Below are 112,279 nucleotides of genomic sequence, written 5' to 3'. Positions count from 1 at the left end.
ATAGCGCTCGATGACCGCCGTGGCCGGGCGCAGTGCAGTCTAGGAGTATCCGTGCGGGGCGGGGCAGCACTATCAGGCGGGCGGTGGGCACATCATCGCCTGGGCTGATCCAGCGGGGATCATTCAAATCCATGACCGCGCATTCTTCGGCGCGACAAGACTTGCCCTGGGCCGCGCGGAGGGCTATCAGAGGGGTTTGACTTTCGGAGAGCCTGCCCGTGACCACATCCCTCAATCGTCGTTTCCTCCTGGCCCAGCGCCCTGTCGGCCCCGCCACCCGCGACACCTTTTCCTACGAGGAGAAACCCCTGGGCGAGCCCGGGCCGGGGCAGATCCTGGTGGAAAACCATTACCTGTCGCTGGACCCGGCGATGCGCGGCTGGATGAACGAAGGCAAGTCCTACATCGCCCCGGTCGGTCTCGGCGAGGTCATGCGCGCGCTGGGGGTCGGCAAGGTGCTGGCCTCGCAGCACCCGGACTACGCCGTCGGCGACTTCGTCAACGGTGCGCTGGGCGTGCAGGACTACTTCCTCGGCGAGCCCAAGGGTTTCTACAAGGTCGACCCGCTGCGCGCACCCTTGCCGCTCTACCTGTCCGCCCTGGGCATGACCGGCATGACCGCCTATTTCGCCCTGCTGGACGTGGGCGCGCCGAAGGCGGGCGAAACCGTGGTGATTTCCGGCGCGGCCGGGGCGGTGGGCAGCGTGGCCGGGCAGATCGCCCGGATCAAGGGGTGCCGCGTGGTGGGAATCGCCGGGGGCGCCGAGAAGTGCCGGTTCCTCACCGAGGAGCTGGGGTTCGACGCCGCCATCGACTACAAGCAGGGCGATCTCGCCGCCGCCCTCAAGCGCGAGTGCCCGAAAGGCATCGACGTCTACTTCGATAACGTCGGCGGCGACATCCTCGATGCGGTGCTCACCCGGCTCAACTTCAAGGCGCGCGTGGTGATCTGCGGCGCGATCAGCCAGTACAACAACGAGGAGAGCGTGAAGGGCCCGGCCAACTACCTGGCGCTGCTGGTCAACCGCGCGCGCATGGAGGGTTTCGTGGTGATGGACCATGCCGCCCACTTCGCCGATGCGGCGCGGGAGATGGGCGGCTGGCTGGCCGACGGGCGACTGAAAAGCAAGGAGCACATCGTCGAGGGGCTCGAGCATTTCCCGGAAACCCTGAACAAGCTGTTCACCGGGGAGAACTTCGGCAAGCTGATCCTGAAGGTTCGCTGATCCGAGAGGGGGCCGTCGCCCCATTCGCGGGGCGACGGTAGGTTCGGCGTCAGGCCAGTTCGGCGACGATCGCCGCCAGCGCCTGTGCCGGATCGGCCGCCTGGCTGATCGGCCGGCCGATGACCAGGTAATCCGAACCGGCGTCCAGCGCCTGGCGCGGGGTGAGGATGCGCCGTTGATCGTCGAGGGCGCTGCCGGCCGGGCGTATGCCCGGCGTCACCAGGCTCAGGCGTGGGTGCGCGACTTTCAGGGCCGGGGCTTCCTGGGCCGAACACACCAGGCCGTCCATGCCGGCCCTTTCCGCGAGCGCGGCCAGGCGCAGCACCTGTTCCTGGGGATCGACGTCCAGGCCGATCCCGGCCAGGTCGTCGCGTTCCATGCTGGTCAGCACGGTCACGCCGATCAACAACGGCTTCGGCCCGTTGAGCGCGTCCAGGGTCTCGCGGCAGGCGCTCATCATCCGCAGGCCGCCGGAGCAGTGCACGTTGACCATCCACACGCCCATCTCGGCCGCGGCCTTCACCGCCATCGCCGTGGTGTTGGGGATGTCGTGGAATTTGAGGTCGAGGAACACCTCGAAGCCCTTCGCCCTCAGGGTCTCGATGATGCCGGCCGCGCAACTGGTGAAGAGCTCCTTGCCCACCTTGACCCGGCACAGCCGTGGGTCCAGGCGCTCGGCGAGGGCGAGGGCGGCCTCGCGGGTGGGAAAGTCCAGGGCGACGATGATCGGGGTCTGACAGGCGGGCATGGGCGGCTCTCGGGCAAGTCGAAATCGGCGCGCATTGTAGCGGAAGCCGGCGTGGCTGCGGATGGGCCGCGCGCCGGATGGCGCATCCGGCCCGGAAAAGCCTCGGGGTTCTGGTCTAGGCCAGTGCAGCGACCGCTCCTGGCGCACCCTTATGCGCCGGGGGATACCCTTTCCGCGAGCCGGGGCTAGGCTCCAGGGGCGGCGAGTCGGCGGCCCCGGTTCGTCGTGGTCGGCCTGGCACGGCCACTGCAAGCGTCCCGCGTCACCCATTCATCGGCGGAGGTTCCATGAATACGCAACTCAAACCCACACTCGGCACCTTGCACCTCTGGGGCATCGCCGTCGGCCTGGTGATTTCCGGGGAATACTTCGGCTGGAGCTACGGCTGGGGCGTCGCCGGGACCCTGGGTTTCCTGGTCACCACTTCGTTGGTGGCGGCGATGTACACCTGCTTCATCTTCAGCTTCACCGAGCTGACCACCGCGATTCCCCACGCCGGCGGACCCTTCGCCTACAGCCGGCGCGCCTTCGGCGAGAAAGGCGGGCTGGTGGCCGGTCTCGCCACCCTGATCGAATTCGTCTTCGCGCCGCCGGCCATCGCCCTGGCCATCGGCGCCTACCTGAACGTGCAATTCCCCAGCCTCGATCCCAAGCACGCGGCGGTGGGCGCCTACCTGCTGTTCATGACGCTGAACATCCTCGGGGTGAAACTGGCCGCCACCTTCGAACTCTTCGTCTGTGTCCTGGCCGTGGCCGAACTGCTGGTCTTCATGGGCGTGGTAGCGCCCGGTTTCAGCTTCAGCCACTTCGTGGCCAACGGCTGGGCGGGTTCCGAGGTGCTCAGCGGCGCGGCGGTTTCCGGGATATTCGCCGCGATCCCCTTCGCCATCTGGTTCTTCCTCGCCATCGAAGGCGCGGCCATGGCCGCCGAGGAAGCCAAGGACCCCCGGCGCACCATTCCCAAGGCCTATATCAGCGGCATCCTCACCCTGGTGGTCCTGGCGCTCGGGGTGATGCTGTTCGCCGGCGGGGTGGGCGATTGGCGAGAGCTGGCGAACATCAACGACCCGCTGCCCCAGGCGATGAAGGCGGTGGTCGGCGACAGCTCCGGCTGGCTGCACATGCTGGTGTGGATCGGCCTGTTCGGCCTGGTGGCCAGCTTCCACGGCATCATTCTCGGCTATTCCCGGCAGTTCTTCGCGCTGGCCCGCGCCGGCTACCTGCCGCCCGGGCTGGCCCGGCTCTCGCGCTTCCAGACCCCGCACCGGGCGATCATCGCCGGCGGCCTGATCGGCATCGCGGCGATCTACAGCGATGGCCTGATCAACCTCGGCGGCATGAGTCTCACCGCGGCGATGATCACCATGGCGGTGTTCGGCGCCATCGTCATGTACATCATGAGCATGCTCAGCCTGTTCCGCCTGCGGAAGACCGAACCCGGCCTGGAGCGCAGCTTCCGCGCCCCGGGCTACCCGCTGGTGCCGGCTATCGCCCTGGCGCTGGCCCTGGTTTGCCTGGTCGCCATGGCCTGGTTCAACACGCTGATCGGGGGGGGCTTCCTGGTCTTCATGGCGGTCGGCTTCCTCTACTTCAGCCTGACCGCCCACCATCGCGCCGGCGCGCCACGGGACGCTATGCTCACAGGAGCCTGACCGGCGCGCGCCGGGCCGCTCGCCCCGATGGGGGCAAGCGCCCGGCGTCCCGATCGCATTCGCTACGGAGCCCGCACATGTCTTATCGAACCGTCGTCGGCAGCCAGACCTATCGCTTCGCCGACCTCAAGACGCTCTTGGCCAAGGCCAGCCCGGCGCGCTCCGGCGACTACCTCGCCGGGCTCGCCGCCGCCACCTACGAGGAACGCATGGCGGCGAAGATCGCCCTGGCCGACCTGCCGCTGAAAACCTTCCTCAACGAAGCGCTGGTGCCTTACGAGGCCGACGAAGTCACCCGGTTGATCCTCGACCGCCACGATGCGGCCGCCTTCGCCCCCATCGCCCACCTGACGGTCGGCGATTTCCGCGACTGGCTGTTGCTGGACAGCACCGATAGCGCCACCCTGAGCGCCACCGCACCCGGCATTACCCCGGAAATGGCCGCGGCGGTGAGCAAGCTGATGCGCAACCAGGACCTGATCCTGGCGGCGAAGAAGTGCCGGGTGGTGACGCGCTTTCGCAACACCATCGGCCTGCCGGGCCATCTCTCCGTGCGCCTGCAGCCGAACCATCCCACCGACGACGTGCGCGGCATCGCCGCCAGCCTGCTCGATGGCCTGCTCTACGGGTCGGGCGACGCGGTGGTCGGGATCAACCCGGCGAGCGATTCGCTGCCGACCCTGATGCGCCTGTGGCAGATGATGGATGAGGTGCGCCAGCACTTCGAGATTCCCATGCAGAGTTGCGTGCTGACCCACGTCACCACGCAGATCCAGGCCATCGAGGCGGGCGCGCCGGTCGACCTGGTGTTCCAGTCCATCGCCGGCACCGAGAAGACCAACGCCAGCTTCGGCGTCAGCCTGGCGATCCTCCGCGAGGCCCACGACGCGGCGCAGAGCCTCAAGCGCGGCAGCCTCGGCGACAACCTCATGTACTTCGAGACGGGGCAGGGCGCGGCGCTCTCCGCCGGCGGCCACCATGGCATCGACCAGCAGACCTGCGAGGCGCGCGCCTACGCCGTGGCGCGCGAGTTCAAGCCGCTGTTGACCAATACCGTGGTCGGTTTCATCGGCCCGGAATACCTCTACGACGGCAAGCAGATCATCCGCGCCGGCCTGGAGGATCACTTCTGCGCCAAGCTGCTCGGCGTGCCCATGGGCTGCGACGTCTGCTACACCAACCACGCCGAAGCCGACCAGGACGACATGGATACCCTGATGACCCTGCTCGGCGCGGCGGGGATCACCTTCATCATGGGCATCCCCGGCGCCGACGACATCATGCTCAATTACCAGAGCACCTCGTTCCACGACGCGCTCTACCTGCGCAGCCTGCTCGGGCTCGAACGCGCACCGGAATTCGACGCCTGGCTGACCCGTATGGCCATCACCGAACCCTCCGGACGCCTGCGCGAGATCGGTCGCGGCCATGCGCTGCTGCGGCAGTTACCGCATCTGTCGGGGGCGGCGTGACGCGCCCTTTCCCGTATGACTCCAGGCCATGGGAGGCCCGTCATGACCGATAAGACCCTGGTGCAGGGCAATCCCTGGGACGAGCTGCGCAGCCATACGTCCGCGCGCATCGCCCTCGGCCGGGTAGGCTCCAGCCTGCCCACCGCCGAGGTGCTGAAGTTCGGTCTGGCCCATGCTCAGGCCCGCGACGCGGTGCACCGGCCGTTGGACTTCGGCGAACTGGACGCCCAGTTGCGCGAGGCCGGCTTCCAGACCCTGCGGGTGAAGAGCGACGCCGCGGACCGGCACACGTATCTGTTGCGACCCGATCGCGGCCGACAACTGGACGAGGGCTGCCGCGCGCGCCTGGCCGAAGCGCCGGCGGCCGCGGAGCTGGCGGTGGTGATCGCCGACGGGCTGTCTTCCATCGCCGTGCAGCGGCACGCGCTGCCGGTGCTCCGCGGCTTTCGCGAAGCCTTCGCCGGCGATTGGGCGAATATCCCGGTGGTGCTCGCCGAGCAAGGCCGCGTGGCCCTGGGCGACGGCATCGGCGAAGCCTTGCGCGCACGCCTGGTGGTGCTGCTGATCGGCGAGCGCCCGGGGCTCAGTTCGCCGGACAGCCTGGGCCTATACCTGACCTACCAGCCGCGGGTGGGGCGCATGGACAGCGAGCGCAACTGCATCTCCAACGTCCGTCCCGAGGGCTTGCCCTATGCCCAGGCGACCCACAAACTCGCCTACCTGGCCCGGGAAGCCTTGCGCCTGGGCCTGAGCGGCGTCGCCCTGAAGGACGACAGCGCCATGCAGGCGGTGTCGGCCGGTGAGGCCGCGCAGAGAAAAGCCGTTTCCCAGGGAACCGGCGAAAAGCCCGGGTGATCGAAACCGGTACACCCTGATGCCGAGAAGCGGCGCATAAGGAGATTCGAATGCCCTGGTATGCCTGGCTGATACTGGTCGTCGCCATCGGTTCCATCATCGGCGGCCTGATGATGTTGCGCGACACGGCGAAAAAGGTCCCTCTCACCGACGATCAACTCAAACGGGTCCACGCGCGCAACGCGGAGATGGATGCCAAGGACGCGCGGGATAACTGAGCCGCTTTATCCACGAAGATGAAGGGCGGGTCCGAAAGGCCCGCCCTTCGCGTTTGCGGCGGTCGCCGACGAGGTTCTGCTTCACGCTCCGAGCGAAGGATTTCCTACCGGCTTCACCGGAAATGCCTCGTCAGGTTGGCATTCTTCGCGACCCCACTAATCGACCTCTTTCCTTTCCAAGGCCCGCGCGAGGTGGGCGAGGGCCTCTGCCTCGACGGCGCCCTGATCCTCGCCCTCGCTGAATACGGCACAAGATGCCGACTGGCCGCCCCGAACGCAGCGGTAGACCGCCACCACGCTGCCCGGCCCGCTGCCCGTGTGGCCACGAAGCGTCAAACCGCCCTTCGTCACGCCGATCATCAAGCCGAGGCCATAACCGGGAGCGGCCCAGGGCCGGCCGGGGATCGGCCCACCGAGCACGAGCGCCCGTTGCATCTCCTCCAGCAGGGTGTGCGGCAAGAGCGAGCCGCCCAGCAGGCGATCCAGCAACAGCGCAGCGTCCGAGAGCGTACCCGTCAGCAAACCGTGGTAGACCCAGCCGGGCGCGTAGGCCGCCACGCTTGCTCGGTCTTCGCCCCACAGGTCCTCGGGCGTGGTGGCGAGACGAGCCCGCGACCCGAGTGGCGCCAGCACGCACCGCTCCAGCGCCCGTTGTAGCGGCAGGCCGGTGAGCCTTTCGAGCAGACGCGCCACGAACAGATAGCCGACGTTGGAGTAGCGCCATTGGCTGCCGGGCGGATAGCGCAAGCTGGAGGCGTCGAGCCGCCGCAGCATGTCGTCCGCCGACCAGGGCGCCTCGCCGCGACCGACTGCGGCATGGTAGTCGGCCAGTTCGCCATAGTCCGCCAGCCCGGCCCGATGCCCCAGGAGTTGGCGCAGGGTGAACGGGCCTTCGGGAACCCGGTCGTCGAGGCCGATCAGTTCGTCGCGCACCAATGACAGGGCGGCGGCACAGAGGACCGTTTTGGTGAAGCTCCACCAGGGCACCGCTCCATCGGGCCGTTCCGGCGTGAGGAGCTGGCCGTTCGATACAAGGGAGATTCGCATAAGCCGATTGTCCTGGCGGGGGAAAGGGTGCTCGGGCGCCCGTCGTCCCTGGCCAACCCACACTGAGGCGCGGTGACCCTACGCGTCATGGCGCGGCGGCGATTACGCAGCAGTGCCGGGCGCTTATCAAGGGGCACGCGTCCTTTTATCCGGGCGTTCGAGCGGGGGAGGAACGCGTCAGGGACAACCGAGGGTCAAGCCAGCCCAGGATCGCGGTAGCGCTTGCCCGGCGGGTCGGCGCTAGCCGCACCTGCCGGGCGCCTATTCATCGGTCTGCGGGGTCAGCCTTCCGCAGGCAGGTGTTCATCCACCGTCCAGGGATGACGCCCTTCGGCGATCCATTGCAGGCTCGCCTGCCACAGACCCGTGCAATGCCGGTCGTGGAAGGGATCGAAATGCCCGACCTTTTCCAGGCCCAGGTCGCGAGGCCGCAGTTGCACGCGCTGACGATCGCTGCGGCGGTAATAGTCCAGGCCGCGGCGGATCGCCGCCGGCGTGCCGAACTCATCGTCGCTCATGCTCAAGGCCAGGATCGGCGCGCGGACCGCGGCGAAACGCGCCAGGGTCTCGGCGCGTTCGGCGCGTGGATAGCTCAGCTCCATGCGGGCGCGGCGGAACGCCCATTCGTAGGCCACGCCGGCCGGCAGGTCCTCCAGCCAGCCCAGGCGGCGGCCGGGGAAGAACCCGTAGAGCGCGGTCAGCGCCGGCATCGCCAGGTGCCATTTGCATGCCAGGCGCAGCCGTCGATCAGCCGCATAGTCGCGCCAATAGGCGTATTGGGCACCAACCGTGAGGAAACGATCGACCTGCACCGCGGCCGGCGCGAAGCCCGGCAGGAAGCCGCCGATGCTGTGGCCCACGGTGACCAGCAAGCCCAGGGGATCACGCTGTCGCGCCCAGCGCACCGCCGCGTCGAAATCGTAGTCGCCCCAATCCCGCCAGCGCATGCGTGCGTGGCGCAGGTCGGAGGGGCGCGAAGCGCCGATGCCGCGGTAGTCGTAGGTCAGCACGCAATAGCCCTGGCGGGCGAGGAAGGCGGCGTAGCGGGCGTAGTAGCGGGCCAGCACGCCGGTGGCGTTGTTGACGATCACGGTGCCCGCCTCGGATCCCTCGGGTCGCCAGCATTGGCCGCCCAGGACCTGGCCGTCGCGGCAGATCAGTTCCACCGGTTCGGTCGCCAGGTCCATGCGGCTGTCCCGCTGGCGCTCGGCCGCCGTCATGGCGGGGTCGCCGTGGCCAGCCGCGACGCGGACATCGCAAGAAGCCGTGGGGAGGGCGGGGACCGATCGACAGCGGTGGGCGGAGTCATGGCAACAGGGCCTCGATGATCAGGTGAATGCCGAGCACTATCAGGCCGATGAAGAACAGGCGCCGGAACAGCGCCTCGCTCAGCCGATGGCGCAACCACTGGCCGAGGCCGAGCCCGAGCATGGCGGGCGCCAGCATGACCAGCGAGCGGCCCAGATCGGTGGCCTGGAGCGCTCCATGGTGCAGCAGGCCCGCGCCCAGGGCCAGCGTGGAGACGCTGAACGAGAGTCCGAGGGCCTGGATCAGGTCCTCCTTGTCGAGCCGCAGCGCTTGCAGGTAGGGCACCGCCGGGATCACGAAGACCCCGGTGGCGCCGGTGACCAGCCCGGTCGCCAGCCCTACCAGCGGCGACAGCCAGACTTCCTGCCGGGGCGGCACCCCGAAACGGCGGGCGCTGAGCCCCAGCAGGCCGTAGCACGCCAGCATCGCGCCCAGCGCCCCGGCGATCCAGCCGGCATCGCTGCCCACCAGCCAACGCGCGCCGAGCAGGGTGCCGACGCAGATACCCGCCAGCATCGGCCACAGTCGGCGCAGCAGACCGGCCAGCGCGGGCCCGGCGAACAACTGCCAGAGGTTGGTCAGCATCGACGGGATCAACAGCTGCGCGGCGGCTTCCGCCGGCGTCATCACCAGCGCCAGCAAGCCCATGGCGACCGTCGGCAAGCCCATGCCGAGCACACCTTTCACCAGCCCGGCGAGCAGAAACACCAGCGCGGAAAACATCAGCATCGCCTTTGTCCGTTGGAAGAAAACCTTGTCACGTTGCGGCAGGCGGACAACCCGCACAATATGCTTCGGCAGAGGGTCAGCCTTCGTATGGGACGAAGGCTGCTTTTTCGGAGGACAGGTGGCATGCGATTCGACCTGAGCGACCTGCGGCTCTTTCTCCATATCGTCGAGGCCGACAGCATCACCGCCGGCGCCGACCGCGCGCACCTGGCGCTGGCCTCGGCCAGCGCGCGGATCAAGTCGATGGAGGACGCCCTGGGGACGCCGTTGCTCGAGCGCCATCGCCGCGGCGCGCGCCCAACCCCGGCGGGGCGCGCGCTGGAGCACCACGCGCGGGCGATGCTGCACCGGCTGGAGCTGCTGGTGGGCGACATGGGCCGCTACGCCGATGGCCTGCGCGGTCGGGTGCGGCTGCTGGCCAACACCGCGGCGTTCAGCGAATACCTGCCCGGTCTGCTCGGTGCGTTCCTGCTGCGCCATCCGCACATCGACCTGGATCTGGAGGAGCGTCCCAGCCACACCATCCTCGATGCCTTGGCCCGGCGCCAGGCGGAACTGGGCATTCTCGCGGCCCACGAGGAGCGTCACGGGCTGGCCTCGCGGCCGTTTTGCGAGGACCGCCTGGTGTGCGTGACCCATCGGGCCCATGGGGATTTCCTCGGGCGCCGCCGGGTGCGCTTCGCCGACCTGGCCGACCAGGTCTTCGTCGGCATGCCCAGCGACAATGCCCTGCAGCAGCACCTGGTGAGCAAGGCCGCCCAAGCCGGCCAGCACCTGACGGTTCGCGTGCGCATGGGCAGCTTCGGCGCGCTGTGCCGGCTGGTCGGCCAGGGCGTGGGCATCGCCATCCTGCCGGAGACCGCCGCGCGCCGGCACCGCCGCGCCGCCGCCTTGCGGATTCTCCACCTGGAGGATGACTGGGCCCTGCGGCAATTGCGGCTCTGCGCGGTGGATTTCGACGGGTTATCGCCCCATGCGCGGGCGCTGGCGGATCACTTGGCGCCGCTGGATGACGCCGGGGCGAGGGCGTGACGGACGTCGTCATCCTCCAGGCGGTGGCCAGGATCGACAGCAGGACCACGATGACCAGGGCACCCGCCAGGCTTCCTCCGCGGTCTCGCTCATCCAGCCGCGGGGCGGATAGCGCCCGAGATTGAAGCTCTTCACGAAGCGCCAGCCGGTCCAATGGCTTTGCGGGCAGTTGGACATGATAAGTGCTGCGGAGGCGTCATCCTGCCGGTTGCCGCGGCGGCGCCCGGCAATACCAGCGGCGCAGTCTCACCACTCGGTAGTGGTGCCGAAGCCTTGGGCAGCTTGTAGGCCGGACGGTGAGGATTTATCTGCTGCCAGCCAAGGCGCGAAGCGAGGCGACCCTCGTTGCAAGGATCGCCGCCTTCCCCAGACCAGCCTGAGCGTCAGGCCGGTGGGTGGGTCACTTAGAACTCGCCGCGCAACGTCAGCATGTAATTACGTGGTTCACCATAGAAGTTGCCGTTCACAGTGCTGGCGACCGTCTGGTAGTACACCTTGTCGAACAGGTTGTTGGCGTTCAAGGTGAGGCTCCAGTGGTCGTCCACGCGGTACTTCAGCATCGCGTCATAGACCGCATAGCCGCTCTGGCTGTAATCGAATGGAATACCGGTCTCGACCACGTTACCCGCGCCGTCGATCCTTGAGGCTGTACCGCTGGCGTAGGTTGCGCTCTGCAGATTGACCCCGCCGCCCAGGGTCCAGTCGTCGAGCGGGCCAGGCAGTTGGTAAGTGGTCCACAGCTTGACTTGATGCTTGGGCGTAATGCTGCTGAAAGCGACACTGTCGGTCTTGTTGCGGTTGTTGTTGTAGACATAGCTGGCCATGACGTTCCAATCCTTCATGACCTCACCGGACGCTTCCAGCTCGATGCCCTTGCTGATCACTTCGCCCTGATTCAGGTAGCAGCAACTGCCGCCCCAGAGGACAGACTCGGCCGCGTAATCGGGATCTTGCACCGCGCCATTTTCACGCTTGGTGTAGAACAGTGCGGCACCGGTATTCAAACGGCCGTCGAACAGCTCGCCTTTGAGACCGAACTCGTAAGTCTTGCCTTCCAACGGTTCGAGCGTCTGACTGCTGGTGACCGGCCCTTTCAGATAACTTTGCTGTGGCTTGAAGATTTTCGAATAACTGGTGTACAGCGACCACTGATCGTCCAGGTCGTAAATCGCCCCGGCATAGGGAACGAAACGCGTAGGTTCGCGCATGTCGATCTCGCTCTGCACCACGCCTGCGTTCTTATAGGTCTGCTCGAAGTGGTAACGCGCCAGGCGCCCGCCGAGGATGACCCTGAAGGGGTCCGCCACCTGCAAGGTCAAGCGCGAATACAAACCGTACTGCTCCTGGGTGTTCGGGCTGTAGACGCGGGGCGTCGCATAGGAAATCGGGTTAGGGTCCCAATAGCCCGGGTCGAATACGTTCACGGGCGTGCCGCTGTGGGACAACACACCCGAGCCTTTCCACTGGCTGGTAACCCGTTGGTAGTCGGCCCCCACCACGAACTGGTGCTCATAGCCGAACGCGTCGAAGCTGCCGGACAGATTGCTGTCCACCAGGTTCTGGTTGGTCCAGTAGCGGTTGACGCTGCCGCGCCAGACCGGGCCGGCCAAGGTGACAGGGTTGACCGCGTTGCCGGTCACCGCCGCCAGAGAACTGCCCGCATCGTGGGTATTGGTGTAGGAAACGTTGAGTTTCCAGTCATTGTCGAAATAGTGATCGACCTTGGCAAAGACCTCTTGCGCGGTGTTGTCGGTGTACGACCATTTCTGGCCCAGTCCTGTGTGGCGAGGCAGACCGATGTCGTCGCCGTTGCTATAGCGCGGTAGCCCGAGGTAGTTGTTGGAGTGGTTACGCTCGTACATGCCGCCCAGGGTAAGCGTCGTGGAGGGGGTGATATCGGCTTCGATCACGCCGTACACCGTCGGCTTTTCGGTGGCCATATTGTCGACCGAATACTGGCGATCGACGTAGTCCACGACCAGGCGACCGCGGATGCTCCTGTCGTCGGTCAGGGGGCCGGTGACATCGATTTGCGAGCGATAGTTGTCCCAGGAACCAGCAGCCGCCTCGAACTTCAACTTGAAGTCGGGCAGGGCTCGCTTGCGCACCAGATTGATGACACCGCCCGGGTCGCCTACGCCACCGAACAATGCACCCGCGCCTCTGAGCACTTCCACGTGATCGAATTCGACCGTGTTGTACATGCGTTGCGAGTAAAAACTGGTCGCCGTCGAGGTCAGCGCCATGGGCGCGGCACCGTCGATCTGGATGTTGTCGATGGCAAAGCCGCGAGAGTAATAACTGAACCCGTTGCTGGTGGTCTTCTGCACGGTGATGCCCGGCGCGTAGCGGAGCACGTCCTCAAGTTCGGTAACGCCCTTGTCCTCCATCAACTGACTGGTCATCACGCTGACGGCCTGTGGCGTGTACCGCAAACTGGTCGGAGTCTTGGAACCCACGCTCACCGCCCCCGTGGTGTACGCGCCGCTGTTTTCGGTCACCTCGCCCATGCCCTGGCTGGTGATGGCCGTCGGTTGCAGCGTGATACCTTCCGTGCTGGCGGTTCTGGCCTCGAGGATGACCGTGCCGTTCTCGATATGAAAGCCATAACCGGTGCCGTCAAGCAGCAACTGAAGGGCCGTATCCGACTCCAGGTTGCCGGACACTCTTGAAGACTGGGCGTTGCGAATCAAGTCGGCAGAGTAGAGCACCTGCAAACCGGTCTGCTGACCAAACTCGCGCAAGGCGCTGTCCAGTGGTTGCTTGGGAATGTCGATCTTTACCGGTTTGGCCAATGCCGCATTGCCCCACGACAGTAACGCTGCCGATACCGATAGGCAGACGATGCCTGCCCCCTTGTGCATTGAAGCCTTCTTGCGATGTCCTTGCCGGTCCGCAGATTGCATTGTGCCGCCTAGTTGTTTAAGGGTTTTAAAGAATTGGCGTGGTGGGGGAGGTGGCTTGAGCCCCCTCGTGTGACCTGTGTCACCACCTACGCCAGTTAAAGGCGTAAATGAGACGTATATGCAGGTATAACCGGAATGGACATTACCCGCAGAGAGTGAAGAAACACTTCGAAAGCCGAAGGCGCGAGCCCTTGGCGACCCGGCTTTCGCCAGCCATGACCCTTGCGGATTCAGGGGCAGGTCGGCCGCACCCAGCCACCGAGGGCCGGGATCGACACCGGCAATTCGGGGAGCGCGGTGCGCCATCGCCACCATCGCGCCCGGCCGCCTTGCACCGCAAGTTGCCCAGTCTTGCACCCGCCGCGACAGTCACGCCTCGCTCAGACGCTCGCCGCCACAGGCAATGGCGTCCTGCACCGGTGTTTGCGACACCCAGTGATGAACAGGGCGCATCAGCAATTCAGCGAGTTGCGCGTGGTCTGCCGGGTTGAGCCAGCAGGCGGGGCCTTGCTCATCAGGTTCGATTGGCCGATGGCGCACCCGGGCTACTGACAATAGGGGTGCCGCAGGGCGACATATGGCTCGAGCAAACGCTCGACACCGGCGACGGTGTAGCCATGGGGCAGGAAGCCAAGCAATAGAGCCCGGCGCACAGCGCGCGGATAAGCACTTCGATGAGCCGGGGGCCAGCCGCGGGAGCGCGCCGATCAGGTCGTCCGCCGTTCAGGCCGTAGACCGGCCGATGAGGCGTGGCGCCTTCTGCGGCAGACTCGCGCCGTCCTGGGCACGCGCGCGCAATTGCCCGCAGCCGCCGTCGATGTCCTGCCCGGCGGAGTTGCGTACCTTGGTCAATACCCCGCGACTGTGCAGGTAACGCACCATCTCGACGATGCGCGCGCCCTCCGGCCGCTGGTAGGTGTCGCCCTCGTGGCTGTTGTAGGGGATCAGGTTCATCACCGCGAACTTGCCCTTGAGCAGCCGGAGGATGCCGTCCATTTCCTCCTGGCTGTCGTTGATCCCGGCGAGCAGGGTCCATTGGTACTGGATCGGATAGCCGAAGCGGCGCGCATAGGTCTCGCCCAGCTCGACCAGCTCCTCCGGATCGATCCGCGGTGCCCGCGGCAGCAGGCGCTGGCGCAGGTCCGCGCGAGTGGAATGCAGGGAAAGGGCCAGCGCGGGCTTGATTCGCTCCTGCGGCAGGCGCTCGAACACCCGCGGATCCCCCACCGTGGAGAACACCAGGTTCTTGTGCCCGATACCGCCTTCGCTGCCCAGCAGGTCGATGGCTTCCAAGACGTTGTCCAGGTTGTGCGCCGGCTCGCCCATGCCCATGAACACCACCTTCTTCACCGGCCGGAAGCGGCGGGCCAGGGCCACCTGGGCGACGATCTCGGCGCTGCCCACCTGGCGCAGCAGGCCGCTCTTGCCGGTCATGCAAAACACGCAGCCCACCGCGCAGCCCACCTGGGTCGAGACGCACAGGCCGTCCCGCGGCAACAGCACGCTTTCCACCGTCTGCCCATCGGCCAGCGCCACCAGCAGGCGCGCCGAACCATCCGCCGCGGGGTGCTCGGAACGCAGCCGTGCGAGGCCGTCCAGCGTCGTGCTCAGCGCCGGCAGGCCGCCGCGTACGCTCAGCGGCAGGAAGTCCTGGGCGCGCTGGTTGCGGGTGCCGGTGTCCAGCGGCAGCCCGCGCAGCCAGGCACGGTCGATCCGGCCGATGTGCAGCGGCTTGGCGCCGAGGTCGGCGAGCTGTCGATGAATGTCTTGGATACGCATGGTGCGCGGATGCTACCTCCGATCGTCGGGTTCGGTACGAAAAGTCGCCGCGCGAAGGCCGGGCGGGACCGGGTCGACGGGGCGCGCAGTTTACGAGGTATCGCGGGCATTTCGAACCGGCGTTAACCGAGGCAACGCTTCGTCCGGGCAGATTCGTGCGATGGGGTCACGTCGACGCCGACATCGCGTATGTGCCCGCGTCTAGCCGGGAGTGGACGGAGGCGGGATAGCTGGCCCTTCGAACTGCGGCAAGCCATCGGCTATGCACCACCAGTCGGCCTTGGAGGCCACGTAGGCGTGAGCGACGGGACGGACTTCCAGGGGACCGTCGATCAGCCCCGCGCGGATGCGCAGCACATCCGGCACGGCGTCTTTCTGACTGTAGAGGGGCGAGCCGCAAGTGCCACAGAACACCCGGCGTTTACCAGGGGAGGACTCGAAGCTGCTGAGCAGTTCGGCGCCGCTGAGCAAGCGGAACGCCGCGGCCTTGATCGGAATGTTGCTGGCAAAGGGCGTGCCCTGGGCCCGCCGGCATTGCGAACAGTGGCAAATCTGGATGGGCGCCAATTCCGATTCGATTCGGAACCTTACGCCTCCGCATAGACAACGGCCGGTGTGCATCCTGTAGCTCCTGTCGACTCATTCGATTTTCGCCTCCGCCTGGCAGCGGCCGAGGCCTGCTTGCCCGCCGCTCAGTCGTCGCTGTCGACGCCGATGGCGCCCAGGCAGACGAGGCGATGGCGGGGCTCGTCGCCCAGCAGCCAGGCGCCGTCCTCGGCAAGGTGCTGCGCTTCCATCACCGCGTTATAGCTGAATGCCCAGCGGCGTCGCTCTCGCCCGACCGAGGCTTCGATGCGCACCACGATGTCTTCGCTGGCAAAGGGCTCGCCGGCCTCGGCAGCCATCTGGGCACGGTCCAGCAAGTCATCGTCGAGGGTGAAGTGCGACGCATGCAGGCCGTCGATCTCCAGCATGTCGGCGGTTTCCAGTTGATCGAGTAGGTAGAGCGATTCGGCTGGCATGGTGGACCTATAGGAAAGTGGCAGCGGGGCGGGGAGAGCCCGGACGATACCCGCAGAGTAACCAAGCCCGGCTCGGCGTTGAATGGCTGGGTGAGAAAAGTCGCCCCGTCTGTGGTTTCATCGAGCACTTTCACGTCGAGGTCTCCCCATGGAGCACGCAGGACTGCTGGAAACGCTGGAAGCCCTGGAAAGAGCGCTGCATCAGCCGGACATCCGGCGGGACGTGGCGCGGTTGGAGCGGCTCCTGCATCCAGGCTTCAGGGAATTCGGCCGCTCGGGCGCCGCCTATGGCCGGGATGACGCCCTGTCCTTGCTCCCGGCCGAGCAGGAGCGAACGCCTCTGTGGGCGCAGGATTTCCACGTCGAGCCGCTCGGCGCCGAGGCTGCCTTGCTCACCTACCGATCGGCCGGCATCGATCGGCAGGGCGCGCTGGATCGCCACACCAACCGTTCCTCGCTCTGGCGACTCACCGCTCAGGGTTGGCAACTGTTCTTCCACCAGGGCACGCCCTGCGAGTCTTTCTTGCCTTGTTCGACGTTGATAGTCGGGCGAAAAGGATGAGAGAGGCGAAAGGTAAGTGATGTCGAAAGCGAACCACAGGTTTCACGCGGTGTGGCGCAGCGGCGACCCGCGATGCAGGAACTTGGAGGGCGCAGCGATGCTCAGCCGCCGCCGTGTCTGCTCAGCGCAGGCGAGAGTGGGAGCGGCGGACGATCTTGATCGAGTGTTTCAGCGTCGGTTTGCGGGTGACGCTGATGGCGCGGCGGGTGACGGTGTCGAGGGTGATGTTCCAGAATCCGGTGCTGGGCACGACGATTTTCGCCGGGAAGGTATCGAAGGCGCCGCCGTGGTAGGCGTGGCGGCCGCCGTTCTTGAAGGCGCGGAAATTGGCGTCGGTCATCAGGCGGATGTTGCAGGTCTGCGAGCATTCGATGACGACGATGTCGTCTTCATTGAGGTGTTCGCGCTGGTGGATGTATTTCATAGGAGCTCCGTCGTGGCGGGAGTCGATCTCTCGACTCCTTCGGGCATTTCGCGCCGGGCGGTGCGAGTTGTCCAGGGCGCCAGGGGTCGGGACTTTGGCCGTGATCGACGCAAAGAAAGGGCGCCTATGCTACAGGTTTCGCCCTGGGCACGCTTGGTTAGATGCCTGTTCGGCGCCGCCTGTAATGGCATGGACCTGCGGCCTCGCTGCATTTCGCAGGCATGTCTGGACCAGGCGCTCGTCCTGCGTGTAGCGGTGAGACGTGTCCTGGGGCTCGAGTTCGTCCATCGCGGTTGTCCGACTTGCCACCCCGCTTGTTCGAAAGGAGATCTGTATGAGCGTCAGACGAATCATCGCGAATATCGCGACCCCGGATGTAGCCTCGGCCAAACGCTTCTACCAAGACGTGCTCGGGCTCGAGCTGCTGATGGACCACGGCTGGATCCAGACTTTCGGTAACCCGGTGCAGATGAGTGTCCAGCTCAGCGTGGCGGCGGAGGGCGGCTCGGGGACGCCGGTGCCGGATCTGTCGATCGAGGTGGATGACCTCGATGCGGTCCATGAACGCATGCGCTCGGCGGGTTTCGTGGTCGAGTATGGCCCGGTGGATGAACCCTGGGGGGTGCGCCGGTTCTACGTGCGCGACCCCTTTGGCAAGCTGGTCAACGTGCTGGAGCATCGGTGAAGGCGGCTGCGAAGGTCGACGCGATGCCAGGGGCCTGGATCAAGGCCCCTGGCATCGCGTGCGGCGTTGTGTCGGCGTGGCTCAAGCGGTTAGCGCATTCCCGGGGCATGCGGCTCGCGCGGCTGCTGCATCGTCGGCCAGGCCCTCCGATCGGCGAAGCCGGCGTTCATCCAGTTCCCGCTTGCGGCGCCGGCTAAGCCAATGCCGAAAAGCACCCGTGGTGCCGATTCCGAGGCGCCCCGGTAAGCCTCAGTTGTCGTAGCCGAGGTTCGGTGCCAGCCAACGCTCGCTCACCGCCAGGTCCTGGCCTTTGCGTGCGGTGTAGCTGTCGACCTGGTCCTTGTCGATCTTGCCCACGGCGAAGTACTGCGCTTGGGGATGGGCGAAGTACCAGCCGCTGACGGCCGCGGCGGGGAACATCGCGTAGTGCTCGGTGAGGAACACGCCGCTGCGGCCGGCCTTGTCGAACTGGGCTTCGGGGTCGAGCAGGGCGAATAGGGTTTTTTTCTCGGTATGGTCGGGGCAGGCCGGGTAGCCGGGTGCCGGGCGGATGCCCTTGTAGGCTTCCTTGATCAGTTCGTCGTTGCTCAGGTGCTCGTCCGGTTCGTAGCCCCACCAGGTTTTGCGCACCTGTTGGTGCAGCCATTCGGCGCAGGCTTCGGCGAGGCGGTCGGCGAGGGCCTTGACCATGATCGAGTTGTAGTCGTCGCCCTTGTCCTGATAGGCCTTGGCGACCTCCTCGGCACCGATGCCGGCGGTGGTGATGAAGCCGCCGATGTAGTCCCGCACGCCACTGTCCTTCGGCGCGACGAAGTCGGCCAGGGACAGGTTGGGCTTGCCGTCCGGCTTGATGGTCTGCTGGCGCAGATGGTGCAGGGTGGCGATCCGCGCGCCATTCTCGCCGTAGACCTCCAGATCGTCGTCCTGTACCTGGTTGGCCGGCCAGAAGCCGAATATCGCGCGGGCCCGGATCAGCTTCTCGTCGATCAGTTTCTTCAGCATCGCCTGGGCGTCCTCGAACAGGGCGGTAGCCGCTTCGCCGACCACCTCGTCGGTGAGGATGCGCGGGTACTTGCCCGCCAGGTCCCAGGAAATGAAGAACGGCGTCCAGTCGATGTAGTCGGCGAGGGTCGCCAGGTCGATGTCGTCGAGCAGCTTGACGCCGGTGAAGGAGGGCACCGGGGGCTGGTAGCCGGCCCAGTCGAAGGCCGGTTTGTTGGCCACCGCGGCGGCGTAGCTCAGGCGTTCGGTGCGCGCGCTGCGCGCCGCGGTGCGCTCGCGGACCTCGACGTAGTCGGCGCGGGTGCGTTCGACGAAACCGCTTTTGAGTTCCTTGGACAGCAGTTGCGTGGCCACGCCGACGGCGCGCGACGCGTCGGTGACGTAGACCACCGCGTCGTTCTGGTACTTGGGTTCGATCTTCACCGCCGTGTGGGCCTTCGAGGTGGTGGCGCCGCCGATCATCAACGGCAGGCTGAAGCCCTGGCGCTGCATCTCGCGGGCGACGTGGACCATCTCGTCCAGCGATGGGGTGATCAGCCCGGACAGGCCGATGATGTCGCATTTCTCGGCGAGGGCGGTCTGCAGGATTTTCTCCGCCGGCACCATCACGCCCAGGTCGACGATGTCGTAGCCGTTGCAGCCGAGCACCACGCCGACGATGTTCTTGCCGATGTCGTGCACGTCGCCCTTGACCGTGGCCATCAGAATCTTGCCCTTGGCTTCCGGCTTATCGCCTTTTTCCGCTTCGATGAAGGGGATCAGGTGGGCCACCGCCTGTTTCATCACCCGCGCCGACTTGACCACCTGGGGGAGGAACATCTTTCCCGAGCCGAACAGGTCGCCCACGATGTTCATGCCACTCATCAGCGGCCCCTCGATGACCTCAATGGGCCGCGCGCAGCCCTGGCGGCACTCTTCCGTGTCCTCGACGATGAAGGCGGTGATGCCCTTGACCAGCGCGTGTTCCAGGCGCTTGTCCACCGGCAGCGAACGCCATTCCTCGGTTTCCGCTTCTTTGACGCTGCCGTCCCCCTTGAACTTGTCGGCGATGGCCAGCAGCGCGTCGGTGCCGTTGGGCGTGCGGTTGAGCACCACGTCTTCCACGGCGTCGCGCAGTTCGCGGGGAATCTCGTCGTAGATTTCCAGTTGGCCGGCATTGACGATGCCCATGGTCAGGCCGTTCTGGATCGCGTAGTAGAGGAACACCGAGTGGATCGCTTCGCGCACCGGGTTGTTGCCGCGGAACGAGAAGGACACGTTGGACACCCCGCCCGAGCTCAGCGCGTAGGGCAGGTGGTCGCGGATGTAGGCGCAGGCCTCGATGAAGTCCACCGCGTAGTTGTTGTGTTCCTCGATGCCGGTGGCGACGGCGAAGATGTTCGGGTCGAAGATGATGTCTTCCGGCGGGAAGCCGACTTCGTCGACCAGGATGTCGTAGCTGCGTTGGCAGATCTCGCGCTTGCGCGCGGCGGTGTCGGCCTGGCCGGCTTCGTCGAAGGCCATCACCACCACGGCGGCGCCGTAGCGCTTGCACAGCCGGGCGTGATGCTTGAAGGCCTCGACGCCTTCCTTCATGGAGATCGAGTTGACGATGCCCTTGCCCTGGATGCACTTGAGCCCGGCCTCGATCACCTCCCACTTGGAGGAGTCGATCATGATCGGCACCCGGGAGATGTCCGGCTCGCCGGCGATCAGGTTGAGGAAGGTGACCATCGCCGCCTTCGAGTCCAGCATGCCCTCGTCCATGTTGATGTCGATCACCTGGGCGCCGGCTTCCACCTGCTGCAGGGCGACTTCCAGGGCTTCGCTGTAGTTTTCCTCGCGAATCAGCCGGGCGAACTTGGCCGAGCCGGTGATGTTGGTGCGTTCGCCGACGTTCACGAACAGCGAGTCGCGATCGATGGTGAAGGGTTCCAGGCCGGACAGGCGACAGGCCTTGGGGATCTCCGGGATCGCCCGCGGCGGATACTTGGCCACGGCCTGGGCGATGGCCTCGATGTGCGCCGGAGTGGTGCCGCAGCAGCCGCCGACGATGTTGAGGAAACCGCTGGCGGCGAACTCCTCGACCACGCTGGCCATCTCCGCCGGGCTCTCGTCGTATTCGCCGAACGCGTTCGGCAGACCGGCATTGGGGTGGGCGGAAACCTGGGTCTCGGCCTTGGACGCCAGTTCGGCGAGGTAGGGCCGTAGCTCCTTGGCGCCGAGGGCGCAGTTCAACCCGACCGAGATCGGCCTGGCATGGCGCACCGAGTTCCAGAACGCCTCGGTGGTTTGCCCGGAGAGCGTGCGGCCGGAGGCGTCGGTGATGGTGCCGGAAATCATGATCGGCAGCTCGACGCGGAGTTCCTCGAACACGCCCTGCACGGCAAAGATCGCCGCCTTGGCGTTGAGCGTGTCGAAGATCGTCTCGATCAGGATCAGGTCGGCGCCGCCCTCGATCAGGCCCTTGGTGGCTTCGCTGTAGTTTTCCACCAGTTCGTCGAAGGTGACGTTGCGGTAGCCGGGGTTGTTCACGTCCGGGGACAGGGAGCAGGTGCGGCTGGTGGGGCCGAGCACGCCGGCGACGAAGCGCGGCCGCTTTGGGTTCTCGGCGGTCTTGGCGTCGGCCACCTGGCGGGCGAGCCGCGCGCCTTCGACGTTCAGTTCGTAGACCAGCTCTTCCATGCCGTAGTCGGCCTGGGATACGCGGGTGGCGTTGAAGGTGTTGGTTTCCAGGATGTCCGCGCCGGCGTCCAGGTAGGCCTTCTCGATGGCTTGGATCACGTCCGGACGCGACAGCAGCAGCAGATCGTTGTTGCCCTTGACGTCGCTCGGCCAGTCGGCGAAGCGCGGGCCGCGGTAATCGGCCTCTTCCAGCTTGTAGCTCTGGATCATGGTGCCCATGCCGCCGTCGAGGATCAGGATGCGCTCGCGGAGAGCCTGCTGGAGAGCCTGGAGACGAGCGCTGCGGTCGGACATGGAAGCGTTACCTGGGGCGGGGCGAACGGAGGCGCGATGATAGCAAACGTGGCCTCGGACGGCCGACCCGGCGTTTTGTATGAATTTGGCTCATGTTGAGGCGGCCGTGAGGGGCGCGCCGAGCGCTCGGCAGCAAGGCGGTCAAGAGGTATCCGCTAGCCGAGCACGTCGCGGCAGAAAGCTGAGCGCCACCCCGGCGAGGCGCCCTTAGTCAGGGCGCGGCTTCGGTCACCCGGCGGCGGGCCGGCAGTAGCAGAATCCAGGCCAGCAGGATCAGCGGCGGAATGGCCAGGTTGACCGCGCTCCAGCCGTACCCGCTGATCAGCGCTCCAGAGGCGAAGGACGCGCAGGCGGCTACCGTGCCGTTGCCCAATTCCATGAGGCCCTGGGCATGGCCGCGCTCTTCGCTGCCATGCCCGCTGCCGAGCAAGGTGGTGCCGGCCACCAGCATCAGGTTCCAGCCCAGGCCAAGCAGGAATGAGCTGATCAGGAAATGCCCGGCGCCCACCCCGCTCAGGGCGATGGCCGCGCTGGCCAGCAGGATGGCGCCGCCCAGCAGGGCGGTGCGTCGGCTACCCAGGCGGTCCACCAGCGGCCCGGCGACGAAGGCGGGGAGGAACATCCCGAGCATGTGCCAGCGCATCACGTTGGCGCTGATCTCCAGCGACAGGCCGCAGCCGTGCATCGCCAGCGGCGTGGCATTCATCACCAGGATCATCAGCCCGTGCCCGACCGCGGTGGTGGCGACGGCCGCGCGGATCGGCGCGCGCTTCAAGAGTCCGCCCAGGGTGCGCCAGCCGCCGCTGGAGGGCCGCGGCGCGGCACCTTCGCGCAGGTGCCGCAACAGCAGCACCGCCAGGCCGGCGAGCACGGCGATGGCCAGGTAGGCCCCGACGAAGGGCAGCGGCAGGGCGTTCTTCGCCCACAGCGCGAGGCTCGGGGCGAACAGCGCGGCACAGACGCCGCCGCCCACCACGCAGGCGGTGGCGCGGCCCTTGTAGCGCTCGTCCACGGCTTCCAGGGCGGCGAACCGGTAGTACATCGCCGACGCCTGGTAGGCGCCGATGGGCAAGGCGCCCAGGCAGAAGGTCAGAAAGTCCCCGCAGCCGACGCCGACGGCGCACAGCAGCCCGCCCAGCACGCCTCCGCTGGCACCCAGGCGCAGCCCGGCACGCCGGCCGTGGCGCTGCATGAACAGCGAGAGGGGCTGCACCGCCAGCAGGTTGCCCAGCACCAGCAAGGCCAGGGGCAGCGTCGCCAGGCCGTTCAGCGGGGACAGCTGCAGGCCGACCAGGCCGGTGAGGGTCACACCGATCATCGAGCAGCTCCAGTACAGGGCCTGGGCGACGAACAGCAGGCGAATCGACGCATTGCTCATTAACAGCATGGCGGTTTCCTCGTGGGTGGGAGCGGCGGTGGCGTGGCGGCGCGGTCAGGCGAGGGGGCGATGGACCCGCAGGGTGGAGGCGGGGTGACGCGCCAGCGCCTCCGGCGGGCGGATCGGTCGCCTCACCAGGTCACCGGCGCAATTGGGGCAACGCCGGTGCAGGCGCTCCGCGCATGCGCGACAGAAGGTGCACTCGAAGGAGCAGATCAGCGCATCGGCGCTGTCGGCGGGCAGGTCACGGTCGCAGCTTTCGCAACCGGGGCGCAGGATCAGCATGGCGCATACCTCGTGGCTCAGGCGAAGCGTTCGGCGTAGTCCTGCGGACTCACCGCCAGGTGTTTGTGGAAGGTCCGCCGCAGGTTCTCCGGATGGCGGAAGCCGGTCAGGCGCGCCACCGTGGCGATGGACGCGCCGTGGCCTTGCAACAGCATCCGCGCGGCGTCCAGGCGCAGGCGTTCGACGTAGCGGCCCGGCCCCAGCCCCAGTTCCTGGACGAACAGCCGCGACAGGCTGCGCGGGGACAGGTGGGCACGTTCCGCCAGGGCGTCCAGGGACAGGTCGGCGGAGAGGTTCTGCGCCATCCACTCCAGCAGGCCGAGCAGGCGCGGCGTGCGTTGCGGCTCGGGAATCAGCAGCGCGCTGAACTGGGTTTGCCCGCCCGGGCGGCGCAGGAACATCACCAGGCGACGCGCCACCGCCAGGGCCAAGGGGCGGCCGAGGTCGTCCTCCACCAGGGCCAGCGCCAGGTCGATACCGGCGGTGACCCCGGCGGAGGTGAACACGTGGCCGTCTCCCTCGCGCCCGCTCGGGTCATAGGTGTGCAGGCGGTCGCCGTCGACCAGGACCCGGTCATGCCGGCGCAGCGCCTCGACGTCCGCCCAGTGGGTGGTGGCGCGACGACCGTCGAGCAGGCCGGCGGCCGCCAGGATCAGCGCGCCGGAACACACCGAGCCGAGCCGGCGCACCTTCGGCTCGGCGTTGCGCAGCCAGCTCAACAGCGCCGCATTCGCGCATTGCGCGGCCTCCCCCTGGCCGCCCGGAACCAGCAGGGTATCCAGCGCGGCGGGGTCGACCTCGGGCCAGGCCCGATCCGCCACCAACTGGAAGCCGGCCGAGGTGGGCACCGGACCCGCCCGTTCGCCGAGGACTTCGATCCGGTACGCGGGCGCCTGTCCCAGGCGACGGCATTCGACGTTCGCCGAGGCGAACACCTGCAACGGACCGCTCACGTCCAGGCTCATGACGTGGGGGTAGGTCAGGCAGGCAACGGATTTCAGGGCATCCATGGAAATCTTCTCGGGCAGGCATGGGAAGGAGTGTGGGCGCCCCGGCGCCTGGCCACAACGACAGTCATCCCACAGATATGGTCATTCCGGGAGATCACAGCGGAGGCTGCCGATCCCGATCGGCTGCGGGGCGGTTGGGCGGATGTCCAGTCGGGAACGGCGTCGATAGGCGCCGGGCACGCCGGTTTCCAGCGTCGATGCGGGCCTTCGTCGGGATGTGCCGGACAGACCCTCGCCCGGCCCATGCGCCTTTCACGCGACCTTTCGGGTATTCCCGCGGTCGGACACTGAGACGACAGTTTCTTTACGGTGATCGGACGGAGTCGCGGTTCGTCGCGCTACGCCGGTCATACCCGGTCAATCGGGTGCCGCCAAGGTGCCCTGCGAGAGGACTTCGCAGTATGTTGATTTCGTTACAGGCGCTCAGGGCCTTGGCCGCCTGGCTCGTGGTTTGTCACCATGTCATGCAGATTTTCTTCGACTTCAAGGCGGAAAGCGCCCTCGGGCGTTTCTTCATCGAGAAGGGCGCCATCGGCGTCGATATCTTCTTCATCATCAGCGGTTTCGTCATCTACCTCTCCACCCAGGGCAAGGACATCCAGGCCGGGCGCTTCATGCTGAACCGCTTCATGCGCATCGTCCCCGCCTATTGGCTGTACAGCGTGCTGGTGGCATTGATCATCCTCTACGCCCATCCGGTCATGCCCTCGCAGCGCTTCGACCTGCACCATTTCCTTCTTTCGCTGGTCTTCGTACCGGCGGAAAACCCGGGCGGTTTCGGCCTGTATCCGACCCTGAGCGTGGGCTGGACGCTGAACTACGAAATGTTCTTCTACCTGCTGTTCGCCCTCTCCCTGGTGGCGCCGCAGCGCTATCGGCCACTGGCCATCGCCGGCGCCCTGGCGTTGGTGAGCACGGTGCTGGCGAGCCAGCCCTGGCTGAGCGATTTCTATCGCAACAGCATCGTCTATGAATTCCTCTTCGGCGTGTGCATCGGCGTGTGCTACCGCAGGGGCTGGATCGGGCAGGGGGGCTGGGCGCCGGTCGTCCTGCTGCTGGTCGCGTTGATGGCGATCTACCAGCTCGACAGTTCGATGCGCCTGCTCAACTGGGGCGTACCCAGCGCCCTCGTGGTGATTGCCTGCATCGCCCTGGAGCCCTGGTTCCGCAGCGTTCGCCCGCTGAAAATGCTCGGCGATTGCTCCTATTCGGTTTACCTGGTGCACGTGATCGTACTGTCCGTTGGTTGGTACCTGCAGCAGCGCTTCTCCCTCTCCGCGGAGTGGGTCATCGTCGGCTGCATGCCGGTGATTCTGCTGGCGTCCTGGGCGAGCTACGAAGTGATCGAGAAGCGCACGTTCCGCTACGCGAAACGCTGGCTGGCCGCCGAGCCGCGCGGCGTACCGCGCCCCCAGCTTTCCTGAGTAAAAGACTGGGACTTTGTCGATATAGGGCGATTGACGTAGACTGTCCGCCAGTTTGCGAGCCTGTTGCGAGGAGTTTGCCATGAGTGCCATCACTATCACCGACGCCGCCCAGAGCTATCTGGCCGACCTGCTGGCCAAGCAGAACACCTCCGGCATCGGCATCCGCGTGTTCATCACCCAGCCGGGCACCCAGTACGCCGAAACCTGCATCGCCTACTGCAAGCCGGGCGAGGAAAAACCCGAGGACACGCCCCTGGCGCTGGCCCAGTTCACCGCCTGGATCGATGGGCTCAGCGAGCCTTTCCTGGAAGACGCGGTGGTCGACTACGCCACCGATCGCATGGGCGGCCAACTGACCATCAAGGCGCCGAACGCCAAGGTGCCGATGGTCAACGAAGACAGCCCGATTAGCGAGCGCATCAACTACTACCTGCAGACCGAAATCAATCCCGGCCTGGCCAGCCACGGCGGCCAGGTGAGCCTGGTGGACATCGACGAGGACGTGGCGATCCTGCGCTTCGGCGGCGGTTGCCAGGGCTGCGGCCAGGCCGACGTGACCCTCAAGGAAGGCATCGAGCGCACCTTGCTGGAGCGCATCCCGCAATTGAAGGGGGTGCGTGACGTCACCGATCACACCAACAAGGAAAACGCCTACTACTGAACGGCGGACTTGCAGTCGACGCCATGAAAAAGGCCACCTTCGGGTGGCCTTTTCACGTTCCGGCGACGCTCAGTCGCCGCGGTATTCGCAGCCGCTGGTGCAGGTCTCGTGGATCCGCACCTTGCACAGTTCCGGCAGGAGGGGCTTGAGCTCGCGCCAGATCCACTGGGCCAGCACCTCGCTGGTGGGGTTCTCCAGGCCGGGAATCTCGTTGAGGTAGTTGTGGTCGAGCCGTTCGTAGAGCGGCTTGAAGATCGCCTTGATCTCGGAAAAGTCGCGTACCCAGCCGGTATGGGCGTCGACCGGTCCTTCGATGTGCAGGCCGACCCGGAACGAATGCCCGTGCAGGCGCCCGCACTTGTGTCCGGCGGGAACATGGGGAAGCCGGTGGGCGGCCTCGAAAATGAATTCTTTGAACAGTTCCACGGCAGCGATGCTCGTCAGATGAGGCCCGGCGGGGCGGGGTGGCGACCATTTGTGGCGGCCAGGGTGCAGGCGCGCAGTGTACCAGCTCCCGCCCGACGTTCGACGGCGCGGCTACCTGAGGCCCAGGCGCCGCGCCAGCCGGTGCAGGTTGGCGCGGTCCAGGCCGAGTTCGCGGGCGGCGGCGGCGCCGTTGCCGGCATGGCGTTGCAGGCAGGCTTCGATCAATTGGCGCTGGTAGGCATCCACCGCGCTTTTCAGATCGCCCCGCGGGACTGGCGCGGAGGGCGAGGCGACCGGCTCGCGGACCGGGCTGGCCAGGGGCAGGTCCAGGTGCTCCGGTTGCAGGCTGAGGATGCGCGGGCGCTCCCGGCTGCTTGCCAGGGCCTTGAGCGCGGCGCGGCCGATCAGGTGCTCCAGCTCCCGCACGTTGCCCGGCCAGCCGTAAGCCAGCAGCGCGGCCTGTGCCTCCGGGCCCAGGCGCAGGCTGCGCAGGCCCAGACGGTGCCGGTTCTCTTCGAGGAAGTAGCCGGCCAGCAGGAGCACGTCGCGACCGCGTTCGCGCAACGGCGGCACGCGCAACGGGTAGACGCTGAGGCGGTGGTAGAGGTCGGCGCGAAAACGCCCCTGGCGCACTTCTTCCGCCAGGTCGCGGTTGGTCGCGGCCAGTACGCGGACATCGACGTGGTGTTCGCGGTCCGCACCGACCCGCTGCAACTGGCCGCTTTGCAGGACCCGCAGCAGCTTGGCCTGGGCCGCCAGCGGCAGCTCGCCGACTTCGTCTAGGAACAGCGTGCCGCCGTCGGCCAGCTCGAACTTGCCCCGGCGCTCGGCGTGGGCGCCGGAGAAGGCGCCGCGCACATGGCCGAACAGTTCGCTTTCCACCAGGGTATCCGGCAGCGCCGCGCAGTTGAGGCTGATCAGCGCTGCCGAGGCTCGCGATGACGCGGCGTGCAGGGCCTGGGCCACCAATTCCTTGCCGACCCCGGTCTCGCCCTGGATCAGCACGCCCAGCTCGCTCGCGCCCACCAGCGCGACTTCCTCCAGCAGGCGCCTGTGCGCCGCGCTCTGGCCGATCATTTCCCGTTCGCGCTGGCCGGCCGCCGCCTGGCGATAGGTCTCCGCACGCTGCCGCTCATCCTCGATCCGCCGCGCCAGCCCGTTGAAGCGTTCGCCGGCCTTGACCGTGGCCGCGGCCAGGCTGGCGAAGGTTTCCAGGTTATCCAGGTCCACCTGGCCGAAGCGCGAGGGCTCCAGGGCATCCAGTGTCAGCAGGCCCCAGGGGCGTTCGTCGAGGTACAGCGGGCAACCCAGGCAGTCGTGCACTTCCAGATGGCCGCCATGGCCCTCGACCAGCCCGTCGTAGGGGTCGGGCAACGGGCAGTCGGCGGCGAAGCGGGTGGCGCCGGGCCGTTCCAGCAGCGCGGCGAGGCGCGGGTGTTCGTCCACCCGGAAGCGCCGGCCGAGGGTGTCGGCACTCAGGCCATCCACCGCCAGCGGCGTCAGGTGCTGCCCCTCGAGCTTCAACAGAGCCACCGCGTCGCAGGGCATCAGCTCGCGCAACGCCAGCAACAGACGTCGGTGACGCTCGGGTTCGGAGAGATCCCGGGCCAGATCGTCCACAAGTGGCAGCAGCGCTTGAAGCAGGGGATTCGTGGTCATTTTGACTCAATGTTGTCGATATGACTTTTAAGAAAAGTAGTCATAAAAACACTATTAAACATAAGTTATTGAAAATAAAAGAATAAATAGATGGCACGAAAACTGGACTCCGAATGATGAGGCAAACCCTATCACAAGACATTGCCCGGAGACCTTGCATGCTCGATCCCTCGCAACGCGCGTTGATAAAAGCCACGGTGCCGCTGCTCGAAAGCGCCGGTGAAGCCCTGACCACCCACTTTTATCGCATCATGTTCGCCGAGTACCCGCAGGTGCGCCCGCTGTTCAACCAGGCCCATCAGGCCAGCGGCGAGCAGCCCCGCGCCCTCGCCGAAGGAGTGCTGGCCTATGCGCGGCACATCGACCGCCTGGATGCCCTGGGCCCGTTGGTGGCGCGCATCGTCAACAAGCATGTGGCCTTGCAGATCCAACCCGCGCACTACCCCATCGTCGGCACCTGCCTGTTGCAGGCGATTCGCGAGGTGTTGGGAGCCGATGTCACCACCGATGCGGTGATCGACGCCTGGGCCGTCGCCTACCGGCAATTGGCCGACCTGCTGATCGCCAGCGAAGACGAACTCTATGCCGCCAGCGCGGCGGCGCTCGGCGGCTGGCGAGGTGCCCGGCGATTCCTGCTGGCGCGCAAGGTCGTCGAAAGCGAGGAAATCACTTCGTTCTATTGGCGTCCCGAGGATGGCGGACCGGTCGCCGCGTTCATCCCCGGCCAGTACGTCGGCTTGCGGCTGCAGGTAGAGGGTGAGGAAATGCGCCGAACCTACTCCTTGTCGGCGCTCGGCGACGGCACCACCTACCGCATCAGCGTCAAGCGCGAGCCCGGCGGCAAGGTCTCGAACGCCCTCCACGAGCGCTTCGTCGAGGGCGATGGCATCGATCTGTTCCCGCCCGCGGGCGAGTTCGTGCTGCGCCCCGGCAGCCATCCTTTGGCCCTGATCAGCGCCGGCGTCGGCATCACTCCGGCGCTGGCCATGTTAGAAGCCGCCCTGCCCAGCGGGCGCGCGGTGCATTTCATCCACTGTGCCCGGCATGGCGGCGTGCACGCGTTCCGCGGCTGGCTGGATGGGGTGGCCGCGGCCCACCCGCAACTGCGCCGCTTCTACTGCTACAGCGAGCCGCGGGACGGCGACCAGGCCGATGCGCAGGGCCTGCTGACCCGCGAACGCCTCGCCGCCTGGCTCCCGGACCTGCGGCGAGTGGAGGCGTATTTCCTCGGGCCACGTCCGTTCATGGCCCAGGTCAAACGCCACTTGCGTGACCTGGGGGTGGCGGACGACCGCTGCCACTACGAATTTTTCGGGCCCGCCACCGCCCTGGAGTGAAGCGAATGACCCTCGTCGAACGCCTGCAATGCCCGCGTCATGCCCTGCATGTCGCCAATCGGCTGCTCCTGACCGGTTGCGCACTGACCCTCGCCGGGCTGACGCTGGCCTACGGGCTGGATTCCATCCTTGCCCTGCCGATCCTGGTGGCGGCCCACGCCCTCACCGTCATCGGACCGGGTCTGCTGAAGATCGGCTATGTCATGCGCCTGCTGGCCCAGGGTCGCCTGCAAGGCTTCGAAGGGGAGGTGTGCTGTGTGGTCGCCTGACGCTGGACGGGCGCTGCAGCCCGCACCGCTCTGGCGCCTGGGCTTCCGGCCGTTCTTTCTCGCCGGGGCGGCGTTCGCCGCGTTGGCGGTACTCGGCTGGCTGCTGGCCTTGCGCGGCTGGCTCGGCGACTGGCAGCCGGTGGGCGGTTGGCTGACCTGGCATCGCCATGAAATGCCGTTCGGCTTCGGCATGGCGATCATCGCCGGCTTCCTGCTTACCGCGGTACAGAACTGGACCGGCCAGCCCGGTTTGCGCGGGAGGCCGCTGATGGCGCTCGCCGCGCTCTGGCTGGCGGCGCGCCTGGCCTGGGCGCTGGGCGCGCCATTGGCGCTGGTGCTGCCCCTGGAGTGCGCCTTCTTGCCGGCGCTGGCCTGGGCACTGGGACGCAGCCTGTGGAAGGCGCGGCAGCGCAACAATTATCCGGTGCTGGCCCTGGTCATGCTCCTGGCCGCCTGCGACGGGTTGTTCCTCGCCGGCCTGGTATGCGAGGACCCGGGCTGGCAGCGGCGGTCCGCCTTCGCCGCGCTCTGGCTGGTGGCGGCATTGATGAGCCTGATCGGCGGTCGGGTGGTGCCGTTCTTCACCCAGCGCGGCCTGGGGGAACAGGCACCGAGCCCTTCCTGGCCCTGGCTGGAGCGGTCGATACTGGCACTGTCCCTGGGCGCCGCGCTGACCCAGGTCTTCGCCTTCGGCCTGCGTCCCCAGGCCGGCCTGGCGCTGCTCTATGGCGCCCTCGGCGTGGCGCAAGCGCTACGCCTGCTGCGTTGGTACCGGCCGGGCATCTGGCGCGTGCCGCTGTTGTGGTCGCTGCACCTGGCGTTCTTCTGGCTGGTGCTGGCGGCGTTCGGCGCGGCGCTGTGGCATGCCGGCCTGATCGTCGACGGCAGCCTGCCGCTGCACGCGCTGAGCGTCGGCGGCATGGGCGGGCTGATCCTGGCGATGCTGGCGCGGGTCAGCCTCGGCCACACCGGCCGGCCGCTGCGACCCCATCCGGCGATGGCCTGGGCGTTCGCCGCGCTGAACCTCGCCGCGTTGGCGCGGGTGTTCCTGTTGCCGTTCTGGCCGCAACCGGCCTTGTGGCTGGCGGGTACCCTGTGGATGCTGGGCTTCGCCTTGTTCGTGCGGCATTACGGGCGCTTGTTGTGTACGCCGAGGGCGGATGGCCAGCCAGGCTGAGCGCCCGGCGGATCAGAGCGGCAGCAGGCGTTCGCCGAGCCGGCCGCGCTCGGCCAGTTCGAGGAAGGCGTCGCCCAGCCGCTGGCTCTCGGCCATGGCCTGGCGCCAATAGGCCTCGCGACCCTGGTCGTCGCCCAGGTAGCGCTTGAAATCCTTGCGATCGGGCAGCTTGCCGTGGGGTAGGCGCGCCAGGTATTCCCGCGACGGCGCCAGGAGCAGCACGTCCTGCAGCCTGTCGGCATCGCCGCGGCGCCAGGGCAGGCCCTTGTCGAACCAGCCGGGGATCACCTTGTCGGTGAAGTGCGGGTAGAGCACCACGCCGTCGCCCTGGTAGGGCAGGTCGAGGTGATAGTCCAGCAGGCCGCCGTCGCGGTAAGTGCCGGGGCCGACGCCCGGAATGTCGCGGATGGCCTCCATGATCATCGGGATCGAGCCCGAGGCCAGCAGGGCCTGGCGCAGGTTGCCGGTGTCCAGCGCATGGAAGTGCGAGCGGAAGTCCTCCAGGGCGGCGAGCGGCGGCGGCAGGCGCGTGTCGTGGAGGATGATCCGCTCGAAATGCCGGCCGAGCCGGTCGCGGCCCAGCAGGTTGTTGCCGATCACCGAGGACAGCCCCAGGCCGAGCGCGCCGCGATGATCGCCGGCGAGCAGGCCGCCGCTCCTGACCACCATGACGTTCAGGCGGTAGTGGGGATTGGCCAGCAAGGCGGCATCCTGGCCTTCGAGCAGGTCGTCCAGCAGGCGCACGCAACTGCGCGACACCTCGGCCATGCTCACGCCCTTGCGGAAGCGTTGCCCGGTGTACAGCTCGCCGAGCCGGCGAATGCCCGCGGCGGGGTCGGGCAGGCAGGCGGCGGCGAACCGCCAGGAGCCGATCGAGGCGCCGATCAGTGTGCGCTCGCGGGGCGCGCGTGGCAGCCAGTCGGCGAACAGCGCCAGGTCCAGGCCCTGGATGCCCAGCCCCTTGGGGCCGCCGGCAGCGCCGGGCAGGATGCCCACGTCCGCGGGTTGCAGGCCGTGCTCGCGGATGCGCTGCAAGGCGCGCCGGCCGGCGCGCAGGGTGAGGGCGGGAAAGGCGGTGTGGATGGCGCTCATGCGCGGCCTCCTTCGAGCGGGGCCGCGATTATAAGCGCCTGGCGGGCCGATGATGCCCGCTTCAGCCGCTGAATGACGGGGTATCGGCCCGCCGAACCGCTGGCATGGGGCATTCAGGTTGAGTTAAGTCGGGCTGGTTATCGTGGCAACCCTGGGTCCCGCAACGGACGTGACGGACGAGACGATGCGCGACACCGCATCGGTCCCGAACCCCGTGTATTCGGACCTGGCGAACAGACCTTTCCAGGAGATAAGCATGAAAAAACTCAGCGCATCCCTTACCCTCGCAGCCCTTGTCAGCGTCGCCGGCCTGGCCCAGGCCCGTGACCTCGGTCCGGACGAAGCCCTGAAACTGCGCGACGCGGGTACCATCCAATCCTTCGAGAAACTCAACGCCCTGGCCATCGCCAAGCATCCGGGCGCCAGCGTGAACGAAACCGAACTGGAGGAGGAATATGGCCGCTACATCTACCAGGTGGAACTGCGCGACCCGCAGAACCTGCAATGGGACCTGGAGCTGGATGCCGCCAGCGGGCAGATCCTCAAGGACCACCAGGATGACTGATGCCTAGCCGCGGCCGTCGTCGCGCCCTGGCCGCGTTGCTCGTCGGCGCCTGCGTCTGCCAGGCCGGCGCCCGCGACCTGAACCAGGATGACGCCCTGAAGCTGCGCGAGTCCGGGGTGATCGTCCCCCTCGACCGCATCCTGCAACTGGCCCTGGCCCGTTACCCGGGCGCCATCCTGTTGGAAGCGGAGTTGGAGGAGGAGGACGAGGTCTATGTGTATGAAGTGGAATTGCTCACCCCCACGGGGGTGGTGCGCGAATTGGAACTGGACGCCCACGACGGGCGGATCCTGAAGGACGAGGAAGACTGATGCGGTTGTTGCTGGTGGAGGATCACGTGCCGCTGGCCGACGAGTTGCTCGCCGGCCTGGGCCGCCAGGGGTACGCGGTCGACTGGTTGGCGGACGGACGCGATGCCGCTCACCAGGGCCTCCACGAGCCCTACGATCTGATCGTGCTCGACCTGGGGTTGCCAGGCCGCCCGGGGTTGGATGTGCTGCGTGAATGGCGCGCGGCCGGCCTGGCCACGCCGGTGCTGGTGCTGACTGCGCGCGACGCCTGGGCGGAACGCATCGAAGGGCTCAAGGCGGGTGCGGACGATTACCTGACCAAACCCTTCCACCCCGAGGAACTGGCCCTGCGGATTCAAGCGCTGCTGCGTCGTGCCCATGGCCTGGCCAACCGTAGCCAGCTGGAGGCCGCCGGGCTGCGCCTGGACGAGACCCGCCAATGCGTGCGGCTCGCGGGTGAGGACATCGAGCTGACCGCGGCGGAATTCGCCCTGCTGCGCTATTTCATGCTGCATCCGGGCCAGATTCTCTCCAAGACCCGCCTGGCGGAGCATCTGTACGACGGTGAGACCGAGCGCGACTCGAACGTGCTGGAGGTCCACGTCAACCGCTTGCGCGGCAAGCTGGGACGCGAAGTGATCGAGACCCGCCGCGGCCAGGGCTATCGCCTTTCCGGCGTGCCCGCTTGAGGTCGATCCAGCGTCGGCTCAGCCTGGGGCTGATCGGCGTCCTGATGGCGGTCGGGCTGGCGCTCGCCCAGGGAAGCCTGTGGTTGCTCGACAGCGCCTTGCGCAGCTATCTGCAAAACGACTTGCGGGACCGCAGCCAGGGTCTGTTGATCGCCCTGGTGAAAGGGCCGCAAGGATTCCAGCTCGACGAGGCGCGCCTCGATCCTGCCTACCGCCGACCGTTTTCCGGGCGTTATTTTCAAATCGACTTCGCCGGCGAGCGCTGGCGTTCCCGTTCCCTCTGGGATCTGGACCTGCACCCTCCGGAGGCGGTGGGCTTGCAGGAGGCGCTGAGTCCCGGGCCCCACGGCCAACGGCTCCTGGTATACCGCGCCGACTACCGGCGCTTCGGCCAGGACCTGAGCATCAACGTCGCCCAGGACTACACCCCGGTGCTGCAGCGTTTCCGCCATGTCCAGTGGCTGGGCCTGGGCCTCGGCGCACTGGCCCTGCTGGTGCTGCTGGTGGCCCAGCGCTATACCGTGCATCGCGCGCTGAAGCCCCTGGAGCGGGCCCGGCGACAGATCGCCCAATTGCAGGAGGGCCGGCGTTCGCAACTGGATACGGAGGTGCCGATCGAGCTGGAACCCCTGGTCGCGCAGATCAACCACCTGCTCGGGCACACCGAGGACAGCCTGCGGCGCTCACGGCACGCCCTGGGCAACCTCGGCCACGCCCTCAAGACCCCGCTGGCGGTGCTGCTCAGCCTAGCCGGTCGCGACGAGTTGCGGGCCCACCCGCACCTGCGCGATACCCTGCTGGAGCATGTGCGCCAGATAGAACAACGGCTCGGCCGCGAGCTGGGCCGCGCACGCCTCGCCGGGGAAGCCTTGCCGGGGGCTCACTTCGTCTGCGACGAAGAACTGCCCCCGCTGTTCGCCACCCTGGCGATGATCCACGACCGCGGGCTGCGTCTGGAGTGGCAGGCGCCCGGCGGCTTGCGCCTGCCTTGGGATCGGGAAGACTTGCTCGAGCTGCTCGGTAACCTGCTGGACAACGCCTGCAAATGGGCGAAATCCCAGGTTCGCCTGGGCCTGGAGGAGGGCCCCGAGGGCTATCGGCTATGGGTCGACGACGATGGTCCGGGCGTGGAGGCGGCTCGGCGCGACGAGGTGCTCGATCGCGGGGCGCGGCTCGACGAACAGGTCAGCGGGCATGGCCTGGGGCTGGGCATCGTGCGGGATATCCTCGACGCCTGGCAGGGTCGCTTGCGCCTGCTCGACAGCCCGTTGGGCGGCTTGCGGGTGGAGGTCTGGCTGCCGGCCCGCGTCCCGCCGGAGCGCCAGGGATGATACCCGGTGCTGAGGGAGCGGAGCCTTTCGCCGATGAGGGCGCGGAGAGCGCTTCGCAGCGGATGCCGGCGCGACCTGCCTGGCGGGCGCCGCGAAGTCGCCGACGTGCGGCCTAGACGCCCATGCTCACCAGGCTTTGCATGATGTTGCGCAGGGTGACGGCCAGGGTGGGGTGCTCCACTTCGAAGCGTTCGACGGCGAGGTTCACGCCATCCACCACATTGTTATCCGGGCTGGCCGCTTCGTTCTGCAGTTGCAGTTCGATCCGTTGGGCCAGCTCTTCGAGGTGGCTGCGGTCTTCGGGGCTCATGGTCGAACCCTGCTGCAATTGTTCACGCAGTTGGAGCAGTTGTTCCTGTAGTTGGCGCGCTGGCATGGCGATTCCCTCGTGTGATTGGCTCAGCAGTGGACCGCCCGCCCTTGGCAAAAGGTCCCCTCGCGAGGGTACTGCATGAACGATGGGCTGTCTCCGCCGGGTCCGGCTCAGGGCTTTTCGCCGCGGGCGCGGCGGTTGGCGAGGTCGGTCAGGCAGGGGCCCAGCTCGGCCAGGTGGTCGATGACCGAGTGGGCGCCACAGCGGTAGAGCGCCAGGGTCGCCTGGGCGCGCACCCGGTCCCGCTCCGGGGTGTCCATGGCGTGCCAGGCGACCGGCGACAGGCCGCACAAGGGCCCGCTGGCGGCCAGGCCCACGGTCCATAGGCCCGCGTTCAGGCCGGAGCGCAGCAGCCGGGGGTCGCCACTCACCAGCAGACAGCCCTCCAGGCTGTCGACGCCCAGCCCGATCAGCGCATGCAGGCAGGCGTCCGGCGTCGGCCAGGGGCGCAGCGCCGGCCGCTCGCAGCGCACCGTGTCCGGCAGACGGCTCGACAGCGCGGCGCTCGCCGGCTCGGGCAACTCGTCCAGCCACGTCCAGGGCGTGCGCGAGCGCTGCAGCTGCGCAAGGGCGTCGAGCGCGCCGGGTGTCGGGTCGCCGTAGCGCGCCGCCAATTCCGTGAGGGTGCGTTCGAAGGCCTGGCGTTCCTCGTCGGCCGCGTTGCGGCCCAGGCACTGGTGCAAGGCCTCCGCAGGCGGGGCGGCCGAGGAGGGTGCCTTACCGGTGCATTCCAGCAGGGCTCGCGGCAGCATGCGCGCGCCGAAATCCACCAGGCAGCCGGAGAGGCCGAAAAGTACGGCGCGAAAGGGTGGAGCGGAGCAGGCGTGGGGCATGGGGCGTCATCCGAGCGGTTGCTGCCAGGCTAGCCTCGCTGCGTGACGTTTGGATTAAGGATTCATGGCGCGCGCTCGACTTTCCGCGTCGCTGAACAAAGTGCCGCCGCGCGCTTTATACTGTGCGCTTTTCGGGTGATCAGACGCGCCCGGGGACATTTCCGAGGAGAGTCGCAATGCGTAAGAGGATCGCCCACTGGAGCGGCCGGGTCGGCCGATTGGCGTTGTATGCCTGCCTGAGCAGCCTGCCGGCGCTGGCCCAGGCCGCCGACGAGGATCCGTGGGAAGGTGTCAACCGCGCGATCTTCCGCTTCAACGACACCCTGGACACCTACGCGCTGAAGCCGGTCGCCAAGGGCTACCAGGCGATCACCCCGCAATTCCTCGAAGACGGCATCCACAATGTGTTCGGCAACGTTGGCGACGTCGGCAACCTCGCCAACAACCTGCTACAGGCCAAGTTCCATGACGCGGGCGTGGACAGCAGCCGCCTGATCTTCAACAGCACCTTCGGGTTGCTGGGCTTCTTCGACGTGGCGACCCACATGGGCCTGCGCAAGAGCGACGAAGACTTCGGCCAGACCCTGGGCTACTGGGGGCTGGGCAGCGGACCCTACCTGGTGTTGCCGCTGCTTGGGCCCAGCACCGTGCGGGACGCCGGTGGGCTGATCCCGGAAAGCTTCTTCGGGCCTTACCCCTATATGGACCATGTCCCGACGCGCAACCTGACCCGCGGCGTCGAGGCCGTCGATACCCGTGCGAGCCTGCTGTCCGCGGAGAAGATGATCACCGGCGACAAGTACGTCTTCCTGCGCAACGCTTATCTGCAGAACCGCGAGTACCGGGTCAAGGATGGCCAGGTGGAAGACGATTTCTGAGCCGAAGGGCTATGAAAAAGGCGGCCTCGGGGCCGCCTTTCTATTTTCTGCCGGCGTGATCAGCTCACGGTCACGAAGGCGAGTCCCACCGAATAGCGTCCGTCTCCCAGGTCGCTCACCCGGACCACCTCCGCATCGGCGTCCAGGCCTTGCAGTTCGCTGTGCTCCGACGGGATGTGCACGCGCACCTTCTCACCCACGGCGAGGACCGCTTCGACCTCCAGTTGCATGCCGGTACTGGACAGGTTGAGGCTCTTCGCGGGCGTCTCCTGTCCGGCATGGAAAAGAGTCACGGCTGCTTCGACTTGCATGCGAATGAAATCCCGCTTTTCGCTGTAAGATCGATCATTCTGGCTCATGGCGACGCTGTCCTCTTTATTTTGGTGGCACTCCAATGCGTTCTTATAACCCCCGCCGATTTCAGGTGTAAAGGCGCGCTACGACGATCGGCGCATGCTTGAATCGCCTGGCGGATGGGAGTACCGTCTGCGCCGTGAAGCGAACCCCGTATACACGCTCCGGTCTTGGGCCGACGCTTACGTCAACCAGTCACCCGGCGTCGTTCCTGGATACCCCATGCACAGTCCCAGTGCCACGCTGCTGATTATCGATGACGACGAGGTGGTGCGCGCGAGTCTCGCGGCCTACCTGGAAGACAGTGGTTTTCATGTCCTGCAAGCCAGTAACGGCCTGCAAGGCCTGCAAGTATTCGAGCGTGAACATCCGGACCTGGTGGTGTGCGACCTGCGCATGCCGCAGGTCGACGGACTCGAACTGATCCGCCGGATCGGCGAGATGGAGTCCGAAACGCCGGTCATCGTGGTCTCCGGTGCCGGGGTGATGAGCGACGCGGTCGAGGCCCTACGCCTGGGCGCGGCCGACTACCTGATCAAGCCTCTGGAAGACCTGGTGGTGCTCGAGCACTCGGTGCGCCGCGCCCTGGATCGTTCCAACCTGCGCACGGAAAACCGTCGTTACCGGGAAAAGCTGGAAACCGCCAACCGCGAGTTACAGGCCAGCCTGCATCTGTTGCAGGAGGACCAGAACGCCGGGCGCCAGGTGCAGATGAACATGCTGCCGGTGACGCCCTGGAAGGTCGATGGGTTGAAGTTCGCCCACCAGATCATTCCCTCCTTGTATCTGTCCGGCGACTTCGTCGATTACTTCCGTGTCGACGAACGTCGCGTCGCCTTTTACCTGGCCGACGTTTCCGGCCACGGCGCATCCTCGGCATTCGTCACCGTACTGCTCAAGTTCATGACCACGCGGTTGCTCTACGAGTCGCGCCGCAACGGGACGTTGCCGGAATTCAAGCCCTCGGAAGTGCTCGGCCACATCAACCGCGGCCTGATCAATTGCAAGCTGGGAAAGCACGTCACCATGCTCGGCGGGGTGATCGACGAGAGCGCCAATACGCTCACCTACAGCATCGGCGGCCACCTGCCGTTGCCGATCCTGTTCGCCGAGGGCGAGGCCCGTTATCTCGAAGGGCGCGGCCTGCCGGTTGGCCTGTTCAATGAGGCGAGCTACGACGACCATGTGCTGGACATGCCGACGGCTTTCAGCCTGACGCTATTGTCCGATGGCATTTTGGACCTTTTGCCGGGCGACACCCTCAAAGAGAAAGAAGCCTTGCTGCCGAAACTGGTCAGCTCGGCGGAAGGTAGCCTGGACGGGCTGCGTCAGGTCTTTGGATTGGCCAAGCTGGGTGAGATGCCGGATGATATTGCCTTGCTGGTTTTAAGCAGGAACCTTGCATGAGTACTGGGAAAATCCAGTTCGCTGAACAGGACGGCACCTTCGTTCTCAAGTTTGTCGGTGAAATACGTCTGACCTTGTGTTCGGCCCTGGACTCGACAATCGAGAAAATCTTCACTGCGCTCAATTTCTCGGCGATCGTCATCGATTTGACCGAAACCCGCAGTATCGATAGCACCACGCTCGGCCTGTTGGCCAAGTTGTCCATCCTGTCGCGGCAGAAAGTGGGCTTGCTGCCCACGGTGGTCACCACCCACCCCGACATCACCCGCCTGTTGCAGTCCATGGGCTTCGACCAGGTCTTCAACATCGTCGGCCAGCCGCTGCCGTGCACCGATTGTTTGGAAGACTTGCCGCCCCAGGATCAGTCCGAAGACGTGGTGCGCAACAAGGTGTTGGAGGCCCATCGCATCCTGATGGGGCTCAACGAATCCAATCGCGAAGCCTTCCACGACCTGGTGAGCGCCCTCGAGCGCCACTGAACCCTCGTATTGCTCCCATCCTTGGGTGGCGGAATCCGCCAGGCGGCCGGCGACTGCGTTCGCCGGCCGTTTCGTGGTCAGCGTTTCGCTGCCAGTAGCGCTTCGAGCTTTTCCTGATCCCGGGCGAATTGGCGAATGCCTTCCGCCAGTTTTTCCGTGGCCATGGCGTCTTCGTTGCAGGCCCAACGGAATGCCGCTTCGTCCAGGCTCTGCCGGGGTTCCGGCTCGCCGCCCGCGTTGAGCACGCGCGGCAGGGCGCCCTTGTCCTGGGCGAGGCGTTGCAGCAGGTCGGGGCTGATGGTCAGGCGGTCGCAGCCGGCCAGTTGCTCGATTTGGCCGAGGTTGCGGAAGCTCGCGCCCATCACCACGGTGTTGTAGTCGTTGGCCTTGTAGTAGCGGTAGATACGCGTCACCGACTGCACGCCGGGGTCTTCGGCGCCCTGGTAGTCCCTGCCTTCGGCCTTCTTGTACCAGTCGTAGATCCGACCGACGAAGGGCGAGATGAGGAAGATGCCGGCGTCGGCGCAGGCGGCCGCCTGGGCAAAGGTGAACAACAGGGTCAGGTTGGTCTGGATACCGGCGCGTTCCAGACGCTCCGCGGCGCGGATGCCCTCCCAGGTTGCGGCGATCTTGATCAGGACCCGTTGCTTGTCGATCCCGGCGCGTTGATAGAGGTCGATCAGGCGCTCGGCGCGCTTCAGCGTGGCTTCCGTATCGAACGAAAGACGCGCATCCACCTCGGTCGAGATGCGGCCGGGAATCACCTTGAGAATCTCCTGGCCCACCGCCACGGCGAAACGGTCGCAGGCCATGCCGAGGTCGTCCTTGCAGCCTTCCATGGCACTGTCCAGCAGCGCCGAATAGCGGGGCAGGGCGGCGGCCTTGAGCAACAGGGAAGGGTTGGTGGTGGCGTCCACCGGTTTCAGTTCGGTGATGGCATCGAGGTCGCCGGTGTCGGCCACCACGGTGGTGAATTGCTTGAGTTGTTCCAGCTTGGAAGTCATGGCGTGCTCTGTCCTGTGCGATTGAGCGACCTTACCCGAGCGCGTGGCATGGCTCAATGCGAAAGCGTTGGCGGCTCGAGCGGCAGGACTTGGAGCGGATTTCCCGGGCGGTGTTCCTTCACCGGTCCACGGCGCGCCCTTTGATGTACAGGCGTGTGGTTGCACCGGCCGCCTCGATGTCTTCATGGTTCCACTGGCTCGATGGGAAAACCTCCGGGCATTGCGGCGTGGCGTAGCCGTAGGACGAGACCGAGCCGACCAGGACGAAATCGGGATGCCTGGCGGCGATCTTGCTGGAAAACAACTCGCAGTACTCCGCCTTCGCCTGATCGTCCTGGAGCAATCGCAGCGGCGGAACGAAGCGCTTGTAGTTCAGTTCCGTGCGGGGCCTGAGAAAGATATTGGTCCCGACCACGACGACCTTGCCGCGATCCCCGGCGGACAATGCTTCTATTCGTTTCAGAGCGGCGATATCGGAAAGCGGATGCTTGCCGGCGTATTGCTCGAGCGCCGCGAGTTTGGCCGGTAGCTGATCGATGGATACGCCTATCAGCAGCGCCACGACCAGCGGGGGCGACAGCCGCGAGAGGCTTCCCCAGAAATAGATCAGTACGATGAGGCCGGGAAGCAGCACCAATCGATTGGCGAGCAGGAAGGCAAAGGCGGTCAGGATGAAAAACACCAGGACCAGCACCAGCAGGTAGACATGCCCATAGCGCCGTCCAGCGGGCGTGCCGCGGGCGAGAAGCGCGAAACCGCCCAGGCCGCAGCAGCCACCCGCCCAGACCAGCGTGGTCCATTCGGTGCCGAGTTGGAGAAGATCCCGGGCGAGCCCGTTGCGAAAATAACCGACCAACGCCCAGACCGTTTTCCCGACGAATAGATCGGGGTGGGCGAGCGCTTCCGCGAGGTAGACGGATTTCTCCGCCCGCACCAGCGCGTAGGTATCGAAGCCGGCCGGCGCCGGCACGCCCAAGTAGCTACGGTATTCGAAGTACGAGAACAGGGTGTTGCGCCAATTTTCCGAATAGAAGGGCTCGCCGAATATCCAGATGTTCATGAGCGCGGCCGGCAGGTAGCCCACGAAAAAGCCCAGAAGGACCAGGCCGCACAAGCCGCTGGTGCGCCTGGGCGAGAAATCCTCGCGCACGCCTATCCACAGGACGATCCCGAGCGGGATGAACAGGAACGATGCCGTATAGCGGACGCCGGCGGCGGCTCCCAGCAGCAACCCCAGGCAGACCAGCGCATGCTCGCGCTTCGCCGGGCGATCGAATATGCCCAGTGCCAGCACCGTCGCACCCGCCAGCAATGCCCAGAAGAGCATGTCCGAGGCCACCCGGACGCTGGCCATCAGCAGCGGCAGGCTGCCGAGCAGGAAAAACAGCACGGCCACTTCCGTGGTGCGGTTGAACACGGCCCGGGCGATCCGGCCCACCAGCACATAGAAGGCCACGCCACTGATCATCGAAACGATTTTGCCCGCCAGGAAGGCGTCGCGGGTCACCCAGGCCAGGGCTGTACTCAGGAGCGTATAGTGAGCCGGTCGGAAGCGGTCGCGGGGAAAAACGAATTGCAGGTAGCTGTGTATCTTGGCGGCGTAGAAATCCAATTCCGGGTTGTCGCCGATCCAGTCTTCCACCACGTGATACTTGAAGCCGATATAGGCAATCATCGAGGCCTGGCCGATATACAGGGCATAACGCATGAAGCGGAAAAATGCGTCGAGATGCCGGGGATCTTTCGCCAGGTTTCGCAGAAACACCCTCATGCCTTCATCCTATTTCGTATCGATTCGTCCGTCGCTTCTCGTCGCAACGGATGCCTGCGGATCAAAGCCGGCAGCCCACGGCCTGCTCGTCACGCTCGTGCCTCGGCCCGCCGCCCGGGCGGGCCACTCGCCTCGCTTGCGGCGCTCCTCGGGCAAGGCCGGGCTTTCTTGGTAAACTGCCGCGCCGCCGCACAGTCGGCGCCGGATAACCGACATCATCTTTATCTTTGCCGTGCACTCGGCGATCACGTCGCGCAGCGCAATGAAAACGCGGCGCGTCAGATTAAACGAAGGGCCACCAGACCGTCCAAATGACCCCAGACAACACCACCTCGACTACCATCTCGCCTCCCGCGCCGTCGCGCCGCTTTTCCGTGGCGCCGATGATGGACTGGACCGACCGGCATTGTCGGTTCTTTCTCCGCCAATTGTCGAAGCAGGCCTTGCTCTACACCGAGATGGTCACCACGGGCGCCCTGTTGAAAGGCGACCACGCGCGTTTTCTGCGCCATGCCGAGGACGAGCATCCGCTGGCCTTGCAGCTTGGCGGTAGCGTGCCGAGCGAACTGGCGGCCTGCGCGCGAATGGCCGGGGAAGCGGGCTATGACGAGGTCAACCTGAACGTCGGCTGCCCCAGCGATCGGGTACAGAACAACATGATCGGCGCCTGCCTGATGGCCCATCCCGCGTTGGTCGCGGAGTGCGTGGCGGCGATGCGCGAGGCGACCGCCGTTCCGGTGACGGTCAAGCATCGGATCGGGATCAACGGCCGCGACAGCTATGCCGAACTCTGCGATTTCGTCGGCCAGGTCCGCGACGCGGGGTGCCGCAGCTTTACCGTCCACGCGCGCATCGCCATCCTCGAAGGCCTCTCGCCCAAGGAGAACCGAGAGGTCCCGCCGCTTCGCTATGAGGTCGCCGCGCAGTTGAAGCGCGACTTCCCCGACCTTGAGATCATCCTCAACGGCGGGATCAAGACCCTGGAAGCCTGCCAGGAACACCTGCTCACCTTCGATGGCGTGATGCTCGGCCGCGAGGCCTATCACAACCCCTACCTGCTGGCGGCCGTGGACAGCACCCTGTTCGGTGCGGCGACGCCGATCCCCAGCCGCGCGGAAGCGTTGGCGGCCATGCGCCCCTACATCGAGCGGCACCTCGCCGAGGGGGGCGCCCTGCATCACGTCACCCGGCACGTGCTGGGGCTCGGCCAGGGCTTCAAGGGCGCGCGACGGTTCCGCCAGTTGCTCTCGGTGGACGTGCACAAGGTCGCCGATCCGCTGGCGTTGTTCGATCAGGCGGTGGAGATGCTCGTCGGGCATTGAGCCCGGCGCGGCGTCCGCCTCGCTATAGGCGGAAGCCCTCGGCGATGTGATCCGCCAGGGTTTCGATCACCGGCGATTGCGATCGCGGGTTGCGGATCAACACGATGCTGCTGAGCGGCAGTTCCGGCATGCCCTCGGCGGTGCCGAGGATGCGCATGTCTGAGGGGATCAGGCTGCGCAACTGGGCGGTGACCGCCAGCCCGGTGCCGACCACCGCCATCAACGCGGACAGGCTGGGGCTGCTGTAGGCGATCCGGTATTGCCGTTCGGCGCTGTCCAGGGCGTTGCAGGCCCAGGCTCGACAGAAGCAATCGGTATTGAACATCGCCAGGGGAATCGGCGTTTGCTCATGGGGGCTGAAGCTCTGGGCTTCGGCCCAGACGAAGCGTTCCTGGCGCAGTAGCTGGCCGATCTCCTTACCCGGCTCGCGGGTGACGATCGTCAGGTCGAGGTCCTGGCGTTGCAGCAGCTGCGAGGACGAGTCGCAATGCACTTCCACCTGCACCAGCGGGTAGGCCTCGGCGAACCCCGAGAGGATGCCCGGCAAGAAGCGCATCACATAATCGTCCGGGGTGCCGATGCTCACCGCGCCGACCATGTGCGGCTGGCGCAGTGTGTTGAACACCTCGCCATGCAGCTTGAGGATTCGCCGCGCGTAGCCCAGCAGCACCTGGCCTTCGGGGGTCAGGCGCACCTGGCGTCCGTCCCGTTGGAAGAGCGAGCAGCACAACACTTCTTCCTCCAGGCGCTTCATCTGCATGCTCACCGCGGACTGGGTCCGGTTCACCTTCTCGGCGGCGCGGGTGAAACCGCCCTGGTCGGCGATGGCGACGAAGGTGCGCAGCAGTTCGCTATCGATACTGGGAAAGTCCAAACATCAATCCTCAAGATGCTTTGCATAAGAAACATTCGTTGGATTGATGTTAAGCAGCGTTGGAGACTGGCGCCAACCCCAGAGGAGAACGAAGCGATGAAAGGCCAGTCCGGTTTCACCCTGCCTCCCAACCGCTGGATGCCATTGCGAGCCCCGTGGCTCGCTTCCGTTCGCCACGGTATCCGCTACCTGCGGCGCTGGCATGAGACGAATCGGCAGCGCCATCTACTGGCGACGCTCGACGATGCCAGTCTGAAGGACCTCGGCCTGAGCCGCGCCGATGTCTACCGCGAGAGCGAGCGATCGTTTCTGTAGGCGGGGCGGCTTTCCTCCGCCTTGCCAACTTTCCAGGAGAAAAGAACATGCAAGTGAAGGTGCAAGTGGTCAATGCGTTCGTGGATGGCGCGCAGGGCGGCAACCCGGCGGGCGTGGTGGTGGATGCCGACCTGCTGAGCCATGCCCTGAGGCAGGCCATCGCGACCCGTGTCGGTTTTTCCGAAACCGCGTTCGTCAGCCGCTCTGAGCAGGCGGCGTTCCGCCTGGAGTTCTTCACCCCGAATCGTCAGGTCGCCCATTGCGGGCACGCGACCGTGGCGACCTTTTCCCTGTTGCGCCAGCTCGGCCGGGTCAGTGAAGGCTGGACGAACAAGGAAACCATCGAGGGCAACCGCGACATCCTGATAGCGGCGGACCAGGTGTTCATGGAGCAACGAGCGCCGGCCTATCGGGACTTCCCTGCGGACTCGGCGGAGTACGCCGAGGTACTCGCCGGCCTCGGCATCGGGGCGGAGCTGCTGGTCGAGGGGATGCATCCGACGCGGGTGGATACCGGGGTCGCGTTCATGCTGGTGGCGTTGCGTGATGAGGATGCGGTCCGCGCCATCCGGCCGGACCTGGCGGCCATCGAGCGCCTGAGCGACAGCCTCGACCTGGTCGGCTTCTACGTCTTCTCCCGGCAGACCCAGCAGCCCGGACGCGCGGCCGGCGCGCGGATGTTCGCACCGCGCTATGGCATCCCCGAGGAGGCCGCCACCGGCATGGCGGCCGGCCCGCTGGCCTGCTTCCTCCACGATCGCTTCGGCATAGCGGATGCCCATCTGTCGATCGAGCAGGGCTGGCTGATGCAGCCGGCCTCGCCGAGCCTGATCCGGGTCGAGTTGGACCTGCACGAGGGACGCATCCAGCGCCTGATGGCCGGGGGACGCGCGGCCATTGCGGAGACGTTGGTCATCGACACCGCTGACCTCGAGGCGTCCGTCGCGCCTTGATGTGCTGCCGCCAGGTCAGGCCAAGAACCTGGCCCGCCGGCTGGACCGAGGTTACCCGCGCGCATTCCCGGCGAAGACCGGCGCCATTCGGATGCGCCGAACGAGCGTTCCCCGCCTGCGCGGCACGGCGGATGGTCCTGAACCGCCATCGCGGATGCTAAGGTGCGGGGCTCTTCCGGTCTCAGGGTCTTCTCATGACAGCTTCGCTTTCTTCCGCAGAGGCCCGGCGCCTGGTGCTGGCCGCCCAGGGGTTCCACAAGGCGCCGCGGGGCGTCGTGCGGCGCGCTCACGTTGAGGCGGCGATCCGGCGCCTGGGGGTGCTACAGATCGATTCGGTCAACGCGTTGGTCCGCGCCCACTACCTGCCGCTGTTCTCCCGGCTTGGCATCTATCCACGGGAAATCCTGGAGGCCCTGGCCTGGGGCAAGCCGCGACAGCGGACGCTGTTCGAGTACTGGGGGCACGAGGCCTCGCTGTTGCCTCTGGACCTGTATCCCTTGCTGGATTGGCGCATGCGCCGGGCGGCCGACGGCCGGGGCATCTATACGCAACTGGCGCGCTTCGGCGTCGAACAGCAGGGCCTGATCCAGGGCGTGCTCGATACGTTGCGCGAGCGTGGCGCGTTGGGTGCCAGCGCCTTGAGCAGCCGCCAGGAGCGCGCCGGCCCCTGGTGGGACTGGAGCGCGGAGAAGCTGGCGCTGGAGTGGTTGTTCGCCGCGGGCCGCGTCAGCGTCGCCGGACGCCGGGGTTTCGAGCGGCTCTACGACCTGACCGAGCGGGTGATCCCGGCGGAATGCTTGGAGCATCCGCTGGAAGAGGCTGAGGCGCAGCGACAACTGCTGGTTCGTTCCGCCCAGGCCTTGGGCGTGGCCACGGAAAAGGATTTGCGCGACTACTACCGGCTGGAGGTGGGCGACTGCCGCCTGCGCCTGGCGGAACTGGTCGAGGCCGGCAGTTTGCAGCGGGTCGAGGTGGCGGGCTGGAAGCAGCCGGGCTATTGCTTCGGCGAGCCGCTGATCCCGCGGCGGATCGAGGCCAGCGCGCTGCTCTCGCCCTTCGATTCGCTGGTCTGGGAGCGTGCCCGCACCGAGCGGCTGTTCGACTTCCGCTATCGCCTGGAAATCTATACGCCGCGTCACAAGCGCCAGTACGGCTACTACGTGTTGCCGTTTCTCCACCGGGAACAGGTGCCGGCGCGGGTCGACCTGCGCACCGAGCGGGCCGCCGACCGCCTGGCGGTGCATGCCGTGCACGAGGAGCCGATCGGGTTGGACGATTCCGGGATGGCGGCCTTGGCCGTCCAGCTCCAGAAACTGGCGGATTGGTTGGGGCTGGCCCGCGTCGAGGTGGCGTGCGCACGTTCCGAGGGCGCTCGCTTGCGCCAGGCCCTGGACGCGGTCCCGGTGGTCAATCGGTCGACGGCCGACGATCCAGGATGAGCGGGCGCTCCGGCTCGCCGTCGAAGTAGTCGGTCGCTTGCAGGCGCCCGACGGTGGCCAGGCTGCGCACCATGACTTTCCCGCTGTCCGGGTAGACGCAGACTTCATCGAGATCGTGGGGGCCGATGCTCAGGTAGAGCAGGTCCTCCCCGAACGGATTGGCCAGCTGGTGCGCGATGCCGGTGCCGGCGGGGCAGGAGATGCAGTCGCCCGCCTGGATCTCCTGGACGCTGTCGCCGTAGCGGAACAGACCGCGCCCGGCGAGCACATAGAACACTTCGTCCTCGCGCGCATGGGCATGGAAGGGGCAGGCGGTGCGGCCGGGCGGAACGCGGTTGGCACGCACCCCGAGGCGCGGCCGCTGGCCGTCGCGGGTCGGGGTCAGCCAGCGGGTCGCGCTGCCCTGGTGCGGCCCCCTGAAGTCGACCTCTTCCTCGGCGTCATGGAAATTGACGATCAGCGGTTCGGCAGGGTGCATCGCGATTCTCCGTTACCGACGGACCGTCGGCGATTGTCGGTTCAGCGCCGGACCTGTTTCAGGGTCTCGGCGATCATGAACGCCAATTCCAAGGACTGGTCGGCATTCAAGCGCGGATCGCAGTGGGTGTGGTAGCGATCCGACAGGCCGTCTTCGGTGATGGGGCGCGCGCCGCCGATGCACTCGGTGACGTTCTGCCCGGTCATCTCGATGTGAATCCCGCCGGCATAGCTGCCCTCCGCCTGGTGGACGTCGAAGAACTGCCGGACCTCGGCGAGGATGCTGGCGAAGTCGCGGGTCTTGTAGCCGCTGGAGGCCTTGATGGTGTTGCCGTGCATCGGGTCCGAGCTCCACAGCACCTGGCGTCCCTCGCGCTGCACCGCCCGGATCAGCCGTGGCAGGTGGTGTTCGACCTTGTCGGCGCCCATGCGGGCGATCAGGTTGAGGCGTCCCGGGTCGTTGTCCGGATTGAGGGTGTCGATCAGTCGCAGCAGGTCGTCCTCGTCCATGCTGGGGCCGACCTTGACCCCGATGGGGTTGCCGACGCCGCGCAGGAACTCGACATGGGCGCCGTCCACCTGGCGGGTGCGGTCGCCGATCCACAGCATGTGCGCCGAGCAGTCGTACCAGTCGCCGGTGAGGCTGTCGCGGCGCACGAAGGCCTCTTCGTAGTTGAGCAGCAAGGCTTCGTGGGCGGTGAAGAAGCTCGCCTCGCGCAACTGCGGGGCGTTGTCCAGGCCGCAGGCACGCATGAACGCCAGGGTTTCGTCGAGGCGGCCGGCCAACTGGCTGTACTTCTCGGTCAACGCCGAATTGGCGATGAAGTCGAGGTTCCAGCGATGCACCTGATGCACGTCGGCGAAACCGCCTTGGGCGAATGCGCGCAACAGGTTCAGCCCGGAGGTGGATTGGTGATACGCCTGCAGCAGGCGCTCCGGGTCCGGCACGCGGCTGGCTTGCTCGAAGGCGATGCCGTTGACGATGTCGCCCCGGTAGGCGGGGAGGGTGACGCCGTCGATGGTCTCGCTACCGGAAGAGCGCGGCTTGGCGAATTGCCCGGCCATGCGGCCGATCTTCACCACCGGGCAGCCGGCCGCGAAGGTCATCACGATGGCCATCTGCAGCAGCACTTTGAAGGTGTCGCGGATCTTCGCGGCGGAGAATTCGGCGAAGCTTTCCGCGCAATCGCCGCCTTGCAGCAGGAAGGCGCGGCCCTGGGTGACCTCGGCGAACTGCCGGCGCAGTTCCCGCGCTTCGCCGGCGAACACCAGCGGCGGGTAGCCCGCCAGGGTTTTCAGCACGCGGTCCAGATGGGCCGCGTCCGGGTATTCCGGCTGTTGCTGGATCGGCTTGTCTCTCCAGCTCTCGGGGCTCCAGAGGGGCGTGGCGGGGGACGATAGGTCGCTCATTTCGGGCTCGATGCGGCTGCTGGCAAAGGGATGCCGCATGGTAACCGATCGGCCCCCGGCTGCCAGCCGATGGGCGCGATAGCGCATTCGAATGGTCCGCGCTACGCAGGTCCCGGCGGGCTGCTATGATCGCCTGCGCCGCGGCCCGGGTGGGCGCGGGGCGCGGCTCGCCGTCGCGCCCCGACGCGGCGGAAACCAGTCTATTCAGGAGTGGCCATGCGCGAGGAACGGGTGCTTGCCGAGGTGCAGGACGAGTTCGGTTCCATCCGGGTGCTGGAGGTCGGCGACTACCGCTTCCTCGAGTTCGGCGAGGCGATAGAGCAGAGCTGTGTGTTCACCCGCGACCCTAGTTGGCTGGAGTACGACTACACCCGCGCCATGCTGCTCGGCGCGCTCTGCCACGACGCGCCGGAAACCGCATTGTTCCTCGGCCTGGGTGCCGGCAACCTGACCCAGGCGTGCCTGAGCCTACTGCCGCTGGAGGACGTCGAGGCGATCGAGCTGCGCCCCGACGTGCCGCGACTGGCGATGGAATACCTCGGCTTGCAGGACGATCCGCGGCTGACCATCCGCATCGGCGATGCGTTGGAGTTGCTGCCCAGCGCGGAAACCGCGGACCTGATCTTCGTCGATCTCTACACCGACACGGGGCCGGGGGTCGGGCATCTGGCCTGGAAATTCCTCGAGAACTGTCAGCTCCGGCTGAATCCCGGCGGCTGGCTGATCATCAATCAGTGGGCCACCGACGAGGGCAAGCCGCTCGGCGCGGCGCTGTTGCGCGGGCTCTATCACCGGCACTACTGGGAGTGCCCGGTGAAGGAGGGCAACGTGATCCTGATGGTGCCGGCGGACCTGGAACAGACGCTGGACCGCGAGCGGCTGGCGGCAAAAGCCGAGGCCCTGGCGCCCCGCCTGGGCTATTCGCTGATGCCGCTGCTAGAGGCGATACGCGGCGCCAGCTAGCGGCCTTCGAAGCGTCCCGGACGGCGCTCCTGCATGGCGCGCAGGCCTTCCGCCGCGTCGGCCGAGTCGAACAGCTGGCGGGTGGTGGCGGGCAACGCGGCGGCGGCGGCGCGTTCTCCCTGTTCCACCGCCTGGCGCGCTGAAGCGAGGGTCGCGCGTACTCCCAGCGGCGCTTGCTGCGCGATGCGTTGCGCCATCCACAGCGCGCGGGGCATCAGGTCTTCGCTGGCGAGCACTTCCTGGACCAGGCCGAGGCGATAGGCTTCGTGGGCATCGAACTCGTCGCCGGTGAGCAGCCAGCGCAGCGCATTGCCCCAGCCGGCCACCTGGGGCAGGCGCAGGGTGGCGCCGCCGAACGGGAGGATGCCGCGCTGGACTTCCAGTTGGGCGAAGCGGGTGTTGCTGGCACACAGATTGATATCCGCGGCGAGCATCAGTTCGATGCCGAGGGTGAGGCAGTAGCCTTGCACGGCGATCACCAGGGGTTTGCTCAGGCGCGGTCCGCCGAAGGTGCCCCAGGGGTCGACGGCGCCCGGCGGCAAGGTCCAGCCCGCGCGGAAGGTGTCACCGACGTCGGCCAGATCGAGCCCCGCGGTGAAATGTTCGCCGTGGGCATGGATCAGGGCACAGCGGGCGTCGTCGTCGCGTTCGTATTCGCCGAGGGCGAGCACCAAGTCGTCGAGCATCGCCTGGTCGAAGGCGTTGCGCTTGGCGACCCGGTCGAGGCCGATGAGCATGACCTGGTCGCGTTTTTCCCGGCTGACCCGGCCTGCGGCGCTGGACGACATGGAGAACTCCTTCTACTGGTGCGAGAGACTGCGTGCGGTGCGGTATAACCGGCCGCGCCCGGCTTGTCCACGCGCGGATGACCGTTTGGCCGTCTACGTGCGCCCGGGATGAAAAACCTGCACAAAATTCAGGATTTTCCGGTATAGTGCGCGCCGGCCTTTTACGGCCCCGTTCAGGTACTGCGACCCTCGAAGCGCTTGCTTCGGCTGCATGTCCGCACTGCGGACACCCTTGACGATTCATCCATTCACTACGCGTTCTCGCAAATTCTCGCCGACCGAGCTGCCAGGGTGACCTCCGGGTCTTACACGGCATGCGCAGCTTTGGAACATGGGTCTTTGCGGATGCACACGAGGCAGACCCATGACCCAGGAACTCGGCGGCTTCGCCGCGCTCGAACTCCACCCCAATATCCTCGCCGCGATCAGCTCGGTCGGTTACGAAGAGCCGTCGCCGATCCAGGCGCAATCGATCCCGGTGATCCTCGCCGGGCACGACATGATCGGCCAGGCCCAGACCGGCACCGGCAAGACCGCGGCGTTCGCGCTGCCGCTGCTGAGCCAGCTCGAACCGACCCGGCGCGAGCCGCAGGTGCTGATCCTGACGCCGACCCGCGAGCTGGCGCTGCAAGTCGCCACCGCGTTCGAAACCTATTCCAAGCAGATGCCCGGCGTCAGCGTGATCGCCGTCTACGGCGGCGCGCCCATGGGCCCGCAGCTCAAGGCCCTGCGCCAGGGCGCGCAGATCATCGTCGCCACCCCGGGCCGCCTCTGCGACCACCTGCGTCGCGATGAGAAGCTGCTCAGCACCGTGCAGAAACTGGTGCTCGACGAAGCCGACGAGATGCTCAAGCTGGGCTTCATGGACGATCTGGAAGTGATCTTCCAGGCCATGCCGGAAAGCCGCCAGACCGTGTTGTTCTCCGCGACCCTGCCGCCGTCGATCCGCTCCATCGCCGAGCGTCACCTGAAAGACCCCAAGCACGTCAAGATCGCCGCCAAGACCCAGACCGTCTCGCTCATCGACCAGGCGCACCTGCTGGTCCACGCCGACCAGAAAGTGGGCGCGGTGCTGCGTCTGCTGGAGGTCGAAGAGTTCGACGCGCTGATCGCCTTCGTGCGTACCAAGCAGGCGACCCTCGACCTGGCCAGCGCCCTGGAGGCCAAGGGTTACAAAGCCGCCGCGTTGAACGGCGACATCGCTCAGAACCAGCGCGAGCGCGTGATCGAGTCGTTGAAGGATGGCCGCCTGGACATCGTGGTCGCCACCGACGTGGCCGCCCGCGGTATCGACGTGCCGCGCATCACCCACGTGCTCAACGTCGACATGCCCTACGACCCCGAGTCCTACGTGCACCGGATCGGCCGCACCGGCCGTGCCGGTCGCGATGGCCGCGCCCTGCTGCTGGTCACCCCGCGCGAACGGCGCATGCTCCAGGTGATCGAGCGCGTCACCGGGCAAAAGGTCGCCGAAGTCCGCCTGCCGAATGCCCAGCAGGTATTGGATGCGCGCATCAAGAAACTGACCGCCAGCCTCACGCCGCTGGTCGCCGAGGCCGAAGCGAGCCATGGCGAACTGCTCGATCGCCTGATCGCCGAGATCGGTTGCAGCCCGCGTGCCCTGGCATCGGCTCTGCTGCGCAAGGCCACCAATGGCCAGGCACTGAATCTGGCGGACGTCGAGCGCGAGCAGCCGCTGGTGCCGAGCAACACCGCGCCGCGCGAACGTCGCGAGCGCGACGGCGAGCGCAGCAGCAGTGGCGAAAGCCGCGAGCGTCGCGCGCCGGTGCCCTTGGCCGAAGGCCGTGTGCGTTGCCGCACTGCGCTGGGTGCCCGTGACGGGATCGCCGCGAAGAACCTGCTGGGGGCGATCCTCAACGAGGGCGGTTTGGCGCGCGAGGCCATCGGCCGCATCCAGATCCGCGAGACCTTCAGCCTCGTGGAGCTTCCGGAGGAAGGCCTGGAGCGCCTGCTCGGCAAACTCAAGGACACCCGCGTCGCCGGCAAGTCGCTCAAGCTGCGCCGGTACCGCGAAGACTGAGCCCGGGATTTCCGTGCTACCGGACGTCCCGCCCCGGGGCGTCCGACCTTGATTCTTCCTTGGCAGGCCTTCAGTCTTGCCTCGTGCCCGGTCTCGGGACTTTCTGGAAGTTGCCTGGCAGCGGCGCATGGCGCAGCCGGCATTCCTTGCTTCATCCCTCTGCAGAAACACGAAACCCCACAAAAGTGGGGTTCGCGTGCTGCGGAATCGACTCAGCGTTCGATGATCTGCTTCACCTGGGATTGAGGAATCTGCTGCTCGTTGCCTTCGCCATCCTCGAACTTGAGCATCCCGGTGTCTTCGTCCAGTTTCGGCTTGCCATCCGAGGTGATCATCTGGCCGTCGTTGGTGGCGATGATGTAGTCGCTGGCACAGCCTGCCAGACCGATGACGCAGAATACGGCAAAAATCCAATGCTTCATGATGCTCTCCTGATCAGTCGTCAGCCCGCTGGGGGCTCGAGTTCTCTGACAGTGTGAGGGGCGGTATGCTCCCTCAATCGTACGGAAAGCTGTGGAGGCGGCACGGCGCTTGGGTCGGCTGGAACGACGCCCATGAAAAAGCCCCGCATCGGCGGGGCTTTTTCATGTCGCGGATGGATCAGGCCTGGACCACCGGGATGTTGGCGCTGGCGGCCACTTCACGGTACTCGGCGATCTGATCGAAGCTCAGATAGCGGTAGATGTCCGCAGCCATGCTGTCGATGTTCGCCGCGTAGCCCATGTACTCCTCGACGCTCGGCAGCTTGCCGAGGATCGACGCCACTGCCGCCAGTTCCGCCGACGCCAGGTACACGTTGGCACCGTCGCCAAGGCGGTTGGGGAAGTTGCGAGTGGAGGTGGAGACCACGGTGGCATTGGACGCCACGCGCGCCTGGTTACCCATGCACAGCGAGCAGCCTGGCATTTCCATACGTGCGCCGGCCTTGCCGTAGATGCCGTAGTAGCCTTCTTCGGTCAACTGGTGAGCGTCCATCTTGGTCGGCGGCGACAGCCACAGGCGCGTCGGGATACCGCCCTTGACCTTGTCCAGCAGCTTGCCGGCGGCACGGAAGTGGCCGATGTTGGTCATGCAGGAACCGATGAACACCTCATCGATCTTGTCGCCCGCGACGCTGGACAGCAGGCGGGCATCGTCCGGATCGTTGGGCGCGCACAGGATGGGCTCCTTCACTTCCGCCAGATCGATTTCGATGACTTCCGCGTACTCGGCGTCGGCATCGGCCTGCATCAGTTGCGGGTTGGCGATCCAGCTTTCCATCGCCTTGGCGCGACGTTCCAGGGTGCGTGCATCGCCGTAGCCTTCGCCGATCATCCAGCGCAGCAGGGTGATGTTGGAGCTCAGGTACTCGGCGATGGCCGCTTCCGGCAGCTTGATGGTGCAGCCCGCCGCGGAACGCTCGGCGGAGGCGTCGGAGAGCTCGAAGGCCTGCTCGACGGTCAGTTCGTTGAGGCCTTCGATCTCGAGGATGCGGCCGGAGAAGATGTTCTTCTTGCCTTTCTTCTCGACGGTCAGCAGTCCTTTCTGGATCGCGTAGTAGGGGATCGCGTGGACCAGGTCGCGAAGAGTGATGCCCGGTTGCATCTTGCCCTTGAAGCGCACCAGCACGGACTCCGGCATGTCCAACGGCATCACCCCGGTGGCGGCGGCGAAGGCCACCAGGCCGGAGCCGGCCGGGAAGGAAATGCCGATCGGGAAGCGGGTGTGGGAGTCGCCGCCGGTGCCGACGGTGTCGGGCAGCAGCATGCGGTTCAGCCAGCTGTGGATGATGCCGTCGCCTGGACGCAGGGACACGCCGCCGCGGGTGCGGATGAAGTCCGGCAGGGTGTGGTGGGTCGTGACGTCGATCGGCTTGGGATAAGCCGCGGTGTGGCAGAAGGACTGCATCACCAGGTCGGCGGAGAAGCCCAGGCAGGCCAGGTCCTTCAGCTCGTCACGGGTCATCGGGCCGGTGGTGTCCTGGGAGCCCACGGTGGTCATCCGCGGCTCGCAGTAGGTGCCGGGGCGCACGCCCTCGACGCCGCAAGCCTTGCCGACCATCTTCTGCGCCAGGGTGAAGCCCTTGGTGCTGGCCGCGGGCTGGTCGGGTTTCTTGAACAGGTCGACGGCGGGCAGGCCCAGCTCGGCGCGGGCCTTGTCGGTCAGGCCACGGCCGACGATCAGCGGGATACGGCCCCCGGCGCGGACTTCGTCGAGCAGCACCGGGGTCTTCAGTTCGAAGGTTGCGAGGACTTCGTCGGTGCCGTGCTTGCAGACCTTGCCGGCGTGCGGATAGACGTCGATCACGTCGCCCATGTTCAGGTTCGAGACGTCGAACTCGATCGGCAGGGCGCCGGCATCTTCCATGGTGTTGTAGAAGATCGGCGCGATCTTGTTGCCGAAGCAGAAGCCGCCGGCGCGCTTGTTCGGCACGTAGGGCACGTCGTCGCCGAAGAACCACAGCACCGAGTTGGTGGCGGACTTGCGCGAGGAGCCGGTACCGACCACGTCACCGACGTAGGCGACCGGGAACCCCTTGGCCTTGACCTCTTCGATCTGCTTGAGTGGGCCGATGACCCCCTGTTGGTCGGGCACGATGCCGTCGCGAGCCATTTTCAGCATGGCCAGGGCGTGCAGCGGGATGTCCGGGCGCGACCAGGCGTCGGGCGCGGGAGAGAGATCGTCGGTGTTGGTTTCGCCGGGGACCTTGAAGACGGTCAGGCTGTACTTGTCGGCGATCGGCGGGCGCTTGGTGAACCATTCGCCATCGGCCCAGGACTGCAGCACGGCCTTGGCCTGGACGTTGCCGGCCTTGGCCTTTTCCGCCACGTCGTGGAAGGCGTCGAACATCAGCAGGGTGTGCTTGAGTTGCTCGGCGGCGGTGGCGGCCAGCTCGGCGCTGTCGAGCATGTCCACCAGGGTGACGATGTTGTAGCCGCCCTGCATGGTGCCCAGCAGTTCTACCGCACGTTTCTTGCTGATCAGCGGGGAAGTGGCTTCGCCCTTGGCGATCGCGGACAGGAAGCTGGCCTTGACGTAGGCGGCTTCGTCGACGCCCGGCGGCACGCGATTGGTGATCAGGTCGAGGAGGAATTCTTCTTCGCCGGCCGGCGGGTTCTTCAGCAGCTCGACCAGGCCTGCTGTCTGTTCGGCGTTCAGCGGCTGGGGCACGATACCCTGGGCGGCACGCTCTTGTACGTGGTTGCGGTAGGCTTCAAGCACAGTAATACCCTCATCAGTTGTCCCAAGAAGTTGTCCGGGACGCTCATCCAGGAACACCGAACACTGGCGCCTCGCGGCTTCATGGGCCGCTCGGCCAAGGTATCAGCGCTCCATCCAGAAGCTGTTTTCAAAGTTTTACGCCGGGAAGGAAAAGGGCCTGATGAGGGCTGGCGCGGGGCACCCGAGAGGGTCGAGGTGCTCAGCGCCAAGGTTTCCTGCCGGATGGACTGTGCTCGTGACGCTTTGAAAACAGCTTCCAACGGACATTGGCGCCTTAAAGGCGGGCCAATTCTACTGGATTGCGCGGGTAAAGTTAAGCCAATACCCCCAGGCGCTGCGGGGTGACCCGCTCCGGGCAAAGGGCTAACATGGCCCGCCAGATCTCGACAGCCAGCCCCTCGCCATGCCCCATCAACGCATCAAGACCCCTTGCGTCGGCCTCTGCTCCACGGTCTATGGCGATCTGGTCTGTCGCGGCTGCAAGCGCTTTCACCACGAGGTGGTGAACTGGAACCTGTATGGCGAGGAAGAACGTCGCGCGGTGTGGCGAAGACTGGAGGCCTTGCTGGTGCAGGTGATGGAGGCGAAGGTAGAGATTTTCGACGCGCCATGCCTGCGCCGGCAGCTGGAAGCGCGCCAGGTGCGCTTCCTCCCCGAGCAATCGCCTTATTGCTGGGCCTATCAATTGATCGCCCGCGGTTCGCGGAAGATCAACCGCCTCGAGGCCTACGGCATGGCCTTGCTGCCGGAATTCCGCGAGAGTTCGCTTCCCGAGCTGCGCGACGCCATCGATCGAGAATTTTTCTTGCTGTCCGAAGCCCACTACGAGCGTTACATCGCCCCGAAATTCCTGCGCGAGGGCCTGGAAATCCGAGTTTGAGATTTCCAGGCCTGTCGGGTTTCAGCGCTGGGCCACCAGCGCCTCCAGGTGGGCGATGATCGCGTCGGGCTTGAGCACCAGCACGTCGCTTTCCAGGTTATCCAGCACCACTTCCGCGGTATTGCCGATCAGCGCGCCGGACAGGCCGGTGCGCGCCACGGTGCCGATCACCGTCACCGCCGCCTGGAGTTTCTGCGCGACATAGGGGATGAGCACATCGGCCGGGCCTTCCTCGATGTGCAGGCGATCGTCGCCGATGTCGTATTCGTTCTGGAATGCCCGCGCCTGCTCGCGGTAACGGGCCTCGATGGTGTCCTTGAGCTGGAAGGTGGGATCGGCGGCCGACAGCATGGGCGACGGATGCGCGCTGATCACGTGCAGGTGGCCGTGGGCGAGGTTGGCGATGTCGAAACCGTGGTTGACGATGCTGGCGTGGAGGGTGCGGTGTTCGCCGTCGTGGTTGCCGACGTCCACCGCGGCGAGAATCACGCCACCGGTCCAGGGGCGCTCGCTCTTGACCATCAGCACCGGGCCGGGGCAGTAGCGCAACAGCTTCCAGTCGTCGGGGGTGAGCAGCGCCTTCTTCAGCGGGTTCTCCGCGACGTGCTGCTTGATCACCAGGCCGCACCCCTCGGCTTGCTGCACCGAGATGATGGTCTGATGCAGGTTCTCCAGCCAGAACTGCTCGGTACTGACGCTGTAGCCTTCGCCGTGCAGTTCGCCGGCGAGCTGCTCCAAATACGCGGCATGATCCTGCTTCTTGTCGCAAACCAGCAGGTGCAGGTGGGACTGGGTGACGCCCGCGATCAGCTTGGCGCGCTTCAGGGCGAAGCTGGCGGGCCGGTCGGGTTCCACGACTACCAGAATGCTGCGAATCGCTTGCATGATCATTTCCCTCTGCGAATGGCTCAGGCTACTGTAGTACCGATCGGACGCCGCCAGCCATGACATGCATCAGCATGCGGCGCTGGCCCTGGCGGCGGGCATTCGTATAATGCTCCGCCTTTGTGACATCAGCCAGAACGCCATGTTGCCACCCGAAATCGAACGCTTTCTGCTCTGCCCGACGCCCGACAGCTGGATCGCCCAGGCCCTGGAGCACCAGGACATCCTGTTGATCGACCATGCCAACTGCGAGAAGAAGGCGGCCTCCACGGCGCTGACCCTGCTGTTCCGCTACATCGAAAAGGCCGAATTGCAGTACAAATTGTCGCGCCTGGCGCGCGAGGAATTGCGGCATTTCGAACAGGTATCCGCCCTGATGATCAAGCGCGGCGTGGCCTATCGCCCGGTGAGCGCGGCGCTCTACGCACAGCGCCTGCACAAGCACATGCGCAGCTCCGAGCCGCACAAGCTGATCGATACCCTGATCGTCGGCGCCTTCATCGAGGCGCGTTCTTGCGAACGCTTCCATCGGCTGGCGCCGCACCTCGACGAGGAGTTGGGCAAGTTCTACCGGTCGCTGCTGAAGTCCGAGGCACGCCACTACCAGGGCTACCTGAAAATGGCGCGGGACTACGCCGGCGAGCCCATCGATGAGCGGGTAGCCTATTTCGCCGAGGTGGAGCGGGACGCCATTCTCACCCCCGACGCGGAGTTCCGCTTCCACAGCGGCGCGGCGGCCTGACCCGGGCGCGATCAGGCGAGGGCGAACGGCGCCTGGCGATACCCTTCGGCATCCACCTGCAAAGCCCAGCCCTGGCGGTCCCAATCCCCCAGGACGATACGTTGCGCCGGCGTTCCATCCACCTCCAGCGTATGTCGCGCCGGCCGATGGGTATGCCCGTGAATCAACGTCCTGGCGCCATGGCTGCGCAGGACGCGGGGGATTTCCTCGGCGGTGACATCGACGATGTCCGCGGCTTTCTCTCGGGTCTGCATGCGGCTTTCCTGGCGCAGCTTGCGCGCCAGGCGTTGCCGGGCGGACAGCGGCAGGGTGCGCAGGATCCACAGCGACACCGGATTGCGCAGCCAGCGCCTTAGCCGCATGTAAGCCAGATCGCGGGTGCACAGGCTGTCGCCGTGCATCAGCAGGACGCGTTCGCCGTTCAGTTCCACCAGACTGGGATCGGGCAGCAGGGTGCAGCCCGCCTCCCGGCAAAAGTCTTCACCGAGCAGGAAGTCGCGGTTGCCATGCATCAGGAATACCCGCGTGCCGCCGTCGCTCAGTCGACGCAGCGCCTGGGCGATCCCCTGCTGGAAAGCGCTCATGGCATCGTCGCCGATCCAGGCTTCGAAGAAGTCGCCGAGGATGTAGAGCGCCTCGGCCTGCCTGGCGCGGGTGTCGAGAAAATGCAGAAACGCCCGGGTGATGTCCGGGCGTTCCTCTTCGAGATGGAGATCGGAGATCAGCAGTACGCTCACCCGATTTACTCGGCGACGATCTCGGCTTTCTCGATGATCACGTCATCCACCGGCACGTCCTGATGGCCCGCGCGCATGGTGGTGGCGACGTCCTTGATCTTCATGACCACGTCCATGCCATCCACCACTTCGCCGAACACCGTGTAGCCCCAGCCCTGCACGGTTGGCGCGCTGTGGTTGAGGAAGGTGTTGTCGGAAACGTTGATGAAGAATTGCGCGGAGGCCGAATGCGGCTCCATGGTGCGGGCCATGGCCACGGTGCCGGTCTTGTTGGAAACGCCGTTGTCGGCCTCGTTCTTGATCGGGGCGCGGGTCGGTTTCTGCTTCATGCCGGGCTCGAAGCCGCCGCCCTGGATCATGAAGTTGCTGATCACGCGGTGGAAGACCGTGTTGTCGTAGTGGCCAGCCTTCACGTATTCCTCGAAATTGGCGACGGTTTCGGGGGCTTTGTCTTGGAAAAGTCGCAGGGTGATGACGCCGTGATTGGTGTGCAGTTTGATCATCGAAAAATCGCTCCGTCGAGAAAATCGAAGGCCTGTCAGGGGGTTGACAGCTTCGGCTATGATAAGCGCTTTGATTCGAGCGGCCTACCCTCGCCGCCATCAGCCCGATCCAAGGACCCCATGAGCAAGCCAGACACCTCCGTCGTTCCCACGAACTTCCTTCGTCAAATCGTCCAGGCCGATCTGGATGCCGGCAAGCATGCGAAGATCGTCACTCGCTTCCCCCCGGAGCCCAACGGCTACCTGCACATCGGCCATGCCAAGTCGATCTGCCTGAACTTCGGTCTGGCCCGGGAGTTCGGTGGCGACTGCCACTTGCGCTTCGACGACACCAACCCGGCCAAGGAAGACCAGGAATACATCGACGCCATCGAGCAGGACGTGAAATGGCTGGGGTTCGACTGGGCCGGCGAGGTTCGCTATGCCTCGCGTTATTTCGATCAATTGCATGCCTGGGCCCTGGTATTGATCGAGGCTGGCAAGGCGTATGTGTGCGACCTGACGCCCGAACAGGCGCGCGAATACCGCGGCAGCCTGACCGAGCCCGGCCAGGACAGCCCGTTCCGCGAACGCTCGGTGGCGGAGAACCTGGATCTGTTCGCGCGGATGAAGGCCGGCGAGTTCAAGGACGGCGAGAAAGTGCTGCGGGCCAAGATCGAGATGGCTTCGCCCAACATGAACCTGCGCGACCCCATTCTCTATCGCATCCGTCACGCCCATCACCATCAGACCGGCGATACCTGGTGCATCTACCCCAGCTATGACTACACCCACGGCCAGTCGGACGCCCTCGAAGGCATCACCCACTCCATCTGCACCCTGGAGTTCGAGGATCACCGACCGCTTTATGAGTGGTTCCTCGCCAACCTGCCGGTCCCGGCCCAGCCGCGCCAGTACGAGTTCTCGCGACTCAACCTGAACTACACCATCACCAGCAAGCGCAAGCTCAAGCAGTTGGTGGACGAAGGCCATGTGAGCGGCTGGGACGACCCGCGCATGTCCACGCTGTCGGGCTATCGCCGGCGGGGTTACACGCCAGAGTCCATCCGCAATTTCTGCGAGATGATCGGCGTCAACCGCGCCAGCGGCGTGGTCGACATCGGCATGCTGGAGTTCAGCATCCGCGAGGACCTGGATGTCCGCGCCACCCGTGCGATGTGCGTGCTGCGCCCGCTCAAGGTGGTGATCGACAACTACCCCGAAGGTCAGGTCGAGCACCTGGAGCTGCCGCGCCATCCCAAGGAAGACATGGGCGTGCGCGCCTTGCCGTTCGCTCGGGAGCTCTACATCGATCGCGACGACTTCATGGAAACGCCGCCGAAGGGCTACAAGCGCCTGGAGCCCAATGGCGAGGTGCGCCTGCGGGGCAGCTACGTGATTCGCGCCAACGAAGCGATCAAGGACGCCCAGGGCAACATCGTGGAGCTGCGCTGTTCCTACGACCCCGACACCCTGGGCAAGAACCCGGAAGGGCGTAAGGTCAAGGGCGTGATCCACTGGGTGCCGGCGGCACAGAGCGTGGAGTGCGAGGTTCGCCTCTACGACCGACTGTTCCGTTCGCCGAACCCGGAAAAGGCGGAGGAAGGCGGCAGCTTCCTGGATAACATCAATCCGGATTCCCTGGTCGTGCTGCAGGGCTGCCGCGCCGAGCCTTCCCTGGCGCAGGCCCAGCCCGGTGAGCGCTTCCAGTTCGAGCGCGAAGGCTATTTCTGCGTCGACACCCGGGATTCGCGCCCGGCGCATCCGGTGTTCAACCGCACCGTTACCCTGCGTGACTCCTGGGCGCAGGGCTGATCAGCGCGACCCGTGGCGTGCGGAGCGCTTCCAGGCTGAAGTCCGCGCGCCGCCTTACCCGTCTACATCGGACTCGCATGACCGCGGGCCCGTGATCCAAAAGGTCGAACATGCTTGCCATCTACAACACCCTCAGCAAGACCAAGGAAGCCCTGAAGCCGTTGGACGGCAACCGGGTGCGCATGTACGTGTGCGGCATGACGGTCTACGACTTCTGTCACATCGGTCATGCGCGGGTGATGGTGGCGTTCGACCTGATCGCGCGTTGGTTGCGCCATTCCGGCTATGAGCTGACCTACGTACGCAACGTCACCGATATCGACGACAAGATCATCAGGCGCGCCCAGGAGAACGGCGAGTCCTTCGAGGCGCTGACCGAGCGCATGATCGCGGCGATGCACGAGGACGAGGCGCGACTGTCGGTGCTGCGCCCGGATATCGAGCCGCGTGCCACCGGTCACATCGGCGGCATGCACGCGATGATCCAGACGTTGATCGACAAGGGTTATGCCTACGCGCCGGGTAACGGCGACGTGTACTACCGGGTCGGGCGTTTCGCCGGCTACGGCAAGCTGTCCCGCAAGAAGATCGAAGACCTGCGCATCGGGGCGCGCATCGAGGTGGACGAGTCCAAGGAAGACCCCTTGGATTTCGTGCTCTGGAAGAGCGCCAAGCCCGGCGAGCCGAGCTGGGCGTCGCCCTGGGGCGCGGGCCGTCCGGGTTGGCACATCGAGTGCTCGGTGATGTCCACCTGCTGCCTGGGCGAGACCTTCGACATCCATGGCGGGGGCCCGGATCTGGTGTTTCCCCATCACGAAAACGAGATCGCGCAGAGTGAGGCCGCCACCGGCCAGCCCTACGCGACCACCTGGATGCATGCCGGTGCGGTGCGCATGGACGGGGAAAAGATGTCCAAGTCCCTGGGCAACTTCTTCACCATCCGCCAGGTGCTGGAAAAATACCACCCGGAAGTGGTGCGCTACCTGCTGGTTTCCAGCCATTACCGCAGTCCGATCAATTACTCCGAAGACAACCTGCGCGAAGCCCGCGGAGCGTTGGAGCGTTTCTATCACGCCCTCAAGGGCTTGCCCGAGGTGGTCGCCGCGGGAGGGGAGGATTTCTCCGCCCGCTTCGCCGCCGCGATGGATGACGATTTCAATTCGCCCGAGGCTTGCGCGGTGCTGTTCGAGATGGCACGTGAGGTCAATCGCCTGCGCGACAGCGACCCCGCTGGCGCCGCGGGACTGGCGGGACGCTTGAAGGAGTTGGCCAGCGTATTGGGCGTGCTGCAGATGTCGCCCGAGGCGTTCCTGCAAGCCGGTGCGGAGGGCAGGGTGGACGCCGCCGAGGTCGAATCGCTGATCCAGGCGCGCTTGACCGCTCGTGCGGAGAAGAACTGGGCGGAATCGGATCGCATCCGCGACGCCCTGACCGCGATGGGCGTGGTGCTGGAGGACGGCAAGGGCGGGACCACCTGGCGCCTGGTCGACTAGCCCGCACCTGAAACGAAAAAAGGCCGCCGAGCGGCCTTTTTCGTTCCCGCCACCCGCTCAGTCGTGCAGATGCTCCGCGGCATACAGGGTGTTTTCCAACAGGCAGGCCCGGGTCATCGGGCCGACGCCGCCGGGAACCGGCGTGATCCAGCTGGCGCGGGGCAGGGCGGTCTCATAGACCACGTCGCCTACCAGCTTGCCGTCTTCCTGGCGATTGATGCCGACGTCTATGACGATCGCCCCCGGCTTGATCCACTCGCCCTTGACCAGGCCCGGCTTCCCGGCCGCGACCACCACCAGGTCGGCTCTGCCGACATGGCCGGCGAGGTCCTTGGTGAAGCGATGGGTGACGGTGACCGTACAACCGGCCAGCAGCAGCTCCAGCGCCATCGGCCGCCCGACGATGTTGGAGGCGCCGACCACTACGGCGTTCATGCCGTAGAGATCGGCTTCGGTGCTTTCCAGCAGGGTGATGATGCCTTTCGGGGTGCAGGGCCGTAGCATGGGCATGCGCTGCGCCAATCGGCCGATGTTATAGGGGTGGAAGCCATCCACATCCTTGTCCGGATTGATCCGCTCCAGCAACAGGGATGCGTCCAGGTGGGGCGGCAGGGGCAACTGCACCAGGATGCCGTCGATCTGCGGATCGCTGTTGAGGCGATCGATCAGCTCCATGAGCGCTTCCTGAGTGGTATCCGCCGGCAAGTCGTAGGCCTGCGAAAAGAACCCGACTTCCTCGCAGTCCTTGCGCTTGTGCGCCACATAGACCTGAGAGGCCGCATCGTTGCCCACCAGGATCACGGCCAGGCCTGGCGTGCGCAGGCCTTGGCTGCGACGCTCGATGACGCGTTGGGCTATCTGCAGGCGGAGTTTGGCGGCGATCGCCTTGCCATCGATCAGTTGTGCGGTCATGACGCTTGGAGCACCATCGGAAGGCTGAAAAAGGGCGCGTATTCTCGCATGGGCTGGCGGCGGGGCAAAGGTATACGCCGGTCGAGTTGGCGTAACTCCTTTATCTCGCTGAATATTTTTTCGCTTGCAGTGTTGACGGCCTGGGATCGGCTGTATAAGATTCGCCCCGCTTGTCGAGCACAGCCAGCTGCTGGGTAAGAAGGCAACGCATAGCCTGTTGGCGATGCCGGAGCCGAAGCTTAAAGTCTGCGCTTGCAGATGGATAAGCGCCCGTAGCTCAGCTGGATAGAGCATCCGCCTTCTAAGCGGATGGTCGCAGGTTCGAGTCCTGCCGGGCGTGCCATTTGGCTGCTTGGGCTCAAGCAAAGGTAATATGGTGGGCGTAGCTCAGTTGGTAGAGCACAGGATTGTGGCTCCTGGTGTCGTGGGTTCGATTCCCATCGTCCACCCCATATTCCAAACGCCAGGCCTCGTGCCTGGCGTTTTCGTTTCAAAGCGATGTTTGTTCGTATGCGGACGTGGTGGAATTGGTAGACACACCAGATTTAGGTTCTGGCGCCGCAAGGTGTGAGAGTTCGAGTCTCTCCGTCCGCACCATTTAAGCTCTCGCAATCCTTCGCGAAGCATCGCAACTCCTCCGCACCATCAGGTTCTCAGCGAAATCGGTTTTTCGCTGGAAGTTTGCCTTCCGTTTCTTCATCTCCAATCCAGTGTGCGCCTCAATCCGGCGTCGAATACGATGCTGCAGTCATGCAATCATGCATCCCGCTCGGTGGCCGCGCCGCGTTGTCACGGGTTCGCTGTTCGCCGATGGAGGCAACGCCGCCATGAAGTCGCAGCTGCCAACACGGCGCCCTGGCGCGGACCATGCCCCGCCTCTTTGCGCGCCTCGCGTGTGTCTCGTCGCGCCGGGCGGTCTGGCCCGTGCATGACAATGACCCAGGTCGCGCCGCCGGCATGACCAGCGCCTCTTCGACATCAGTCGCCAGCCTCAGCGGCCATCCAGGACGCGAGCGACCCTGCATGCCCGCGAAGCGTCACGCTGTTCCTATGAAGATGTGCATGAAGATCGGCCAGGGAAGGGCCGGGCGCGACCGGCCTCGCTCTCGATCCTGATACGAATAGGCAATGCTCTAAGACAAAACGGCATGGGTGATCTCTAGGGTGATGGATACCCTGGCGCCACACCTATTGGTTGGAGATCGCCATGACCAGCAGAAAGACCCTATTCATCACCGGTGTAAGCAGTGGCTTCGGCAACGCGCTGGCGCAGGAAGCCCTTGCGGTGGGTCATCGCGTCATCGGTACCGTGCCTAGTGGCCGCCCTGGAGGCTTTCCAGGCGTTCTCCGTGGATAACGCGCATGGGGTCATCCTGGATGTCACGGACTTCGCCCGTATCGACAGCGTCGTGGCTGATATCGAGGCCAGCCATGGTTCGGTCGACGTCTTGGTCAACAACGCCGGCTACGGTCATGAGGGAATCTTCGAGGAGTCGCCGCTCGATGAGATGCGTCGCCAGTTCGACGTCAACGTCTTCGGTGCGGTAGCGGTGACCAAGGCCTTCCTGCCTTATTTTCGCAAGCGCCGGGCCGGCCACATCATCACTATAACGTCCATGGGCGGCACCATTACGATGCCGGGTATCGCGTACTACTGCGGCAGCAAGTTTGCCCTCGAAGGCCTCTCGGATACGCTGAGCAAAGAACGGCTGCCTTTCAATATCGTCGTCACTGCGGTGGCGCCCGGCTCGTTTCGGACTGACTGGGCGGGGCGTTCGATGCGGCGCACTTCACGGAGCGTCGCCGACTATGACGCCAGCTTCGATCCGATCCGCAACGCGCGCGAAGAAAGGAGCGGCCAACAGCTCGGCGACCCGCGCAAGGCGGCGCAGGCGATGCTGCAGATCATGGAAAGCCCCACGCCGCCTACGCACTTGCTGTTGGGTAGCGATGCCCTGGGCCTGGTGCGTGACAGGTTGGCCAGCGCTGCCCATGAAATCGATCGATGGGAAGCGCTGACCCGTTCGACCGACGGCTGAAGGGAAGCATGAGGAGGCGTTATGACTCGGGCCGATCCAGTCACCTCGCGCACGGTGCAGTTGCTGGAAAAGCTCGCGCCAGTAGAGGGCTACAACCTCAGTGCCTTGGAGGACATTCGCTTCTTGCGTTCGAACCGTCCGCTGACTCGCACTCCGGTTCTGTACGATCCCGGCATAGTGATCCTGTGCCAGGGGCGCAAGCGCGGCTATCTGGGCGATGAGGTCTACCGTTACGACGCTCAGCATTATCTCGTGGTGTCCGTCCCCGTGCCCTTCACCATGGAGACCGATGCCAGCGAGTCGAGCCGATGCTGGCCGTCTATATGCGGCTGAACTTCCCGCTCGCCAGCGAGTTGTGCTGCAAGTCGATGACGCGCGGGGGCCAAGCGATGCCCGACCCAAGGGCATGTATGCCTCGCCGATGGACGATTCGTTGCGCGTTTCGACGCTGCGTTTCCTTGAAGCAATGAGCAGTCCGGATGAGGCGCGCATACTCGGCCCGTCGCTGATGCGGGAAATCTACTACCGCATCCTGACCGGCGAGCAGGGCGGTTCAATGCGCGCTGCGCTCGATCGGCCTGGGCATTTCGGCAAGGTCGTCCGGGTGATCCGCAAAATCCACAGTTGCTACCGTGAACGCCTGGATGTGGAGTGCCTTGCCCAGGAGGCACGCATGAGTGTGCCCAGCTTTCACCTGCATTTCCGCGGCGTGACGGACGCGTCCCCGATGCAGTACTTGAAGTCGACGCGCCTGCACCAGGCGCGGCTCCTGATGTTGCGCACCGGCATGACCGCGTCGACCGCGGCGTTCAATGTAGGGTACGAAAGCGCATCGCAATTCAGTCGCGAGTTCAAACGTTTCTTCGGTCGAACGCCCCAGGCAGAAATCGAATGGATGAGGGGCACCTATGCATTGCCTGCGCCTCCCACGCCCTCGATCTATGTGTCGTCCCATTAGCGACGGACCCAAGTTCGCGTCTCCTCGGCATCCTCGCGTTCCGCAGTCGTTCCAGGCGTCTTGCGTGAGCGAGTGGGCGCCCAGCGAATACGCTGGTCATCTCCTGGCATGGCTTCGTTGCTGTTCCTGACTGGCGCCGATTGGCGTGGTGGTGGATGGGGCGCACAGCGGATAGCCTGTGGGCTCAATTATCGACGGGTGAAATATGGTTAAAGATCGCGAAATTGCCCTGGAGCAGGCGCTGGTTGCGGTGCTGGCTGAGGCCGAGGCATTGAAGGCCGGCCTGGGGGAGCAGGAGCGGACACGGTCCGGGTTGCTGGGCCATCCGTTCTACGTCGGGGCACCGCCCCACCACATCGCTCAGGTGCTGACCGAGATCACGATGGCGTTCCGGTCGGTGACCGGCGATGGAGATCGCCCGGCCTGAGCCGGTCATTCGGATTTCCCTGCGTGCACGGGGCCGGATATCGATGGATGGGCAGCGGATGTGGGGAACTGCACGGACAATGAGACGGACTGATTCAGTAAGAGCCGAAAAGGAGAATCACCATGTCCGACTTCCTGTCCATTGCCGCGATGACCGCGGCGGTTGCCATAATCTTCCTGGATTTGTGGGCGATCGTGAGCGTGTTCCGCAGCGACAAGGACGTGAACGTCAAGGCCGTCTGGGCGCTGGCGATCGCTGTCCTGCCCGTTATCGGCCTCGTCGCATGGGGTGTCGCGGGTCCTCGGGGTGTAGCGGAGGCGCCTACCTCGCCCGAGCACAGCAAGGGCTGACACTTCCCGCGAGAGAAGTGGATATGCGTCGCGGGTCATCCGCCGTTAGCGCGCGATGCTATAGCCGTGTCGGGAAAGCCGTTGCCGGCCACGCCTAATGTGCGTTCGATCGCTTCGGTGTCGGGCTATCTTCGCCGGCATCCACCGCCGGGATTGCGTTGCCTGGCCTTCACCCGGCCGGTTTTCCAGTAGCCTTCCGCACCTTCTTCACCAGGGGACGAAGGTTCGGCCGAGCGACACGCGTCTGTTTCTTTCCTTTTCAGCGGCGCTATACTGCCGCCCCTCGTTGGGGAGTAGCCTGCTTTCGAGTCATCTCGGGAGCGTTCGTATCAACATTCTCGGCAACATGCCGTGGTACGAACACCTTTCGGTTGGTGAGACCATCGACATATCCATGCCTAAAGTCGGGCGCGTGGCTATGTCGTCGTCTCGATGCCCGACTGGAAGTAACCGTGAATCCCATTTCCCTGATTCTTCTTGCCCTGGCCATGTCCACCGACGCCTTCGCGGCAGCCGTCGGCAAAGGCTCCAGCCTCGATAAACCTCGCTTGAGCGAAGCGCTGCGTACCGGCCTGATCTTCGGCGGCATCGAGGCCCTGACGCCGATCGTCGGCTGGGCGATCGGCCATGCGGCGTCGCGATTCGTGGAAAACTGGGACCATTGGATCGCCTTCACCCTGCTGCTGATCCTCGGGCTTCACATGATCTACAACGGGGTGAAGCAGGAAAGCGAAGCCGCCGAAAAGAAACCCACCCAACACTCGTTCCTGATCCTGGCCGTCACGGCATTCGCCACCAGCATCGATGCGTTGGCCGTCGGCGTGGGATTGGCGTTCGTCAATGTGAATATCCTGGTCGCCGCCGGCGCGATCGGCCTGGCTACCCTCACCATGGTCACTCTTGGCGTCATGTTGGGCAGGGTGCTGGGTACCCTCGTCGGCAAGCGCGCGGAGATGGTCGGCGGCGTCGTGTTGATTCTGGTTGGCGCGACCATCCTGTACGAGCATCTGGCGGCTTGAGGCCGCCGCATTTCCTGGTATGCGCTGGAGCCGCGCAAAACGGCCTCGGGGCGAATGCCGCGCAATTCGTTCTTCGCTCCGGGAGCGCCTGGTCTTGAGCGACGGAGAGGCCCGGCGGGCCCTTCGGGGGCAGTGCCGGTTGGCTCGCTGGCACCCCGCGGCTGGATGGGCAAACAAGCATTTGCCCGGTGCAGTCGACGCGATGACAATGGGCGTCCTACAGTGAACCTTCACTCCGTCGCATGGACCGGCCTGGATAAAGGCCTGTCTCGACGTCGTGATCTTTTAGTACTTCTACAAAGGATTGGCAGGACATGAAATCTTCGATTTTCTGTTGCGCATTGCTTTTGACGATGACGGCACAGGCCGACAGCCTGGGTCCGCTGGAACCGCAGCAGAGCGCCGAGGTGCAGGCTGCCCGTACCTTTGCCAGCAAAAGCGCGCGGGTGAGGCCGGTTGCCACCGTCATCGACCTGGGTCCGCTGAGCAGCGCCAAGAAGCAAGCCGCTTCCGCGGCCACTCAACCCGGGCAGCCCGAGCGGATCGGCGTACGCCGCAACATCGGCCAGTTGAAGAGCAAGGCGTCGGTCGAAAAGGCGTTGAATTGGGACCTGACGTCCAGCGGTGGCCATGTCGCGGCGATCAGCCTGACGTCGCCCGAAGCCCTTAGCCTGCGCGCCGCTCTTTACGTCAAGCAGTTGCCGTCCTCGGCGGTCCTGCGTTTCTACACGCAAGGCGCCGATGCCACTGTCGAGGTGCAGGCCAGCGAGATTCTGCAGACCATCGCGCGCAACCTGGCGGCAGGCGACGAGAGCGAGCAGGCGCACTATTACTGGACGCCGCCGCTCCAGGGTGAAGAAATCACGCTCGAAATCGAATTGCCGAAAGGCGTGGATACCGAGGCGCTGGATATCAGCGTTCCCGCGCTCTCGCACATCTATCGCCTGCCCACCGAGAAGAGCACGCAGAAAGGCATTGGCGATTCCGGCGCCTGCAACGTCGATTACGCCTGCGCGGCGCCCAGCGACGCGACCCTGGACGTGAAGAGCAGGGCGACCGCCAAGATGATTTTCGTCGACGACGGCGACAGTTATCTGTGCTCCGGGACCTTGCTCAATAACGGCAATCAGGATCGCACCCCTTATTTCCTGAGCGCCAATCACTGCATTTCGACCCAGACTTCCGCGTCTACCCTGGCCACCTACTGGTTCTATCGCGCCAGTGCCTGCCAGGGCGAGAGCGTCGATCCCTCCAGCGTCACCCTGTCGGGTGGCGCGCAGTTGCTCTACCACAGCGCCGACACTGACACCGCATTTCTGCGCTTGAACGACGCCGCGCCGGTAGCCGCGACATTCGCGGGCTGGACCACCGAAGCGTCGTCCTACAACCGTGGCCAGGACGTTCTCGGCGTCCATTATCCCCATGGCGACCTGCAAAAGGTCAGCAAAGGCCAGGTCACCGGCTTTTCCACCTGCGCCAACAGTGGCGGCGATAACTTCACGTGCCACCCGAGCGCCCAGTCCGGTGCCACCTTCGTGGACATCACCTGGTACAGCGGCGTCACCGAAGGCGGCAGCAGTGGATCGGCGCTGTTCAGCGGCTCCCAGGTGGTCGGCCAGTTGTACGGTGGCGATGCGTCCTGCCAGAACCCCAGCGGTCCTGACCAATACGGTCTGCTCGCGGAGCCCTATGCCGCTGCGCTCAAGCAATGGCTGAGCCCGAACCCGGTTGTGGTGCCCTCGGACCGGACCGTCGTGGAATTCTTCAACCCCGACCTGAACCACTACTTCATCACCGCCGATCCCAGCGAGCAGGCATTCGTGGATACCGGCGCCGTGGGCCGCTGGATGCGCACCGGGGTCAACTTCAAGGCGGGTGGCAGCAAGGCGGTGTGTCGTTTCTATGGCAACACGGCGATCAATCCGCTTACCGGCGCGGCATTCGGCCCCAACTCGCACTTCTATACCGCGGATACCGCCGAATGCGACTTCCTGGTGGGCTTCTTCAATCCTGCGGAGCCGAGCTGGAAGTTCGAAAGCTACGATTTCAATACGACCGAGGTGGTCGACGGGGCCTGCCCGGTCGGTACCGCCGCTGTTTATCGTCTGTATAACAACGGCTATGCCAAGGGCGAAGTGTCCAACCACAGGTTCACCACCGACGGCAACCTGGCCAACCAGATGACCCAGGAAGGCTGGTTGTTCGAGGGCGTTAAAATGTGCGCCCCCCTGTAAGTCCGAATGACTTCAGCCGGAGACAGGCCGCCCTCGGGGCGGCCTTTTCGCAGGTGCGACCAAAGTCGAACGGACGCGATGCGGATGAACGGCGTGTCCTGGCCGCTGTCAGTAAAAACATGCACTGTCCGCGGTCGTCGGCCTTGTTTCGCAGCACGCTCGTTCAGCGGGAACGGGCATTGTAAGGCGTCAAGGGCGTGATTAGACTGCGCGACGGTTCGCCCCCCTATTCAACGAACACTCCAAGGATCGACATGATCAAGAAATGCTTGTTTCCGGCTGCCGGTTACGGTACTCGCTTCCTGCCAGCCACCAAGGCCATGCCCAAGGAAATGCTGCCGGTGGTGAACAAGCCGCTGATCCAGTACGGCGTCGAAGAGGCTCTGGACGCCGGTTTGAAGGAGATCTCCATCGTCACCGGCCGTGGCAAGCGGGCGCTGGAAGATCATTTCGACATCAGTTACGAGCTCGAGCATCAGATCCGTGGCACCGACAAAGAAAAATACCTGGTCGGCATCCGCCGTCTGATCGAAGAGTGCAGCTTTTCCTACACCCGCCAGGTGGAGATGAAAGGCCTAGGGCACGCGATCCTCAGCGGACGGCCGCTGATTGGCGACGAACCCTTCGCGGTGGTGCTGGCCGACGACCTGTGCTTCAACCTCGGCGGCGACGGCGTGCTGACCCAGATGGTCAAGCTGTACAACCAGTTCCGTTGCTCCATCGTCGCGATCGAGGAAGTGCCGCCGGAGGAAACCTCCAAGTACGGCGTTATCTCCGGCGAGATGATCCGCGACGACATTTTCCGGGTGAACAACATGGTGGAAAAACCCAAGCCGGAAGATGCGCCCTCGAACCTGGCGATCATCGGTCGCTACATTCTCACCCCGGATATCTTCGACCTGATCAAGCAGACCGACCCGGGCAAGGGCGGCGAGATCCAGATCACCGACGCCCTGATGAAACAGGCCCGCGATGGCTGCGTGCTGGCCTATCGCTTCAAGGGCAAGCGTTTCGATTGCGGCAGCGCCGAAGGTTACATCGACGCCACCAACTACTGCTTCGAAAACCTGTACAAGACCGGCAAGGCTTACTGAGTCTCCCGGCCGAACGAGAAGCCACCTTCGGGTGGCTTCTTGCATTCCGGCCGGTTGCGATCTTTGTGGGTGGTAGTGGCGCGCCTGGCGGCCGCCCCGATTCGCCGATAAATGCCGTGTGGGGTCCGTTGCCCCTCCAAGCCGGCTGTCCTGCCGCCGTATATCCGCTTCCGTTATGCTGCGCTCTGAATCTGGAGATCTGCCATGAGTTATGACTTCGACCTCTTCGTAATAGGTGCGGGTTCGGGCGGCGTGCGTGCCGCACGCTTCGCCGCGGATTTCGGCGCGCGGGTGGCCGTGGCCGAGAGCCGCTACCTGGGTGGTACCTGCGTCAACGTCGGCTGCGTGCCGAAGAAGCTGCTGGTATACGGGGCGCATTTTTCCGAGGAATTCCACCAAGCGCCCGGCTATGGCTGGCATGTCCCTGCGCCGGCATTCGACTGGCCGACGCTGATCGCCAACAAGAACCGTGAGATCGAGCGCCTCAACGGGGTGTATCGCAACCTGTTGGTGAACAGCGGCGTGACCCTGCTGGAAGGCCATGCGCGCCTGCTGGATGCCCACCACCTCGAAGTGGAGGGCAAGCGTTTCAGCGCCGAACGCATTCTCATCGCCACCGGGGGATGGCCGCAGGTTCCCGATATTCCCGGCAAGGAGCTGGCGATCACTTCCAACGAGGCGTTCTTCCTGGAGGCCTTGCCGAAGCGTGTGCTGGTGGTGGGGGGCGGCTACATCGCGGTGGAGTTCGCCTCGATTCTCCACGGGCTCGGCGCGCAGACCTCGTTGCTCTACCGTGGCGATCTGTTCCTTCGCGGTTTCGATGGCGGCGTCCGTCGGCACCTCAAGGAGGAACTGGAAAAGAAAGGCCTCGACCTGCAGTTCAACGCGGACATCGCGCGGCTCGACAAGGAAGCCGATGGAAGCGTGTGCGCCACCCTCAAGGATGGGCGTCAGCTGCACGCCGATTGTGTGTTCTATGCCACGGGGCGCCGGCCGATGCTGGATGGACTCGGCCTGGAAAACACCGCCGTCGAGCGGGACGAGCGCGGCTTCGTCCGGGTCGACGATCACTACCGGACCGCCGAACCCTCGATCTTCGCCCTGGGCGATGTCATCGGCCGGGTGCAACTGACGCCGGTGGCCCTGGCCGAAGGCATGGCGGTGGCGAGGTGGCTGTTCAAGCGCGACCAATACCGGCCGGTGGATTACCAGGCGATCCCGACGGCGGTGTTCAGCCTGCCGAACATCGGGACGGTCGGCCTCACCGAGGAAGAGGCGGCCGACAAGCATCGCATCAGCGTCTATGAAAGCCGCTTCCGGCCGATGAAACTCAGCCTCACCGAGGATCAGGAGCGCACCTTCATGAAGTTGATCGTCGATGTCGAAAGCGACCGGATTCTGGGCTGCCACATGGTGGGTCCCGACGCCGGGGAAATCGTCCAGGGACTCGCAGTGGCCATCAAGGCGGGCGCCACCAAACGCGTCTTCGACGAAACCATCGGCGTTCATCCGACCGCCGCGGAAGAGTTCGTCACCATGCGCACCCCGCGCGCCTCCTGAAGCCGCATTGTGGACAAGCTTTTCTACCTGGCCGACTTGTTCGGCGTGGCGGTGTTCGCCATCAGCGGCGCGCTGATGGCGGGGCGCAAATCCATGGACCTGTTCGGCGTGCTGGTGATCGCCATCATCACCGCGCTCGGCGGCGGTACCCTGCGTGACGTGATCCTCGGCAATCATCCGGTGAGTTGGATTCGCGACGACACCTACATCCTCGTCGCCTCCCTGGCCGCTGTCGGTACCGTGGTCTGGGTGCGGTTGACCCGGCCGATCCACGAGACCGGCCTGCTGATCGCCGATGCCTTCGGACTGGCGGTGTTCACCGTGTATGGCACCGAGGTGGCCATGCAGCATGAGGTGCCCTTCAGCACGGCGGTGATCATGGGGGTCATGACCGGCGTCGCCGGCGGCGTGATGCGCGATGTGATCTGCAATGAGATTCCCATGATCTTCCAGAAGGAGATCTACGCCACCGCCTGCATCGCCGGTTCGCTGGTATTCATGGGCATGCTCGGGCTGGGTCTGGCCCACGGCCTCGCGACCCTGGCGGCCATGCTGGTGGTGTTGCTGACGCGGCTTTCGGCGATCCGCTGGCACCTGGCGCTGCCGAGCTTCCACCTGCTGGACCGGGACAAGGCCTAGCAGGCGCTGCCGGGGCGCTCCCCGAGCGGTCCCGGCGGGTAGTCCCCGGGACCTATCGAATCCGATCCGCTCCCTTCATTCACGCGTCCGCGACACCACGCCCGGGCGATGCCATCGCGGGCGCGTCCACCCCTGTGGACAGGCGCACGTCAGCGGGCAGCTCGAGCGCCTGCGCGCAGTCCATCAGCGAGCGGCGCTGGCTCTCCCCATAGAGTTCCAGTTCGTCCCGTACCGGCACGCCCAGAGCGGCCTCGAAGACCAACCGGCTGGGGTTCGGTGCGTAGCGGGTCCGGCTCGCCTCGCCGAGGTTGGACTGGAAGATCCCGGCGGCGCTGACCGGCAGGAAATCTTCGTAGACCAGGGGTTCGCAATCCACGTGGCCGGCGGCGATCAACGCTTCCAGTTCGCTGGGGCGCCCGGGATCGTTCCGGGCGGCCAAGCCTTTCTCGGTTGCGAAGAAACGAAAATAGGCGAGGCCCTGGCGACGCAGGCTGGCGTAGTCGTCGGGCAGGGCGGCGAAATGCTCGTCCAGTAGTCGCGCATAGGCAGCGGCATTCGTTTCGTTCGGTGCTTCGCCCAAGGCTCCCCGTGCAGACGCCAGCAGGCGGTCGTAAAGGATGCGGCCCGCCGGGGTCAGGGCCACGCCCCGCTGCTCGATCTCGCCGAAGCGCGCGGTATGGCTGCCGGGATGCGCCCGGCCTTGCTCGTCGATGAAGGACACCGCCTCCTCGAGGGCCTTGAAGCTGGTCTGGCGCAGCAGGATCGGACACCGCCTGGAGGGCGGCCCTTCGATCACCGCTTTGGCTACGATGCCGCGCTGCGGCATGGCCCGCTGTACCGCGTCGATGTCCAGGGTTCGTGGCGTGAGATGGTTGATGTGCGGCCCCTTGAACGCCACCACGTCGGCCAGCAGGCGGTGAGTCCCATGGAGTTGCCGGTAGGTCTCCGGGTCCACGGTGGCTTGGTCGTGCCAGCGGAAGGTTTCCAGGGCCTCGCGGATGAACGCCTGGGCGTCCTCGGGCGTCAGCCCGCCGTCCCGCTCGCTGCGCGCGATCAGGCGCAGCGCCTCCGCGGTGAAGATCCGACGCTGCGCCAGCAGGTCGGCGGCGCGTTTCCGCAGGGCGGGGTCTTCGATGAGTTCCAGGCGCAGCAGCGAAGTGAAGACGCGAAAGGGGCTGCGTTGCAGCGAGGCTTCGTGAATCGCGCGGAAGGCGGTGGAGTGGACCGGCACCCCGGCCGAGGACAGGTCGTAGTAGCCCACCGGATGCATGCCCATCACCACGAACAGGCGGCGAATGGTCGCCAGTTCGTCCGCCGTGCCGAGGCGGATCGCCCCGTGGCGCTCCATCTCCAGGCGCGCCAGCTCGCCGGTGCGCTCCAGGCTGTCGGCCAGCTCGGGCTGTGCCGCCAGGGTGGCGCGATTGACCTCCGCGACCAGCTCGAGCAGGGACCCGTAGAGCGGCACCTCGCTGCGATACATGGCCGACATGGCGCGGGAAAACTGGGCGCGAATCTCATCGGGATCGACGAACGCCTGCTGGGTCATGACGCGGCTCCTGGCAATGGGCGAGGGAGGCCGGAGCCTCCTGGGCAGGATTCTGCTGGGTGCCCCCGCGCCTGACAAACGACTATTCCTCGCGGATTCAGTCTGCGCCGGAATGACCTCCCTCGGCGGACCGCGGATGCGTGGCGATGGCTTCGCCGTTCAGGCGCGAGGTCACCCACTGCACGAAATGACGAATCTTCGGCACCTCCACCGCGTGTTCGGCGTAGGCCATGAAATACGCACCGGCGCTGGCCAGCGGGTAGTCCCAAGGGATCACCAGCTTGCCTTCACGCAACTCCTCTTCCGCGAGGAAGCGCGGCACCAGCGCCACGCCGCAACCGACCTGGGCGGCGCGGATGCACATGTGGAAGGTTTCGAAGCGCGGGCCATGGTAGCTATGCTCGCTGTGCAAGCGCTGGGCGAGGAACCATTCGTGCCAGGCCTGGGGGCGCGAGGCGCACTGCAGCAAGACCAGCTCGGTCAGGGCCAGGGCGCTGGCGAGCGGGGCCGCGGGTAGCAGGTCCGGCGCGCAGACCGGCACCACGTCTTCGCCGAACAGTTCGATGCACTCGGCGCCCGGCCAGGTGCCCTGGCCGAAGAAAAAGGCCACGTCGGCGCGCGCCTGCATCAGGTCGAAGGGCTCCAGTTCGTTGCGAATGTCGAGGTGAATGTTCGGATGGCTGTGGCGGAAGCCCTTCAGGTGCGGGATCAGCCAGCGTGCGCCGAAGGTCGGCTGGGTCGCGACCTTGAGGACCTCGGTCTCGCCGCCATAGGACAGGATGTAGTGGGTGGACATCTCCACCTGGGTGAGGATCCGGTTCACCTCGGTGAGGTACAGCGCGCCCGCCGGCGTCAGTTGCAGGCGCCGGCGCACGCGGCGGAACAGCAGGTGCTGGAGCAGGCTTTCCAGTTGCGCCACCTGCTTGCTCACCGCGCTCTGGGTGAGGTGCAACTCCTCGGCGGCGCGGGTGAAGCTCAGGTGACGGGCCACCGCTTCGAAGCATTGCAGGGCGGCGAGGGTGGGCATCAGGCGTTTGGACATGATTTTCCGATTCTCGGCGGACCGATACATGAACTGCGGGAATGATAAGACGAATAAAGGTCGTTTGTTGGGCCATGTCCGTCGGATTAATACTGATTCATCCCTGCCTTACCTTTAGGAGAATCCCCCATGGTTGACGGACTGTTGCAGAGCCTCGGTGTGCATGAAAGCGCTTTCAAGGGCGGTTCGCACCCCGTGCATAGTCCTATCGACGGCAGCCGCATTGGCGATGTCCACCTGCAGGGCGCGGACGCCGTGGCGCAGCGCGTGGCCCAGGCGGAGCGGGCCTTCCAGGCTTGGCACCAGGTACCCGCGCCGCGTCGGGGCGAGCTGGTCAGGCTGTTCGGCGAGGCGCTGCGTCGGCACAAAGTGGCGCTGGGCGAGCTGGTTTCCTGGGAAGCCGGGAAAATCACCCAGGAAGGTCAGGGCGAAGTGCAGGAAATGATCGACATCTGCGACTTCGCCGTAGGCCTGTCGCGGCAGCTCTATGGCTTGAGCATCGCGTCGGAGCGGCCCGGGCACCACATGCGCGAAACCTGGCACCCGCTCGGCGTGGTGGCGGTGATCAGTGCGTTCAATTTCCCGGTGGCGGTCTGGTCGTGGAACGCCGCCCTGGCGCTGGTCTGCGGCAACGCGGTGATCTGGAAGCCTTCGGAAAAGACGCCGCTCACCGCCCTGGCTTGCCAGGCACTGTTCGAGCGGGTCGCCGCGGATTTCGCCGAGGCGCCGGCACACCTCAGTCAGGTGTTGATCGGTGGGCGCGACGCCGGCGAAGCGCTGGTGGAGGATTCGCGGGTGGCGCTGGTCAGCGCTACCGGCAGCACGCGCATGGGCCGCGAGATAGCGCCGCGGGTCGCCGCGCGTTTCGCCCGCAGCATCCTCGAGCTGGGCGGCAACAACGCGATGATCCTAGCGCCCAGCGCCGACCTGGACCTGGCCCTGCGCGGCATTCTGTTCAGCGCCGTGGGCACCGCCGGTCAGCGCTGCACCACCCTGCGCCGGCTGATCGCCCATGAATCGGTGAAGGAGGAAATCCTCGAGCGCCTGCGCAGCGCCTACGGGAACATCCGCATTGGCCACCCGCTGGAGGGCAACCTGGTCGGCCCGCTGATCGACCGGCAGAGCTTCGATGCCATGCAGGCCGCACTCGACCAGGCGCGCAGCGAGGGCGGGCGGGTGTTCGGCGGCGAACGTCAATTGCATGACCGCTATCCCGAGGCCTACTACGTGGCGCCGGCCATCGTCGAGATGCCCGCGCAGAGCGCCATCGTGCGCCACGAGACCTTCGCCCCGATCCTCTATGTGCTGACCTACCGCACCTTCGAGGAAGCGCTGCGGCTGAACAACGAAGTCCCCCAGGGACTGTCGTCCTGCCTGTTCACCACCGATGTGCGCGAGGCGGAACTGTTCCAGAGCGCCACCGGCAGCGACTGCGGCATCGCCAACGTCAACATCGGCACCAGCGGCGCCGAAATCGGCGGCGCCTTCGGCGGTGAGAAGGAGACCGGTGGCGGGCGGGAGTCAGGCTCCGATGCCTGGAAGGCCTACATGCGGCGGCAGACCAACACCATCAATTATTCCCGGGAGCTGCCGCTGGCCCAGGGCATCACGTTCGATTGAGCACGGCGTCGCGCGGATCCGGTGAAGACGAATCGGCAGGTGACGGGGGAGGGCGGATGATGGGCGCATTACATCGGCAATGCCTGTGGGAACACCTTACGCCACGGCGCCCCCAGGCGCTGGCCCTGGGCGGCGAGATCAAGGCGGACGTCTGCGTGATAGGCGCGGGGTACACCGGCCTTTCGGCTGCGCTCCACCTGCTGGAAGCGGGGCGCTCGGTTTGCGTGGTGGAGGCCCACGAAACCGGGCACGGGGGTTCCGGGCGCAACGTCGGCCTGGTCAACGCCGGCACCTGGATTCGTCCGGACGACGCGGAAGCCACCCTGGGTCCCGAGGTCGGCGCCAAGCTCAATGGCTTGCTGGGGCATGCACCGGCGGAAGTCTTCGCGCTCATCGCGCGCCTGGGCATCGACTGCCAGGCTCGCCGCGACGGGACCTTGCACATGGCCCACAACGCCGCCGGCGCGGCGGACCTGCGGCTTCGCGAAGCCCAGTGGTTGCGCCGGGGTGCGCGGGTGGAACTGCTCACCGGAGCGCGTTGCGCGGAGTACTGCGGCACGGACAAGGTCGCCGCGGCGCTGCTCGACCATCGCGCCGGCACCCTCAACCCGATGGCCTATGTCTGCGGCCTCGCCGAAGCCGTTCAGCGCCTGGGTGGACGCTTGTTCCACCACTCGCCGGTGGTGCGCCTGGAGCGCCAGGGCGATCGCTGGTGCGTGAGCACCGCGCGCGGATCGGTCCTGGCCGAGAAAGTGGTGATCGCCTCGAATGCCTATACGGAGGGGGACTGGACCCAGATCCGCCGCCATTTTTTCGCCGGTTACTACTACCAGGTGGCCTCGGTGCCGCTGCAGGGCGAGGCCGCGCAGCGGATCCTGCCGCACGCACAGGGGTCATGGGACACCCGCACGGTGCTCAGCAGCATCCGCCGCGATGCCGAGGGCCGGCTGGTGCTGGGAAGCTTGGGCAATGGCGAGGGCAAGCCGGACTGGTTCATGCGCAGCTGGGCCGATCGCATCCAGCGCCACTATTTTCCTTCGCTGGGCAAGCTGGAGTGGCAGTTCGCCTGGAGCGGGCGGATCGCCTTCACGCCCGATCATTTGATGAAACTCTTCGAACCGGCTCCCGGCCTGCTGGCGGTGACCGGCTACAACGGTCGCGGCGTGACCACCGGTACCGTGGTCGGCAAAGCGTTCGCCGAATTCCTGTTGCACGAGGATCCGGAGGGACTTCCGCTGCCGTTCGACGGCGCGAAGGCGGTCAGCCTGCCTGGGGTACGCAGCGCCCTGTACGAAGCGGGCTTCAGCCTCTATCACGCCGGGCAGTGCCTGCGCGTGGTGTTGTAGCGGCCCGCTTGTACCACCGGCTGCCCAGGCTTCGTCAGCCTGCGCGGGCGCCGTTTTGCGGGTCATGTCCGGTCCTCGAAACGCGCTCTCTGCTGCGGGGTGACTTCTGTAAGTCGAGCCACTAGAATGCATGCCCTTGATTCTGGGCCGGAACGGCCGGCTTACGTCTGTGCAACGAGGATTATCCATGCAAGTTTCTGTTGAAAGCACCTCCGCTCTCGAGCGCCGCATGACCATCGGGGTGCCGGCCGAGCGTATCGAGACCGAAGTCACCAAGCGCCTGCAGCAAACCGCTCGCCAGGCCAAGATCGCTGGCTTCCGCCCAGGCAAGGTTCCGATGAGCGTTATTCGCCAGCGCTATGAAGATGCCGCGCGCCAGGAGGCCCTGGGCGACCTGATCCAGTCCACCTTCTATGAAGCCGTGGTCGAGCAGAAGCTGAACCCGGCGGGCAGCCCGGCCGTCGAGCCGAAAGTGTTCGAGAAAGGCAAGGACCTGGAATACGTCGCCACCTTCGAAGTGTTCCCCGAGTTCCAGGTCGCCGGCTTCGACGGCATCGCCATCGAGCGCCTGCAAGCCGAGGTCGGTGAAGCCGACGTCGACAACATGCTGGAAATCCTGCGCAAGCAGAACACCCGTTTCGAAGCCGCCGAGGGTCGCGCCGCACAGGACGGCGACCAGGTGAGCATCGATTTCGTCGGCAAGGTCGACGGCGAGGCCTTCTCCGGCGGTTCCGCCAAGGGCTCGTTGCTGGTGCTCGGCTCCAAACGCATGATCCCGGGCTTCGAAGAAGGTCTGGTCGGCGCCAAGGCCGGTGAAGAGCGCGTGCTCAACCTGACCTTCCCCGAGGATTACCAGAACCTCGAGCTGGCTGGCAAAGCCGCCGAGTTCACCGTCAATGTGAACAGCGTATCCGAGCCGAAGCTGCCGGAGCTCGACGAGGAGTTCTTCGGTCAGTTCGGCATCAAGGGCGAGGGCCTGGAAGGTTTCCGCGCCGAGGTCCGCAAGAACATGGAGCGCGAACTGCGTCAGGCGATCAAGGCCAAGGTGAAGAACCAGGTCATGGACGGCTTGCTCAGCGCCAATCCGATCGAAGTGCCGAAGTCGCTGATCGGCAACGAAGTGAATCGTCTGCGCGTACAGGCCGTTCAGCAGTTCGGCGGCAACATCAAGCCCGACCAGCTGCCGGCCGAGCTCTTCGAAGAACAAGCCAAGCGCCGCGTCGTGCTGGGCCTGATCATCGCCGAAGTGGTCAAGCAGAACGAGCTGAAGCCCGACGAAGCGCGTGTACGCGAGCTGATCGAGGAAATGGCTTCCGCCTATCAGGAGCCGCAGCAGGTCGTGGCCTGGTACTACAAGAACGAGCAGCAGATGAACGAAGTGCGTTCGGTTGTGCTGGAAGAGCAAGTTGTAGATACTGTCCTGCAGAAGGCCAAACTGACCGACAAAGCGGTCTCTTACGAAGAAGCGGTCAAGCCGGCTGAAGCACCCCAAGCCGCCTGATCCTCCTCGTTCGAGCCATCCATAAGCCAGCCTCAGCGCTGGCTTGTGCGTCTTTGAGGCATGACAACTCAATTAGGGAGTGATCGCTGGACATGTCCCGCAATTCATTTATGCAACAAATGCCCGACATCCAAGCGGCCGGCGGCCTGGTGCCGATGGTCATCGAGCAATCGGCCCGTGGCGAGCGCGCCTACGATATCTACTCGCGGCTCTTGAAGGAGCGCGTGATCTTCCTGGTCGGCCAAGTCGAGGACTACATGGCCAACCTGGTGGTTGCGCAGTTGCTGTTCCTCGAAGCCGAGAACCCCGACAAGGACATTCACCTCTACATCAACTCGCCCGGTGGCTCCGTAACCGCGGGAATGTCCATCTACGACACCATGCAATACATCAAGCCCGACGTGTCGACCACCTGCATCGGTCAGGCATGCAGCATGGGTGCGTTGCTGTTGGCGGGCGGCGCGGCCAAGAAGCGCTATTGCCTGCCCCATTCGCGGATGATGATCCACCAGCCTCTGGGTGGTTTCCAGGGCCAGGCCTCGGACATCGAGATCCATGCCCGGGAGATTCTCACCATCCGCGAGCGCCTCAACCGCATTTTGGCCGACCACACCGGTCAACCTATGGATGTGATTGCCCGCGACACCGATCGCGACAATTTCATGAGCGGTCCGGAAGCGGTCAAGTATGGTCTCATCGACCAAGTGCACGAGAAGCGTCCCCTGGCGGGCTGAAGCCTTGCATCACGCCGTGGCCGGAGACCTCCGGCCACCTGGCGGGCTTGAAAATGCCCGCATTTGCCTTCATCTTGTGTTTCAAGCCTATCGGATTGGATCGATCGAATGACTGACACCCGCAACGGCGAGGACAACGGCAAGCTGCTCTATTGCTCCTTCTGTGGCAAAAGCCAACACGAAGTACGCAAATTGATTGCCGGCCCCTCGGTCTTTATTTGTGACGAGTGCGTCGACCTGTGCAACGACATCATCCGCGAGGAGGTGCAGGAAGCCCAGGCCGAAAGCAGTGCGCACAAACTGCCGGCGCCAAAAGAAATTCGTGCCATCCTGGATCAGTACGTAATCGGTCAGGAACGGGCGAAGAAAGTACTGGCGGTGGCCGTATACAACCACTACAAACGTCTCAATCAGCGTGAAAAGAAAGATGACGTGGAGCTCGGCAAGAGCAACATTCTGCTGATCGGCCCTACCGGTTCCGGTAAGACGCTTCTTGCGGAAACTCTGGCTCGCCTGCTCAACGTGCCCTTCACCATCGCGGACGCCACGACGCTCACCGAGGCCGGCTATGTCGGTGAGGATGTCGAGAACATCATTCAGAAGCTGCTGCAGAAGTGCGATTACGATGTCGAGAAAGCCCAGATGGGTATCGTCTACATCGACGAAATCGACAAGATTTCTCGCAAGTCGGACAACCCTTCCATCACCCGCGATGTCTCCGGTGAAGGTGTGCAGCAGGCGTTGTTGAAGCTCATCGAAGGGACCGTGGCATCCGTTCCTCCCCAGGGTGGACGCAAGCATCCCCAGCAGGAATTCCTGCAAGTCGATACCCGCAACATTCTGTTCATCTGCGGTGGCGCCTTCTCTGGTTTGGAGAAAGTCATCCAGGGCCGTTCCACTCGGGGTGGCATCGGCTTCACGGCCGAAGTGCGCAGTCAGGATATGGGCAAGCGCGTAGGGGAGACCCTCAAGGACGTGGAGCCGGACGATCTGGTCAAGTTCGGTCTCATTCCCGAGTTCGTCGGGCGTTTGCCGGTACTGGCGACCTTGGACGAGCTGGACGAAGCTGCGCTGATGCAAATCCTAACCGAGCCCAAGAACGCCTTGACCAAGCAGTACGCCAAGTTGTTCGAGATGGAGGGCGTCGATCTGGAGTTCCGGCCTGACGCACTCAAATCCGTATCCCGCCGCGCCTTGGAGCGTAAAACCGGTGCACGTGGTCTGCGCTCGATTCTCGAAGGAATTCTGCTCGACACCATGTACGAGATTCCTTCTCAGAGCGACGTCAGCAAGGTCGTCATCGACGAAAGCGTTATTGAAGGCACCTCCAAGCCTTTGCTGATCTACGAAAATAACGAGCAGCCTGCCAAGGCAGCGCCAGACGCTTGATGACACGAAGGGGCCCGCGGGCCCCTTCGCATTTCCGACCGTATTGCTTGTTTTTTCCTGGGTCTGCCCCCATCTTAGCCTCCAGGATACCCACCTGTTTACGGCCTGATGGCCGCCGTAGAGCTGAAATCATGAAGACAACCATCGAATTGCCTCTCCTGCCTTTGCGCGATGTCGTCGTCTATCCGCATATGGTGATCCCCCTTTTTGTAGGGCGTGAAAAGTCGATAGAGGCCCTCGAAGCTTCGATGACCGGCGACAAGCAAATTCTTCTACTGGCCCAGAAAAATCCTGCCGACGACGATCCTGGCGAAGATGCGCTTTATCGCATGGGCACTGTCGCCACCGTATTGCAGTTGTTGAAGCTGCCCGATGGCACCGTGAAGGTATTGGTCGAGGGCGAGCAGCGGGGCGCTGTCGAACGTTTCATCGAAGTGGATGGCCATTGCCGTGCCGATGTCCAGTTGATCGATGAAAGCGACGCCAGTGAGCGGGAGTCGGAAGTTTTCACTCGCAGCCTGCTCAGTCAGTTCGAGCAGTATGTGCAGTTGGGCAAGAAGGTGCCTGCGGAAGTGCTCTCGTCCCTGAACAGCATCGATGAACCTGGCCGCCTCGTGGATACCATGGCTGCCCACATGGCGCTTAAGATCGAGCAGAAGCAGGAAATCCTCGAGATCACCGAGCTTTCCGCGCGCGTGGAGCATGTTCTGGCGCTGTTGGATGCGGAAATCGATCTACTGCAAGTCGAGAAACGTATCCGCGGTCGCGTCAAGAAGCAGATGGAGCGCAGCCAGCGCGAGTACTACCTGAATGAGCAAATGAAAGCCATTCAGAAGGAGCTGGGTGACATCGACGAAGGCCACAACGAAATCGAGGAGCTGAAAAAGCGCATCGATAACGCGGGCCTGACCAAGGAAGCCTTGGCCAAAGCCAATGCCGAATTGAACAAGTTGAAGCAGATGTCTCCCATGTCCGCCGAGGCAACGGTGGTTCGTTCCTACATCGATTGGTTGGTGAACGTTCCGTGGAAGGCCGAAAGCAAGGTCCGGCTGGACCTGAACAAGGCTGAGGACATCCTAGATGCCGACCACTACGGCCTCGACGAAGTCAAAGAGCGCATTCTCGAATATCTCGCCGTGCAGAAGCGGGTCAAGAAGGTCAAGGGCCCGGTTCTGTGCCTAGTAGGGCCTCCGGGCGTGGGCAAGACCTCCCTTGCCGAATCCATCGCCCGGGCGACGAACCGGAAGTTCGTGCGCATGGCCCTGGGTGGCGTTCGCGACGAAGCCGAGATTCGCGGCCATCGGCGCACCTATATTGGATCGATGCCGGGTCGCTTGATCCAGAAAATGACCAAGGTCGGAGTGCGCAACCCGCTGTTTTTGCTCGATGAAATCGACAAGATGGGCAGCGACATGCGTGGCGATCCTGCTTCCGCGTTGCTGGAAGTGCTCGATCCGGAGCAGAACCATAATTTCAACGATCACTATCTGGAGGTCGACTTCGACCTGTCGGACGTGATGTTCCTCTGTACCGCCAACTCCATGAATATCCCTGCGCCCTTGCTGGATCGCATGGAGGTCATCCGCCTCCCCGGCTACACCGAGGACGAAAAGATCAGCATCGCCCTGAAGTATCTGTCGCCCAAGCAGATCCAAGCCAATGGGCTGAAGGTCAGCGAACTGGTCATCGAGCAGGATGCCATTCGCGACATCATTCGTTACTACACCCGTGAAGCCGGCGTCCGTAGCCTGGAGCGCCAGATCGCCAAGATCTGCCGCAAGGTGGTGAAGGAACACAGCCGCGAGAAAAGCTTCAAGGTGACGGTGACCGCCGATTCGCTCGAGCACTTCTTGGGTGTCCGCAAGTATCGTTACGGGCTGGCCGAGCAGCAGGATCAGATCGGCCAGGTAACCGGGCTCGCCTGGACCCAGGTGGGCGGAGAGCTGCTGACCATCGAGGCGGCCGTCGTGCCGGGCAAAGGCCAATTGACCAAGACCGGTTCGTTGGGCGATGTCATGGTCGAGTCCATCACTGCGGCCTTGACGGTGGTCAGGAGCCGGGCCAAGAGCCTGGGTATCCCGCTCGATTTCCACGAGAAGCGCGACATCCATATTCATATGCCGGAAGGCGCGACTCCGAAGGATGGCCCGAGCGCGGGTGTCGGCATGTGTACGGCGCTGGTGTCGGCCCTGACGCAGATACCGGTACGAGCCGACGTTGCCATGACCGGAGAGATCACCTTGCGTGGTCAGGTGCTCGCCATAGGGGGCTTGAAGGAGAAGCTGCTGGCTGCTCATCGGGGTGGAATCAAGACGGTGATCATTCCGGAAGAGAACGTCCGCGATCTGAAGGAAATCCCTGAGAATATTAAGCGCGACCTGAGCATCAAGCCGGTTAAATGGATTGACGAGGTCCTGCAAATTGCGCTGCAATACGCGCCGGAGCCCTTGCCAGACGTGGCTCCCGAGATGGTTGCGAAGGACGAAAAGCGCGAGTCTGACTCCAAGGAGCGAATCAGCACACATTAGCAGGGCAGCTTCCTTGACACTTTTTTCAGGCCCTTGATATAAAGCGGCTTTCGTGTGTCGGTAGGCTACCCAGTATCCGTTTTGCTTACGCCAAACAAACTAGAAACAACTCAACAGAAACGAGGGGACTTAGAGTGAACAAGTCGGAACTGATCGATGCCATCGCCGCATCTGCTGATATCCCGAAAGCTGTTGCCGGCCGTGCGCTGGACGCGGTGATCGAATCCGTCACTGGCGCTCTGAAAGCCGGTGATTCCGTGGTGCTGGTTGGTTTCGGTACTTTCGCTGTCAAAGAGCGCGCTGCTCGCACTGGTCGCAATCCTCAGACCGGCAAGCCCATCAAGATCGCCGCTGCCAAGATCCCTGGCTTCAAGGCTGGCAAGGCTCTGAAAGACGCAGTCAATTAAGTAGACCTGTTGAGGTTTGCTTCGAATCGTTCGATTCGATAGCGGGACGGTACTTCGGCCGATCAGACATTTCGGCCTCTAACGCCGGGGTCGCGGATTCGATCCTTTCCGTTCCGCCAGTTACGAAAAGGCGCGTCCTCGGATGCGCCTTTCTTCTATCTAGACTTTACCCGCGCTGCGCGGTCGTTGAGCTTCACGGCCGTTTCTGGGGGACGCATGCTGCAAAATATCAGGGACAATTCACAAGGCTGGATTGCTAAGACCATCATCGGCGTGATCATGCTGCTACTGGCGCTGACAGGCTTCGACGCCATCTTCAATGCTGCCAGTAATCGCAAGAATGCGGCTGAAGTCAACGGGGAGAAAATTTCCCAGAACGAGGTTTCCCAGGCGGCGGAGCTGCAAGTGCGCCAGCTTCGGCAGAAGCTGGGCAATGATTTCGATGCCTCCCTGTTGAACGAAAAGATGCTGCATGATTCCGCCCTCAAAGGGCTCATAGATCGCCAGTTACTTTTGCAAGGCGCGAAAAAGTCGGGGTTCGCTTTTTCCGAGTCTTCCCTCGATCAGTTGATCTTGCAGACCCCGGATTTCCAGATCGCCGGCAAGTTCAGTCCTGAGCGTTTCGATCAAGTGATCAGGCAAATGAACTACAGCAGGCTGCAATTCCGGCAGATGCTCGCATCGGAAATGCTGATCGGACAATTGCGGGCAGGCATCGCCGGCAGCGATTTCGTCACGGATGCCGAGGTGCAAGCTTTCGCCCGCTTGGAAAAGCAAACACGTGATTTCGCCACTCTAACCCTGAAAGCCGATACCAAGTCGGTCAAGATCGCCGACGAAGAAGTGAAGGCCTACTACGAGGGGCATCCGGATCAATTCATGAGCCCGGAGCAGGTCGTGGTGGAATATGTCGAGCTGAAGAAAGACGCTTTCTTCGATCAGGTGAAGGTCAGTGATAGCGATCTGCAGGACCTTTATCGTAAAGAAACCGCCAACTTATCCGAGCAGCGTCACGCCGCGCATATTCTGTTGGAAGTCGATCCCAAGGTTGGCGATGAGCAGACCAAGGCGAAACTTGAAGGGCTGCGCAAGCGAATCGAGCAAGGCGAGGATTTCGCTGCTCTGGCCAAGGAGTTTTCGGTCGACCCCGGCTCGGCTCCCCAGGGCGGGGATCTTGGCTTCGCGGGACCTGGAACCTACGATCCCGCATTCGAGAAAACGCTTTATGCCCTCAAGCAAGGCGAAGTCTCGGAGCCGGTCAAAACTCAATATGGCTGGCATCTGATCAAGTTGCTGGGTGTGCAGGCGCCCGAGATTCCGAGCTTCGAGAGCTCCAAGGAAAACCTGGTTCGGGAGCTCAAGACCCAGCAGGTGGAGCAGCTTTTCGTAGAGGCCACCAAGAAGCTCGAAGACGCTTCTTTCGAGGCATCCGATCTGGCTCAGCCCGCCCAGGAACTGGGCTTGAAGGTGCAAACCAGCAAGCCTTTCGGCCGCGAAGGTGGCGAGGGATTGGCTGCGAGCCGGCAGGTCCTGCAGGCGGCCTTCAGCCCTGAGGTACTCGACGATGGTGCGAACAGTGGTGCATTGGAGCTCGATCCGGACACCGTGATCGTGCTTCGGGCCAAGGAGCATCTGAAGCCCCAGCGCCAGCCCCTCGAACAAGTCAGCTCGGGTATTCGCGATCAGTTGACCAAAGAGCGTGCGACCGCCGCGGCGAAGACGATTGGCGAGCAGCTCCTGGCACAGCTCAAGAAAGGTGAAAAGCCTGCGCTGAAAGATTGGAAAGTCGTCGAGGCCGCAACGCGTAGCCAGGAAGGGATAGATCCCGCGATTTTGCAGGCGTTGTTCCGCGCTGCGAAACCAGAGTCCAAGGACAAGCCTGTTTATGCGGGTGTGGAGCTGAGCAGCGGCGATTATGTGGTTCTGCGCCTCGACGGGGTCAGCGAGCCACAAGACGCCCTGTCCGAAGAAGACAAGACGTCCTACAAGCGGTTCCTGGCATCGCGCAGCGGGCAAGAAGCCTACGGCGCCTATCGGCGTCAGTTGGAAGAAAAGGCTGAAATCGAGCGCTATTGATAGCCCGGTGGTTTCATTGCTTCGCCAGTCGGAACTTGCGTGTTGTGGTCCTGTCCTAGACACGCAGGTTTGACCCACTGATGAACCTGTGCCGCCTTAGGATCCCTCACAAAGCGCAAAATCCGAGGCGGCTTCCACTGGATGTGAGATCAGTGGAAGGGGAGGTGGTGTGACGCAATGGCTTTTCATCGTGGAATGCAGGATTCAGGTTAGTCCGCTTCCCTGATGATGTTGCCGAGCACCACCTCTCCATCATCTTCCTTGCTTCGTTTCCCGAGATTTCTCTCATCGGTAACCGAGCCCCTCGATGTTGTGCTACCTTAGCGCGCTCGATCGTACGGGGATTGCCCCGTACCGCAATGTATTCCTGTGATTTCCAGTGTTTCGGTTCATTCGACTGCTACGGCTCCTGCCACTGTGAGGCAGATAGGTCGCTGGATCGCTTACTGGCTCATCCCAACCCACGTGGCCTTTGGTAGAGGTCACCACTAGGAGAGGAGGCGCCATGCCCACCATTACCCTTCCTGATGGCAGTCAACGGTCGTTCGATCGCCCCGTTTCCGTAATCGAAGTCGCTCAAGCGATAGGTGCAGGTCTGGCGAAGGCTACCTTGGCCGGTAAGGTCGATGGCCAATTGAAAGACGCTTGCGATCTGATTCAGGGCGATTCCACGCTACAAATCATCACCGCCAAAGACCAGGAAGGGATGGAAATCATTCGCCATTCCTGTGCGCATCTGGTGGGGCACGCCGTCAAGCAGCTTTATCCTTCTGCGAAGATGGTCATCGGCCCGGTCATCGACGAAGGGTTTTATTACGACATCGCCTTCGAGCGTCCTTTCACGCAGGAAGACCTGGCTGCCATCGAACAACGGATGCATCAGTTGATCGATAAGGATTACGACGTGATCAAGAAGGTCACGCCGCGCGCCGAGGTCATCGAGATATTCAAGGCACGAGGTGAGGACTACAAGCTTCGCTTGATCGACGACATGCCCGGCGAAACCGCGATGGGCCTGTATTTCCATGAAGAATACGTCGACATGTGCCGGGGTCCGCACGTGCCGAATACGCGTTTCCTGAAAGCATTCAAGCTGACCAAACTATCCGGGGCCTACTGGCGCGGAGATGCCAAGAACGAGCAGTTGCAGCGGATTTACGGTACCGCTTGGGCGGACAAGAAGCAGCTCGCTGCTTATATCCAGCGTATCGAAGAAGCTGAGAAGCGCGACCATCGCAAACTCGGCAAGCGCTTGGATCTGTTCCATACCCAGGAGGAAGCGCCAGGCATGGTGTTCTGGCATCCGAACGGTTGGACGCTCTACCAGGTGCTCGAGCAATACATGCGTGGCATCCAGCGGGAAAACGGCTATCAAGAGGTGCGTACGCCTCAAGTCGTCGATCGCGTCCTGTGGGAGCGCTCCGGGCACTGGGGTAACTACGCGGAAAACATGTTCACCACGGAGTCCGAGAGCCGCGACTACGCGATCAAGCCGATGAACTGTCCCTGCCACGTCCAGATCTTCAACCAAGGGTTGAAGAGCTACCGTGAGCTTCCGCTGCGCCTGGCTGAGTTTGGATCCTGCCATCGCAACGAGCCTTCGGGCGCATTGCACGGCATCATGCGGGTTCGCGGTTTCACTCAGGATGACGCGCATATTTTCTGTACGGAAGACCAGGTCAGCCAGGAAGCTGCGAACTTCATCAAATTGACCTTGCAGGTCTATGCGGATTTCGGTTTCAGCAATATCAAGATGAAGTTGTCCACGCGTCCCGCCAAGCGGGTAGGCGATGACGCATTTTGGGATCGCGCGGAAGCGGCACTGGCGAAAGCCCTGGACGAGGCCGGCTTGCCCTGGGATTACCAACCGGGCGAGGGGGCTTTCTATGGTCCCAAGATCGAATTCACCCTGCATGATTGCCTGGGTCGCGCTTGGCAATGCGGTACGTTGCAATACGATCCCAACATGCCGCAGCGTCTTGACGCCAGCTATGTGGCTGAGGACAACAGTCGTCAGATCCCGGTGATGCTGCACCGTGCCATCTTGGGTTCGTTCGAGCGTTTCATCGGCATGCTCATCGAGCATTACGAGGGCGCGTTCCCGGCTTGGCTGGCGCCTACCCAGGCAGTCGTGATGAATATCACCGACAAGCAGGCCGATTTTGCCCAGCAAGTGGTAAAAACCCTCAACGAAAGCGGGTTTCGTGCCAAGTCCGACTTGAGAAACGAAAAAATCGGCTTTAAAATCCGTGAGCATACTTTGCTTAAGGTTCCCTATCTCTTGGTCATCGGAGATCGGGAAGTCGAAACACAAACCGTCGCCTTGCGTACGCGCGAAGGGGCTGATCTGGGATCCATGCCCATCGCCCAATTCGCCGATTTTCTCGCTCAGGCGGTTTCCCGGCGTGGTCGCCCAGATTCGGAGTAATTACTATTAAGCGTGAAATGAGACAAGATAAACGAACTGCACCGAAAGCCCCGATCAACGAGAATATCTCGGCACGCGAGGTTCGGTTAATTGGCGCTGACGGCGAGCAGGTTGGCATCGTCTCGATTGATGAAGCGCTTCGTATTGCCGAGGAAGCCAAGCTGGATCTGGTGGAAATTTCTGCCGATGCGGTACCGCCCGTTTGCCGAATCATGGATTACGGCAAGCATATCTTCGAAAAGAAGAAGCAGGTCGCCGCAGCGAAGAAGAACCAGAAGCAGGTTCAGGTCAAAGAAATCAAGTTTCGTCCAGGGACGGAAGAAGGGGATTACCAGGTAAAACTACGCAACCTGGTACGTTTCCTTAGTGATGGGGACAAGGCCAAGGTATCCCTGCGATTCCGCGGCCGTGAGATGGCTCACCAGGAGCTGGGGATGGAGTTGTTGAAACGGGTCGAAAACGATCTCGTGGAATACGGCGCCGTCGAACAGCACCCGAAGATGGAAGGACGCCAACTGATCATGGTCATCGCCCCCAAGAGAAAAAAATAACCACCAGGGCACGGCAGGCCTTGCGGTTATGTTCATCAACTGAATGCGGAGTATCCGAACATGCCAAAAATGAAAACCAAGAGCGGCGCAGCGAAGCGCTTCTTGAAAACCGCTTCGGGCTTTAAGCACAAGCACGCTTTCAAGAGCCACATCCTGACCAAAATGTCCACCAAGCGTAAACGCCAACTGCGCGGGAGCACTCTGTTGCACCCATCCGACGTGCAGAAAGTAGAACGCATGATGCGTGTTCGTTAATCGGTCAAGATTCTAGAGGAAATTACTCATGGCTCGTGTAAAGCGTGGCGTTATCGCCCGTGCCCGTCACAAGAAAATTCTGAAGCTCGCCAAAGGCTACTACGGTGCGCGCTCTCGCGTGTTCCGCGTTGCCAAGCAAGCGGTAATCAAGGCAGGCCAGTACGCCTATCGTGACCGCCGTCAGCGGAAGCGTCAGTTCCGTGCGCTTTGGATCGCTCGTATCAATGCCGGCGCACGTGTCAACGGTCTGTCCTACAGCCGTTTGATCGCCGGTCTGAAAAAAGCGGCCATCGAGATCGACCGCAAGGTATTGGCCGATCTGGCAGTGAATGAAAAAGCGGCGTTTGCTGCGATTGTCGAGAAAGCGAAAGCCGAACTGGCTTAACTCCCCGGCAATCACCGGTTAGCCGGTGTTGAACGTCACCAATAGGGGAAGAGCGCAGGCTCTTCCCCTATTTCGTATCTGGAGTCCCTAAATGGAAAACCTGGATGCGCTGGTCTCGCAAGCGCTTGAGGCCGTGCAACTTACTGAAGATGTCAGCGCCTTGGAGCAGATCCGGGTCCAGTATCTCGGCAAAAAAGGCGAATTGACCCAGGTGATGAAGACCCTGGGCGAAATGCCGGCGGACGAACGCCCAAAGATAGGCGCGTTGATCAACGTCGCGAAAGAGCGTGTCCAGGACGCGCTGAACGCGCGCAAGGCTTCCTTGGAAATCGCTGAGCTCAGTGCCAAGTTAGCGGCCGAGCGAATCGATGTGACACTTCCCGGTCGTGGCCAGGTTTCCGGCGGGTTGCATCCCGTCACGCGCACCTTGGAGAGAATCGAACAATTCTTCACCCATATCGGCTACGGCATCGCCGAAGGCCCGGAAGTCGAAGACGATTACCATAACTTCGAAGCGCTCAATATCCCTGGCCATCATCCGGCCCGGGCCATGCACGACACTTTTTATTTCAATGCGAACATGCTGTTGCGCACCCACACCTCGCCGGTACAGGTGAGGACGATGGAGTCCCAGCACCCCCCGATTCGCATCGTTTGCCCTGGTCGGGTCTATCGCTGCGACTCCGATATCACCCACTCCCCGATGTTCCATCAGGTCGAAGGCTTGCTGGTCGATGAGGGCATCAGCTTCGCTGATTTGAAGGGCACGATCGAAGAGTTTCTTCGCGTGTTCTTCGAGCAGGACCTGGGCGTACGTTTCCGCCCTTCTTTTTTCCCCTTCACCGAGCCCTCGGCTGAAGTGGACATGCAGTGTGTGATATGCAGTGGGAAAGGGTGCCGCGTGTGCAAGCAGACAGGTTGGCTGGAAGTCATGGGGTGCGGCATGGTTCACCCCAACGTGCTGCGCATGTCAGGTATCGATCCAGAAAAATATCAGGGTTTCGCTTTCGGCATGGGCGCCGAGCGGTTGGCCATGCTGCGTTATGGCGTCAATGATTTGCGCCTGTTCTTCGATAACGACCTGCGGTTCCTGGCTCAATTCCGCTAGGCCGACGGTACATATTGATTATTGAGGAGGCAGGATGAAATTCAGTGAACAGTGGCTGCGGAACTGGGTAAACCCGCAGGTATCCCGAGACGAGTTGGTTGCTCGCCTATCCATGGTCGGCCTGGAAGTCGACAGCGTTACGCCGGTTGCCGGTATGTTCTCCGGCGTGGTCGTTGGCAAGGTGATAAGCGCAGAACCTCATCCCGACGCGGATAAGTTGAGAGTGTGCCAAGTCAGCGACGGCCGTGAAACATACCAGGTCGTTTGTGGCGCGCCCAATGTACGTGCGGGCTTGAAAGTGCCTTTCGCGATGATTGGTGCGGTACTGCCAGGTGACTTCAAGATAAAGAGGGCCAAGTTACGCGGTGTCGAATCCAACGGCATGCTGTGCTCGGCAGCCGAGCTGCATATCAGCGAGGATGCCAATGGATTGATGGAATTGGCGGAAGAGGCCCCGGTGGGTTCGGATATCCGCGAATACCTTGAGCTAGACGACGTCAGCATCGAGTTGGGTTTGACCCCGAATAGGGGCGACTGCCTTTCGTTGGCCGGCCTTGCGCGTGAAGTCGGTGCGATCTATTCCGTTCCGGTTTCTTCAATCGCCATCGATCCGGTACCTGCTACCCATCAGGCTGTCCTTCCAGTTTCGATCTTGGCGGAGCAGGCCTGCCCCCGCTACATGGGGCGCATCATCCGCAACGTGGATCTTTCCAGGCCGACTCCGGCGTGGATGCTGGAGCGGCTGCGCCGTTCCGATATTCGAAGCATCGACGCGGCCGTAGATATCACCAACTATGTGATGCTCGAGTTGGGTCAGCCGATGCATGCGTTCGACCTCGCTGAAATCAGTGAGGGTGTTCGAGTGCGCATGGTCGAGCCGGGTGAAAAACTGGTGTTGCTGGATGGGCAACACATCGATCTGCGCACGGATACGCTGGTGATCGCCGACCATAAGCGCCCACTGGCCATTGCAGGTGTGATGGGGGGCGAAGCCAGCGGTGTTGGCGTGAAAACCCAGGATTTGTTCTTGGAGAGTGCATTCTTCGACCCCATTTTGCTTGCCGGGAAAGCACGTTCCTATGGATTGCACACCGACGCATCGCATCGCTTCGAACGCGGGGTCGATGCCAGTCTTCCTCAAAGAGCGATCGAACGAGCAACGGCGCTGTTGCTTGAAATCGTAGGCGGGGAGGCGGGACCGCTCATCCAAGTGGACTCGGAGGCGCACCTGCCTCGGACCGCCCCGATCGAGCTGCGGGCTGAGCGAGTGGAGCAGATGCTTGGCTTGGTGATCGCTCATCAGGAAATCGAGCGGCTGCTAACTGGGCTTGGGTTGCGGCTGACCGTGCAAGGTGATGGGCGTTGGCAGGTTCAAGTCCCTAGCCATCGTTTCGACTTGAGCCTGGAGGTCGACCTGATCGAGGAGTTGGGGCGTCTCTATGGTTATGATCGCCTGCCAGTTCGTTATCCGCTGGCGCGCCTCGCCCCCCAGCCTCGTCCAGAATCACGAGCCGAGTTACCCGCTTTGCGCCGCTTGCTGGTGGCCCGTGGGTATCAGGAAGCGATCACCTACAGTTTCATCGATCCCAAGTTATTCCAGCTCTTTGCTCCTGGCGTCGAGCCGTTGAAACTTGCCAACCCCATTTCGGCCGACATGGCGGCCATGCGGATATCACTCTGGCCGGGCCTGATAAAAGCGGTCCAACACAATCTCAATCGCCAGCAATCGCGGATCCGCTTGTTCGAAAGTGGGCTCCGCTTCCTCGGGCAATTGGACGGACTTCTTCAGCAACCCATGATCGCCGGAGCCATTACCGGAAGCCGTATGCCGGAAGGCTGGAGCCACGGCCGTGAACAGGTCGATTTCTTCGATCTCAAGGCCGATGTGGAGGCGTTGCTCGGGTACGCGGGCTCCATGGAGAGCTTCACATTCCACCCAGATCAGCATCCGGCGCTGCATCCTGGCCAAACCGCTCGCATTGATCGCGAGGGTGAACCCGTGGGTTTCCTGGGCGCCTTGCATCCCGAACTGGCGAAAACGCTGGGTATCGATCAGCCTGTTTACGTTTTTGAATTGCTGTTGGCCGGAGTCACGAAGGGTAGTGTCCCTCGATTCAGCGAGCTGTCCCGTTATCCGGAAGTGCGTCGGGATCTGGCATTGGTCGTGGATCGCGACGTGCCGGCGGAGTCCGTGCTCGCCTGCATACGCGAACAGGCCGGAGAATGGCTTTCCGACCTCAGGCTGTTTGACGTTTATCAGGGTAAAGGCATTGATCCGCTTAGAAAAAGCCTTGCAGTCGGCTTGACCTGGCAGCATCCATCGCGCACTCTTAACGATGATGAGGTGAATACCACAACGCAAAGCATTCTCGCCTCGCTGGAAGACAGGTTCAACGCCACGTTAAGGAAGTAGCGTATGGGGGCTCTGACGAAAGCTGAGATGGCTGAACGTCTGTACGAAGAGCTAGGCCTGAATAAGCGGGAAGCCAAGGAACTGGTAGAACTGTTCTTTGAGGAAATCCGCCAGGCGCTGGAGCATAACGAGCAAGTTAAATTGTCCGGATTCGGAAATTTCGACCTGCGCGATAAGCGTCAGCGTCCTGGGCGTAATCCTAAAACCGGTGAAGAGATTCCAATCACGGCACGCCGTGTGGTTACTTTTCGTCCTGGACAGAAATTGAAAGCCAGAGTCGAAGCCTATGCTGGAACCAAGTCATAACGACGAGTTGCCGCCTATACCGGGCAAGCGTTATTTCACCATAGGCGAGGTCAGCGAGCTGTGTGCCGTCAAGCCGCATGTGCTGCGTTACTGGGAGCAAGAGTTTCCCCAGCTCAACCCAGTGAAGCGGCGCGGTAATCGCCGCTACTACCAGCGTCAGGATGTGCTGATGATCAGGCAGATTCGGGCGCTTCTCTACGACCAGGGCTTCACCATCGGTGGCGCTCGCCTGCGTTTGTCCGGCGATGAAGCCAAGGACGACACCACCCAATACAAGCAACTTATCCGCCAGATGATTTCTGAGCTGGAAGATGTGTTGGACGTTCTCCGCAAATAAATAAAAAACTTTCACTTTTCAAAAGCTTAAGGTATAATCTCTCCCGCTTCTCAAGTAGAAGCTCGTCGGGGCGTAGCGCAGCCTGGTAGCGCACTTGCATGGGGTGCAAGGGGTCGAGTGTTCGAATCACTCCGTCCCGACCAAAAAACCTCAAGAAATCCAGCCACTTAGCGGTGGCTGGATTTTTTTATGCCTGCTGGCTTTTGAGGGCTTCCGATTTTTGCCCCACTTTTTGCCCCACCGGGGATTTTTGCGCTGGTCACTACCCGTGAGGAGGGATGGGTGGAGGGTTTTGTGTGAGCTGAGCTGGCAGGGGTGTTCCTGCCTGGCGAGTGATTAAAAGGATTGCAGTGGCAGGTATAAGCGACGGCTATCCGAACCAAGCGGCAAGAACCCGTATTGCTCGTAGAATCCCCGAACCTGGTCGTCGATGATGTCGACGACCAAGGCGTAGATTGCGATCTGATTGCTGACGGCCAGCGTGCGCTTGATGGCATCGGCTAGCAGCAATCCGCCTATGCCACGGCCCTGAGCATCCTGGCTGATGGCGAGGCGGCCGAGCAAGGCGGCGGGGAGTGGGTGACGGGGCAGTCTGCGAGCAAGCTTTTCGGGAAGCTGATCGAACTCGATCGACAGGCTGGAAAGGGTGTAGTAACTCGTGATGACGTCTGGCTGCTCCAGCGTGGTGGCGACGAATACCCGGCTAACGCGGCGCTTCACGTCTTGGCCGGCTTGCTTGTGTAGGTAGTCGTCCAATGCGTTTACGCCGCACTGGAAGCCGGCTCGGTGATGGTTGGTGGCCAATGGCGTGATGAGCAGATCGACTCGCTCGCTCATCGGCTGGTGATACGCTGCTCGTGACTCTCAAGGACGGCGGCCAACTTCTTATTGAACATAACCGGCTTGTTCAGCGCATCGAAGAACGCTTCGGCATCACTCGCCTTCAGGCTCATGACCTCATGCTCGCGAATGGTCTTCTCGGCATGTGCCAGTGCGCTGTTCAGGATGAACTGGCTGACGGTCTTGCCCTCGAAGCTCGCGGCGCGTTCCAGGGGTTTCTTTAGCGCTGTCCTGCAGGCGGAGGTTGATCCGCTCCTGCTTGGTGTCTGAGGCTGTGTTCATGGCGAAAACCTCCACTCCAGGGTAGATGTGAAGTATCGTACGTTAAAGTGGTGCCTTATCAATGTCTCCGCACTGATAGCCTCCAGGAGTTTCGTGGAGATGCTTTCCTGTACCGGTTGGACCAGTGTTCAGGGTGTGCTTTCTTAGCCAGATGACGGCTGCTTTCGACTGATTCTGTTGAAAAGTCCCTCTGCGATTTTGCTCACGAAAGGGGGGCGACGTTGAAATCTGGCTTGCTCAGAAGGCAGAAGACGGAGCTGTCTTGGTTTTTACACAGCAACGCCAAAATTGAGCATTTTTTGAACTGCTAAAAAGCAGCTCTCCCAGAGGCCGACTTTTTCAACAGAATCGGCCAGAAACAGCCCTTCGCCCAAGGCAGCTACCGGCCAGACGCTGTCATTCAAGGACGTCTATACGCGCCTGGTAATAAACCTCTGGGCTGTTCCATTGGCGGTAAAAAAGTAGGCAGCCCTAAGCAAATGTCGTGACACCATCGCCACGCGGTAGCTAGCATATGGCCTTCACTGCTTGATCGATCATCGGAATAGTGACATGGATGTGAAGCACGAGTGGTTCGAGGAACTACCTGAGCAATGCCCGCCTTCCGGGGCTTTCAGTCTTGATGGTTTCGTTTGCTACCGCCTTTGTGAACGTGCCGAGCCAGTGGAAGGAGATTTCCTTTCTCATCGTGCTTTGTTCCCGCAAAAGACTTTCCGCGTTCCCGAGTGCCAGGCTCGTGCAATATCCGTGTTCAAAAAGCCGGAAGACCTGGATCCTGTGCTGAAACTTGCGATTCATAAGCACAAGGCCAAGGTGAAGGTCATCCTCGGCCAGGCTGATGGGGTTGCGATGAAAACCGGCAATGGCAGCCACTATTCCTGGTGGCGTTCCAGGCGATTCGATCTGGCGTGCGCAATTGAGGGCGAAGCATGAAAGCAATCAGGCTTCTGCATGTGTTGCTCGACTATGACTACCCGCAGGTGTTCATCGCGAGTGATCTAATTGGCGTTCGCTACGTTTGCATGATCTCTGAGGTAGCTGCTCAGGGCCCTGCATTCCTCTGTGTGCCAGTTTCAGGCAGGCGTTGTGACGATTTACTGGGTGGGAAGATTGACCTGAGGCAGGTGTACGAGGAGCCAGAGATTCCCGAGTTCTACCTTGCTATACCAGACGACTTGATCGAACCGTTCGATATTCAGCGCGCGCAGATGGAGGTAGTGCCGCAAGAGTTGTTGCCAGAACCTGGTTTGACCTTCTCGCTCAACGACGAGGTTTTGATCAAGGCACAAGAGCTGAATGCCACCGTTGCATTTGCGTCACTCGGTGTTCCAGAGTCTGTGCGAGAGTCACGTATCAGGACACGCAAGCTGTCTGCCTTCCTGAATATTTATCAGGGGGTGCTCAGGAATCTGGCAAGAGCCGCTGCTAAGGCGGCGGGCAAGCCGATTCCCAAGGGCGAAGATCCGTATGAGTCCGATGTATTTGGTTTCTCCTACGGCTCCTTCACTGTTCAGGTACGCAGCGCCGAGCCTTGTGACATGTTGGGAGAGAATAAGGCGCTGATCATTGCATTCCAAACACTCAATGAGTTTCTGGACGTAGCTGTCAATACCGATGATGCCATGCAGTTCCTTACCAAACTCAAGGGTCACGCAGCTTCATCTTTAATCGGACTGCTAAACTTCATTACGGAAAATGATTGCCAGCTCACCAACCGCTGGTCAACACCTGGGATGCAAAGCTCTAATCAAAGCCGGATCCGTGTTGCGACCGCACAGAACATTATTCAGCGTTGCCTACTGCGCGAAGACTTGAGCGTGGAGAGCCTTGAGTTAGTTGGTGTCGTGGACTCTGCTGATGCTACTGCTGGCTTTTGGAAGATCTTCGTAGATGGAGTTGCATACAGCGGCGGAGTGAAAGAAGACTCAGGTATCAACCTTGCAGGTATTACGCTGCGCAATCGATACAGATTTCGGTGCGAAGAAAAGATCGAGATGGTGCTGGGCACTGGCCGCGAGATCAAGAAAATCAGCCTCGTGGGTTTCGATCCGGCCTAGAGACTCTCAACTACGAGCAGGGAAAAATGGAATTTCACATCATAGGCAGGGAAGAGAAATTCCCGAGCGCTGGAGTCAGTGCTGCTTACCTGAAATATGACCGCTGGAACGATCACAGCTTCATCACGATGTTCTATGTGATCGTATTTGACGAATTTGGCCAAACCCACGACCTTGAGAACGTCAAGATTGGTTTCAAAGGGCAGGATACTTCCACGCCCACTCGATCCAAGCTCCCGGATTCTTTTGAGAGGCTTCCAGATGGCTTCTTTTCACTCGGTACCGATGTCGAGTACTACCAGAAGATTGCGAACTCATTCTCGGGCGAGCTGCGGTCTGACTTCCTCCGTAGAATGAATGACATCGTTGCCAATCCTGAAGTTTTGGAAACGATAAAAAATGAGCCCGTGTTTTCAATCTCGTTGTTGCGCGATGTCAGCTTGACCAGCGTCAAGAATCAATTTACGAGAGTGCTTCTTGGCGGTGCTGTTCGAACCAATTTTTCCTTCGTCTATACGAAGCAGGCTGACAGCTCCACCGCCGGGATCGAGTTGAGTTTCGAGGTAGACGTTGATTCGACGCCCCTAACAAATGTGCACGCGCTAATCGGGCGAAATGGCATCGGGAAAACCACCATCCTCAACGGCATCACCAATGCCATTCACAATGGCCATATCGGCGCAGATGCCATTCACCAGTTTAACTTTTGGGGTCAACAACGGGCGGTTATTACCGCGGATTTCTTTAGCAGCGTAGTGCTCATATCCTTTAGCGCATTTGACCCCTTCGACCCACCTCCAGAGCAACCTGACCCAGCTAAAGGCACCTGCTTTTTCTATGTCGGGTTGAAGTCAAAAGGTGAGGACGCATGGCACGAGCTGAAGCGCCGGGATGCTCTCAAATCTGACTTCCTTGCTGGCATGAGGGGGTGCCTACGGGATACGCATAAGCGCAATCGTTGGAGGCGGGCCGTCACTACCCTGCAGTCTGACGAGAATTTTGCAGGTTTGGGATTTGAACGGCTTCTGTCCTTGAGCGGTGAAGAATGGATCGAGACCGCCAAAGAAATCTTTTCAAACCTTAGCTCCGGCCATTCGATCGTGCTGCTGACTATCACCAAGCTGGTCGAGCGGGTCGAAGAAAAAACTCTCGTCCTGATGGATGAACCCGAAAGCCATTTGCATCCGCCGCTGCTATCGGCATTGATTCGGGCGTTGAGTGAGCTGCTTCTGGATCGCAACGGTGTAGCGATCGTGGCCACGCATTCGCCCGTGGTGCTTCAAGAAATTCCTGCATCGTGTGTATGGAAAATTCATCGGTCTAATTTGGTAGCCTCAGCGCAGCGGCCAACAGTCGAGACGTTCGGCGAGAATGTGGGGATTCTGACCCGGGAAGTTTTTGGATTGGAGGTGGCATCCTCGGGGTTTCATACACTGCTTGCTGCTGAAGTTGCCGAAGGACATAGCTTTGAAGTGATCCTTCGAAAATTTGGTGGGAGATTAGGACTCGAAGGGCAGGCAGTTCTTCGTGCGTTAATCGCTGAGCGTGATTCGAAGGGGCAGACATGAAGCAACTGCTAGCCCCGAGCTGCACTCCCGAGGAGGCCTACATGGCCTGCACTTCTGCGATTATTGATGATCAGCAGCGAGACAGAATGAGGAGCGTTCTTCCAAGTATCACGGCCAACGCAGCTGAATTTATCGAAAGAGTTGCTGCCGGATCCACTTGGGAAATGCCATATCTGGGGTCAATTAGGGGTGAAGACCCTTTCGTGATCAATGGCATTCGAAAAAGCGAGCTGGTTTACCTCTATGACTACTACATGGTGAGGCGAGAGCCTGGCCGAGCGCTATACGACTCCATCTTGGTAGCCGCAGGTGATCATTGTCCGACATGTGGAGGAATAGGACAGCCTCGAACCCTGGATCATTATTTGCCAAAAGCCAACTATCCGAAGCTGGCGATCGTTCCCCATAATTTGATCCCTGCCTGCCGTGATTGTAATACCGACAAGCGTAACCCCCTGATTGACCACCCGCATCGGCAACCGCTTCACCCGTATCTGGACAAACGACAGTTTTTCGAGGAACGGTGGATTAGCGTTTCCGTAACCCACACCAGCCCTTGCACGATCACCTATAGCGCCAGTCCACCGGATGACTGGAGTGATGAGGACAAGGCAAGAGCAGTAAATCATTTTGCCCTGTTCGGAATTGCCGAGCGCTATAGCATCCAAGCGGGCTCAGAACTCAGCATCCTAATGGACTTGCGTGGAAGCTATTTCAGCAGGCTGCCCCCAGAAGAGTTCTCTGACTTCCTCCGCTCAGGCGCTAATGCAGCTAGCTTGCTGATCAATGGATGGAAGAAGGTGTTTTACGAAGCCTTGGCGGATGATGTCGTTTTTTGCAATGCCGAACTTTGGCCGTAATTACCCGGCCGCGCTAGGCAACTTTTGGCCGGTTGCTGCCGGTGGCGAGCTGCAGCTCTGGGTCGATCTCTGCTTATTACGGCTGTTTCTTATTGCCGCAATTCGACACTGTGTTGTGAACTGGCGAGGCAGAGCTAGAGGTGTATACTTTGGCAAGCCTTGTCAAAGGCGGACGAAACCATGAGTACCATGAACATCTCCCTGCCGGACGCCCTCAAGACCTTTGTTGATGACCAAGTCAGCCAGCGAGGCTACAGCACCAGCAGCGAATATGTGCGGGAGCTGATTCGCAAGGATCAGGATCGGCAGCACCTGTGTGGTCTGCTGCTGGCTGGGGCTGAATCGGCCCCCACTGCTCCTGTGGATGGCGACTACTTCGAGTCCTTGCGCTTCAGGGTTCGAAAGTCTCTATGATGACGGTCGAGCCGGTTATTCCATTGGTACTTGTCAGCCGGGGGAATGGTATGCCGATGGCAGTTCTCAACCATAACCGTGTGATGGGCTACTTAGTGCCTGCCAAGCTATACGAGCAGGTGACAGAGCGACTGGAAGACTTGGAGTTGATCGAAGTGATCAAGACACGCTCTGGCGAGCAGGGCATCCCAGTGAGTCTGGATGGCTTATAAAGCTTGAACTCCTGCCCTGCCGGATCACCGACTTCCTTTTTGAAAGAATCATTCCCTAGCGAGGCCCTCATTAGACAGCTCCCGCCTCATACGCTGGTTGTTGCGTTGGCCCACTGAGCGATGAAGTCGCCTATTCTTTCCGCGATGCGGCTCTCGACCGTGCGTAGACGCAGGATGGGAATGCCGCTTTTCGCCAGAATACCGTTCTTCAAGGCGTCCCGCGCCGCCTGATCGGGGCGGTCGTGGGTGCCGCCATCGACCTCGATTACCCCCACCGGGGTCTTGCCCACCTTGAAATAGATCACGAAGTCGCAACTGGCGCGCTTCATGAAGGTTCGCTCGGGTTGCGTCAAATCCGGGTTGCTCGGTGATGCGACCTGATCCAGCTTGATCTGGTCGTGATACATCAACGCCTGGCACGACGGATCGGACAGCGCCTCGCGCAGCAGTTGCGCCACGATCTGCTCGGATCTGTAGCGTGAATCCTCGGGCCGCAAACGGGCGTTCAAGCGCGCCAGGGATTGGTCGTACTCGCGATACAGCAGGTCGAAGGCCGATACCACGGGCGCGCGCACGATCTGTTCGTCCTGCGCGTAATAGGTGACGTAGCGCATCAGCGCTGCGATGTGGCGGTTATTGGCGGTGAACACCTCGTCGCCCAGGGTGAAGCGGTGCTTGGCCCGCGACACCGCCACGTTGATCATGCGCGGGTCATCGACGAAGTCCAGGCGCTTGCGATCCTGGTTGTAGCGTTTCTTGTCCAGCACGGTGGAAAAGACGATCTCGTCGCACTCCCGGCCCTGGAACTTGTGCACGGTGTCTTTGACGAAATCCGCCGGCAGGCGCGTACCGGAGAGGTTGACCTGGTCTCGGAACGGCGCGATGAACCCGCGCCCGTCGCCGTCCAGCCCGTCCAGCCCGTCCAGCCCGACCGGCTCGCCCTCGTCGTCGAGCAGCTTGAGCAGGGAGTCCAACTCGCGCAAGTTGGTGTTCTGGCGGGTGTGGTTGCCCTTGGCGGTCACCACCAGGCGTAGCGGCGCTTCGCCCTTGTCCTCCGTCATGGGCACCAGCGCGTTGTCGTAGAACTGCTGGTTGCAGAACTGGATGATCCTGGGATGGCAGCGGTAATGCTCTTTCAGCAGGGTTCTGGGCAGCGCCTCCTTAAACACGCCGATGCACGAATCGAGCAGGCTGTAGCGCTCGCAATCGTAGGCCTCGGCGGGCGCCGGCAGGCCCAGCTTCACGGGAATATGCGCCAACTGGCGGTTGTCGCCGACGACGATCAGGTTCTTCGCGCAGCCCAGCGCCAGAATGCCCGGCACGATATCCTGTAACGAGGCCTCGTCGATGATCACGTAGTCGAGGATGGCCCCCGGCGCAATCGAATTTACGATGGAGTGCGTACCGCTGCCCAGGATCGGAAAACGCCGCACGAAGGCATCGAACTGTTGCGGATGCCGGTACGTCTTGGCATCGAAGCTGTCCGACGGCCGTGCCTGACGTTGCAGGTGCTGCTTCAGGTGGCGCGTAGACGCCGTCTTCAATGCCTCCAGCGAGGCTTCGAAGTTCCCGCGCGCCAACGATTCGCGGCATGCCTGCAACTCCGCTTCCTTGTCTCGCAGCGCCTTGTCGTAATAGTGCATCTGCAGGGCATGGAAAACGGCCAGGCGCGCATCGCCCTGGGCAAACGGCTTGGTGCGGAAAATCCTGAAGTTGAACAGCAGCTCGATGCGATCCTTGAGGCGGATGCGCTGTTCACCGAGATGGGCCAGGTAGGCCATCAAGTCCGCGGTCTTGCGTGGCGACAGTCCGTACTTGTCCAGCGAGGCGGCCTCCACGCCGCTGTCTGCCTGCCACTGCTTCAAGTAGCGTCGCTCGATGGTCAGCTCATCGATTTCGACCTGCAGTTGCGCCGCTCGATTGTGATCGTGCAAGTGCTGCTTCAAGCGGGCCAGCAAGGCTTGAATCTCGTCCAGAGTTGGCGCGGGCTCGGGCTCGCTCAGTGGCCAAGGCGGCAGGTTGGCGAAGAAGTCCTTGCGGTTGTCCTGGTTGCCGAGTTTGGCGATCAGGTGGCCCAGGCCACATTTCTCCAGCTTCTCGTAGACGTTTTCCACCGCCGCATTGTTGTTGGACAGCACCGCTACCCTCTGCCCGCGCAGCAGAATATTGGCGAGGATATTGAGGATGGTCTGGGTCTTGCCGGTCCCCGGTGGGCCCTCGATCACGCTGACTTGCGCGCGGAAGGCTTGCTCGACCGCCGCAAGCTGGCTCTCATTCAGGCCGAACGGATAGATCAGACCCTGGCCCGGCTCCAGCTTGCCGTTGCGCCCCGTGCAGTAGGCCTGCAAGGCGGTGTCGGCACTGGCGGGTAATTTTTTCAGTTGGCGGACCACATTGGTGGCGATTTTACGGTCCTTCTGCGACTCGGCGCGATCCTGCCGGGCATTCGCCACGGCTGAGAAATAGTGGAAGACCAGCGCATCCTTCATCGCCGTCGGCGCGGCAAAGCCGACGCCGTCCATCTTGTAGACATAGGGTTTGTCGGCGTCCGGATAGTGCACGACGGCATACCGCTCGCCGTAGATCGTCGCCTTGGCGATGGGCGTGACAATTATGCTGCCGGGCTTGGTCAGCAACATCTCGCCCAGCTCGCGGGCGGGAGAAACACGGCAGTCGTTGAGGGCGCGTGTGTAGGTTTTCTTGGAGGGGTAATAACACGTCAGTAGCAGAGTTTCGTACTTGTCGCTCCAGTAAATCGACCAGTCGCTGATCTTCGCGGTCTTGTCCTCACCCCCCATCTGAATCGAAACCATAGATACCTTATCCGTATACGTACGGCATCCGGCTACGCTTCACGCCGAACAGCGAATGCCAATATTTCTCCAATTTGGATTATCTTGCCATCATTGCGTGCAGGGTCGATAGCATGGCTCATACAGTTGGTCATGGTCAGCCAGTCAGCGACCGCTGACGATCAATTGCTGATCTAATCAGCAGCACCGACCATGCACGCTTACCGCTCGACGGCAGATGCTATCTCAGTCTCAAGGTGATGCAGCACTTATGTTGTGCGTCTTGCTGCCGGCCACATTCTTGTTGGCCTCATCGATTAGTTTTCCCAGCTCCGCCGCCGATTAATGACTGGTGATACTGCTGTTCTTATGGCCCAACAGAGCCTGTCTGCCTTTCTCGGTTACACTGGCTGCCCGGAGCCGTCTTCTAAAGGAGTGCTTCAGGTCGTGCATGCGAATCGAGGCGAGTCCCTTCGGCGCGGGTCACAGAAAGTGCTCTTGGCACTTCTTCGCTGCCTGCCTGTCGACGTCCTGCCGTGTTCAGCTTATCCCTGAGAGAGGGTGCAAATGACTCGTCCTCGATGGGGTGGTAGGCAAGTTGCCAATGTAAGAAACCAACTGCTCGAGGTAGATAGCCGCGATGCAGATCAAGAGCATGTCCTTGTACTCCACCAAGTAGCGGATGGTCGCTTCCCGTCAGTTGCGAACTTGGCGAATGCCATAGTTTCTGCTCGCAAAGCTTCTCCAGACGGTGCAACTGATCGATACCGAGAAGGAACAGCATCTGGAAACGCGCGAGTGGGCGGGGGTGATTCATACGCGGTATCCAGAGGTGCAGGGTTATATTGGACCTATCGGCAGGACGATTCCGTCCGCGCCGTGATGCTTTTGGTGATCGGATTTCCGAGGAGACATTGCGGAAGATGGGGATCTCGCTTGGCTTGCTGAATGATGAACAGATTACGGCAAGATCCTCGACCTAGCCGAGGTCATCGGTGTGTTTTGCCATGCTAGTCTCCAGTCTGTCATGACGCCAATTCTACCCATTCGGACTTTTCGTACAGGGCCTAATGTGTAGTCAGTAGGTGCTTTCGTAGAGCCGCTCGATAATCCCGAATTCCACCCGATACTCGATAAATAGAGCGGAGTGGTTCGAGGGCAGTTGGCTTCTTCGTTTGACATTGATGAGGAAAGAAACATCTTCAAGTTTCTCGTCCTGTTCATATCTGACCAGACTATTTCCATTTGCCTTACTTCATCAGCAGGCCCAGCCATTCGCCGTTTTCTTACCAGGGCAGACCTTTTCCTTGCCCAACTTAAACCGCTAACGAAAACCTTATCCTGCAATACACGCTTACCAAGAGATTGATCGGCCGCAAATGGGCGAGCTCTGTGCGTGGTGTCTAGCCAGGGCTTGGGGCCGAGAGCGTTTTCTGGGGCGTATGCCTATCCGGCCTGGTGGGAAGCACTGCACACAATTTATTTCGTGGGCATGGGCGAAACTTCAATAACATCTTCGCTTGCTTTACTCGTTATGCTTTTAACTAAGGACCTTATACCGAGTTGACGAATTAATCCTGAGTGAAGGCATCACTCCATAGTTGTTTTCCAGTTTTTAACATGCATAAAAATCCCTTTGAAATTCTTCGTCTTGATTCAATTATCTGAGTCCGCAACGCAGTTGGAATACGACTTCGGGTCGTAGGGCGTTTTTCTGGAGATCGGCCTGGGTCGGTCCATGTCGTCAGGAGTCTTTCTGCCGGTGAGTACGATTTTCAAGGTTGATCACAACAGCGGCGACTGGCTGGACGTGCGCAGTCCGGCCGAGGTGCACGAGCTGGGCAAGCCGTTGCGCCAGGCCTTGGGGCTGCAAGCGCCGCGCCCGGTCGGCAAGCCCGTCCTGGGGCGTCGCGAGGCGTGGTTGCTGGGGTTGTTCGCCCTGGTCTTGCACGGGGGTGTGCTGTATTGGCTGAGCCAGCGACCCGAGCCGGTATTGCCGGAAGTTCCGCCCCAGGTGCCGCCGATGACCATCGAGTTCACCCGTCCGGCACCGCCAGTGGTGGAACCGCCGCCGCCCGCGCCGATTCCCGAGCCGGTGGTCGAGGAGCCTCCGCCGCCGGTGGTCGAGGAGCTGGCGGTGAAGCCGCCGCCCAAGCCGGTCCCGAAGCCCAAACCCAAGCCGAAACCGGTGGCCAAGCCGGTCCCAGCGCCGGAGCCGAAACCCGTTGCGCCGCCACCCCCGGCACCGGTCGCCGCCCCGACGCCTCCCGCGCCGCCGGCCCCGGCGCCCTTGACGCCACCTTCGGCAACCGCCGGCTACCTGAAGAACCCGGCGCCGGAGTATCCGAGCCTGGCCCAGCGCCGTGGCTGGGAAGGTTCGGTCCTGCTGCGGGTGCACGTGCTCGCCAACGGCCGTCCCGGCGAGATCCAGGTGCAGACCTCCAGTGGCCGCGAAATCCTGGACAAGGCCGCGTTGCAGGCGGTGCGCCAATGGACCTTCGTGCCCGCCAAGCGTGGCGAGGAAGCGCAGGACGGCTGGGTCAGCGTGCCGCTGGATTTCAAGCTCCACTGAACACTCTTTAATTCGCATCGCCGTATGAGGAACGCACCATGGATTTGCTCACCAACCCCTTCGCTTCGATCGAACACCTGGTCATCTGGCTGCTGATCGGCTTCTCGGTCGTCACCTGGGGCCTGGCCCTGGTCAAGGCGATCCAGTTCAACCGCCTGAAACGCCAGGATCGCAAGTTCCTCGCCGGCTTCTGGGCCGCCACCAGCCTGGACTCCGCCGCCGAACAGGTGCAGGGCCGGCCCGGCGCCGCCGCCCACCTGGCCCAGGCCGGTTTCGCCGCGATCCAGGTCGGCGAGCCCGGCCAGCCGGGTGACCTGACCCAGGCGATCAACCACCAGGACCGTCTCGAGCGCGCCCTGCGCCAGCAGATCCAGCGCGAACGCCGCTCCCTGGAATCGGGCCTAGCGGTGGTCGCCTCGATCGGCTCCACCTCGCCCTTCATCGGCTTGTTCGGCACCGTCTGGGGCATCATGGAGGCGCTCAAGGGCATCAGCGCGGCGGGCTCGGCGAGTCTGGAGACCGTGGCCGGGCCGATCGGCGCGGCCTTGGTGGCCACCGGCTTCGGTATCGCCGTCGCGGTGCCCGCGGTGCTGGTCTACAACTACTTCCTGCGTCGGCTGAAACTCACCGCCGCCGACCTCGACGACTTCGCCCACGACTTCTACAGCCTGGCCCAGAAGAGTGCCTTCAAGCTGATCCTGCATCCGGGCGCGAAGCGCGCCAGCAGTCCGGTGCATGCCCCCGTCAAGGAAGCGATCTGATGGCCTTCTCGACCCAGGACAACGACGAAGTCCTCAGTGAAATCAACGTGACCCCCCTGGTCGACGTCATGCTGGTGCTGCTGGTGGTGTTCATCGTCACCGCGCCGCTGCTGACCAACGCCATTCCGATCAACCTGCCGAAGACCGAGGCGGTGGCGCCACCGGAGCAGAAGGACCCTCTGGTGGTGAGCATCGATGGGGCCGGCAAGCTGTTCATCGACAAGGACGAGATCCAGGCCGAGCTGCTGGAGTTCAACATGGCCCAGGCGCGGGCGAAGGACCCGGAAGTGCGGGTGCAATTGCAGGCGGACGACGGGGTGAACTACGGCGAGGTGGCCCGTGCCATGGCGGCCATCGAGCGGGCCGGGATCACCAAGCTGGCGGTGATCACCGCACGTTGAGCGAAAGGTTTGCAGGCCACTTCTCTACAGGCGGGAAGTGGCTTTTTTTTATGCGGGTTTGGCAAGGGCAGGGCGCGGCTTGGTGTCGGCCGTACGGCAGGCCGGTCAGCTGTTTTCGCTGCCACCCTCCACCGCGGCGCGGATCGCCTCGCTGCTCAGGTCGGGGATCAGCGTCTGGATGAAGGCGATGGCGTAGCCGCGCAGGAAGGTCCCGCGGCGCACGGCGATACTGGCGATGTTCGGCGGTATCAGGTGATCCTGTTCGAGGCAGATGATGCCCTTGTCGCGTTCCGGGTTGTAGGCCATCTCGGCGACGATGCCGATGCCCAGGCCCAACTCCACGTAGGTCTTGATCACGTCCGAATCGATGGCGGTGAGCACGATGTTCGGCGTCACGCCCTGGTCGTAGAACGCCTGGTTGATGCGTCCGCGCCCGGTCATGCCTTCCTCGTAGGTGATGATCGGGTATTCGGCGATGTCCACCAGCGAGGGATTGCTGATGCTTGCCAGCGGATGCCCGACGGGCACCACCACCCGGTGCCACCAGGTGTAGGCGCGGAACAGGGCGAAGTCCGATTGCTTGGACAGCGACTCGGTGGCGAAGCCCAGGTCGGCGCGTCCGTCGCGGACCATCTCGACGATCTGGGCCGGCGAGGTCTGGTGCAGGGCCAACTTGACGTCGGGGAAGGCCTGGCGGAACGCCGTCACCGCCTTGGGCAAGCGGTAGCGCGATTGCGCGTGGGTGCTGGCGACGGTGAGCCGGCCGCTGGCGAAGCCGAGGTATTCGTCGGCGGCGTCCTTGAGGTTGTCCTTCTCCACCAGGATGCGCTCGATGATCCGCGCGATATCGCGGCCGGGCGCGGTGAGGCCGGTCAGTCGCTTGCCGTAGCGTTCGAAGATGGTCACGCCCAGCTCTTCCTCCAGTTCGCGCAACTGGCGGGAAACGCCGGATTGGGAGGTGCAGAGTACGTCGGCGGCCTCGGTCAGGTTGAAGCCCTTGCGAATGGCTTCGCGCACCGAGCGCAGTTGTTGGAAATTCATCGTGGAGAGCCTCCGAAGCGCGCTCCGTCGCGGTGTTACGAATAGGGTTAGGGGCCGATCATAGAGAACCCTGATAAGCATAAGAAGTTATTAATAATTATCTTGAGATTCTTTTTGGGTATATCAGGTTTTGCCTGCGGCTCGCCCCGACCCGGCCAGACTTCCCAATAGAAAGACCCCGAATACCGCGGCCATCGCGTAGAACACGCTTTGCAGGCCGAGCGCGTTGCCCAGGGAGCCGCCCAGGGTGCTGCCCACCAAGGCGCCGGCCGGGCCGACGAAGGTGGTCAGCCCGGCGATGCGTCCCTGGCCACGGCGGGCACCCACCTTGGCGAACCAGGAAATGTTGACGATCTGCAGCATGCCCAGGCCCAACCCCAGCGCGATCGCCCCCAGCCATAGCGTCGGGGCGGCGGTCGCCGCGCCGAGCGCGAGCAGGGCGCCGATGATCACCGCGCAACCGCCACGGAAGAACAGGCGCTCGTCCAACCGCGCGGCGAGCGCGCCCATGCCCAGCAGCGCCAGTACGTAGCTGCTGCCCTGGGCGGAAATCAGCCCGGCGGCGCGGGCGGTGTCGAAATGGAACGCCTGGATCGCGATCACCACGATGAAGAAGCTGTAGAACTGGTTCACCGCCTGGATGCAGAACTCTCGCAGGCAGGCCTGCCGCAGCAGGCCGTCGCTGCCCAGCAGGGCAACCTGCGCCTTGAGCTCGGCGAGGCTCAGGGTGCGCACGTGCTCGCGGGGCCGCTGGTAGTGACGCAGCACGCCGGGCGCCAGCAGCACCAGCAGGAAGAAGGTGGCGCCGATGGCCACGTAGCTGCCGGCGAACCCCAGCCCGTCCAGCAGCCAGGCCGCCACCAGCGGGCCGAGCAGGAGCATGCCGACCATGTGCGTGGCGCGGAACCAGCCGGCCATGCCCACGCCGACGCGGCCGATCTGCTGCATGAACATGGCGCTGAGGGAAACGATGCGCAGCGGCATGAAGAAGCTGATCAGCAGCATCACCAGGCAGAGCAGGGTGGCCGAATCGATCCAGGGCATCGTCAGGTACAACGCGCCGCTGGCCAGGGTGCCGATGCTGAACAGGCGCAGCGGGCCGTACTGGTCGACCAGTACCCCGGCCGGCAGGCTCATCAACAGCAGGCCCAGGCTCTGCGCGCCGGCGATCAGGCCCAGTGCCAGGGCGTCCGCTTCCAGCGCCACCGCATACAGCGACAGAATCACCTTGGCGACGCCGACGCTGAGGCCGGCCAGCGCGTTCAGGCAGAGGAAGCCGAGCAGGGTGCCGCGCGGGTCTTGCAGGTCGGTCGTGACGGTTCGCGCCACCAGGGGCTCGGCGCCCCTCACCAGGTCAGCCGCCAACTGCCGACGGTGGCTGGTAGCGGCGCCACGTCCGGCAGGGCGGGCGTTTCCGAGAAGTCCGCCATCACGTCGTCCTTGATCGCGGCGAACGCCTGCCCCGTGCGCTCGCGCGGGCGCGCCAGCGGCACCTTGACGATGCGCTTGATACGCCCCGGGCGGGGTTCCATGACGACGATACGGTCGCCGAGGAACACCGCTTCCTCCACGTCGTGGGTGACCATGATCGCGGTGATGCCCTCCTGCCGCAGGATGTTCTGCAACTCGCGCTGCAAGTGGCTGCGGGTGAGGGCGTCGAGGGCCCCGAAGGGCTCGTCGAGGAGGAGGATTTCCGGACGGCTGACCAGCGCCCGGGCGATCGCCACGCGTTGCGACATGCCGCCGGAAAGCTGCGCCGGGTAGGCATTCTCGAATCCTTGCAGGCCGACCATGGCGATGTGCGCGCGCACCGCTTCGCGCTTTTCCCGCGCCGGGAGGTCGGCGTTGAGCAGGCTGGTGGCGATGTTCTGCTCCACCGTCAGCCAGGGGAACAGGCGGTGTTCCTGGAACACGATGCCGCGCTCCAGGCTGGTGCCGACGATGCGCTTGCCGTCCACCAGGATGTCGCCCTGGTAGTCGTCCTCTAGACCGATGATCAGCCGCAGCAGGGTGGATTTACCGCAGCCGCTGGAGCCGACCACGCTGATGAACTCGCCGGGGCGGATGCTCAGGTCGATGTTTTCCAGCACCGTCAGCGGTCGGTTCTCGACCAGGTACTGCTTGTTCAGGTGCCTGAT

General features: G+C 63.6%; 99 protein-coding genes, 4 tRNA genes, 5 pseudogenes and 1 riboswitch. Of the genes and pseudogenes, 68 read left to right on the top strand and 40 right to left on the bottom strand.

The features are described from left to right. The first annotated feature begins 218 nt into the window (after nt 1-218). The gene (locus tag OGL92_RS08695; protein WP_263142791.1) at nt 219-1,226 is read left to right on the top strand and encodes an NADP-dependent oxidoreductase; all 1,008 of its coding nucleotides are present in this window, start codon (nt 219-221) and stop codon (nt 1,224-1,226) included. 49 nt (nt 1,227-1,275) lie between these two features. On the opposite strand, the gene pyrF is transcribed toward OGL92_RS08695, so the two are convergent. Beyond that, entirely contained in the window at nt 1,276-1,974 is a 699-nt protein-coding gene (gene pyrF / locus OGL92_RS08690; RefSeq protein WP_263142789.1) for an orotidine-5'-phosphate decarboxylase, read from the bottom strand. A gap of 287 nt (nt 1,975-2,261) precedes the next feature. Between pyrF and eat the strand changes: the two genes are divergently transcribed. The 4 genes from eat (at nt 2,262) to OGL92_RS08670 (ending at nt 6,171) form a co-directional block, all read left to right on the top strand. Next, on the top strand, nt 2,262-3,626 hold the full coding sequence (gene eat / locus OGL92_RS08685; protein ID WP_263142786.1) for an ethanolamine permease: 1,365 nt from the start codon (nt 2,262-2,264) through the stop codon (nt 3,624-3,626). Between the two features lie 77 nt (nt 3,627-3,703). Continuing rightward, nucleotides 3,704-5,098: an ethanolamine ammonia-lyase subunit EutB gene (locus tag OGL92_RS08680; protein ID WP_263142785.1), complete on the top strand. Its 1,395-nt coding sequence runs from the start codon at nt 3,704-3,706 to the stop codon at nt 5,096-5,098. A gap of 42 nt (nt 5,099-5,140) precedes the next feature. Beyond that, nucleotides 5,141-5,953, top strand: coding sequence for an ethanolamine ammonia-lyase subunit EutC (eutC, locus tag OGL92_RS08675; protein WP_263142781.1), 813 nt, complete (start codon nt 5,141-5,143; stop codon nt 5,951-5,953). A 50-nt stretch (nt 5,954-6,003) separates the two neighbouring features. Then, nucleotides 6,004-6,171, top strand: coding sequence for a DUF2897 family protein (locus OGL92_RS08670; protein WP_263142780.1), 168 nt, complete (start codon nt 6,004-6,006; stop codon nt 6,169-6,171). A 156-nt stretch (nt 6,172-6,327) separates the two neighbouring features. On the opposite strand, the gene OGL92_RS08665 is transcribed toward OGL92_RS08670, so the two are convergent. The 3 genes from OGL92_RS08665 to OGL92_RS08655 form a co-directional block, all read right to left on the bottom strand. Continuing rightward, on the bottom strand, nt 6,328-7,218 hold the full coding sequence (locus OGL92_RS08665) for a serine hydrolase domain-containing protein (protein ID WP_263142775.1): 891 nt from the start codon (nt 7,216-7,218) through the stop codon (nt 6,328-6,330). A gap of 281 nt (nt 7,219-7,499) precedes the next feature. Then, nucleotides 7,500-8,405 carry an alpha/beta fold hydrolase gene (locus tag OGL92_RS08660; protein WP_346659493.1) on the bottom strand — a complete coding sequence of 302 codons (906 nt, stop codon included), beginning with the start codon at nt 8,403-8,405 and terminating at the stop codon, nt 7,500-7,502. 118 nt (nt 8,406-8,523) lie between these two features. Next, on the bottom strand, nt 8,524-9,255 hold the full coding sequence (locus tag OGL92_RS08655) for a sulfite exporter TauE/SafE family protein (RefSeq protein ID WP_263142772.1): 732 nt from the start codon (nt 9,253-9,255) through the stop codon (nt 8,524-8,526). Nucleotides 9,256-9,378: 123 nt separating this feature from the next. Here OGL92_RS08655 and OGL92_RS08650 point away from each other — a divergent pair, with 123 nt between their 5' ends. Continuing rightward, nucleotides 9,379-10,287 carry a LysR substrate-binding domain-containing protein gene (locus tag OGL92_RS08650; RefSeq protein WP_263142771.1) on the top strand — a complete coding sequence of 303 codons (909 nt, stop codon included), beginning with the start codon at nt 9,379-9,381 and terminating at the stop codon, nt 10,285-10,287. 404 nt (nt 10,288-10,691) lie between these two features. On the opposite strand, the gene OGL92_RS08645 is transcribed toward OGL92_RS08650, so the two are convergent. The 4 genes from OGL92_RS08645 to OGL92_RS08630 form a co-directional block, all read right to left on the bottom strand. Continuing rightward, nucleotides 10,692-13,193, bottom strand: coding sequence for a TonB-dependent receptor (locus OGL92_RS08645; RefSeq protein ID WP_263142770.1), 2,502 nt, complete (start codon nt 13,191-13,193; stop codon nt 10,692-10,694). A 723-nt stretch (nt 13,194-13,916) separates the two neighbouring features. Then, the gene (locus tag OGL92_RS08640; protein ID WP_263142769.1) at nt 13,917-14,972 is read right to left on the bottom strand and encodes an RNA methyltransferase; all 1,056 of its coding nucleotides are present in this window, start codon (nt 14,970-14,972) and stop codon (nt 13,917-13,919) included. A 201-nt stretch (nt 14,973-15,173) separates the two neighbouring features. Next, a complete protein-coding gene (locus OGL92_RS08635) occupies nt 15,174-15,539 on the bottom strand; it encodes a GFA family protein (RefSeq protein WP_346659491.1) in 366 nt (121 codons plus the stop codon). Nucleotides 15,540-15,664: 125 nt separating this feature from the next. Then, on the bottom strand, nt 15,665-15,994 hold the full coding sequence (locus OGL92_RS08630; RefSeq protein WP_263142766.1) for a DUF5629 family protein: 330 nt from the start codon (nt 15,992-15,994) through the stop codon (nt 15,665-15,667). 148 nt (nt 15,995-16,142) lie between these two features. Here OGL92_RS08630 and OGL92_RS08625 point away from each other — a divergent pair, with 148 nt between their 5' ends. Beyond that, nucleotides 16,143-16,556, top strand: coding sequence for a DUF4440 domain-containing protein (locus tag OGL92_RS08625; protein WP_263142764.1), 414 nt, complete (start codon nt 16,143-16,145; stop codon nt 16,554-16,556). 121 nt (nt 16,557-16,677) lie between these two features. On the opposite strand, the gene OGL92_RS08620 is transcribed toward OGL92_RS08625, so the two are convergent. Continuing rightward, nucleotides 16,678-16,980, bottom strand: a complete 303-nt coding sequence (locus OGL92_RS08620; RefSeq protein WP_263142763.1) for a DUF1883 domain-containing protein — start codon at nt 16,978-16,980, stop codon at nt 16,678-16,680. A gap of 334 nt (nt 16,981-17,314) precedes the next feature. Between OGL92_RS08620 and OGL92_RS08615 the strand changes: the two genes are divergently transcribed. Next, nucleotides 17,315-17,665 (top strand): glyoxalase superfamily protein, encoded by a 351-nt coding sequence (locus tag OGL92_RS08615; protein ID WP_263142758.1) that lies wholly within the window; start codon nt 17,315-17,317, stop codon nt 17,663-17,665. A 249-nt stretch (nt 17,666-17,914) separates the two neighbouring features. Here the strand turns inward: OGL92_RS08615 and metH are convergent, their stop codons facing one another. From metH to OGL92_RS08595, 4 genes are all read right to left on the bottom strand, one after another. Continuing rightward, entirely contained in the window at nt 17,915-21,625 is a 3,711-nt protein-coding gene (gene metH, locus OGL92_RS08610) for a methionine synthase (protein ID WP_263142754.1), read from the bottom strand. Nucleotides 21,626-21,836: 211 nt separating this feature from the next. Beyond that, nucleotides 21,837-23,009 (bottom strand): MFS transporter, encoded by a 1,173-nt coding sequence (locus OGL92_RS08605; RefSeq protein ID WP_263142992.1) that lies wholly within the window; start codon nt 23,007-23,009, stop codon nt 21,837-21,839. A 48-nt stretch (nt 23,010-23,057) separates the two neighbouring features. After that, the gene (locus OGL92_RS08600) at nt 23,058-23,288 is read right to left on the bottom strand and encodes a DUF1272 domain-containing protein (RefSeq protein ID WP_263142752.1); all 231 of its coding nucleotides are present in this window, start codon (nt 23,286-23,288) and stop codon (nt 23,058-23,060) included. A gap of 17 nt (nt 23,289-23,305) precedes the next feature. Next, a complete protein-coding gene (locus OGL92_RS08595; protein WP_263142749.1) occupies nt 23,306-24,298 on the bottom strand; it encodes a DJ-1/PfpI family protein in 993 nt (330 codons plus the stop codon). A 401-nt stretch (nt 24,299-24,699) separates the two neighbouring features. Between OGL92_RS08595 and OGL92_RS08590 the strand changes: the two genes are divergently transcribed. Next, nucleotides 24,700-25,722 (top strand): acyltransferase, encoded by a 1,023-nt coding sequence (locus tag OGL92_RS08590; RefSeq protein ID WP_263142747.1) that lies wholly within the window; start codon nt 24,700-24,702, stop codon nt 25,720-25,722. 82 nt (nt 25,723-25,804) lie between these two features. Further along, a complete protein-coding gene (gene nfuA / locus OGL92_RS08585) occupies nt 25,805-26,386 on the top strand; it encodes a Fe-S biogenesis protein NfuA (protein ID WP_263142746.1) in 582 nt (193 codons plus the stop codon). A 69-nt stretch (nt 26,387-26,455) separates the two neighbouring features. Here the strand turns inward: nfuA and queD are convergent, their stop codons facing one another. Together queD and norR are read right to left on the bottom strand one after the other, a co-directional pair. Beyond that, on the bottom strand, nt 26,456-26,812 hold the full coding sequence (gene queD / locus OGL92_RS08580; protein WP_263142745.1) for a 6-carboxytetrahydropterin synthase QueD: 357 nt from the start codon (nt 26,810-26,812) through the stop codon (nt 26,456-26,458). A gap of 111 nt (nt 26,813-26,923) precedes the next feature. Then, on the bottom strand, nt 26,924-28,471 hold the full coding sequence (gene norR, locus OGL92_RS08575; RefSeq protein WP_263142743.1) for a nitric oxide reductase transcriptional regulator NorR: 1,548 nt from the start codon (nt 28,469-28,471) through the stop codon (nt 26,924-26,926). 158 nt (nt 28,472-28,629) lie between these two features. Here norR and hmpA point away from each other — a divergent pair, with 158 nt between their 5' ends. From hmpA to OGL92_RS08560, 3 genes are read left to right on the top strand one after another with little or no spacing between them, the layout of a single operon-like run. Continuing rightward, a complete protein-coding gene (hmpA, locus tag OGL92_RS08570; protein WP_263142741.1) occupies nt 28,630-29,808 on the top strand; it encodes an NO-inducible flavohemoprotein in 1,179 nt (392 codons plus the stop codon). A 5-nt stretch (nt 29,809-29,813) separates the two neighbouring features. After that, nucleotides 29,814-30,077, top strand: coding sequence for a transmembrane sensor/regulator PpyR (locus tag OGL92_RS08565; RefSeq protein ID WP_263142739.1), 264 nt, complete (start codon nt 29,814-29,816; stop codon nt 30,075-30,077). A 13-nt stretch (nt 30,078-30,090) separates the two neighbouring features. Further along, on the top strand, nt 30,091-31,254 hold the full coding sequence (locus tag OGL92_RS08560; protein WP_263142985.1) for an NnrS family protein: 1,164 nt from the start codon (nt 30,091-30,093) through the stop codon (nt 31,252-31,254). Nucleotides 31,255-31,266: 12 nt separating this feature from the next. On the opposite strand, the gene OGL92_RS08555 is transcribed toward OGL92_RS08560, so the two are convergent. After that, nucleotides 31,267-32,346 carry a patatin-like phospholipase family protein gene (locus OGL92_RS08555; protein WP_263142734.1) on the bottom strand — a complete coding sequence of 360 codons (1,080 nt, stop codon included), beginning with the start codon at nt 32,344-32,346 and terminating at the stop codon, nt 31,267-31,269. A 256-nt stretch (nt 32,347-32,602) separates the two neighbouring features. On the opposite strand from OGL92_RS08555, the gene OGL92_RS08550 reads away from it, so the two are divergent. From OGL92_RS08550 to OGL92_RS08535, 4 genes are read left to right on the top strand one after another with little or no spacing between them, the layout of a single operon-like run. After that, nucleotides 32,603-32,911 carry a PepSY domain-containing protein gene (locus OGL92_RS08550; RefSeq protein ID WP_263142731.1) on the top strand — a complete coding sequence of 103 codons (309 nt, stop codon included), beginning with the start codon at nt 32,603-32,605 and terminating at the stop codon, nt 32,909-32,911. Continuing rightward, nucleotides 32,911-33,222, top strand: coding sequence for a PepSY domain-containing protein (locus OGL92_RS08545; protein WP_263142730.1), 312 nt, complete (start codon nt 32,911-32,913; stop codon nt 33,220-33,222). Before OGL92_RS08550 ends, OGL92_RS08545 begins: the two co-directional genes overlap by 1 nt. Then, nucleotides 33,222-33,890: a response regulator transcription factor gene (locus OGL92_RS08540; RefSeq protein ID WP_263142729.1), complete on the top strand. Its 669-nt coding sequence runs from the start codon at nt 33,222-33,224 to the stop codon at nt 33,888-33,890. Before OGL92_RS08545 ends, OGL92_RS08540 begins: the two co-directional genes overlap by 1 nt. Then, nucleotides 33,887-35,221, top strand: coding sequence for a sensor histidine kinase (locus OGL92_RS08535; RefSeq protein WP_263142728.1), 1,335 nt, complete (start codon nt 33,887-33,889; stop codon nt 35,219-35,221). The genes OGL92_RS08540 and OGL92_RS08535 overlap by 4 nt, the downstream gene beginning before the upstream one ends. Nucleotides 35,222-35,333: 112 nt before the next feature. On the opposite strand, the gene OGL92_RS08530 is transcribed toward OGL92_RS08535, so the two are convergent. Together OGL92_RS08530 and OGL92_RS08525 are read right to left on the bottom strand one after the other, a co-directional pair. After that, nucleotides 35,334-35,597 (bottom strand): DUF4404 family protein, encoded by a 264-nt coding sequence (locus OGL92_RS08530; protein ID WP_263142727.1) that lies wholly within the window; start codon nt 35,595-35,597, stop codon nt 35,334-35,336. A 107-nt stretch (nt 35,598-35,704) separates the two neighbouring features. After that, nucleotides 35,705-36,427 (bottom strand): HAD family phosphatase, encoded by a 723-nt coding sequence (locus OGL92_RS08525; protein WP_263142725.1) that lies wholly within the window; start codon nt 36,425-36,427, stop codon nt 35,705-35,707. A gap of 176 nt (nt 36,428-36,603) precedes the next feature. On the opposite strand from OGL92_RS08525, the gene OGL92_RS08520 reads away from it, so the two are divergent. Then, entirely contained in the window at nt 36,604-37,305 is a 702-nt protein-coding gene (locus OGL92_RS08520) for a VacJ family lipoprotein (RefSeq protein WP_263142723.1), read from the top strand. A gap of 59 nt (nt 37,306-37,364) precedes the next feature. Here OGL92_RS08520 and OGL92_RS08515 read toward each other — a convergent pair whose 3' ends face one another. Next, nucleotides 37,365-37,664: a PilZ domain-containing protein gene (locus tag OGL92_RS08515; protein ID WP_263142722.1), complete on the bottom strand. Its 300-nt coding sequence runs from the start codon at nt 37,662-37,664 to the stop codon at nt 37,365-37,367. A 217-nt stretch (nt 37,665-37,881) separates the two neighbouring features. On the opposite strand from OGL92_RS08515, the gene rssB reads away from it, so the two are divergent. Next, entirely contained in the window at nt 37,882-39,066 is a 1,185-nt protein-coding gene (gene rssB, locus OGL92_RS08510; RefSeq protein ID WP_263142721.1) for a two-component system response regulator RssB, read from the top strand. Continuing rightward, nucleotides 39,063-39,545 (top strand): anti-sigma factor antagonist RssC, encoded by a 483-nt coding sequence (rssC, locus tag OGL92_RS08505; RefSeq protein ID WP_263142720.1) that lies wholly within the window; start codon nt 39,063-39,065, stop codon nt 39,543-39,545. The genes rssB and rssC overlap by 4 nt, the downstream gene beginning before the upstream one ends. Before the next feature lie 77 nt (nt 39,546-39,622). Here the strand turns inward: rssC and tal are convergent, their stop codons facing one another. Together tal and OGL92_RS08495 are read right to left on the bottom strand one after the other, a co-directional pair. Further along, complete coding sequence (gene tal / locus OGL92_RS08500; RefSeq protein WP_263142719.1) at nt 39,623-40,549, bottom strand: transaldolase; 927 nt, start codon at nt 40,547-40,549, stop codon at nt 39,623-39,625. A 118-nt stretch (nt 40,550-40,667) separates the two neighbouring features. After that, on the bottom strand, nt 40,668-42,320 hold the full coding sequence (locus OGL92_RS08495) for a hypothetical protein (protein WP_263142715.1): 1,653 nt from the start codon (nt 42,318-42,320) through the stop codon (nt 40,668-40,670). A 311-nt stretch (nt 42,321-42,631) separates the two neighbouring features. Here OGL92_RS08495 and dusA point away from each other — a divergent pair, with 311 nt between their 5' ends. After that, nucleotides 42,632-43,642, top strand: coding sequence for a tRNA dihydrouridine(20/20a) synthase DusA (gene dusA / locus OGL92_RS08490; RefSeq protein ID WP_263142714.1), 1,011 nt, complete (start codon nt 42,632-42,634; stop codon nt 43,640-43,642). Between the two features lie 22 nt (nt 43,643-43,664). Here the strand turns inward: dusA and OGL92_RS08485 are convergent, their stop codons facing one another. Further along, nucleotides 43,665-44,516, bottom strand: coding sequence for a LysR family transcriptional regulator (locus OGL92_RS08485; protein ID WP_263142713.1), 852 nt, complete (start codon nt 44,514-44,516; stop codon nt 43,665-43,667). 138 nt (nt 44,517-44,654) lie between these two features. Here OGL92_RS08485 and OGL92_RS08480 point away from each other — a divergent pair, with 138 nt between their 5' ends. From OGL92_RS08480 to OGL92_RS08470, 3 genes are all read left to right on the top strand, one after another. Then, nucleotides 44,655-44,831 carry a DUF1127 domain-containing protein gene (locus OGL92_RS08480; RefSeq protein WP_346659492.1) on the top strand — a complete coding sequence of 59 codons (177 nt, stop codon included), beginning with the start codon at nt 44,655-44,657 and terminating at the stop codon, nt 44,829-44,831. Nucleotides 44,832-44,878: 47 nt separating this feature from the next. After that, nucleotides 44,879-45,784: a PhzF family phenazine biosynthesis protein gene (locus OGL92_RS08475; protein WP_263142710.1), complete on the top strand. Its 906-nt coding sequence runs from the start codon at nt 44,879-44,881 to the stop codon at nt 45,782-45,784. 194 nt (nt 45,785-45,978) lie between these two features. Then, the gene (locus tag OGL92_RS08470) at nt 45,979-47,223 is read left to right on the top strand and encodes a crosslink repair DNA glycosylase YcaQ family protein (protein ID WP_263142708.1); all 1,245 of its coding nucleotides are present in this window, start codon (nt 45,979-45,981) and stop codon (nt 47,221-47,223) included. Here the strand turns inward: OGL92_RS08470 and OGL92_RS08465 are convergent. Then, a complete protein-coding gene (locus OGL92_RS08465; protein ID WP_263142706.1) occupies nt 47,192-47,701 on the bottom strand; it encodes a cupin domain-containing protein in 510 nt (169 codons plus the stop codon). The genes OGL92_RS08470 and OGL92_RS08465 overlap by 32 nt on opposite strands. Before the next feature lie 41 nt (nt 47,702-47,742). Beyond that, entirely contained in the window at nt 47,743-49,110 is a 1,368-nt protein-coding gene (locus OGL92_RS08460) for a 3-deoxy-7-phosphoheptulonate synthase class II (RefSeq protein ID WP_263142705.1), read from the bottom strand. Nucleotides 49,111-49,326: 216 nt separating this feature from the next. On the opposite strand from OGL92_RS08460, the gene OGL92_RS08455 reads away from it, so the two are divergent. After that, nucleotides 49,327-50,073 carry a spermidine synthase gene (locus tag OGL92_RS08455; protein WP_263142702.1) on the top strand — a complete coding sequence of 249 codons (747 nt, stop codon included), beginning with the start codon at nt 49,327-49,329 and terminating at the stop codon, nt 50,071-50,073. Here the strand turns inward: OGL92_RS08455 and OGL92_RS08450 are convergent. Continuing rightward, on the bottom strand, nt 50,070-50,861 hold the full coding sequence (locus OGL92_RS08450) for a crotonase/enoyl-CoA hydratase family protein (protein WP_263142699.1): 792 nt from the start codon (nt 50,859-50,861) through the stop codon (nt 50,070-50,072). The two genes, OGL92_RS08455 and OGL92_RS08450, sit on opposite strands and share 4 nt — an antisense overlap. Nucleotides 50,862-51,192: 331 nt before the next feature. Between OGL92_RS08450 and OGL92_RS08445 the strand changes: the two genes are divergently transcribed. Continuing rightward, nucleotides 51,193-52,902 (top strand): DEAD/DEAH box helicase, encoded by a 1,710-nt coding sequence (locus OGL92_RS08445; protein ID WP_263142695.1) that lies wholly within the window; start codon nt 51,193-51,195, stop codon nt 52,900-52,902. Nucleotides 52,903-53,114: 212 nt separating this feature from the next. Here OGL92_RS08445 and OGL92_RS08440 read toward each other — a convergent pair whose 3' ends face one another. Both OGL92_RS08440 and acnB read right to left on the bottom strand, forming a co-directional pair. Next, nucleotides 53,115-53,324: a YgdI/YgdR family lipoprotein gene (locus OGL92_RS08440; RefSeq protein WP_263142693.1), complete on the bottom strand. Its 210-nt coding sequence runs from the start codon at nt 53,322-53,324 to the stop codon at nt 53,115-53,117. Nucleotides 53,325-53,502: 178 nt separating this feature from the next. Beyond that, a complete protein-coding gene (gene acnB / locus OGL92_RS08435) occupies nt 53,503-56,103 on the bottom strand; it encodes a bifunctional aconitate hydratase 2/2-methylisocitrate dehydratase (RefSeq protein ID WP_263142691.1) in 2,601 nt (866 codons plus the stop codon). A gap of 403 nt (nt 56,104-56,506) precedes the next feature. Here acnB and OGL92_RS08430 point away from each other — a divergent pair, with 403 nt between their 5' ends. After that, complete coding sequence (locus OGL92_RS08430; protein WP_263142689.1) at nt 56,507-56,983, top strand: DUF1289 domain-containing protein; 477 nt, start codon at nt 56,507-56,509, stop codon at nt 56,981-56,983. A 21-nt stretch (nt 56,984-57,004) separates the two neighbouring features. Here OGL92_RS08430 and OGL92_RS08425 read toward each other — a convergent pair whose 3' ends face one another. Beyond that, complete coding sequence (locus OGL92_RS08425; protein WP_263142688.1) at nt 57,005-57,868, bottom strand: universal stress protein; 864 nt, start codon at nt 57,866-57,868, stop codon at nt 57,005-57,007. A gap of 142 nt (nt 57,869-58,010) precedes the next feature. On the opposite strand from OGL92_RS08425, the gene OGL92_RS08420 reads away from it, so the two are divergent. Then, entirely contained in the window at nt 58,011-58,610 is a 600-nt protein-coding gene (locus OGL92_RS08420; RefSeq protein ID WP_263142687.1) for a tRNA-(ms[2]io[6]A)-hydroxylase, read from the top strand. Between the two features lie 11 nt (nt 58,611-58,621). Here the strand turns inward: OGL92_RS08420 and lpxH are convergent, their stop codons facing one another. Both lpxH and OGL92_RS08410 read right to left on the bottom strand, forming a co-directional pair. After that, nucleotides 58,622-59,347: a UDP-2,3-diacylglucosamine diphosphatase gene (gene lpxH / locus OGL92_RS08415; RefSeq protein ID WP_263142685.1), complete on the bottom strand. Its 726-nt coding sequence runs from the start codon at nt 59,345-59,347 to the stop codon at nt 58,622-58,624. Between the two features lie 5 nt (nt 59,348-59,352). Next, on the bottom strand, nt 59,353-59,850 hold the full coding sequence (locus OGL92_RS08410; RefSeq protein ID WP_263142683.1) for a peptidylprolyl isomerase: 498 nt from the start codon (nt 59,848-59,850) through the stop codon (nt 59,353-59,355). 120 nt (nt 59,851-59,970) lie between these two features. Here OGL92_RS08410 and OGL92_RS08405 point away from each other — a divergent pair, with 120 nt between their 5' ends. Beyond that, the gene (locus tag OGL92_RS08405; protein WP_263142681.1) at nt 59,971-61,644 is read left to right on the top strand and encodes a glutamine--tRNA ligase/YqeY domain fusion protein; all 1,674 of its coding nucleotides are present in this window, start codon (nt 59,971-59,973) and stop codon (nt 61,642-61,644) included. A gap of 110 nt (nt 61,645-61,754) precedes the next feature. Beyond that, entirely contained in the window at nt 61,755-63,137 is a 1,383-nt protein-coding gene (gene cysS, locus OGL92_RS08400) for a cysteine--tRNA ligase (protein ID WP_263142679.1), read from the top strand. 57 nt (nt 63,138-63,194) lie between these two features. On the opposite strand, the gene folD is transcribed toward cysS, so the two are convergent. After that, nucleotides 63,195-64,049: a bifunctional methylenetetrahydrofolate dehydrogenase/methenyltetrahydrofolate cyclohydrolase FolD gene (gene folD, locus OGL92_RS08395; protein WP_263142676.1), complete on the bottom strand. Its 855-nt coding sequence runs from the start codon at nt 64,047-64,049 to the stop codon at nt 63,195-63,197. A 266-nt stretch (nt 64,050-64,315) separates the two neighbouring features. Between folD and OGL92_RS08390 the strand changes: the two genes are divergently transcribed. The 12 genes and pseudogenes from OGL92_RS08390 to OGL92_RS08335 all read left to right on the top strand — a co-directional run bounded on the left by OGL92_RS08390 (nt 64,316) and on the right by OGL92_RS08335 (nt 74,369). Further along, nucleotides 64,316-64,392, top strand: a tRNA-Arg gene (locus tag OGL92_RS08390). Nucleotides 64,393-64,425: 33 nt separating this feature from the next. Beyond that, nucleotides 64,426-64,501 (top strand) — tRNA-His (locus tag OGL92_RS08385). Between the two features lie 60 nt (nt 64,502-64,561). Then, nucleotides 64,562-64,646: transfer RNA gene (locus tag OGL92_RS08380), tRNA-Leu, on the top strand. 610 nt (nt 64,647-65,256) lie between these two features. Next, nucleotides 65,257-66,088, top strand: a pseudogene (locus OGL92_RS08375) (oxidoreductase). Between the two features lie 21 nt (nt 66,089-66,109). After that, nucleotides 66,110-67,046, top strand: a pseudogene (locus OGL92_RS08370) (AraC family transcriptional regulator). A 205-nt stretch (nt 67,047-67,251) separates the two neighbouring features. Further along, on the top strand, nt 67,252-67,473 hold the full coding sequence (locus OGL92_RS08365) for a hypothetical protein (protein WP_263142672.1): 222 nt from the start codon (nt 67,252-67,254) through the stop codon (nt 67,471-67,473). A 122-nt stretch (nt 67,474-67,595) separates the two neighbouring features. Continuing rightward, a complete protein-coding gene (locus OGL92_RS08360) occupies nt 67,596-67,823 on the top strand; it encodes a PLD nuclease N-terminal domain-containing protein (RefSeq protein WP_263142670.1) in 228 nt (75 codons plus the stop codon). Nucleotides 67,824-68,099: 276 nt separating this feature from the next. Further along, nucleotides 68,100-68,270: riboswitch (yybP-ykoY riboswitch) on the top strand. 5 nt (nt 68,271-68,275) lie between these two features. After that, the gene (mntP, locus tag OGL92_RS08355; RefSeq protein WP_263142668.1) at nt 68,276-68,842 is read left to right on the top strand and encodes a manganese efflux pump MntP; all 567 of its coding nucleotides are present in this window, start codon (nt 68,276-68,278) and stop codon (nt 68,840-68,842) included. Between the two features lie 314 nt (nt 68,843-69,156). After that, nucleotides 69,157-71,076: a trypsin-like peptidase domain-containing protein gene (locus tag OGL92_RS08350; protein ID WP_263142666.1), complete on the top strand. Its 1,920-nt coding sequence runs from the start codon at nt 69,157-69,159 to the stop codon at nt 71,074-71,076. A 254-nt stretch (nt 71,077-71,330) separates the two neighbouring features. Further along, complete coding sequence (galU, locus tag OGL92_RS08345) at nt 71,331-72,170, top strand: UTP--glucose-1-phosphate uridylyltransferase GalU (RefSeq protein WP_263142663.1); 840 nt, start codon at nt 71,331-71,333, stop codon at nt 72,168-72,170. Nucleotides 72,171-72,374: 204 nt separating this feature from the next. Beyond that, nucleotides 72,375-73,730, top strand: coding sequence for a glutathione-disulfide reductase (gene gorA / locus OGL92_RS08340; protein WP_263142661.1), 1,356 nt, complete (start codon nt 72,375-72,377; stop codon nt 73,728-73,730). Between the two features lie 9 nt (nt 73,731-73,739). Next, nucleotides 73,740-74,369, top strand: a complete 630-nt coding sequence (locus OGL92_RS08335; RefSeq protein ID WP_263142660.1) for a trimeric intracellular cation channel family protein — start codon at nt 73,740-73,742, stop codon at nt 74,367-74,369. Between the two features lie 157 nt (nt 74,370-74,526). Here the strand turns inward: OGL92_RS08335 and OGL92_RS08330 are convergent. Both OGL92_RS08330 and OGL92_RS08325 read right to left on the bottom strand, forming a co-directional pair. After that, nucleotides 74,527-75,915 (bottom strand): annotated as a pseudogene (locus tag OGL92_RS08330) (VOC family protein); the annotation flags it as partial. A 97-nt stretch (nt 75,916-76,012) separates the two neighbouring features. Next, nucleotides 76,013-76,957, bottom strand: coding sequence for a LysR substrate-binding domain-containing protein (locus OGL92_RS08325; protein WP_263142657.1), 945 nt, complete (start codon nt 76,955-76,957; stop codon nt 76,013-76,015). 129 nt (nt 76,958-77,086) lie between these two features. Between OGL92_RS08325 and OGL92_RS08320 the strand changes: the two genes are divergently transcribed. From OGL92_RS08320 to OGL92_RS08240, 17 genes are all read left to right on the top strand, one after another. Beyond that, complete coding sequence (locus tag OGL92_RS08320; RefSeq protein ID WP_276583841.1) at nt 77,087-78,577, top strand: aldehyde dehydrogenase family protein; 1,491 nt, start codon at nt 77,087-77,089, stop codon at nt 78,575-78,577. 59 nt (nt 78,578-78,636) lie between these two features. Beyond that, nucleotides 78,637-79,923 carry an FAD-binding oxidoreductase gene (locus OGL92_RS08315; protein WP_263142655.1) on the top strand — a complete coding sequence of 429 codons (1,287 nt, stop codon included), beginning with the start codon at nt 78,637-78,639 and terminating at the stop codon, nt 79,921-79,923. A gap of 187 nt (nt 79,924-80,110) precedes the next feature. Continuing rightward, nucleotides 80,111-81,424, top strand: coding sequence for a trigger factor (tig, locus tag OGL92_RS08310; protein WP_263142649.1), 1,314 nt, complete (start codon nt 80,111-80,113; stop codon nt 81,422-81,424). A 92-nt stretch (nt 81,425-81,516) separates the two neighbouring features. Then, nucleotides 81,517-82,158 (top strand): ATP-dependent Clp endopeptidase proteolytic subunit ClpP, encoded by a 642-nt coding sequence (gene clpP / locus OGL92_RS08305; RefSeq protein ID WP_263142648.1) that lies wholly within the window; start codon nt 81,517-81,519, stop codon nt 82,156-82,158. Nucleotides 82,159-82,266: 108 nt separating this feature from the next. Next, entirely contained in the window at nt 82,267-83,547 is a 1,281-nt protein-coding gene (gene clpX, locus OGL92_RS08300) for an ATP-dependent Clp protease ATP-binding subunit ClpX (protein ID WP_263142646.1), read from the top strand. 131 nt (nt 83,548-83,678) lie between these two features. Then, the gene (lon, locus tag OGL92_RS08295; RefSeq protein WP_263142644.1) at nt 83,679-86,075 is read left to right on the top strand and encodes an endopeptidase La; all 2,397 of its coding nucleotides are present in this window, start codon (nt 83,679-83,681) and stop codon (nt 86,073-86,075) included. Nucleotides 86,076-86,209: 134 nt separating this feature from the next. After that, the gene (gene hupB / locus OGL92_RS08290; protein WP_003087931.1) at nt 86,210-86,482 is read left to right on the top strand and encodes a nucleoid-associated protein HU-beta; all 273 of its coding nucleotides are present in this window, start codon (nt 86,210-86,212) and stop codon (nt 86,480-86,482) included. A 216-nt stretch (nt 86,483-86,698) separates the two neighbouring features. Then, nucleotides 86,699-88,558, top strand: coding sequence for a SurA N-terminal domain-containing protein (locus OGL92_RS08285; RefSeq protein ID WP_263142642.1), 1,860 nt, complete (start codon nt 86,699-86,701; stop codon nt 88,556-88,558). Between the two features lie 505 nt (nt 88,559-89,063). Continuing rightward, nucleotides 89,064-90,986 carry a threonine--tRNA ligase gene (gene thrS / locus OGL92_RS08280; RefSeq protein ID WP_263142641.1) on the top strand — a complete coding sequence of 641 codons (1,923 nt, stop codon included), beginning with the start codon at nt 89,064-89,066 and terminating at the stop codon, nt 90,984-90,986. Continuing rightward, the gene (gene infC / locus OGL92_RS08275) at nt 90,986-91,537 is read left to right on the top strand and encodes a translation initiation factor IF-3 (protein WP_263142976.1); all 552 of its coding nucleotides are present in this window, start codon (nt 90,986-90,988) and stop codon (nt 91,535-91,537) included. The genes thrS and infC overlap by 1 nt, the downstream gene beginning before the upstream one ends. 60 nt (nt 91,538-91,597) lie before the next feature. Then, on the top strand, nt 91,598-91,792 hold the full coding sequence (gene rpmI, locus OGL92_RS08270) for a 50S ribosomal protein L35 (protein ID WP_143489770.1): 195 nt from the start codon (nt 91,598-91,600) through the stop codon (nt 91,790-91,792). A 28-nt stretch (nt 91,793-91,820) separates the two neighbouring features. After that, nucleotides 91,821-92,177, top strand: coding sequence for a 50S ribosomal protein L20 (gene rplT / locus OGL92_RS08265; protein WP_263142640.1), 357 nt, complete (start codon nt 91,821-91,823; stop codon nt 92,175-92,177). Nucleotides 92,178-92,268: 91 nt separating this feature from the next. Then, complete coding sequence (gene pheS / locus OGL92_RS08260; RefSeq protein WP_263142635.1) at nt 92,269-93,285, top strand: phenylalanine--tRNA ligase subunit alpha; 1,017 nt, start codon at nt 92,269-92,271, stop codon at nt 93,283-93,285. Between the two features lie 34 nt (nt 93,286-93,319). Further along, the gene (gene pheT, locus OGL92_RS08255) at nt 93,320-95,698 is read left to right on the top strand and encodes a phenylalanine--tRNA ligase subunit beta (RefSeq protein ID WP_263142634.1); all 2,379 of its coding nucleotides are present in this window, start codon (nt 93,320-93,322) and stop codon (nt 95,696-95,698) included. Nucleotides 95,699-95,701: 3 nt separating this feature from the next. After that, nucleotides 95,702-96,004, top strand: coding sequence for an integration host factor subunit alpha (ihfA, locus tag OGL92_RS08250; protein ID WP_003282572.1), 303 nt, complete (start codon nt 95,702-95,704; stop codon nt 96,002-96,004). Then, nucleotides 95,985-96,341 carry a MerR family transcriptional regulator gene (locus OGL92_RS08245; RefSeq protein WP_263142626.1) on the top strand — a complete coding sequence of 119 codons (357 nt, stop codon included), beginning with the start codon at nt 95,985-95,987 and terminating at the stop codon, nt 96,339-96,341. Before ihfA ends, OGL92_RS08245 begins: the two co-directional genes overlap by 20 nt. A gap of 66 nt (nt 96,342-96,407) precedes the next feature. Further along, a tRNA-Pro gene (locus OGL92_RS08240) sits at nt 96,408-96,484 on the top strand. A gap of 193 nt (nt 96,485-96,677) precedes the next feature. Here the strand turns inward: OGL92_RS08240 and OGL92_RS08235 are convergent. Beyond that, nucleotides 96,678-97,178: a GNAT family N-acetyltransferase gene (locus tag OGL92_RS08235; RefSeq protein ID WP_263142624.1), complete on the bottom strand. Its 501-nt coding sequence runs from the start codon at nt 97,176-97,178 to the stop codon at nt 96,678-96,680. Next, nucleotides 97,175-97,396 (bottom strand): annotated as a pseudogene (locus OGL92_RS08230) (DUF1778 domain-containing protein); the annotation flags it as partial. The gene OGL92_RS08235 and the pseudogene OGL92_RS08230, both read right to left, overlap by 4 nt. A 619-nt stretch (nt 97,397-98,015) precedes the next feature. Between OGL92_RS08230 and OGL92_RS08225 the strand changes: the two are divergent. From OGL92_RS08225 to OGL92_RS08200, 6 genes are all read left to right on the top strand, one after another. Next, a complete protein-coding gene (locus tag OGL92_RS08225; protein ID WP_263142620.1) occupies nt 98,016-98,396 on the top strand; it encodes a hypothetical protein in 381 nt (126 codons plus the stop codon). Next, nucleotides 98,393-99,520: a hypothetical protein gene (locus OGL92_RS08220; protein WP_263142619.1), complete on the top strand. Its 1,128-nt coding sequence runs from the start codon at nt 98,393-98,395 to the stop codon at nt 99,518-99,520. The genes OGL92_RS08225 and OGL92_RS08220 overlap by 4 nt, the downstream gene beginning before the upstream one ends. A 26-nt stretch (nt 99,521-99,546) precedes the next feature. Next, nucleotides 99,547-101,088: an AAA family ATPase gene (locus OGL92_RS08215; protein ID WP_263142615.1), complete on the top strand. Its 1,542-nt coding sequence runs from the start codon at nt 99,547-99,549 to the stop codon at nt 101,086-101,088. A gap of 41 nt (nt 101,089-101,129) precedes the next feature. Next, entirely contained in the window at nt 101,130-101,948 is an 819-nt protein-coding gene (locus tag OGL92_RS08210) for an HNH endonuclease (RefSeq protein WP_263142614.1), read from the top strand. 180 nt (nt 101,949-102,128) lie between these two features. Then, nucleotides 102,129-102,362, top strand: a complete 234-nt coding sequence (locus OGL92_RS08205; protein WP_263142612.1) for a type II toxin-antitoxin system ParD family antitoxin — start codon at nt 102,129-102,131, stop codon at nt 102,360-102,362. Then, entirely contained in the window at nt 102,359-102,574 is a 216-nt protein-coding gene (locus OGL92_RS08200; RefSeq protein ID WP_263142609.1) for an antitoxin, read from the top strand. The genes OGL92_RS08205 and OGL92_RS08200 overlap by 4 nt, the downstream gene beginning before the upstream one ends. A gap of 86 nt (nt 102,575-102,660) precedes the next feature. Here the strand turns inward: OGL92_RS08200 and OGL92_RS08195 are convergent, their stop codons facing one another. Then, entirely contained in the window at nt 102,661-105,387 is a 2,727-nt protein-coding gene (locus tag OGL92_RS08195) for an AAA domain-containing protein (RefSeq protein WP_263142607.1), read from the bottom strand. 324 nt (nt 105,388-105,711) lie between these two features. Then, nucleotides 105,712-105,885 (bottom strand): annotated as a pseudogene (locus OGL92_RS08190) (site-specific integrase); the annotation flags it as partial. A 1,252-nt stretch (nt 105,886-107,137) separates the two neighbouring features. Between OGL92_RS08190 and OGL92_RS08185 the strand changes: the two are divergent. The 3 genes from OGL92_RS08185 to OGL92_RS08175 are packed head-to-tail and all read left to right on the top strand — an operon-like array spanning nt 107,138 to nt 109,100. After that, nucleotides 107,138-107,938, top strand: a complete 801-nt coding sequence (locus OGL92_RS08185; RefSeq protein WP_263142958.1) for an energy transducer TonB — start codon at nt 107,138-107,140, stop codon at nt 107,936-107,938. 38 nt (nt 107,939-107,976) lie between these two features. After that, a complete protein-coding gene (locus OGL92_RS08180; protein WP_263142606.1) occupies nt 107,977-108,699 on the top strand; it encodes a MotA/TolQ/ExbB proton channel family protein in 723 nt (240 codons plus the stop codon). Next, nucleotides 108,699-109,100 (top strand): biopolymer transporter ExbD, encoded by a 402-nt coding sequence (locus OGL92_RS08175; protein ID WP_263142604.1) that lies wholly within the window; start codon nt 108,699-108,701, stop codon nt 109,098-109,100. Before OGL92_RS08180 ends, OGL92_RS08175 begins: the two co-directional genes overlap by 1 nt. A 105-nt stretch (nt 109,101-109,205) precedes the next feature. Here the strand turns inward: OGL92_RS08175 and OGL92_RS08170 are convergent, their stop codons facing one another. The 3 genes from OGL92_RS08170 to OGL92_RS08160 form a co-directional block, all read right to left on the bottom strand. Continuing rightward, nucleotides 109,206-110,141 carry a CysB family HTH-type transcriptional regulator gene (locus OGL92_RS08170; protein WP_263142603.1) on the bottom strand — a complete coding sequence of 312 codons (936 nt, stop codon included), beginning with the start codon at nt 110,139-110,141 and terminating at the stop codon, nt 109,206-109,208. A 123-nt stretch (nt 110,142-110,264) separates the two neighbouring features. Continuing rightward, nucleotides 110,265-111,470 carry an MFS transporter gene (locus tag OGL92_RS08165; RefSeq protein ID WP_263142602.1) on the bottom strand — a complete coding sequence of 402 codons (1,206 nt, stop codon included), beginning with the start codon at nt 111,468-111,470 and terminating at the stop codon, nt 110,265-110,267. A gap of 17 nt (nt 111,471-111,487) precedes the next feature. Continuing rightward, the coding region (locus OGL92_RS08160; RefSeq protein ID WP_263142601.1) for an ABC transporter ATP-binding protein at nt 111,488-112,279 on the bottom strand (792 nt) is incomplete at its 5' end.

Origin of the sequence: Pseudomonas sp. RIT-PI-AD, assembly GCF_025642785.1 — a bacterium.
GTDB lineage: Bacteria > Pseudomonadota > Gammaproteobacteria > Pseudomonadales > Pseudomonadaceae > Pseudomonas_T.
This window is presented reverse-complemented; position numbering and strand designations above follow the sequence as displayed.

Excerpts from the sequence above, each read along its gene's own strand:
- OGL92_RS08630 (WP_263142766.1), bottom strand. The coding sequence starts at position 15,994 with ATGCCAGCCGAATCGCTCTACCTACTCGATCAACTGGAAACCGCCGAC.
- OGL92_RS08650 (WP_263142771.1), top strand. The coding sequence starts at position 9,379 with ATGCGATTCGACCTGAGCGACCTGCGGCTCTTTCTCCATATCGTCGAG.
- OGL92_RS08680 (WP_263142785.1), top strand. The coding sequence starts at position 3,704 with ATGTCTTATCGAACCGTCGTCGGCAGCCAGACCTATCGCTTCGCCGAC.
- OGL92_RS08620 (WP_263142763.1), bottom strand. The coding sequence starts at position 16,980 with ATGAAATACATCCACCAGCGCGAACACCTCAATGAAGACGACATCGTC.
- OGL92_RS08545 (WP_263142730.1), top strand. The coding sequence starts at position 32,911 with ATGCCTAGCCGCGGCCGTCGTCGCGCCCTGGCCGCGTTGCTCGTCGGC.
- OGL92_RS08565 (WP_263142739.1), top strand. The coding sequence starts at position 29,814 with ATGACCCTCGTCGAACGCCTGCAATGCCCGCGTCATGCCCTGCATGTC.
- OGL92_RS08225 (WP_263142620.1), top strand. The coding sequence starts at position 98,016 with ATGGATGTGAAGCACGAGTGGTTCGAGGAACTACCTGAGCAATGCCCG.
- lon (WP_263142644.1), top strand. The coding sequence starts at position 83,679 with ATGAAGACAACCATCGAATTGCCTCTCCTGCCTTTGCGCGATGTCGTC.
- dusA (WP_263142714.1), top strand. The coding sequence starts at position 42,632 with ATGACCCCAGACAACACCACCTCGACTACCATCTCGCCTCCCGCGCCG.
- OGL92_RS08540 (WP_263142729.1), top strand. The coding sequence starts at position 33,222 with ATGCGGTTGTTGCTGGTGGAGGATCACGTGCCGCTGGCCGACGAGTTG.
- OGL92_RS08615 (WP_263142758.1), top strand. The coding sequence starts at position 17,315 with ATGAGCGTCAGACGAATCATCGCGAATATCGCGACCCCGGATGTAGCC.
- OGL92_RS08660 (WP_346659493.1), bottom strand. The coding sequence starts at position 8,405 with ATGGACCTGGCGACCGAACCGGTGGAACTGATCTGCCGCGACGGCCAG.
- OGL92_RS08520 (WP_263142723.1), top strand. The coding sequence starts at position 36,604 with ATGCGTAAGAGGATCGCCCACTGGAGCGGCCGGGTCGGCCGATTGGCG.
- OGL92_RS08410 (WP_263142683.1), bottom strand. The coding sequence starts at position 59,850 with ATGATCAAACTGCACACCAATCACGGCGTCATCACCCTGCGACTTTTC.
- cysS (WP_263142679.1), top strand. The coding sequence starts at position 61,755 with ATGCTTGCCATCTACAACACCCTCAGCAAGACCAAGGAAGCCCTGAAG.
- galU (WP_263142663.1), top strand. The coding sequence starts at position 71,331 with ATGATCAAGAAATGCTTGTTTCCGGCTGCCGGTTACGGTACTCGCTTC.
- OGL92_RS08600 (WP_263142752.1), bottom strand. The coding sequence starts at position 23,288 with ATGCTGATCCTGCGCCCCGGTTGCGAAAGCTGCGACCGTGACCTGCCC.
- thrS (WP_263142641.1), top strand. The coding sequence starts at position 89,064 with ATGCCCACCATTACCCTTCCTGATGGCAGTCAACGGTCGTTCGATCGC.
- pheT (WP_263142634.1), top strand. The coding sequence starts at position 93,320 with ATGAAATTCAGTGAACAGTGGCTGCGGAACTGGGTAAACCCGCAGGTA.
- OGL92_RS08625 (WP_263142764.1), top strand. The coding sequence starts at position 16,143 with ATGGAGCACGCAGGACTGCTGGAAACGCTGGAAGCCCTGGAAAGAGCG.
- OGL92_RS08320 (WP_276583841.1), top strand. The coding sequence starts at position 77,087 with ATGGTTGACGGACTGTTGCAGAGCCTCGGTGTGCATGAAAGCGCTTTC.
- rssB (WP_263142721.1), top strand. The coding sequence starts at position 37,882 with ATGCACAGTCCCAGTGCCACGCTGCTGATTATCGATGACGACGAGGTG.
- OGL92_RS08350 (WP_263142666.1), top strand. The coding sequence starts at position 69,157 with ATGAAATCTTCGATTTTCTGTTGCGCATTGCTTTTGACGATGACGGCA.
- OGL92_RS08515 (WP_263142722.1), bottom strand. The coding sequence starts at position 37,664 with ATGAGCCAGAATGATCGATCTTACAGCGAAAAGCGGGATTTCATTCGC.
- OGL92_RS08170 (WP_263142603.1), bottom strand. The coding sequence starts at position 110,141 with ATGAATTTCCAACAACTGCGCTCGGTGCGCGAAGCCATTCGCAAGGGC.
- tig (WP_263142649.1), top strand. The coding sequence starts at position 80,111 with ATGCAAGTTTCTGTTGAAAGCACCTCCGCTCTCGAGCGCCGCATGACC.
- gorA (WP_263142661.1), top strand. The coding sequence starts at position 72,375 with ATGAGTTATGACTTCGACCTCTTCGTAATAGGTGCGGGTTCGGGCGGC.
- OGL92_RS08455 (WP_263142702.1), top strand. The coding sequence starts at position 49,327 with ATGCGCGAGGAACGGGTGCTTGCCGAGGTGCAGGACGAGTTCGGTTCC.
- OGL92_RS08365 (WP_263142672.1), top strand. The coding sequence starts at position 67,252 with ATGGTTAAAGATCGCGAAATTGCCCTGGAGCAGGCGCTGGTTGCGGTG.
- OGL92_RS08465 (WP_263142706.1), bottom strand. The coding sequence starts at position 47,701 with ATGCACCCTGCCGAACCGCTGATCGTCAATTTCCATGACGCCGAGGAA.
- OGL92_RS08480 (WP_346659492.1), top strand. The coding sequence starts at position 44,655 with ATGCCATTGCGAGCCCCGTGGCTCGCTTCCGTTCGCCACGGTATCCGC.
- OGL92_RS08175 (WP_263142604.1), top strand. The coding sequence starts at position 108,699 with ATGGCCTTCTCGACCCAGGACAACGACGAAGTCCTCAGTGAAATCAAC.
- OGL92_RS08420 (WP_263142687.1), top strand. The coding sequence starts at position 58,011 with ATGTTGCCACCCGAAATCGAACGCTTTCTGCTCTGCCCGACGCCCGAC.
- rpmI (WP_143489770.1), top strand. The coding sequence starts at position 91,598 with ATGCCAAAAATGAAAACCAAGAGCGGCGCAGCGAAGCGCTTCTTGAAA.
- OGL92_RS08315 (WP_263142655.1), top strand. The coding sequence starts at position 78,637 with ATGGGCGCATTACATCGGCAATGCCTGTGGGAACACCTTACGCCACGG.
- OGL92_RS08590 (WP_263142747.1), top strand. The coding sequence starts at position 24,700 with ATGTTGATTTCGTTACAGGCGCTCAGGGCCTTGGCCGCCTGGCTCGTG.
- ihfA (WP_003282572.1), top strand. The coding sequence starts at position 95,702 with ATGGGGGCTCTGACGAAAGCTGAGATGGCTGAACGTCTGTACGAAGAG.
- OGL92_RS08210 (WP_263142614.1), top strand. The coding sequence starts at position 101,130 with ATGGCCTGCACTTCTGCGATTATTGATGATCAGCAGCGAGACAGAATG.
- nfuA (WP_263142746.1), top strand. The coding sequence starts at position 25,805 with ATGAGTGCCATCACTATCACCGACGCCGCCCAGAGCTATCTGGCCGAC.
- OGL92_RS08645 (WP_263142770.1), bottom strand. The coding sequence starts at position 13,193 with ATGCAATCTGCGGACCGGCAAGGACATCGCAAGAAGGCTTCAATGCAC.
- OGL92_RS08450 (WP_263142699.1), bottom strand. The coding sequence starts at position 50,861 with ATGTCGTCCAGCGCCGCAGGCCGGGTCAGCCGGGAAAAACGCGACCAG.
- OGL92_RS08460 (WP_263142705.1), bottom strand. The coding sequence starts at position 49,110 with ATGAGCGACCTATCGTCCCCCGCCACGCCCCTCTGGAGCCCCGAGAGC.
- OGL92_RS08245 (WP_263142626.1), top strand. The coding sequence starts at position 95,985 with ATGCTGGAACCAAGTCATAACGACGAGTTGCCGCCTATACCGGGCAAG.
- pheS (WP_263142635.1), top strand. The coding sequence starts at position 92,269 with ATGGAAAACCTGGATGCGCTGGTCTCGCAAGCGCTTGAGGCCGTGCAA.
- OGL92_RS08285 (WP_263142642.1), top strand. The coding sequence starts at position 86,699 with ATGCTGCAAAATATCAGGGACAATTCACAAGGCTGGATTGCTAAGACC.
- pyrF (WP_263142789.1), bottom strand. The coding sequence starts at position 1,974 with ATGCCCGCCTGTCAGACCCCGATCATCGTCGCCCTGGACTTTCCCACC.
- OGL92_RS08205 (WP_263142612.1), top strand. The coding sequence starts at position 102,129 with ATGAGTACCATGAACATCTCCCTGCCGGACGCCCTCAAGACCTTTGTT.
- OGL92_RS08525 (WP_263142725.1), bottom strand. The coding sequence starts at position 36,427 with ATGCCCCACGCCTGCTCCGCTCCACCCTTTCGCGCCGTACTTTTCGGC.
- clpX (WP_263142646.1), top strand. The coding sequence starts at position 82,267 with ATGACTGACACCCGCAACGGCGAGGACAACGGCAAGCTGCTCTATTGC.
- OGL92_RS08475 (WP_263142710.1), top strand. The coding sequence starts at position 44,879 with ATGCAAGTGAAGGTGCAAGTGGTCAATGCGTTCGTGGATGGCGCGCAG.
- tal (WP_263142719.1), bottom strand. The coding sequence starts at position 40,549 with ATGACTTCCAAGCTGGAACAACTCAAGCAATTCACCACCGTGGTGGCC.
- OGL92_RS08470 (WP_263142708.1), top strand. The coding sequence starts at position 45,979 with ATGACAGCTTCGCTTTCTTCCGCAGAGGCCCGGCGCCTGGTGCTGGCC.
- eutC (WP_263142781.1), top strand. The coding sequence starts at position 5,141 with ATGACCGATAAGACCCTGGTGCAGGGCAATCCCTGGGACGAGCTGCGC.
- OGL92_RS08665 (WP_263142775.1), bottom strand. The coding sequence starts at position 7,218 with ATGCGAATCTCCCTTGTATCGAACGGCCAGCTCCTCACGCCGGAACGG.
- OGL92_RS08555 (WP_263142734.1), bottom strand. The coding sequence starts at position 32,346 with ATGAGCGCCATCCACACCGCCTTTCCCGCCCTCACCCTGCGCGCCGGC.
- OGL92_RS08495 (WP_263142715.1), bottom strand. The coding sequence starts at position 42,320 with ATGAGGGTGTTTCTGCGAAACCTGGCGAAAGATCCCCGGCATCTCGAC.
- OGL92_RS08655 (WP_263142772.1), bottom strand. The coding sequence starts at position 9,255 with ATGCTGATGTTTTCCGCGCTGGTGTTTCTGCTCGCCGGGCTGGTGAAA.
- OGL92_RS08325 (WP_263142657.1), bottom strand. The coding sequence starts at position 76,957 with ATGTCCAAACGCCTGATGCCCACCCTCGCCGCCCTGCAATGCTTCGAA.
- rssC (WP_263142720.1), top strand. The coding sequence starts at position 39,063 with ATGAGTACTGGGAAAATCCAGTTCGCTGAACAGGACGGCACCTTCGTT.
- OGL92_RS08670 (WP_263142780.1), top strand. The coding sequence starts at position 6,004 with ATGCCCTGGTATGCCTGGCTGATACTGGTCGTCGCCATCGGTTCCATC.
- norR (WP_263142743.1), bottom strand. The coding sequence starts at position 28,471 with ATGACCACGAATCCCCTGCTTCAAGCGCTGCTGCCACTTGTGGACGAT.
- OGL92_RS08640 (WP_263142769.1), bottom strand. The coding sequence starts at position 14,972 with ATGCGTATCCAAGACATTCATCGACAGCTCGCCGACCTCGGCGCCAAG.
- rplT (WP_263142640.1), top strand. The coding sequence starts at position 91,821 with ATGGCTCGTGTAAAGCGTGGCGTTATCGCCCGTGCCCGTCACAAGAAA.
- OGL92_RS08215 (WP_263142615.1), top strand. The coding sequence starts at position 99,547 with ATGGAATTTCACATCATAGGCAGGGAAGAGAAATTCCCGAGCGCTGGA.
- OGL92_RS08220 (WP_263142619.1), top strand. The coding sequence starts at position 98,393 with ATGAAAGCAATCAGGCTTCTGCATGTGTTGCTCGACTATGACTACCCG.
- metH (WP_263142754.1), bottom strand. The coding sequence starts at position 21,625 with ATGTCCGACCGCAGCGCTCGTCTCCAGGCTCTCCAGCAGGCTCTCCGC.
- OGL92_RS08550 (WP_263142731.1), top strand. The coding sequence starts at position 32,603 with ATGAAAAAACTCAGCGCATCCCTTACCCTCGCAGCCCTTGTCAGCGTC.
- eat (WP_263142786.1), top strand. The coding sequence starts at position 2,262 with ATGAATACGCAACTCAAACCCACACTCGGCACCTTGCACCTCTGGGGC.
- OGL92_RS08430 (WP_263142689.1), top strand. The coding sequence starts at position 56,507 with ATGCCCCATCAACGCATCAAGACCCCTTGCGTCGGCCTCTGCTCCACG.
- OGL92_RS08360 (WP_263142670.1), top strand. The coding sequence starts at position 67,596 with ATGTCCGACTTCCTGTCCATTGCCGCGATGACCGCGGCGGTTGCCATA.
- OGL92_RS08425 (WP_263142688.1), bottom strand. The coding sequence starts at position 57,868 with ATGCAAGCGATTCGCAGCATTCTGGTAGTCGTGGAACCCGACCGGCCC.
- hmpA (WP_263142741.1), top strand. The coding sequence starts at position 28,630 with ATGCTCGATCCCTCGCAACGCGCGTTGATAAAAGCCACGGTGCCGCTG.
- OGL92_RS08440 (WP_263142693.1), bottom strand. The coding sequence starts at position 53,324 with ATGAAGCATTGGATTTTTGCCGTATTCTGCGTCATCGGTCTGGCAGGC.
- OGL92_RS08445 (WP_263142695.1), top strand. The coding sequence starts at position 51,193 with ATGGGTCTTTGCGGATGCACACGAGGCAGACCCATGACCCAGGAACTC.
- OGL92_RS08530 (WP_263142727.1), bottom strand. The coding sequence starts at position 35,597 with ATGCCAGCGCGCCAACTACAGGAACAACTGCTCCAACTGCGTGAACAA.
- clpP (WP_263142648.1), top strand. The coding sequence starts at position 81,517 with ATGTCCCGCAATTCATTTATGCAACAAATGCCCGACATCCAAGCGGCC.
- OGL92_RS08405 (WP_263142681.1), top strand. The coding sequence starts at position 59,971 with ATGAGCAAGCCAGACACCTCCGTCGTTCCCACGAACTTCCTTCGTCAA.
- folD (WP_263142676.1), bottom strand. The coding sequence starts at position 64,049 with ATGACCGCACAACTGATCGATGGCAAGGCGATCGCCGCCAAACTCCGC.
- OGL92_RS08595 (WP_263142749.1), bottom strand. The coding sequence starts at position 24,298 with ATGGATGCCCTGAAATCCGTTGCCTGCCTGACCTACCCCCACGTCATG.
- OGL92_RS08180 (WP_263142606.1), top strand. The coding sequence starts at position 107,977 with ATGGATTTGCTCACCAACCCCTTCGCTTCGATCGAACACCTGGTCATC.
- OGL92_RS08200 (WP_263142609.1), top strand. The coding sequence starts at position 102,359 with ATGATGACGGTCGAGCCGGTTATTCCATTGGTACTTGTCAGCCGGGGG.
- OGL92_RS08195 (WP_263142607.1), bottom strand. The coding sequence starts at position 105,387 with ATGGTTTCGATTCAGATGGGGGGTGAGGACAAGACCGCGAAGATCAGC.
- OGL92_RS08235 (WP_263142624.1), bottom strand. The coding sequence starts at position 97,178 with ATGAGCGAGCGAGTCGATCTGCTCATCACGCCATTGGCCACCAACCAT.